The organism is Acinetobacter sp. CWB-G5 (assembly GCF_019209785.1).
GTDB classification, from domain to species: Bacteria; Pseudomonadota; Gammaproteobacteria; order Pseudomonadales; family Moraxellaceae; genus Acinetobacter; species Acinetobacter johnsonii.
The window spans coordinates 173015-288357 of sequence record NZ_JAHUTF010000002.1; the positions used below are offsets into that span (position 1 = coordinate 173015).

Genomic DNA, 115343 nt, shown 5'->3' on the forward strand with positions numbered 1-115343 from the left:
AGACCTGCAAAAACCGTAGTAACACCACGACGGGTTGGGGTAAGTTCATTAATTTTATTCGGAATAAACGCTTTCAACTCAGTGCGATAAACATCGATTGGGTGGCCGGTTAAATACAAACCTAGGGTGTCTTTCTCACCTTTGAGACGGACTTCATCTGACCAAGGTTTAACGGGTTTAGAGGGTTTACGTTGTACTTCTTCAACCTCACCAAACAAGTCCATGATGCCTGTTTCACGGTTTGAGCGAGCTTGTTCAGCCGCTTGTACTGCTTCAGGTAATTGCGCCATTAGACTTGAGCGTTCAATGCCGAGACAGTCTAAAGCACCTGATCGAATCAACGCTTCTAAAGTCCGCTTATTAATTTTTTTCAGATCAATACGATGGCAGAAATCAAATAAGTCACGATACGGCCCATCTTGAATACGCGAGTCAATAACCGACTGCATCGCCGCTTCACCGACGCCTTTAATCGCACCGAGCCCATAGACGATTGTTTTATCGTCCGAAGCATGGAATTGATAGATAGACATATTGACCGAAGGCGGCAATACCTCTATATCGTTGTGTCGACAGTCATCAATCAAGAACACCACGTTATCGGTGTTTTGCATTTCCGATGACATCACCGCTGCTAAGAATTCAGCTGGATAATGCGCTTTGAGCCATGCAGTTTGATAAGCTACAAGGGCATAGGCTGCGGCATGTGATTTGTTAAAACCATAACCTGCGAACTTTTCCATATAGTCAAAGATATGGTTGGCAGTGGCTTCATCAATGTCTTTTTTCGCTGCTCCTTCCGTGAAAATTTGGCGCTGTTTGACCATTTCTTCGGGCTTTTTCTTACCCATCGCACGACGAAGTAAGTCCGCGCCACCCAAGCTATAGCCCGCACAATACTGTGCTGCCTGCATGACCTGTTCTTGGTAAACCATAATGCCGTAAGTCGGCTCAAGTACACCTTCAAGTAGGGGGTGAAGATACTCAAACTCGCCACCATGCATACGGTGGATAAAGTCTGGAATCAGGTCCATCGGACCCGGACGGTAAAGGGATACGAAGGCGATAATTTCTTCAAATTTGCTTGGACGTGCTTCTTTGAGCATTTTTTTCATGCCCACGGATTCAAACTGGAAGACCGCTGTGGTGTTGGCATTGGCAAAGATAAGGTATGCATCTTTGTCATCAAGCGGAATGAACGCAATGTCTAAAGGCACATCTAGCTGAATGCGCTTATTGATATTCTTAACAGCATCTTCAATGACCGTTAAGTTACGTAGACCCAAGAAGTCGAACTTCACTAGACCTGCCGATTCAACATCGTCTTTATCGTACTGCGCAACACGGCCTGTACCATCGGCATCACACAAAACAGCAGAAAAGTCGGTAATCTTGGTCGGGGAAATGACCACGCCACCTGCGTGTTTACCTGTGTTACGGGTAATGCCTTCGAGTTTTAATGCCATTTCCCAAATTTCAGCAGCATCGTCATTGTCTGGGTTGGATGGGTTAGTGACAATGTCTTTAAGTTGTGGCTCTGCTTCAATGGATTCTTCGAGGCTTAAACCTAAAGGTTTGGTCGGAATCATTTTTGAGATTCGGTCTGCCAAACCATAAGATTTACCCAAGACACGTGCCACATCACGAATCGCACCTTTGGCTGCCATGGTGCCGAAAGTGGCAATTTGTGATACTGCATCGCGTCCGTATGTACGCGCCACATAGTCAATCACGCGGTCACGACCAGCAATACAGAAATCGACGTCGAAATCGGGCATTGAAACACGTTCTGGGTTTAAGAAGCGTTCGAACAGCAGCCCATATGGGAGAGGATCGAGATCCGTAATTTTTAAGCTGTAGGCAACAAGTGAACCTGCACCTGAACCACGGCCTGGACCAACGGGAACGCCATTACCTTTGGACCATTGGATGAAGTCCATGACAATCAAGAAGTAGCCCGGGAAACCCATTTTAAGAATGGTCCCGATTTCATACTCTAAACGGTCATCATATTCTTTACGTTTTTGAGGCCAGTATTCATCACGCGTTTCTGGTGGATATAAAAAGTCTAAACGTTCTTCTAAACCTACTTTAGATAAATGTGCAAAGTAGGTATCGATGGTATGGCCTTCAGGAATAGGGTAGTCAGGCAGGAAGTATTTACCTAATTGCAGCGTGACGTTACAACGTTTGGCAATTTGATAAGTATTTTCAATTGCAGAGGGAATGTCTGCAAATAATTCCGCCATTTGTTGGCCAGATTTAAAATATTGCTCTGGAGAGTAATTTTTTGGTCGGCGGTTATCCCCTAATACATAACCATCGGCAATACAGACTCGGGCTTCGTGTGCTTCAAAGTCGATTTCTTTCATGAAGTGCACATCGTTGTGCGCAACTACACCAATATTGTACTTTTTAGCCAGTTTTAAGGCTTCATAGTTGAAGTCATCTTCACCTGAGCGTTCTGTTCGACATAGAGCCAAATAAACCCGATTGCCAAATTTTGCAATCCATTCTTCGAGTAAAGGTTCGGCTTTTTGCGGATTCGATGTACAGAGCATTTTGCCGACATCAGATCGCATGCCAAGTAGCGCAATCAGGTCATGGTTTTGTTCTAAAATCCAGTCTTTTGCAACGCAAGGAATATCAAGCTGTTGACCGCGGATAAAACCTTCTGAAACCAGTTCGGTTAGATTACGCCAGCCAACATTGCTCATCGCCAATAATGTCACGCGATGTTCAGCATCGTTCAAGCGAACTTCTGAACCCATAATCGGTTTGATGCCATTATCTAAGCATTTACCATAAAATTTTACAGCAGCGTGTAAGTTAGATAAGTCAGTAATGGCAAGGGCTGGCATACCTTCTGCCTTAGCAGCTTTGACTAAATCAGGTATACGTACAATTGATTCTGTGATTGAAAATTCTGTATGAATACCAAGATGTACAAAGTGCATAAGTGAGTCCCTGCAAAAACCGCTGAATAGTTTAACATGGGAATTTAGATTTCAGTTTGAAAAAGCAGGGAAATGCTTAAGTTTTGATGACTCATCTCATAAATATGCTTTGAGATGAGTTGTGCATATAGCTAGACGACATGCTAAAGCGATTATTGATATCGCCATCATTATAGTGTTGATAAGTTTGGATCTAAGATGCCTTTATTTTATCGAGTTTATTGTTCATCAGTTGAACGAGATATACTGATTCTTCAGCACGAATGAAATTGCCAAGGTCAATCACCTTTGTTCCACGATGAAGTAGAATTTTACCCGGTTGTTGTTTGTTTGGATTGCTATTGACACTCACTTGTGTGATTTCTGAGATAGGGATGATTTTAGATATGCTGATCCCTAGAATAGAGTTTTTCATTTTTAAATGTTGATTTGTGATCTCAATAATTTCTTTTCCAAAGAGCAACCAAAGCCATATTCTGATGAAATTGACAATGATAAATACAAGACCGAGAGCAATGATGATTTGGAAATAGTCACTATAATCTATGGTTGAAAAGTAGTTTTTTGCATCCTCATATAAGCCAATATAGAGTATGAACGAGAGTATTAGGGTGCTAAGGATTAAAACCAGCTTAGGTATAGAAGTTGGAATTGTGATAGACAGACCATTGAAGTCTTGAATTACTGTTGTCTTGCTATTGTTATGATTCATATTATTTTGATTTAAATGGAAATTTAATTAAATTATAAAAGTTTTTGGTAAAAAAACACCCTGAATTCAGAGTGTTTTTTTATACGATGAGATTAACGAATTCTCGATAACCAATCCCCGACAGACTGTACAATTTGCACCATGATCAACAGCACAATTACTGTGAGTATCACGACACTGGTGTCAAAACGTTGATAACCATAAGAAATAGCAAGGTCGCCAATACCGCCTGCACCCACTGCACCGGCCATCGCGGTTGCACCAATTAAGCTGATGGTGGCTGTGGTTAAGTTTAAAATCAGTGAACTGCGTGCTTCAGGTAAAATAAACTTAAAGATGATTTGTAGCGGAGTTGCACCCATGGCTTGTGCAGATTCGATAATGCCTTCATTCACTTCCAGCAATGAAGTTTCCACCAAACGACCAATGTATGGTCCGACATAGATGGTGAGCGGAACAATTGCAGCCCACGTGCCAATCGATGTTCCGACGATGAGTTTGGTTAAAGGTAAAACCGCAATCAGCAAAATAATAAAGGGTAGAGAGCGCAGAGCATTCACAATCGGGTTCAGGCTGTGATAAATCGCTTTGTTTGGCAAAATACCATCAGGACGTGTGACCAATAAAATGATGGCCTGAATAAAGCCCCAAATACAGCCAAATAGCATTGCAAAAAACACCATATGAAATGTTTCTTGCAAAGCAGTAATAAACTGATCAATTGATAAAGAGCTTTTCCAAAAAGGTGCTGTGATTTGAGTTAACCACTGGACAATTAAATCTCTCATGCCAGCTCTCCTGATTGTTCAACAGCCACACCATGTTGTTTTAAAAACTCAACCGCTTCAGCGATCAGGCTTTCATCGCCCAAGAGCTGAACAAACATTTGCCCAATCACATTGCCATCAATTTCAATCATATTGGCAAACAGGATATTGAGACTAATATCAAACTGTTTAATTAAGTTTTGAATTACGGTTTCGTGTGCAGAGTTACCAAGAAATTGTAAGCGGTAAATACTATGATGATGCTTATGTTCGAGGTTATTCAGAAGTTTAATTGGTAGCTGTTGATGCAAAATTGTTTGAATAAAATTCTGTGTCGTTGCATGTTGTGGGCGACTAAATAAGTCCACCGTTTTCCCCGTTTCAACTACTTTGCCGAGTTCCATCACGGCCACATGTGAGCAGATGCTTTGAATCACATCCATTTCATGTGTCACCATGACGATGGTAATACCTTGCTCTTGATTGATTTTTTTGAGCAAGTCCAAGACCGACTTGGTGGTTTGTGGGTCTAGTGCAGAAGTCGCTTCGTCACAAAGTAATATTTTAGGATGGTTGGCAAGTGCACGTGCAATGCCGACACGTTGTTTTTGACCACCCGAGAGCTCGTCTGGATAAGCTTCTTTTTTGTGTTTGAGATCAATAAACTCAAGTAGCTCATTCAAACGTTTTTCACGTTCAGCTTTGCTATAACCTAAAAGTTTCATGGGCATTTCAATATTGGCTGCAACGGTTTTGGTTTGCAGTAAATTAAAATGCTGGAAAATCATGCCAATATTTGCACGTTCTTGACGTAATGCTTTTGCATTTAATGCAGTAAAGTCTTTTTGATTGATAATCACTTGGCCTTGAGTTGGGCGTTCAAGTAAATTGATCAAACGAATGAGGGTACTTTTACCTGCACCACTATAGCCAATAACGCCAAAAATACTGCCTTCTGGAATGTCCAAATTGATTTGGTCCAGTGCAGGAATGGTTTGGCCCTTCAACTGATAGTGCTTTGAAATGTTTTTAAATTGAATCATATCGTCAAAAACTACACAAAAATGAAAAAACAGGCAAAGAGACTTTGCCTGTTTCGTTGATTTGATTATATTACTATTTAGCTTGAGTAAGGTAGCTTACTGGCTTGTTCACATCAATTTTTGTGCCGCCAAAATGTTCTTGAACATATTTGCCTACTGCAGCGACATGGTAAAGCTCACCGACTTTTTTCAGTACAGGGTCATTTTGACGCGCTTCAGCCACCGCAAGAACGTTCACATTCATTTTTGTGGTTTGATCGATTGGCTCATAGTAAATCGCATCTTTCAATACGTTTAGACCGCCTTCCATTGCAAGGGTATTACCCAAAACAATTGCATCAACTTCGTCTTTCACACGTACAGCTGTTGCCATTTGAATAGGCTTGATGATGAGAGCTTTGTTGTTTTCAACGATGTCTTTTGAAGTGCCTTTCACGAAGTCAAAGTCATTTTTTAACTTCACTAGACCCGCAGATTGTAATAATAACAATGCACGTGATTCGTTCGCACCATCATTTGGAATCGCAATCGTTGCACCATTTTTAAATTCAGCCAATGTTTTGACTTTGCTTGAATAGATGCCCATTGGCTCTAGGTAGGTCGTTGAAAGTGGAGCAATCTTCGCCGTGTTCGCTTCGTTATATGCCACAAGATAAGCATAAGATTGGAATGCGTTTACATCGACTTCATTGTTTGCAACAGCGGTGTTCATTGCAACATAGTCAGTGAAGTTCTTAATGTCTAACTTTAAGCCAGCTGCTTTAGTTTCTGGCAAAGTTGCAATGTGGCGCCAAATATCAGCATCAGAGCCAGTCGATGCGATGGTTACTGTTTGCTCAGCTGCTGCAGTATCCGTTTTAGCCGCATCTGTTGCAGGTGCTTCAGGTTTGCTACAACCCGTTAAAACAACAGATAAACCCAGCGCAATTCCTAGAATTTTTTTCATTTTTTCTTCCCGAGTAAGCATCTAAATGAGGCTTAACTTAGCTGAACAATAGAGAGATCAATTGATTTTAAATCAGGCATTCCTGATTTGATGCATATGACTGTAATGTGAGTTTTGCAAGTGTGCAATTCGATAGTCAGTCGAATATGTGCTTTCACTTTGGAAAAGATTAACTTTTTCAACTCACTAGAAACATCTCTGCTCAATCGTTAAATTTTGCACATCATACCAACAAACTAATATTCGATATAGAGCATAAAAGTTCAATACTTATCTTATTTAAAGATTAGGAGTCTGTAAGTTATGTGTAATTTTATAATGAAAACAATATATTATTTTTAATGAATTTGTTTAAAAATAATATATTGCATAAATTTTATGCTTTATAAGATTTTATCCAAACTAAATACAAAAAATAGATAAAAGGAGTAAATGGCAATATGCTTGTTTTGTTTTATAGTTCTTATCTGAATTAGGTATTATGCCATTATGCATTAAGAAATTTGTTTGACTATTCTTCGCAGCATTTTAACTTGAAAATAAGATACACACTCGATCCGAATGAAGACATTAGATTGAGTGTGTATCGTACCAATTTAACTCAGCTAATGAATTAATTATGATTTTAGAAAATCTTCAGATGCATAAGTCGGGTTTGGATAGCTGTAGAAGCCCTTACCAGCAAACATACCTAAATGGCCTGGTTTAATAAACTCAGCATCTAATTTCTCCATAAGTGGAGTCATATTTGGGTTGGTTTCTGCATTTAATTTTGCGACGTTGTAAACTGTGTTAATACCAATGATGTCTAAGATCGCGAATGGGCCCAACGGTGAGCCAAAAGATTTCATCCAAGCGCGATCAATCATTTCATGATCTGAAACTTCTTTCACCCAAAGCTCGGTTGCTGAAATTAAAAATGGAACCAACATAGAGTTCAGAAGGTGACCTGGTTGTTCTTTGTAAATTGGTAAAGCCATCATGCCAATTGCTTTAGCAAACTCAACTACATCATCGAATACTTTTTTGTCAGTTCCAGCATGGCCCATAATTTCTGCCATGTTAAAAGTCCAGATTTTATTAGAAAAATGAAGTGCTAAAAATTTTTCTGGACGACCAGTAAGATCCTTGAAATGGCTTGGTAGCATTGTAGATGTATTGGTTGCAAATACGGTTTTTTCAGGAGCTACTAGGCTGAGTTGTTTATAAAACTCAGTTTTAATATTCGCATCTTCAGGCACGGCTTCAACTAATAAATCCGCATCTTTTACTGCTTCTGCAAGGTTAGAATGATAGCTCAAATTATTGAAAGTATTGTCTAGTTGTTCTTGAGTCGCATTAAGGTCTTGTTTATAGCATTCGCATAATTCATAAAATTTAGCTTTGGCTTTAGCAAGTACTTCATCATTGATGTCATAAACTGATACTTTGAAGCCATGAAATGCTGTTTGAAAAGCAATTTGATAGCCTAATACGCCACTACCTGCAACTGTTACATTCTTGAAATTCATTCGATTTTCCTTGTTTTATCCTTGGTGAAAAATGCAGTTTTCATATCCATGTGCTACATTTAGTCGCATCATCGTGTTGTGTGTTTGATGTGCAAAATTTATGAACAAATAAATTGCTCATGGGGCTATTCTGCCGTGGCTTTTTTATGCTAACTTGACGGAATGAGTCAATTTTTTGACGGATTGAGACAAGGATTGTTGGAATGAATCAGGATGATTCAAGCGAAGTTGAATACCCGAAAAATATCCATGATGATATGGTGCATAGTTCAGGGCTACGTGGTTATTTAGAAGTAATGCAACAACTAGGCGTTGACCCAATGCCGTTGCTGATCAAGCATGGGATTCAACTTGCGCAATTACAAGATGACAATGCATGGATTTCACATACCGCACTGATCCAACTTCTTGAAGAAAGTGCGCAACACGCCAAGTCTGCGGATTTCGGTTTGCGTATTTCCCAGTATCAGGACATTGGTATTTTAGGTGTACTGGGGCTGATCTTACAAAGTGCATCGACACTTCATGAGGTGATTAAATACAGTTCAGATTTGCTATTTTTGCATGGCTCTGCTTTACGCTTATATATCAATGACCGTGCTCGTACAGATATTTTTGAGCCCAACTCGAATATTGTTGAACTTATTTTTGATATTCAGCTACATGACGCTACACGTATTTTGAGTAAACGACAAACCATGGATATGGGGCTCGCTGTGTGCCATCGGGTTCTTCGTTATTTAAGTGGCGAACGTTATCAGCCACTGAGAGTTGCACTGCCACATAGTCCAGTTGCTCCCTTAAATGTGTATAAACGATTTTTTCATGCGGAAGTCATGATCGATCAACAACATGCAGCTTTGTATTTCCATAAAGATATGTTGAATATTACTTTAGACAGCATTGATCATGGCTTACGGGAAATTGTAGACAGTTATCTGGAGCGGAGTTTTCGCAGTCATCAAGGTTCATTTAGCGATCGTGTTCGACATGCGATTCGTATTCATTTATCGGGCCCAAAAGCAAATAAAACTGATATTGCAAATATGCTTGCGATGCATCCTCGAAGCTTACAACGTAAATTGGATGAAGAGGGAACTAGCTTTGAGCAGATTCGAGATAAACTCAGACAACAGCTGTTATTGCAATATTTAGCAGACTCAAAAGCGTCGATGAGTCAAATCGCTTCTATATTGGGTTTTTCCGAACAGTCGGTATTAAGTCGTGCCTGCAAAAATTGGTTTGGTGTAACGCCGCGGCAATTAAAAAAGATTCGCAGTGGGAGGCAATAAAAAAACCCGCTTTTAGCGGGTTTTTACAGTATGAATGTTTTTAAGCATTTTCACGCGCAATAGCACGATAACCAATATCTGCACGATATTGCATACCTGTAAATGTGACTTGACCACAAACTTCTAAAGCATTAACTTGCGCTTCAAGTACGGTATCGCCAAGAGCTGTGACACATAAAACACGACCACCCGCAGTCAAGATGTGACCGTCGGCACTCATTGTAGTGCCTGCATGGAAGATTTTTGTATTTTCCGGAGATTGACCAAGACCAGAGATTACGTCACCTTGACGAACAGTTTCTGGGTAGCCTTCTGCTGCAAGAACAATACCAATTGATTTGCGTTCATCCCATTCAGCTTCTGCTGGAAGATTACCTGCAATACCAGCTTCAACCAGATCGACCAATGATGATTTTAAACGCATCATAATCGGTTGTGTTTCAGGGTCACCAAAACGACAGTTAAATTCGATTACACGAGGTTGACCTTGTTCATCAATCATGAGGCCTGCATATAAGAAGCCTGTGTAAACATGACCATCTTTTTTCATGCCTTCCACAGTTGGACGCATAATTTCAGACATTGTACGATCAAATACTTCAGCTGTAACCACTGGAGCAGGAGAGTAAGCACCCATACCGCCCGTGTTTGGACCTTGGTCGCCTTCAAAAATACGCTTATGGTCTTGAGATGTTGCCATTGGTAAGATGTTGTCGCCATCAATCATACAAATGAAAGACGCTTCTTCACCCGCAAGAAACTGTTCAATCACAACACGTGAACCAGCATCACCAAATTTGTTGCCCGCCAACATGTCATCAATCGCATCAAAAGCTTCTTGGTTGGTCATGGCTACAATCACGCCTTTACCCGCAGCAAGACCATCGGCCTTGATCACGATTGGCGCGCCATTTTTTTCAACGAATGCTTTTGCTGCATCGACTTCAGTAAATACATCGTAGAACGCAGTAGGAATATTGTGGCGTTTTAAGAAGTGCTTAGCAAATGCTTTTGAGCCTTCTAGCTGGGCAGCAAATTGAGTTGGGCCCCAAATTTGAAGCTCTGCCGCGCGGCAAGCATCAACTACACCATTTACAAGCGGTGCTTCTGGACCCACAATAATCAAATCTACTGCATTGTTTTTTGCAAAGTCGATAATTGCAGCATTGTCTAAAATGTTGAGTGCAACATTTTCACATTTGTTTTCTGTTGCAGTTCCTGCATTACCTGGTGCAACAAAAACTTTTGCAACTTTTTCATCTTGCGCGATTTTCCATGCCAACGCATGTTCACGACCGCCATTACCCAAAACTAAAATGTTCATCGGTTCATACTCCATGAATCGAAATGACATAAAGTCCTCAGCCTAAGAAGGAGAGGACTTTATGTAAGATTTAGAAATCTGTTTTAAACCACATGTATGACTTTGTCATTACGGTCTGCATCTATTACTTAGTGACGGAAGTGACGCATGCCCGTGAAGACCATCGCAATACCTGCTTCATCTGCAGCAGCAATGGTTTCTTCATCACGCATTGAACCACCCGGTTGGATAATACATTTAATGCCTGCTTTCGCTGCATTATCAATACCATCGCGGAATGGGAAGAATGCATCAGATGCCATTACAGCACCTTCAACTACTAAGCCTGCATGCTCCGCTTTAATCGCAGCAATACGCGCTGAGTTAACACGGCTCATTTGACCTGCACCTACACCAATGGTTTGACGACCTTTAGCATAAACAATGGCATTTGATTTCACGTATTTCGCAACTTTCCATGCAAAAATTAAGTCATCAATTTCAGCATCCGTTGGTGCGCGTTTCGTCACGACTTTTAAATCATCTTTGGTGATCATGCTTAAGTCTTGGTCTTGAACCAATAAACCGCCATTTACGCGTTTATAGTCCAATTGTGGCGCACGTTCATTAAGTGCCGGTAATTCACCACAAACCAGAACACGAACATTTTTCTTCGCGCCAGTGACTTCAAGTACGCCTTCAGCAATGCTTGGTGCAATGATCACTTCCACAAACTGGCGGTCAACAATCGCTTGTGCAGTTGCAACATCTAATTCACGGTTGAATGCAATGATACCGCCAAAAGCTGATTCAGGATCTGTCGCATAAGCCAAGTCATATGCCGCTTGAATACCATCTAAAGACACTGCAACGCCACATGGGTTTGCGTGTTTAACGATGACACAAGCCGGTTTGGCAAATGATTTCACACATTCAAGTGCGGCATCTGTGTCTGCAATGTTGTTATAAGAAAGTTCTTTACCTTGAAGTTGTTTCGCTGTTGAAACAGAGGCTTCAGTTGCTGTGCTTTCGACATAGAATGCTGCTGACTGATGCGGGTTTTCACCATAACGCAAGTCTTGAGCTTTATTTAACTGTGTATTGAACGTACGAGCAAACTTGTCTGCTTGACCTTCTTCTTTGCCTACGCGAGCGCCTAGGTAAGAAGCAATCATGCCATCATACTGTGCTGTATGTTCAAATGCTTTAACGGCTAAGTCAAAACGAGTTTCGTAAGACAAAGCACCATTTGCTTTTAGCTCAGCAACAACAGTGTCGTAGTCTGTAGCATTGACCACAATACCGACAGAAGCATGGTTTTTCGCAGCAGCACGCACCATGGTTGGGCCGCCGATGTCGATATTTTCAATCGCATCTGCAAGTGAGCAGTTCGGTTTAGCGACAGTTGCAGCAAATGGATAAAGATTCACAACCACAAGATCGATCGCATCAATATTGTGTTCAGCCATCACAGCTTCGTCTAGACCGCGACGAGCTAAGATACCACCATGAATTTTCGGGTGTAGCGTTTTTACACGACCATCCATCATTTCTGGGAAACCAGTATGCTCTGAAACTTCAACTACAGCGATATTGTTGTCTTTTAACAACTTATATGTACCGCCAGTAGATAAAATTTCTACCCCTAGAGCAACAAGGTTTTGAGCGAACTCAACAATGCCAGTTTTATCGGAAACAGAGATTAAAGCGCGTTTAATGGTCATGATCTTCGTCACAGTTATCAAGAATTAAAACAAAAAGCCAAAAATAGCAGGTAAAAAAAATGCCCGCGGAAGCCGCAAGCATTTTATCATTTATTCACTCATTAAACCGTGAGCTTTCAACTTTTTACGTAAAGTTCCACGGTTAAGTCCTAGAATCTCCGCAGCACGTGTTTGGTTACCGCGGGTATATTCTAAAACTACAGATAGAAGAGGTTTCTCCATTTCTGCCAGCACCATGTCGTAGACCTGAGATGGTTGCTCGCCTTGCAGTTGTGCAAAATAGTGGCGAACTGCGCGATCTACGTGAATACGAAGAGCGACATCAGACTGTGCAGTAAAAATAGGAGATTTGCTATTCATGCGAAGTAATCCGAAAAATCTAAATATCACTTGGGTAAAGTGACATATATAAAGTGGTCTAAAATTAAAATGAACTTCGTTTTAGATCCTAAAACGAGTAGTTCTAAAACTGTACATTTAGCATGCCACAATATCGCTAAGTTGGTCGAAATATAAGCGTAACAATAGTTAAATATTTGTTACCGACCTTTTTTAAACAAAAAAATCTGCTCAATACGCGATATTGGGATAACGCGTATTTTTGCTGAAGTTCTATTTGTATTAAAAGACTGAGGAGATTGCAGCACTAAGCTTTCGTGGCGCGTATCATACCATTGTCTAAGAAAAAGTGAGCAAGAAAACTGCATTTTTTTTCACTTTTTTTACATTTTTTTTAAATTTTAGGGCTGGACTATTTCTAAACTGTAATGATTGAAGCTTTTACGGCTGACTGGCAGGCTAAATTTGAATTTGAACGGACTATTTTTAGGAATTCGTTTAATTCCAACCAGACTATCAATCAAATATTCATTTGCATGTAGTTGATAGGTTGAATCGACTTCACCATCCACTTTTAAAATGACCTTAAGATCTGGTAGCGGAAGACTGGTATCATGATAGTTGATCAGTTCACCTGAAAATTGAGTTTTCTGTGCCTCTATACGTTTTACTTTTAATTTATTAATGCTGATTAGGCTGTAGCGTTCTTGTAGGCTGCTACAGTTCAGTACGAGACAAATTTTATTATAGGTTGCACCTAATGCGGGGCTATTATTGAGGATATGTGGATTAAACCATAAGTATTGGAAACACAATAAAGCCAATAAGCTGAAGTTAATCACACCCCAAAGCATATAGTACATCGGGCTTTTTTGTGGTTTCGCTGGATTGTTGTCTGCCAAATTCATGGCAGGATAGTTACCAATCGGGTCGGTACTAAAATAGTTTAAATTGTTTAAATAGGTTTTGAGGTCAATGTTGGAGTGCTCAACTTTCAGGTTGAAAATATCAAGCAAATTTGATGTCGACATTGAAAGCGCAGCAGATTGTGATAAATCAAAATGAATGCTGTCTACACGAGGAGAGGATAATGCTGAATTTGAAGACAGGCTCATGTCATTCTGATTCGACGATCTTTCCTCACCTGTGTCAAAAGTATGACCCGTGGTTAAATGCGAGAGCGCATTAAAGGTCATCGAACACTTTGGGCAACAAACCATACCTTGCGCAACAGTGAGTTGTGCAACACTTACTTTGTAGATGGTTAGGCATTTAGGGCAAGAGGTTTGTTTGTCGCTCATAGTGTATTAAGAGTTCATTTAAAGGGTGTGGCGTTTACCCGAGATTCGGCACCAGTTTTCATCACGTTTCTCGACCTCTAATATATCAAAAAACTCAGAATAAACACTAGAAACATCAGAAACTTGCTCTTCAATTACACCTGCAAGTGCGAACTCTCCCTCAGATTTGACCAAAGTTGCGAATTCCGGCGCTAACATCATAAGCGGTCCTGCCAAAATATTTGCAACAAAGACATCTGCTTTTTGGTCAGCCAGCTCTAAATTGAACTCGTCTGGTAAGCCGACATAAAGGTTCTCAGCCACGCCATTGAGCGCCGCATTTTGTTCAGTGGCTAAAATTGCTTGTGGATCAATATCTGTGGCATAGACTTTTTTTGCACCAAGGAGTAGAGCAGCAACACCTAAAATACCTGAACCGCAACCATAGTCGATCACGATTTTATCTTTAACATCAGTTTTACCTAACCACTGCAGGCAAAGAAAAGTAGATGCATGGTTCCCTGTACCAAACGCTAAGCCTGGATCAAGTTTAATGTTGACTGCATCTGGTTCTGGTGCTTCCATCCATTCAGGAACGATCCAGTATTTGTCAGCAATTTGAATCGGTTCGTAGGCATCCATCCATGTGCGTTCCCATTCTTGGTCTTCAAGAAATTCGCTACGCATCGGTGCATCAGGCATTTGAGTGCGAATAAACGTTTCTAATGCATTGACATCAATTTCTTCGTCGTCTTCTTGCGCATAGATACCTGTCACAATGACTTTATTCCAAAGTGGCGTTTCACCTGGAAGTGGTTCAAGTAAGTCTTGGTTTTCTGCATCATCTAATGTGACACTGACTGCACCCAAAGATTCTAAAAGGGTTTCAGTAAAATCGACTTGCGCTTGATCAACCGTAATATGAATTTGTAACCACTTCACAGGAATAACCTAATATTTATGTATAAATAAATATTGTAGCGGAACAGGGGGCAGTTCGACAGCATTCCTCAAAATAAAAAAGGATGCCGAAGCATCCTTAGATCTACACCTGTTCTAGGCTTGTTCTGTACTGGTTTGAACCGATGGGGCAAAACGGTTGAGTAATGTCCCAAAGATGGCAGCAAAGATATACATAAAAATAGAATAGACCGCTGCAGGCATGGCAATGGTGGTACTGGCCATCACGGTGAGTGCAATGGTCATGGCAAGGGTGCTGTTATGAATGCCAATTTCAAAGGCACAAGCCCGTGCTTGAGCACTGTTGATCCCCAGTAGTCTCGGTACAAAATAACCAATCATTAAACTACAAATACAGAAAATGACGGTGGCTAAACCGACCTGAGTCAGATACTCCAGAATATGTGCGCGTTCTTTGGCTATTGCTCCAACAATGATTAAGACCAAAAATACAACAGAAAAAATACGCAATGGCTTATTCAGCTTCTTGGTAAAAGAAGGTGCATACTGGCGAATCAACATACCAATACAGACGGGGATAAGAATAATCGAGAATACCTGCAAGATTTTACTAAACTGCATACTGACGTGTTGTCCATCCTGCATAAAGTACTGAATGGCAAAGTTGACAATTAGCGGCAAGGTAAACGCTGCAATAACGGAGTTAATGGCTGTTAAGGTAATATTGAGCGCAATATCACCTTTAAACAAATAGCTAAATAAGTTTGCAGTACTACCACCTGGAGACGCTGCTAAGAGCATTAAGCCGACGGCAAGCAGTGGCGGTAAGTTGAGTACTTTGCAAATTACAAAGGCAATCCCAACAAGAAGTACCAACTGACAAAATAAAGCAACCAATACTGCTTTGGGATGTTTGCTGACGCGTGCAAAATCCTTCGGGGTTAACTCTAAGCCCAAACCAATCATGATGATGGCAAGAGCTAGGGGTAACATAATCGTTATAATTCCTGAATCCATAGGTACATATTCTCCTTAAAATTATATAAATCATGACCGTGAAATTATTCAGCTGCGGTCTCTTTCTTCAAAAATAAACTGTCATTTCTTCGCGAGATTAATAGGCCCAATAACGCAGCAAATACAAACATGAAAATAGAATAAATACCGGCAGGAATGGCCATGGCAGTGTTGCCTAAGACTGACAGGGCAACTGTAATGGCAAGTGCGGTGTTGTGAATGGTAATCTCAAAGGAGCAAGTTAAGGCTTGTTTTTCTGGAATATTGGCCAGATGTGGCACAAAAAAACCAATAAACATGCTACAGAAGCAGAATAAGGCTACGGCAGGCCCAATCTCAAACACATATTCAACAAAATTATGTCGCTCTAAGTACAGTGCGAGAAAAAAGATAAAAAGAAGACAGCTTGCAGACAAAATACGCATTGGGCGGTTTAATTTGTCGGCAAGTTTTGGAAAGTAATAACGTAAAAACATGCCCATGCTGACTGGAAGTAGAGTGATGAAAAAAACTTTCATCATTTTCATGGCGGGCATGTCAACGGGTTGTGATGTTTGTAGAAAGTACATCAGTGAAAAATTAATAATAAAAGGGAGAGTTAGTGTTGAAATGATGGAGTTCGTGGTTGTAAGAGTAATGTTGAGCGCAACATCACCTTTAAATAAATAGGTCAATAGGTTTGACGTTGGTCCACCTGGTGAAGCTGCAACGAGCATCAAACCAATCGCGAAAATAGGCGCTAAATTTAAAAACTGGCAAATGAGGAATGCAATGCCCACCAGTAGAACTAACTGTGAAAATAGCGCGATGAAAATGACTTTGGGGTGCAGGGTGAGGCGATAAAAATCAGCTGGGCGTAGGTGTAAACCAAGACCCATCATCATCAAGGCCAAAGTCAAAGGCAAAAAAACTGTAAACAATTCCGAATCCATGGAATACCTTTTTTATTCGTTTTTATCTTTTGTGTTTTTGAGTGTATACAGAATTCAATAATTTACAAGGTAGAAAAAAGGGTAAAAAATGGACTATTTTTCACCCTTAATACAGCATGAGCTTTAAGTTGTTTTGATTACATTCTTGGTTTAGGTGCTACAAAACCAAGGGCACATTTGCCTTTGATTTCTTTACCTTCGATATTGATTGATGTCGTTTTTGAGTCGCCTTGGCAAATGCTGGCTAACTCAGCTTCATCACCATGAATATTGGCATTTTTTGAGCTTGGGAAAAATTGAGGTTCACAGGTACCATTCCAAATAATACCTCGATAGGCAAAACTAACCGCTGTTCCTTGTGACTTGCCTTTACAGACTTGTTGATAACGTTGACTATCATAGACCTTTTCAACTTTGTCGTTGGCTGATACAAAAGGCGAAAAAAATAAACCGCAGAGAATGGATGAAAAAAGAATCTTCTTATTCATAATGCTTACCTTTGGTTGTTGTATGATCAACTTATAGGATAAAAAATGATCAAATTAATACAAGGCTTTTCAGGTAACAAAACGCATCCTTTGTTGAGTTTTTGCTACTGCTCTGCAAGTAAAATTACATAAACCTAGCGCTGGCGCAGTAAGCACAGCACCGCATATACAATAAATTCCACGGAATCTGTGAACTTACAATCGAAAATTTGCTATAATCTTTCGTTATCATTTTTTAATCTCCTTTACCACTATGCATTATCCTAAAGTTTACGATGTCATTGTTATCGGCGGCGGTCACGCAGGTACAGAAGCAGCATTGGCTGCGGCACGTATGGGGCGACAGACTTTACTCTTAACTCATAATATTGAGACTTTAGGGCAGATGAGCTGTAATCCAGCAATTGGTGGTATTGGTAAATCGCATTTGGTGCGTGAAATTGATGCCTTGGGCGGTGCAATGGCATTGGCTGCCGATAAAGGTGGTATTCAGTTCCGTATCCTAAACTCACGTAAAGGTGCAGCCGTTCGTGCAACACGTGCTCAGGCAGACCGTATTCGCTATAAAGCCGCGATTCGTGACACTTTAGAAAACCAAGCAAATCTCGATATTTTCCAACAAGCCGCAGACGACCTGATTGTTGAGGGTGATACTGTAAAGGGTGTTGTAACTCAAACGGGTATTCTCTTTGATGCGAAAACAGTTGTACTCACTGCAGGGACGTTCTTGGGTGGTGTAATCCACGTTGGTCTTGAAAAATCAAGTGGCGGCCGTGCAGGTGATCCACCTTCAATTTCACTGGCACACCGTTTACGTGAATTGAATTTGCCAGTGGGTCGTTTAAAGACAGGTACGCCACCACGTATTGATGCGCGTTCGGTTGATTTTTCTGTGATGATTCCACAGCCGGGTGACTTCCCATCACCGACTATGTCATTCATGGGTGATGCGTCTATGCACCCTGAACAAGTGAATTGTTATATCACACACACCAATGAAAAAACCCATGACATCATTCGCGATGGTTTAGATCGTTCACCGATGTACACAGGTGTGATTGAAGGCGTGGGCCCACGTTACTGCCCATCCATTGAAGACAAAATTCACCGCTTTGCCGATAAAGACTCACACCAAGTATTCTTAGAGCCTGAAGGTCTAGATACACATGAGCTTTATCCAAATGGTATTTCAACTTCACTTCCGTTTGATGTGCAGTTTGAATTGGTTCGTTCAATTCGCGGAATGGAAAATGCGCACATTTTACGTCCGGGTTATGCCATCGAGTACGATTACTTCAACCCGCAAGCGTTGAAGTTTACTTTAGAAACCAAAGCCATTAATAACTTGTACTTTGCCGGTCAAATCAATGGTACGACAGGTTATGAAGAAGCAGGCGCACAAGGTTTGTTGGCAGGTTTGAACGCTGCACGTCGTGCGTGGGATCAAGAGCAATGGACACCAAAACGTGATGAAGCCTATATGGGCGTATTGGTGGATGACTTGATTACGCTCGGTACGAAAGAACCGTACCGTATGTTTACTTCACGAGCCGAATATCGTTTGATGTTGCGTGAAGACAATGCGGATCAACGTTTAACGCCAGTGGGTCGTGAAATGGGCTTGGTGGATGATGAGCGTTGGGCAGCTTACTGTGAAAAAATGGAAGCGGTTGAACTGGAAACAGGTCGCTTACAACACCTTTGGGCGGCACCAAACAACCCAATGGGCAAAAAATTTGTTGAAATGACGGGTGCAGATTTATCGAAAGAATGCTCTGCGATTGATTTGTTAAAACGTCCGAATATTTCATTTGCTCAAATTGCTGAGCTCACAGGTTCTGAAGTCTCTGCACAAGTGGGCGATCAAATTGAAATCGCGGTGAAATATGCAGGTTATATTAACCGTCAGCATGAAGACGTCGCGCAAATGAAGCGTTTGGAAGAAACTAAAATTCCTGCTGATTTTAATTATGATGTGGTTTCAGGCTTATCTCGTGAAATTACTTTAAAATTGAAAGATGTACGTCCTGAGACATTGGCTCAAGCAAATCGTATTCCGGGGGTAACACCTGCAGCAGTGCAATTAATCATGATTACGATCCGTAAAAATGCACAAGCGAAAAAATCTGCTTAATTTCAATATTCATTGAAGTGATAAAAAACCCGCTTAGGCGGGTTTTTATTTATGATGCTTTTTGGGTTATTTCTTCTTTTTCTTTTAAGCGTCCGAGAAGGTCTTTAAACCATTGTTCGTTACGAATATTGTCTAAATCGCTATCACTTGATAAGTGCGAAATTGAAGGAATAGTGTTGTGCTTCTCTGCGATTAATAATTTTTCTTTAGTAAATTCGTTCTGGTTTTTAATTGAAAAATAACAAGCAAAATTATAGGTTTCATAGGGATTAATTTCTAAAGATTTTTCATATTGCTCAAATGCTTTGTTGAATAATTTCTCGTCATTTTTCAATTTTGCTAAAGATGTAAGAGCAGCTCCATAATAATTTAGAACATCAGCATCATCAGGTTGAATATTTAAAGCTTTTTGATATTCGATAATGGCTTTATTAAATAGAGCTTCGTCTTGTTGAATTCTTGCTAAAGTTGAAAGTGCTATCGCATAATTCCTTAGAAAATTTAAGCTGTCTGGCTGAATGCTTAAAGATATTTCGAATTTTTCAAATGCTGTTTTAAAAAGGTTTTCATCCTTTTTTATGGATGCTAATCTTAAAATAGAAAGACCAAAGTTTCCTATATTATCGGCATTAAATGGTTGAAGCTTATAAGCTTTTTCATGTAATTCAAAAATCCTATTAAAGAGATTTTTATCATTCTTTGTATTTGCATAGTCTGAGAGACTTAATGCGTAATTATGAAGGCATCCGTAATGGCGAGTTGATATTGCTAAAGCTTGATCATAAATTCTATGGCTTTCTTCAAATTTCTCTTGATTTCTTAAGTAGCGTGCTTGTTGGTCGTATGCCCACATAATGTCATTAATAGCTTTTTCAGTAAGTCCTTTAGTTGTTTCTTTATTTGGATATTTGTGTATGACTGCAGTATATAAGCTTTTATTTAAAGGCTTTTCAGCTTGCTCTTTTAGATAGCCAGTTAGATTTTCAAGGATATCTAATCCATCACCCAATGGGTAGGGTTGTATATTTTCAAGTTGTTGGTCTAAGAACTTATAAGGATTTGAAAAAAGTTCTGGAGGAAAACATTCAAGTTCTTTTGCTAGTTGAATCAAAAAGTCATCAGCATCAATGCCACCAATATAATGTGTTAAATTATTATTCTTGTTTAAAAAAACTTTAACAGGCTCTACTTCAATTAAATCAAGATTTTCTTTTCGCCCTGTCCAAATTAAACGATGTTGTTCTGAATATTTTTTCTCAAGTAGGGGGAAAAATTCGTCAGCGTTACCACTATAACCAATAAATAAACTTGGATTGGAATTTAATGTTGAAGCAATAAAATCACCTAATTGTTCGGTATGCTTTAGTGTTTCTTCTTGAGTATTCAATTGAACAAATCCTGTGCCTTGCCCATGTAAGTGAACAATAGACGGATCGTTAATCAAATGATAAAGATGTGGGTTAGCAGTTGCAAAATCATAAATAGAAGGGTGTAAATCTAGAAGATTACAAGCACGTGACAGTATGCTATCAAAATTAAAGGTTAAAACACGTTGGATATATCCGCTTTGCATAAGACAAGCGAGCGCAATATGCGCCCAATTGATTTTTTTATTGTCGATAATATGTGGTTTAAGTAATTCCCTACGCTCAGATTTATCTAAAGCAGACATATACTTGCCGTAATTGAATTTGTCTTTTTTAGGGTCAATATTTTTGACTTGGATTGGGAATTTCTTACAAATCTCTTGAATAAGTTCTGTTGCAGTTGGAACGTCTGCTCTAACGGAGCAACCAGCACCCGTAAAGAATACATACGGTTTTTCATTTTCTTTGGCTTGCTTTAAAAGCTGTGCGACTTCTTTTACGTTAAAGCTCATGTTATTTAAGTTATTAAAATTGATGATTAATTTAATTATACGATAAATTTAAAACAGTTGAGATATTTGATTCAAGTTATCGGATTGGAGTCTTATTTAAGAGGTCTGCTTTTTGTTTTGGCAGATAAACAAAGCAAAATAGTTGTTTAAGATAAAAACAGATAAAAATAGCCAATCATGTTATTTCACAAAAGTATCGCCATCTTTTAAATTGATTTTACGTTCTTAACATGAGGTCAACACCATGACGATGAAATCGATCCGTTTTAACAGTGGAGAACTTGCATGCCAATGCTAGTTTGTATCAATCACCAAAAACAGCGCACTTATCTTGGTTTAGGGGAGGCATTAAACCAAGATGAGCAATGAAAACGACAAACCCAAGCAATTCAAATATCTAATACCAAAAAGACTGTAAAGCCCCTAATACTTGGGGCTTTTTTTATTTTAGTCGGTGATGGTCTGATTAACTGCATCACGAACTTCTTTGGGTTCAATGTGACTAATTTTATGCCCAAAACTACGTAACCACCACACCAGTTGATTGGTAAAAGGGACAGTAGCATGAACCAAGATTTGCCCATTTCCAAGCGGTTCTAAAACCTGATTGGTACTGAGTTTGGTTTCTTCCAAATACAGCGCATCTATTTCATTCATGGTCAGGGTAAGTGCAACGGTTTCTGTAGGTTTTGAAAAATCTACACGGAAACCTAATGCACCTGATTCGATGTATTCATCGATATCAAAATTGACTGGGTGTAAGGCACGAGTGTTTAAAACCGTCGCTGATTTGAAACGGTGCAGTGCAAAGGTTTGAATATCAGTTTTGTCGTGGCGGGTACAAATCAAATAAATAATTGCACCTTTTTGAACCAGTGCCAGCGGATTGAGCGTATAGGTTTTTGCTTCAGCCGCTTGGTTTAAGCCTTGATAAACGCATTCCAGCTGTTTGTCTTGGAGTAGTCCTTCATAGATGGCTTGTTGTGCTGTTTTCTCCACAATCGGGGGAATCAGTGGTTGTGTCGCAGGGACAATGCGTACGCGGTTAATCCATTGACGTACATTGTTTTGGGTAGAGAGGCTACGACGTGCTAAGTCAAACCATGGATTCATTTCTTCAATTAAGCTGGGAGGAAGAAGATGTTTAAGGTGTTCTTCAACCATCATAAACGTCACCGCCTGAGAGCTGGTCATGTGCGGTAAGCTTTGAATCGGAGCATCAGAACGCCAACGCCAGCCTTGAGGCACAGCCCCATTGTTTTCAATCGGGAAGCGTTGAGAGATTTGGTTTAAATCACGTTGAATGGTTCGCAAAGTAATATCGATGCCTTCACGTTGTAAAATCTCTTGCAGCTCTCGAGTGCCCATCCATTTTCCAGTGGAAAGGCGAGACAAAATTTGCCATTGGCGATAGAGACTATTGGACGTTTCTTTTTCTTGTATAGACATAGTTTAATAAAATTTAGGAGTCGAAATTACTTACTTGAATGTGAACACAATAAGAAAACTCATTCGTTTAAGCAAGCTTTGCTTGAAATTTTTCAGTTATATTTTTTGACACAACTTAATGCGAAATAGAATTGAAGCAATGCGTTTTTTATCGATTAATAAACAAAGCATCTTTAGAAATCCATGGCATAGATATTGCTACGTATGGGTTACATATCGATAACAATTGAGAGGTTTGTATGTTTAAAGAAGATAAAGATACAAATGTAAATACGATGTTGGACGGATATAAGCTTAACTCTCCTGTATTAAATCCGATTCACTCTCATGATCGTCTATCGAGCCAGTCTGTTGGATTGTTTCATCAAATGACCTCGAATTTCTTTAATGAAATGACAGATGACCAAGCGATGTCTGGTGAGGCTTGTGCGCGTATTGAGCACTGGTTGTCACAGCATAGTGTAGAAGAACTCGAAGAACTGAACCAAATTGCCAAACAGCATTTTTTATATGAAGGTATTACGTTTACTGTATATGGTGAATCTGAGGGCATTGAGCGCACCATCCCTTATGATTTAATTCCACGTGTGATCGCTAAACAACAATGGAATAAAATTTCCCTCGGTTCTGCACAACGTGTGCGAGCTTTAAATCTATTTTTACATGATATTTATCATCAACAAGACATTCTCAAAGCGAAAATTATTCCAGAGCTGCAAGTGTTGACGCATGAAGCTTATCAACCGCATATGTATGAACACCGTTTAAAAGGTCAGATTTATAGCCAAATTAGTGGAATTGATATTATCCGTGATGGGCAGGGTGAGTTTTATGTGCTCGAAGATAATTTAAGAACGCCATCGGGCGTATCTTATATGCTTGAAAGTCGTAAGATTAGTGAAAAACTCATGCCTGATTTGATGCAGAAGAACCATATTTTAGGCATAGAACAATATCCACAATTACTAAAAGAAATCTTGGCTGAAAATGCTTATGTCGATCAGCCTTTCATCGTGGTGTTGACACCGGGACGTTTTAATAGTGCCTATTATGAACATGCTTTTTTAGCCCGTGAAATGGATGTGCCTTTGGTGACATCGCGTGATTTGTTTGTAGAGCATGATAAAGTCTATGTCAAAACCATTCGTGGCCGTCAACGAGTAGATGTGATTTACCGCCGTTTGGATGATGCTTATCTTGATCCGCTGTGCTTTATGCCGAATAGCACTTTAGGTGTTGCAGGGCTGATGTCCGCTTATCTGAGTCATAACGTGGTTATTGCGAATGCACCAGGCACAGGGGTTGCGGATGATAAATCGATTTATCCTTATGTCGATGAAATGATTCAGTTTTATTTAGGTGAACAACCTATCTTAAAAAATGTTCCGACATATCAATGCCGTGACAAGCAAGATTTGGCTTATGTACTGGAGAACCTTGAGCAGTTAGTGGTCAAAGAGGCGCAAGGTTCGGGTGGGTATGGTATGCTGATTGGACCGCAAGCCTGTAAAAGTCAAATTGAGCAATTTAGAGATAAGCTCATGGCGACGCCGCATTTATATATTGCCCAGCCCACTTTAGAGCTTTCAGTTAGTCCAACCATGACTGAATCGGGTGTGTCCGAGCGTCATATTGACCTTAGACCGTTTGTGCTCAGTTCACCGTATCGTACCGAAATTGTCCCTGGCGGTTTAACACGTGTTGCGATGAAAGAAGGTTCGTTGGTGGTCAACTCATCCCAAGGAGGAGGAATTAAAGACACTTGGGTCGTGGAAAACTTACATTCATAAAATAAACAAATATGAGGGTAGAACTATGATTTTATTAAGCACCAATGCTGAAAATATTTTTTGGTTAGGGCGTTATTTAACACGTACTCAATATTTGTGTGCTCAGTTTCCTTTTACCCAAGACCAGCCTGCAATGGATTATGCGCATGCATTTTGTTTGCCTGCTTTTGATGCGTGCTCACTGAATGAGCTGATTTTAAACCCAAACAATCCTGCTTCATTTAACCAGCAATTTCAAAGTGCTAAGAGTAATGTACAAGACTTGCGCGGGATTTTATCTGCAAAGGCCTACGCGGAACTGAATCAATTTATCAAAAATGCCACTGAAAATACCGCCTACATTTGTGATGTGGTTGGAGAGTGTCAGGATGTACTTGAGTCTGAAGCCAGTGATGTCTTTTTATTCTTTAGTTTGGGGCAAATGATTGAGCAGCTTGACCGTCAAATTCGCCTAAAACAAGATGCACAAAATACTTTAGTTGAAATAGAAAACATCGTCATGTTGTTAAAAGAAATGGGCTGGCTAAATTTGGCACAGGCTTGGCTAGAGCTCAAATCGCAACCTGATGCGATGAATTTTTATCATTTTAGTGATTATATTCAACAATTGTTTGAGGTTGATGTATGAAACTTATGATCAATCATCAAACGCATTATCAATATAGTGAATTGGCGCTGAATAGCATTCAATATATCAAAATGACACCCACGAATAATTCACACCAAAAGGTATGTCATTGGCATGTGAGTGTGCCAGGAGAGCGTGAAGAAAAACGGGATGCCTTCCAAAATATTTGGATTACCAGTTCGCAACGTGAAGCCTATCAACAGCTGACCATAATGGCGCAGGGCATTGTTGAAATTAATAGCTTGGCAGAACATGGCATCCAAGATCGACTGAATCCCAATTTATTTTTACAGCCGACGCTCAATACCCAGTGCAATGCTGAAATGAAGGCATTTGCACATCAGTATGTGCCTGAGTTGAATCGGGAAAATTTGATGAAACTGTCAGAAGCAGTTTTAGTGCATATTCCTTATGTACCTGCCGAAACTTCGGTGTTAACTTCGGCAATTGATGCATTCAATGGGCAACAAGGTGTATGTCAGGACCATAGTCATGTTTTTATTGCTATGTGCAAGCATCTGGGCTTACCGGTACGTTATGTATCGGGGTATTTGCATGTGCCTGAAACTTCACACCTCGCCAGTCACGCGTGGGCCGAGGTATATATTGATGATGCATGGTATTGTTTTGATACCAGTAATCAATTGTTCAAACCACAGTCACATATCTATGTGGCCATTGGGCGCGATTATTGGGATGTGGCTCCCGTTCGTGGCGTACGTGAAAAAGGTGGGGTGGAATCGATGCATTCCATGGTACAAGTTTTAAGTTGTTAAGGTTTAGCTGAAAAAGGATGTTCTATGACCTATTGTTGTGCACTTCGTCTGCAAGATGGTTTGGTTTTTATAAGTGATACACGTACGAACGCAGGTGTAGACCATATATCCGTGTTTAGGAAACTGTATACCTTCGGTGTGGAGGGTGAACGCTTTATTGCGATTCAAACCTCAGGAAATTTAGCAACGACCCAAGCGGTGATTGGACATTTAAAAAATCATCTGGAGTTAAGCCAAGAACCGAATTTATATAGTGTCAATACCATGTTCGAAGCGGCTGAGTTGGTTGGACATACTTTGAAAAAAGTCTTGGCGGATATGGCGCCGGACACGCAGGAACAGAGTAATTACTACTGTAGCTTATTGGTCGGTGGACAAATTAAAGGGGCAGAAATGCAACTTTATAATATTTATCCGCAGGGGAATTTTATTTGTGCGACCAAAGATACGCCGTATTTTCAAATTGGTGAAAGTAAATATGGCAAGCCGATTCTAGATCGTGCATTACGGTATGACATGCCCTTAGACGAAGCGGTGAAGTGTAGTTTGATTTCTTTTGACTCAACTTTACGTTCCAATGTTTCTGTAGGTTTGCCTTTAGATGCTTTGGTGTATACAAGAGATAGTTTACATATTCCAGTGGGTAAGCGGATTGATGAAGAAGATCCGTATTTTTCAAGCATCAGTAAGCAATGGTCGGATACCTTAAGAAAAGGATTGCAAGAATTGGCAAAGCCGACGGATGACTATTTAGTATAAACGTGCTAAATGCTAAAAATAATGAAATCAATAAATTGGGGAAGTCTATGCAGCAAATTTGCTATGCAAGCACTTCAACTTCGGATCATGTACAGCTTCTTCAAGATGTTCGAGACATTTTAAGCGAAGCACGTGATTTTAATGCATTGCATAATATTTCAGGTGTTCTTTATTATGCAGATCAGCATTATTTCCAGTGTTTAGAAGGGGATGAAGCAGCTTTAGAATTATTAATGTCGAAATTATTGAAAGACCCTAGACATAAAGATATTAAAGTCTTTGAGGCGAAAACCATTCACGCGGCACATTTTAGAGCTTGGGGCATGAAGTATGTGCAACGTATGAGTAGCGTACATACCAAAATGCGTGAGATGGGTTTTGCAACATTTGAACCGCAGAGTATGAGTCAGCAACAAATTGATCAGCTGTTGCAAGACCTTTATGATGCCCAGTCTGATGAGAGTCTAGGTTGAAAAAAGCCCAAGTATAACTTGGGCTTTTTTGTTTAAATTTGCTTACGTGTAGGGCGATTGCTTAACCGACAAAGTAGCTCATAACCAATAGTTCCATTGGCTTCCGCAACATCGTCAACTAAGCGGTTTTTACCCCAGAGTTCAACCTTTGTACCGAGTTTGGCGTTTAAACCCGTCACATCGATCGCAATCATGTCCATTGCTACTCGGCCCACAACAGCTGCAGCCTGACCATTTATAGCAACATGGTTTTGTTTTGGAAATGCACGTGGGTAGCCATCTCCATAACCAATCGAAACAATCGCCAATTCAGTTTCTTGGTTCGCGACAAAATGCGAACCATAACCCACACCTTCACCTGCTTGAATGGTATTTAATGCAATAATTTCCGCCGTGAAGGTCATAACGGGCTTTAAGTCTAAGTCGTGTGCATTTTTATCGGCAAAAGGTGATGCACCGTAAAGCATGATGCCAGGGCGAACAAAATCAAAATTAAGTTCAGGCCATTTAAAAATAGCAGCTGAGTTACAACATGAGGCTAGAATTGGTGAGCACGCTTCTTTGATGTGTAGGAATTGCACACGTTGCTGCTCATTGAGTGGGTGATCCGCATCGGCATTGGCAAAGTGCATTGCTAGGACACATGTAAAGCCTTCTGCTTTCAATGTGTTGATGACAGCAATGATTTCAGCAATTTTAAAGCCTAAACGGTTCATACCGCTATTGAGTTTGACCCATACTTTAAGCTTTTGTGCGATATACGTGGTTTTATGTGCGATCAGCCAATCGACTTGTTGTTGCTGATGAACCACACACTCGATATTTTGCTCAATGACGGTTGGCATTTCATCTGCTGAGAAAACACCTTCAATCAGGGTAATCGGCTGTTTAAAGCCGAGTTCACGAATCTCTAGTGCTTCTTGTAAACAGGCGACACCAAAGGCATCGGTTTCACTTAAGGCTGCTAAACAGTCTTTGACTCCGTGTCCATAAGCATTGGCTTTGACCATGCTGACGATTTTCGCGTTTGGGGCAAGTTGTTTGACACGGTTTAAATTATATTGCAGCGCTTGGCTATCAATATAAACTGTTGCTTGACGCACCCTAATTACTCCTACAGGGTCATGGAAGGGCGACGATGAGGCTTTAATTATTCCTCATCATCGTACTGAGCATAAAACTCAGGGGATAAGTTACTAAAGCGGGTATATTGGCCTTCAAAAGCAAGTCGAACGGTACCAATAGGGCCGTTACGCTGCTTACCAATAATAATTTCGGCAGTGCCTGCTTCTTTGGATTCTTTGTTATAGACTTCATCACGGTAAATAAACATGATCAAGTCGGCGTCCTGCTCGATTGCACCAGATTCACGTAAGTCTGACATCACGGGACGCTTGTTGGGACGGTTCTCGAGGGAACGGTTAAGCTGCGATAGTGCAATCACAGGACACATCATTTCTTTGGCAAGAGCTTTTAAGCTTCGTGAAATTTCCGAAATCTCACCGACACGGTTATCACCCATGCCTGGTACTTTCATTAGCTGTAAGTAATCGACCATGATGCAGCCGAGTTTACCATCGTGCTGTTTGGCAATACGACGTGCACGTGCTCGAACTTCTGTAGGTGGAAGAGCAGAAGAGTCATCGATATAGAGCTTTTTCTCTTGCAGTTGCAAAATGGTGCCGGTCACTTTTGACCATTCATCACCATCGAGTTTACCTGAACGTAAATGTCCCTGATGGACTTTCCCGTAAGATGAAATTAAACGCATGGCGATGGAGTCGGCTGGCATTTCCATGGAGTAAACCAAGGCAGGTAAGTCATTATTAAACAGCACGCTTTCCACTAAATTCATGGCAAAAGTGGTTTTACCCATCGATGGACGCGCTGCAACAATAATCAAATCACCTGCTTGCATACCCGAAGTTTTATTGTCGAGTTCAAGAAAGCCTGTGGTTAAGCCTGTAATGCTGCCTTCCATTTGCGACAGCTCATTTAGCTTATCAAAGACATCGGCCACAACTGTATTAATGGCTTTAGGCCCTTGAGCTTTGGCGTTGTTATTGTGTTGTTCTGCCAAAGAGAAAATATTGGTTTCGGCTAAATCTAAAATTTCACTGACGTTACGACCTTTGGTGTCATAGGCATTTTGTAAAATTTCAGAGCTAACCTTAATCATGCTACGCAAAGTTGAAAATTCTTTGATCTTGGTGGCATAAGTTTCCATGTTATAGAAACTAGACGGGGAGTCTGCCATCAATTGCATCAGGTACTCTTCACCACCAACTGCATCGAGTAGGTTTTGTGTGGTGAGCCAGTCATGCACTAAAACCGCATCATAAGGTGAGCTGTCTTTGGAGAGTTGCGCAATCGCACGAAAAATATATTTATGGCGCGTCGCATAAAAGTCATTTTCAGTCAGTACATCGCCAACTTGTTCAAAGGATTCAGCAACCGTCATTAAAGCGGCAAGTACGGCTTGTTCCAATGCTAAGTTATGCGGAGGTGTACGGAATTCTTTCAGTTGCCCTGACTCATTCGGTTTATTGTCTTGTTTCGATGAGCTCTTTTGAGCAGTGGCATTCGCCTGTGACATATAACGCCCTGATTTTTAATACAGTAAGAGGGATAACTTAAGATAAATTTCACTGTAAATTTGGAAAAAATTACAGCCATTTAACTCTATGCACTTTATCAAAAAATGCAGCTGCTGTGTGCTGAATTCAAGGCTTATGGATAAAACCCATAATATTCAAATTTGGCATTTTGCGGGGCAGGCTGATGAAGTTTTAAGCTGAGCGAAGAAACTACTTTTTCATAGAGATAAAAAAAAGAGCATGCAAAAGCATGCTCTTTTTTTTGCAAGAAATTACTCAGATACGATAGTAACGAGAACTTCAGCAACAACATCATGGTGCAATTGGATTGCGATGTTGAATTCGCCAGTGTGACGAAGTGCACCGTTCGGTAAACGAACTTCTGCACGGTCAACTTCAAGACCAGCATTTGTTAACGCGTCAGCGATATCACGAGTACCGATAGAACCGAATAGTTTACCTTCGTCACCAGCTTTCGCAGTGATTACGATGTTAACTTCGTCTAATTGGCTAGCACGTGCTTGAGCAGCAGCTAAAACATCAGCTTCAGCTTTCTCAAGTTCAGCGCGACGAGCTTCAAAAGCAGCAGTGTTAGCTTCAGTAGCAGCTACTGCTTGACCTTGAGGGATAAGGTAGTTGCGGCCGTAACCAGCTTTAACTGAAACTTTATCGCCTAATTTACCAAGGTTTTTAATGCGTTGTAATAAGATAATATCCACAGCTCAACCTCACTTATGATTGTCAGTGTAAGGGATCAAAGACAAGTAGCGAGCTTGTTTAATAGCAAGCGCTAATTGACGTTGGTAACGAGCTTTAGTACCTGTAATACGGCTAGGAACAATCTTGCCGTTTTCAGTGATGTACTGTTTTAAAGTGTCGATATCTTTGTAGTCGATGTACGTAACGTTCTCAGCTGTAAAGCGGCAGAACTTGCGACGACGGTAAAAACGTGCCATTGATGTTCTCCTTATGCTTCAGCAGAGTCTTGAGCTTGTTGTGCTTCTTCACGTTGAGCTTTACGCGCACGTTTTTCTTCAGCACTCTTAGCCAATAGTGACTCTTCAGTGATAGCGTTCTCACGACGGATGATAAGGCTACGAATAATTGCATCGTTGTAACGGAACAATTCTTCTAACTCATCAAGAGTAGTTTGACCACACTCAACATTCATAAGAATGTAGTGAGCTTTGTGGATCTTGTTGATTGGATAAGCCAATTGACGACGGCCCCAATCTTCAAGACGGTGAATTTGACCTTCAGCTTCTTTGATGTGAGTTAGGTAGCGTTCTACCATACCAACGACTTGATCGCTTTGATCAGGGTGTACTAAAAGTACGATTTCGTAATGACGCATTGTCAGCTCCTTACGGTTTAAACAGCCCCTAACAAAAAAGTTGTTAGAAGCAAGGAGTCACAACCTAGGTTGTGTCGCATTAGATGCGAAGGGGGAATTTTAGAGACTTTGCTCGCCAAATTCAAGAACTTCTCTTAAAAAGCCCTAATTATTTTGAGGTTTTGAGCGCAAAAGGAATACGACATAGCCTTTAAAGTTTGTATCATTTTCAAGCTTTGATGGTCTATTCCACTGACCATGTTGAACAATGCCAATTTTGTAAGGCAGTTTCAGTGCTGAAACTTTTTTTAAATAAGCTGCATAATTGGGTAGGGTAGTTGAGCCTTGATAGGTTTGAATGACCAACTCATCGATGGTGTTATTCAGGAGGTTTAAAGTCTCTTGGTTTGTGACATTGGTCCAGTCCATTAAACCCGTGATACTGAGTTGATAGTGCTGCGGTAATTGTTTTCTTAATTGACTCAAGAATAGGGCATATTGGTGAATATGTCTGGTTTTGGCATCGAAATCAATTTGTATGCCTTGAATATGATTCCCTGCATTTTCCCATTGCTGAACGCGTTTTAGAATGTGTGTAAGCTCTTGGCCATTCCAGTTTAAATGATAATTACGAAAAACCAGCCACACCTTTTGCTGAGGAATCGTTAAAACGCTTACACCTTGCGGTATGAGCTTAGAGTGATGTGTTTGGGAATCTAAACGGATCTCACCTTGTAAAACATAAATTTCTTTAGCCGCATTTAGGTAAGGGGCAGATGAAATATTGCCCCAAATCCAAAATGCATCATAGTCTTCGGCATTTACCCGACTAGATGTTGAAGCTGACTGACTCGGCTGACAAGATATGATGCTCAGCATACAGATCAATGTCATAACAACTGAAAAAATCTGCTTCAACATATACGTCTTACCAGTAATACTTTAAAGATTGTGCCCAAGAGGTACTTGGATAGTCGCGTTTAATGTGGTCGAACCATTGTTTACGGGTGGATTTTTCAACTTCTGCATCCTGACAGTCATTCATCCCGCTTGGTGAATAACACATGATTGAGCGATAAAGCGCATAAGCTTTTAAATCGGGTACAGAACTGGATTTGATGATGTCTTTATACACTTGACCACGGGCAAAAATTGCACCTTGGAAGCTAGCAGTTTCTTTTTCTAAAGCGGTGACATAGCTTATGTTGTAGCCTTGGGTCGAGCGTGCATATTCGCCCAAACAAAGTCGGAGCTTTAAATCTTGAGGTGAATTTTCAAGTTTTTGAGTCAGACTGAATAAATCAGGGCATTGAATCTGTGGCGTGATTTTTGTTCCCGCCCAAATGAAATCACTAAGGGGCGGTTGGTTTTTATAATTTTTATATGTTTCTGAGTCATATTTATACTTCGCGGCATCTTGTGGTAGCAGTACAAAGGCTTGATTAAACAGTTTAAAGTTCTGATGTACCAATGACTTTTGCAAAGTTTTATATAAAGCTAAATTTTTTTGATCTGTATTTGATGCTTTGCTCTGTACAATTTGCATTAAGCTTTTTTCATTGGCTTCATTTTCAATAAAGCTTTTTTGCAATGAAGCTTGTTTGATTTTAGCATTTGAACCGATAAAGGAGCTGGCATTTTGCTGTTGGGTATAATGTGGATATAACATCAGCTCAAATAAGCCACGTTGTTCAACTCCTTTTGATTGACTAAGTAAACCTTCCCAATACTGCTGTGCATTTTGAGTTTGTCCGAGTTTCTCTAGAATACGACCTTTTAACAAGATTTGACTGAGTTGAAGGTAGCTATCAATTGAATTAGAGGAATGTTCTGGCAAATATTTTAAAGCTTCGGCTGGTTTGTTTTGCACAAAGAATAAGTGATTGGCTTGTAGGTATTGGAACAGTTCTGGCTGACTCTTAAATAGTGTTTTTTGGTTGTTGAGTTCAGACCAGCTTAAGACTTTATCTTCTGCCGATGTTGCCTGACGCATTTGCATTAAGTCTGAAATAGCCAGAAAGAACGGATCTTTTAGATTTTTTGGATTGAATGAGCGGCTTTGAAAAACATGGCGATCCATTTCGAAGGCTAGATTATCGAGCTCTAAATTATAGTATTTGGAATCAGGATGATTGATTTGCCATGCGAGTTCGTTGGTGAGGAGTTCGGTATTTCCACTCAGCCAATAACAACGACGTAGTAAACCCCGTGCACTTGCAGCATATTTTCCCTCAGGAAAGCGTTTGAAGTAGGTAGTGATATGCTCATAGGTGTTTTTGAGTAAAGTCTGATCTACTTTATCGGTTGTTAAGTCGCCATATTTACCGACACCCGACTGATAGCTTTCATTGAGGCTGCTACGAATCAGCATATATTGCGATGTTTCTTTGATCCAAGGCTGATCAACCGTAGTTAATACTGAGTAAATTTTAGTAGCTATGGAAAAGTTACTATTATAAAAGGCAATGGTTGCATTTAAATAAGACGCATACTGACGTGCTTGTATAGACCAGTTCGGATTGACTTGGATGAGGGCAAGATCACGGTCGCAGGCCGAGATATTTTGTCTTTCTTGAATTAGTAAATCTTTTTCCGCTTTGCTGAGATTTTTGTCGGCTTTCACCTGCTGGGTAAATTGATCCGCACCATTGTCTAGGCTACTACAATGTTCTTGGTAAGGCGTCTTTTCATTGTTTGGTTTTAATCGGGCATTCGGTCGTTTATTGGTTACGCCTTCAAACAATGTTTTAGCCGCAAATGGTACGTTGCTATATTCAGTTTCCCAAAGCGGATTATCTGGCTGATTAAAATTCAATTTGGCCAAACCCATGTCGCTCAGAAGTAAGAGCATATTGGTTTGATTGTCATTGGCGGGCGTGAGCGCAGGCAAATTGTCACAGGCTTTATAGGCATTGGTTTGAATGTTGGTCGATGGGTAGCAATAAACATCGAAACCAGAAAAACTGTGCGTGCTATAAGCAAGAGTGATAGGGAATAGACTAATAAAAATAGATTTTTTAAAAAATTGTGATGGCATTTTCATTGCAGAGCATAAGTTATTGTTGTGTCTGCTATGGTAACAATTTAAAGACTAGACTTAAATATTGAATAAGTTGAAATAAAAAAGATAGAGAGAACTCTATCTTTTTTAAAACAGCGGCAAATGTGGAGCAGGTGAGACATAGCTAAAACTAAAACTAAAACTTAATGCAGTAATTAAAATCACTGAATATAAGAAATAGCGTTTTGCCCAAACCTGATCATTTTCAGCTTTAAAACCAATGATTGATAAATATACCCAATAAGCACAGAGTGCGTTAAAGGTGATAAGAAAAAACATATTGGTATAGCCAAAACAATACAAACCATTTAACACCGCAGCAAACAGCAAGACATAAATCAAGCTTTCAACTTTCGTGCGGAAAATTGAACGTGCTACAGGTAAAATTGGAATGCCTGCACTTTTATAGTCGTCAAAGCGGTATACCGCAATTCCCCATGAATGAGGCATTTGCCAAAGTGCATATGCTAAGAAAAGCAACAATGCGGCAACATCAAATTCATTGGTCACAGCTGTATAGCCGATCACTGGTGGACTAGCACCAGAAATACTTCCAATCACGGTTTGGTGAATGGATGTGCGTTTGCTCCATAGACTATAAAAAATCACATAAACCACAAAACCAAGTACAGCAAAGCCAAAGGCGTAGGCATTAACAAAGAACCAGAGTAGGGCGAAACCTAATATTCCAAGCGCAGCAGAAAATGCCAAAGCTACGGAAGGACTGATGGTTTTTTTTACTAATGCGCGGTTCATCGTCCGTTCCATCTTTTGATCAATATCTTGATCAATGACGTTATTGACGACACAGCCAGAAGCAACAACCAGTGTTGTACCGAGTAGGGTGATGAGAAGGAGGAGGAAATCTACAGACCCCTGAGCGGCTAAAAAGAAGCCGCCCAGAGTGGTAACGAAGTTACCAAAGAGAATTCCTGGTTTAGTCAGGAATAAATACTTTTTCAACATGACGATCAGTTTAGATCATCATGTTGTAGTGTAAGTAGTTCATAATCCATACAGAGCCGACTAGAAGTACAGCAATACAAAGTACTGTATAGATAAATGCAATCACGTTCCAACGTTGCTCTGAAGATGAGTTCATGTGCAAGAAGTAAACTAATTGAACTAGAACCTGAGCAACCGCTGTAATTGCGATAACGGCCATAACAATACCGCGGCCAAAACCACCAGCCATTACCATACCGAATGGAATTACGGTCAGGATAACTGAAAGGATAAAGCCGATCGTGTATTGCTTGGTGTTACCGTGTGAAGCACCAGCTGAGTTATGATCGTGACTCATTATAGAACTCCCATCAAGTAAACTACGCTGAATACACAGATCCAAACGATGTCAAGGAAGTGCCAGAACAAGCTTAGGCAAGCAAGACGACGAGTGTTTGGAAGAGTCAAACCATTTTTCTTGATCTGAATCATCAAAATGATCATCCATACCAAACCTGAAGTTACGTGAATACCGTGCGTACCTACTAAAGTAAAGAACGACGATAAAAACGCACTTACGCTTGGACCGTGGCCAGCATGAACTAAGTGATTAAACTCATATAGTTCCATGCCGATGAATGAAGCACCGAATAACCAAGTGATCGCTAACCAAGTTAAAACTTGGTTGACGTTCTTTTTGTATGCAGCAAGAACCGCAAAACCAAAAGTTACAGAAGAGATCAAGAGAGCGAAAGTTTCAGTTAAAACGAAACCTAAAGACTCACCGAATAATTCTTTTGCACTTGGTGTACCCATAGGCACATGGCTACTTAAAACAGCGAATGCAATGAAGAGTGTACCGAATAGAATCAAGTCACTCATCAAATAAGTCCAAAAACCAAAGACGGTGATGTCAGTATCATCGTGTCCGTGGTTTTCGTGATGAAGTACGTCAGCCATTGTCTTAGTCCTTCTTCAAATGTTTTTCAAGAATCGCATAACGTTCATTTTCAATACGCTCAACTTCAGCAGCAGGAACATAGTAGTCCACTTTCTTCGTAAACGAAGACGCGATGAAGCTGATAATAGCAGCGATGAACATCACAACAACTAACCACCAGATATGCCAGATTAAACCAAAGCCCATAACAGTAATGAACATGGCAATCACAATACCAGCAGCACGATTCGTTGGCATATGAATGTCTTCGTATGAAGTAGGTTTCGCATATGCTACGCCATTCTCTTTGTCATTCCAGAACGTATCAATACCATTGATTGTTGGAAGGTGAGCAAAGTTGTAGAACGGAGCAGGAGACGAAGTCGCCCATTCAAGTGTACGACCATCCCATGGATCGCCTGTAAGGTCGAGGTTGTCGTTGCGTTGTAAGTAACCAACAACAATCTGCATAACGAAACATGCAATACCAATCGCGACTAACACAGAACCGAAGAATGCAATAGCAATGTACGGATCCCATTCAGGGTTGTCATATGTATTCAAACGACGAGTCATACCCATGAAACCAAGGATATAAAGTGGCATGAATGCAAAGTAGAAACCGAAGAACCAGAACCAGAACGCAGCTTTACCCCATGCTTCATTGAGCTTCCAACCAAACATTTTCGGCCAGTAGAAAATGATGCCGGCAAACATACCAAACACCACACCACCGATAATTACGTTATGGAAGTGAGCAATCAAGAACAATGAGTTGTGTACAAGGAAGTCCGCAGGTGGGACCGCCATTAATACACCAGTTAAACCGCCAATACCGAATGTTACAAGGAAGCCAAGCGTCCATAACATAGGAGTAGTGAAGGTGATACGACCCTTATACATTGTGAATAACCAAGAGAAGATTTTCACACCTGTAGGAATCGCAATAACCATGGTCATGATACCGAAGAACGCATTCACGTTCGCACCAGCACCCATGGTGAAGAAGTGGTGAAGCCATACTACGAACGCAAGTACTGTGATCGCAATTGTTGCATACACCATTGATTTGTAACCGAACAACGTTTTACGAGAGAACGTTGAAACAACTTCAGAGTAAATACCAAATGCTGGTAATACTAAGATGTAAACTTCTGGGTGACCCCATGTCCAAATCAAGTTTACATACAACATTGGGCTACCACCCATGTCATTTGTAAAGAAGTGGAAACCGAAGTAACGGTCAAGCGTTAACATCGCAATTGTTGCTGTTAACACTGGGAATGACGCAATGATCAATACCGCAGTACACAAAGATGTCCAAGTAAAGATCGGCATGTCCATAAGTGACATACCAGGCGCGCGCATTTTAATGATGGTAACGAAGAAGTTAACACCCGTTAATAGCGTACCTAAACCTGAAATCTGAAGTGCCCAGATATAGTAGTCCACACCCACGCCTGGAGAGTATTCGATACCTGAAAGAGGAGGATAAGCCATCCAACCTGTTGCAGCGAATTCACCAATTGCAAGAGATGCCATCATTAAGCCTGCAGCACCAGCAAATAACCAGAAGCTTAGAGAGTTTAATAATGGGAAGGCAACGTCACGTGCACCAATTTGAAGTGGTACAGAGATGTTCATTAAGCCAACAACTAGACCCATTGCTACGAAGAAGATCATGATTACACCGTGCGCGGTGAAGATCTGATCGTAGTGTTCTGGGTGTAAATAACCTTCACCGCCACCTTTTGCAAGGAACAGTTGAAGACGCATCATAATCGCATCAGCGAAACCACGCAAAAGCATGATGATCGATACGAAAAGATACATGATACCAATTTTTTTATGGTCCACTGATGTGAACCATTCGTTCCACAAGTAGCCCCATTTTTTAAAGTAGGTAATACCAGCAACAACTGCGATACCACCTAAGATCATCATTGCAACTGTGACCAGTACAATTGGATCGTGCGGAATAACGTCCGGACCTAACTTACCTAAGAAGCTCATGTCTTATTCCCCTACAACTGATGAAGCAGGTTCAACAGCGGCATGTGCTTCAGATGAAGCAGCCCCGTGAGCACCCGCAGTCGCTGAGTGATCAGCACCGTGATAGTTGCTCATATATTTGCTGATGACTGACTTAAACAAGCCTTCCTCTACAGAAGAGTAGTAAGTCACAGGGTGTGGCTTAGTTGGATAAGGCTTCATTGCCTCAGCAGCAGCCTTCTCTTCAGGAGTTTTTGCTTTTGAAATCAAAACTTCAATTTGGTGTTTACCACGGTTACCGTCACGTAAAGACTCAAATTCAGCTTGATCTAAAATTGTTTTTTGTACAGCTTTAGGATTAATGCTTGTACCGTTACCTGCTTTAACTGCAGCAACCCATTCAGCGAATTGAGCGTCAGTTACAGAGTGAGCACGGAAGCGCATTTGCGAGAAGCCGTAGCCTGAATAGTTCGAAGAGAAACCGCGGTAGCCTTCAGCTGGGCTAGTTCCATCTGCTAACAAATTCAAGTGCGTTTGCATGCCTGCCATTGCATAAATTTGACCACCTAACGCAGGGATGAAGAAAGAGTTCATCGTGAAGTTAGAGGTAATTTTAAGTGCAACTGGAGTTTTTTCAGGGAAACGAATTTCGTTAACCGTCGCAATGTTAAGATCAGGGTAAATGAAGATCCATTTAAACTGTTCTGCAATGACTTGAATATTTACAGGTGCTTTATCAGATTCGAGTGGGCGGTAAGGGTCATACTTGTGTGAACCCCACCAAGTTAACCAAGCCAGAATACCAATAATAATGACAGGAATACCCCAAACTACAATTTCAATTGCAGTAGAGTGTGCCCATGTAGGTTTATAGTCTGCATCTTTATTCGACGCGCGATATTTCCAACCAAACCATAATGCCATTACGACTGATGGAATAACCACCAATAGCATTAAATAGATCGCAGTCATCATTAAGTCAGATTGACCTTGTGCAACTGGACCTTTTGAGTTTAGAAGTACCATATCACCACCACACCCAGTTAAGAGCGCGGCGATCGCAGATAAAGACAATACAGCTAAAATCGTTTGTCTCATTTTACAACCTCGGTGAAGAGTCCCATTCCCTAATAAAATTGGGATAGCGATTAAAGTGTCGCATGATTGAAAAGTTTCTTTTTAAGTCTAAAAACACTTCTCAATCATAAGACACCGCTACGTTGTAGGGCATTATGCCTCATATCGACAAACTAAGCTATACGTAAAGATGCTTTAAATGACTGTTATAAAAACCGATTTTTTCACTCGGAATTTTATAATTTATTTAGGGATTTATTTTGAATATCAATAAACTGCGGAAAACTGAGGTGAGCCAAACCTCAGCTTAAATATGGTCAAATTACTGCTTAATGACCTTAGTTTTCGCCAGCTTATCGTGCAAAGTTTGACGCTTTGAAGTTAAACCAAAGACGTGATCGATGATGGTAATAAACGGCATGAACAGCATATTGAGTACAATAAAGACAACACTGCGTAATGTGAATACACGTAAAAGGCTGACTTTTTCGTTGGTTTCAACGTCTACAATTTTAATTTTAGTGATTTTTTTGCCAATACTTTGACCATTTTTTGCTAATAAAAAGGCCTGAATACCGAGCATAATCAGCAGGTAAATGCCCATGGTGGTCCATGCTTCAGTTGGAATCAAACTGAACAGTTGTGCTTGCAGCTCACTGGCCTGAGTTGCTGTGGTGGCCGCTTGCATTTTTTGCTGAATTTCAGTCAGTTCACCAAATTTATCTGCTTGTAAAAAGAACGAGGGGATAGCAGCGGCAGGGAGCCAAAGAAGTAAATCAATGACTTTGGCTAAGACACGTGTGCCTATTGATGCCAGTTCCGGTTGAGCAACTTTCGCCGCTGTACGGTTTGGTTGTGAAAATTGATTTGGCGTATGCATTGGCTCAGGAATAGGGGGCTGAGGTTGATAACCTACAGGTTCATACGCCAGTTTTCCTTGGGTGAGTTCACCTAAAGCTTTCCATTCAGGCATACCCTGATGCCAAACTAAATCCGTCAATAAAACTTGTTGGCTTGCGAGCATCTGATTCAACTGCTCTAAGGTATATGGACCGGCTTGTTGATTATTTCGTGCCAAGTAAATCTGCATATAAACTTAATCTCAAAATATAAATTGGGATATTCAAATAATAAATGTATTTGTTTCAGATGAAAAACAAATAAAAAATCTATGATAAAACATGCGGATAGTCTAGAGAATTTCAAGCTGAAATTAACCAAAACTACACAAAATGCAGGACAGTGTAGCAAGGATTATGCTGCTTCTTCTAGCTTTATCGTAATGCGATCTCTTCTCAATCAAGATGTTGCTGCATGAGTATCAAACTTAGTCTAAATTTTTGCATCAATATGCTTGTTTTAATGCGGATACGTTAAAAAAGTGGATATAAAAAAGACCCACAAAAGGGTCTTTTTTATCAGATCAAAAAGTTAAGCTTTTTGAACTTTTTCTTCTGCAAGGAAGAACCAAGTGTCTAATACTGAGTCAGGGTTAAGTGATACAGATTCGATACCTTGTTCCATAAGCCACTGCGCAAGATCTGGGTGATCTGATGGGCCTTGACCACAGATACCGACGTATTTGCCTGCTTTACGGCATGCATGAATTGCCATAGAAAGAAGTGCTTTTACGGCTGGATCACGTTCATCAAATAAGTGAGAAACAATACCAGAGTCGCGGTCTAGACCAAGCGTTAACTGGGTTAAGTCGTTTGAACCGATAGAGAAGCCATCGAAGTGTTCAAGGAACTGTTCAGCTAATAATGCGTTTGTTGGTAACTCACACATCATGATCACTTTCAGACCATTTTCACCACGTTTCAAACCGTTTAACGCCAATAATTCAATTACACGTTTTGCTTCATGTACAGTACGTACGAAAGGAATCATGATTTGAATATTGGTTAAGCCCATTTCGTCACGTGCTTTTTTCAACGCGCGGCATTCTAATTCGAAGCAGTCACGGAAGTTGTCAGACACATAACGGCTTGCACCACGGAAGCCCAACATTGGGTTTTCTTCTTCAGGTTCGTATAACTTACCACCGATTAAGTTTGCATATTCATTTGACTTAAAGTCAGACATACGAACGATCACAGGTTTGTCTGCAAATGCTGCAGCAAGGGTAGAAATACCTTCAACCAGTTTTTCAACATAGAATTCGATTGGAGATGCATAACCCGCAGTACGTGCCATTACCGCAGCACGTGTTTCACGTGGCAAGCTGTCAATGTTCAACAATGCTTTAGGGTGGACACCGATCATACGGTTAATGATGAACTCAAGACGTGCAAGGCCAATCCCTTCATTTGGAATTTGTGCAAAGTCAAATGCGCGGTCAGGGTTACCGACATTCATCATTACTTTGAACGGAAGCTCTGGCATAGATTCGATTGAATTGGTTTGAATCTCGAAATCTAAAGAACCTTCGTAGATGAAACCTGTATCACCTTCTGCACATGAAACAGTTACTTCTTGGCCGTCTACTAGAACTTCAGTTGCATTACCACAACCGACAATTGCTGGAACACCCAGTTCACGTGCAATAATCGCTGCGTGACAAGTACGACCACCACGGTTAGTGACAATTGCAGCGGCACGTTTCATCACTGGTTCCCAGTCTGGGTCAGTCATGTCAGAAACCAGTACGTCACCGTCTTGTACTTTGTCCATTTCTTTAATAGACGTAACAATGCGTACTTTACCAGAACCGATACGTTGACCGATTGAACGGCCTTCACAAATCACTGTGCCTTTTTGCTTCAAAAGGTAGCGTTCCATGGTACCGACGTTTTCACGGCTCTTCACTGTTTCAGGGCGCGCTTGAACGATATAAATTTGACCGTCATCGCCATCTTTTGCCCACTCGATGTCCATTGGAGAACCATAATGGTTTTCAATGATCAGCGCTTGTTTTGCAAGTTCTTGTAGTTCGTGGTCGTTTAATGCGAATTGTTGACGCTCTTGTTTTTCAACATCAACCACAACAACTGATTTACCTGCAGAGGCTTCTTCGCCGTAAATCATTTTTTGGTGTTTAGAACCTAGATTACGACGGAGGACAGCGTGCTTGCCTGCATTTAAAAGTGGTTTAGATAGGTAGAATTCGTCAGGGTTTACTGCACCCTGAACGACCATTTCACCCAAACCATAAGATGCAGTGATGAAGACTACGTCACGGAAACCTGATTCAGTGTCGAGTGTAAACATTACACCCGCTGCACCAGTTTCAGAGCGAACCATACGCTGAATACCAGCAGATAAAGCCACAACATCATGCGCAAAGTTTTGGTGTACGCGGTAAGAAATTGCACGGTCGTTATACAGTGATGCAAATACTTCTTTGATCGCGATCAATACGTTGTCGATACCACGAATGTTTAAGAAGGTTTCTTGTTGGCCTGCAAAAGAAGCATCTGGTAAATCTTCTGCTGTCGCAGAAGAACGAACGGCAACCGCGATGTCTGGGTTGCCGTTTGAAAGCTCTGCAAATGCTTTACGAACTTCTTGTTCGAGTTCTGCCGTAAGTGGAGTATCTACAATCCATTGGCGAATTTTCGCGCCTGTTTCAGCAAGAGCATTTACATCATCAACATTGAGGACTTTTAACTCTGCATTGATTTTAGCGTTTAGGCCACTTTGCTCGAGAAATTCACGATATGCTTGAGCTGTAGTAGCAAAGCCACCTGGTACAGATACACCTGCATTTGATAGGTGGCTGATCATTTCACCTAAAGATGAGTTTTTCCCACCTACAAGTTCAACGTCGTGTTTCCCTAATTTTTCTAGACCAATTACGCGCGCTTCCAAAGTTGTTACTCCACTTTTGCAGTATTTAATCACTATCTTGGCATCAGATTATAACAAATCTACTTAGCTTTTTGATTTTACTAAGCGACAGTCATGTAAGATCGGTTTACTATAAAGATTATATAGCACTAAGACAAATTTTTGAGGAGAATTTTAATGTCGGGAAGTAAACAATTTAAGCGGAGTGTTTTTTTTGTATCTGATGGTACTGCGATTACCGCTGAAACCCTTGGGCACTCGCTATTGGCGCAGTTTCCAAATGTTGACTTTGACATTCATATTATTCCTTATATTAGCTCTGAAGAAGCTGCTACAAATGTCGTTGCTGAGATCAATTTAAGGGCACAACAAGACGGACAAAAGCCACTGGTTTTTGACACTTTAGTCGACCCGTACGTGCGTGACATTATTAATACTGCAAATGCTATAAATCTTGATGTATTTGAAGGGCTTATTAGTAAATTGTCTGAAGAGTTGGGAACACCGCCTACAACTTTAGTCGGACAGACCCATGCGGTGACCGATTCGGAGTCTTATAAAGCACGTATTGATGCAGTGCATTTTGCTTTGGATAACGATGATGGTGCACGTACACGCCACTATGACAAGGCTGACCTGATTCTGATTGGGGTATCACGTTCGGGTAAAACACCGACTTCAATTTATTTGTCATTACAGTTTGGGATTCGTGTAGCAAACTATCCATTGACCGAAGAAGACTTGGATGACAACCGTTTACCTGCGGTACTTCGCGCACATAAGCAGAAGCTTTTTGGTTTGATGATTGATGCTGAACGCCTTGTCGCTATTCGCTCTGAACGTAAAGCCAATAGCCGTTATGCAAGCTTCAGCCAGTGCCAAATGGAGCTTCGCGCAATTGAAGGGATTTATATCTCTGAAGGGATTAAATACTTAAATGTCTCGGAAATGTCGATTGAAGAAATTTCAACTCGTGTACTGCAAATGACAGGTTTAAAACGTCGCATTGGTTGATATTGTCATTACATTATAAAGCGTCATATTGATGATGCTTTATAATGTCGATCAATATAAAAATATAGATTATATCAAATGAAAATAATATCAAAATGCCTATTAGGTGTATTTTGTTTTGCTCATTTTAATATGGCTTTATATGCGCAAAATATATCAATTCAACAGGCTGAGCAGGCCATTGATCAAAAATATGCAGCGCTAGATTTTTATGCAGTGAATCAACAGATCGAAAATGATGTGGTTGATTTAATCCGTGGAAATGCAGAAAGTTATGCTTATTCTTTCCCCAAATTGACTGAAAATCTTAGACTAAAGATTAATACCTCACCGGACCAACTGCTTAAATTCTATACCTTTGATGTAGGTGGTGGCGGTACCATGGGTGAATTTTCATCCTATGTGCAGATGAAATCGAGCAAGTCCACTAAACTTCAGCCTTTAGAAACAGGCTATATTTTAAAGATTGATCAAGTGAAATGGGGTGCACAGCCGATTTATCTGATTCAAAGTTATTACAAAGGCGATAGTTGTCACGGTCTCTATCAAATTCAAGCCTATAAAATGCATGCCCAAGCTTTGACAGCAACACCAGTTTTTCAGACCAAGAACAAGCAACTAAGTTCGATTGAAGTAGATTATGACTGTCATTATGACGAAGAGCAGCGCGGTTCATATATTCGTGTTTCAAAAGGCTTAAACAAGATTGATATCACTTTATTAGATCAAAACAGCCGCCCGACTGGAAAATACTTACGTTATCAGCGCTCAAATACAGGCTATCAATATACAGGTGTGACGAAATAAACAACGGGTAAGTGGATAGAACTTACCCTACAGGGTTAATGGCTATAGGTGGTAATGATCACATCGACTGGATATTCAGCACCATCTAAACTTTGAATATCATGTTCTCGAATTTTGACTATTGGCCAAGTGATTAGCTTACAGTTGTCGCGCTGTAGGGCATGATAATAATGATCGGACTTAAAAAATTTAAGTTTATCGGCAGCGGAATTAGGTTTAAGTTGGTGTCTAAGCCATGGGTCTTGAACTTGGGTTTCTAAAAAGCGTAAAGCCAGTAGGCATTTGATGCGTGTATTAAATAGACGTCGGTTCTTAATAACCAGTGGATGTTGGATTAAGCGTTGAATTCCGCGTTCCGTTTTCGGCAAGATGAATTGAGGTGCATTTTGAAAAACATAGACTGATTGAGCGACCTGACAAATCGACTCGAGGGCTGTTACTGTATGTTGGTTAGTGCCAATAATTGCGACACGTTGCTCAGCAAAAGTATGTTGTTTAATTTCTGAAGCAGCAATCAGTTGCCCTTTAAAATGCTGAAAATACTCGGGATGGTTTTGAAATAAACCAGATCCATTGTCTGTTGAATGCAAATTGACCATGCTCGATCCTTAATTGTTTTTTATCGTCTTTCCTTAATTTATTGTTTTTAGTGCTTTTGCTCTAAAAAGGCAAAGTGATAAATTGTCTGAGCAGTCACGCTAACTTTAGTCTAGACATAGCAGCAGTTTTTGCAGGGTTTTAAGGATTTTTTAGATATCGGCTGAGATTTTAGTTATTCATTTATGCTCCTCGCCTTATGGGTATGCATTAATACGCATAAGGCGATTCACTTCATTTGTACTTAGCTATTTTTGATCTGCATGAGACGTTCAAAGTTTTCTAAACGTTTGTCCGTGTCATAGATGTCACAGGTGAAAATGAACTCATCGACATCATATTCTAAAAGAAGCTGTTTCAAGCCTTCTTTCACCGTGCCATTGGAACCGATTTGCGCCATGGAATAAAAACTGTCTACTGACATTTTTTCCGCAGGTGACCATAGACCATTCATGCTGGCAATCGGCGCTTTTAACTTTAAACTTTGACCGCGCATGAGACCTAAAACTCGTTGGTAGGCACTGGTCGCTAGATACTCAGCTTCAGCATCGGTTTCAGCAACGACCGTCGGGACACCCATAGATACATAAGGTTTGGGTAAGTATTCAGAGGGTTCAAAGTTTTCACGATAGAGCTGAATCGCTTGTTTCAGCATACGCGGTGCAAAGTGTGATGCAAAAGAGTAGGGAAGTCCGAGTTTTGCAGCCAGTTGTGCACTAAATAAACTTGAACCGAGTAGCCATACAGGCACATGTGTCCCTTGCCCTGGAGTTGCAATGATGCGCTGATTCGGCTCAGCGTCTTTAAAGTAATGCAAAATTTCTAAGACATCTTGTGGGAACTGATCTTCAGTTTCTTGACGGCCACGGCGAAGTGCGCGCATGGTCACTTGGTCTGTACCCGGTGCTCGACCTAAACCTAATTCAATCCGGTTTGGATAGAGTGTTGCAAGTGTACCGAATTGCTCCGCTACGATCAGTGGGGCATGGTTTGGGAGCATGATACCGCCAGAACCCACTTTTAAGGTTGAGGTATTTGCGAGTAAATAGCCGAGTAGCACCGCAGTTGCAGAGCTGGCAATACCATCCATATTATGATGTTCTGCAAGCCAAAGTCGGCTATAGCCTAAACGCTCAGCTTGTTGGGCCAATTTTAAGCTATGCTGTAGAGTGAGTTGTACAGTTTGATCTTCGCGGACAGGAGCTAATTCTAGAATAGAAAATTGAGTCTCGGACAACGTGCGCATTCTACTTCTCAGTTTTGTTTTATATATCGAAATAATACGATATAACTGTTATTTTGTATATCGATTTTATTCGATATTATGATTGTTTTGTATAAGGTGCTGATTTAAAAATGAAACTAAATATCTATTCAACATCGTTGAACAGCACCAGCCACACATGCGTTTAAAACCAAAGTGGTAAGCTGTTGCATTCAGTAGAAACGATGCAGTGTCTTTTTTGAGTGTCGGCTGTGAGATAAATAAAAAGCACCCGAAGGTGCTTTTTATTTGAAAATATTTTATAGGTGCTTAACGTTTCCCGTTTTTGTACCAGCCCAAGTGACGGCCATTGTCACCACGATAGTCGCGACCATTATATTTATAATTGCTGTTACGGTAGCCGCGGCTGTCATAACGACGATCATAACGGTCATCGTAACGGCGGTCATATTCATCATCATAACGACGGTCTTCAGAGACTTTTTTACCTAGAACTGCACCACCCGCTGAACCTAGACCTGCGCCAATATATCCACCATTGGTACCGCCCATGTTTTTACCTACGGTATAACCACCTGCACCACCGAGTGCTCCACCAATGATTGCACCATTACGGTCACGTTTGTTGGCTGAAGCGGCTGCACCTGCACCACCACCAATGGCAGAACCAATCATCGCGCCTGTTTGCCCACCCATTTGATTACCAATCGCAGCACCGACAACACCACCTAATGCAGACGTTAGTGCAGTATTGGTTGTATTACCTGCATATGTTGTGGTCATCGTTAATGCTGAAGCTGCAATTACGGTACTCATTAAAATTGATTTAATTTTCATTTTTAAACTCCTAAGAGCATGTCTATTTTGTCTTGATTTCACTTTAGCGAAACAAGTTGGAAGAATAATGAAGAGAAACTTTATCGAAACCGTTGCTTTGGTAAGTGCTGTGTAACGACTCTTCGTATTTTCTACCAGTTTGGCTGATGTGTTGTTGGGTCTAAATCTGTGCCATAAAAAAGCACCCGAAGGTGCTTTCAATGACATCTTTACGATGCAGCTAATTAATGGTGTTTATGTTTTTTCTTCCATTTTTTACCATGGTAAGAATCATATTGTTTGTCTTTTGAGATCTTGTTTCCGAGTGCTGCACCGCCCGCTGCACCTAATGCAGAACCAACGTAGCCACCATTGGTGCCACCCATGCTTTTACCTACGGTATAGCCCGCACCACCACCGATCGCACCGCCAATAGCAGATTCAGTACGATGACGTTTGTCACTTGCAACTGCTGCACCACCTGCACCACCGAGTGCTGCACCGATGGTTGCACCAGTTGTGCCGCCCATGTTTTTACCAATTGCTGTCCCTGCAACACTACCTAAAGCACTGGCTGCTGCAACGCGAGTTGTGCTGTCTGCATACGCAGTTGCAGTAAACATAGATGCCGTTGCTAATGTTGCTGACATTAAGAGTGTATTAAGTTTCATGTGTTTCTCCATGTCCAACATTGGTTGAACTGTCTTACTTTTTTCGATGTGGCTAATGTAACAAAAAGATTCCAGTTAATTGTGGAGAGTTAAAACTAAATTGAAACCCGTTGGTTTCTTGTTTGTATCAGTTTTATTACAAATGTGAATAAGCAGAATGAAATTTATCCAAAATCATGCAAATGTGGATAAACCTAGGAGTGATGCAGTTCACACTCTGAATTTTGAGCTGAAATGGCCTATTAAAAAGGTGTATATGAAATAAGCTGTTTTGCATTTTTTAAGCGTTAGTAAGGTCATAAACATGCTTTAAAAGTGTATCAATCTACTGAGGCGTATAAAGTAAACGTCGCTCAGGATTGAATAAAGATGTTCTTTGCGTGATAGAGCCGTTAAACTAAGCGCAAATTTTTTGGTGCTGTGAAACTGTATTGCAGCCTTTATATTGAGATATTTTCCTAATGAAAGAATCGTTACGTTTACGATTAGATCAACTTTCTGACCGTCACGAAGAATTAACAGCATTACTTGCAGATGTAGAAGTCATTTCGGATAACAAACGCTTTCGTCAGTTGTCACGTGAACATAGTGATTTAAGCGAAATCACAGAAGTTTGGACCAAGTACAAACAGGCTGAAGCTGATATTGAAACGGCTGAAGCGATGCTGTCAGATCCTGATTTTAAGGAAATGGCTGTTGAAGAAATTAAAGAAAATAAAGCTATTATTGCGTCTTTAGAAGCTGATTTAAATATCTTAATGATTCCGAAAGATCCAAATGATGCGAACTCTGCATATTTGGAAATTCGAGCGGGAACAGGCGGTGATGAAGCTGCTATTTTCTCGGGTGACTTATACCGTATGTACACCAAGTACGCTGAATCACAAGGCTGGCGTATTGAAGTGCTGTCTGAAAATGAAGGTGAACACGGTGGTTATAAAGAAATTATTTGTTTGGTGAATGGTGAAGGCGTTTACGGTCGTTTGAAGTTTGAAAGTGGCGCGCACCGTGTACAACGTGTACCTGCAACAGAGTCTCAAGGTCGTGTGCATACTTCGGCGTGTACCGTTGCGATTTTGCCTGAAATTGATGTCGATACAACGGTCGAGATTAATGCATCAGACTTACGTATTGATACCTACCGTGCCTCAGGTGCGGGTGGTCAGCACATCAACAAAACCGATTCAGCTGTGCGTATTACTCATATTCCAACAGGAACTGTAGTGGAATGTCAGGAAGAACGTTCACAACATAAGAACAAAGCCAAAGCGATGGCTTTACTTGCTTCACGCTTGGAAAATGCAAAACGTGCAGCAGCTGATGCAGCAACTTCTGAAATGCGCCGTGACTTGGTTGGCTCGGGCGATCGTTCAGAACGTATCCGTACCTATAACTACCCGCAAGGTCGTATGACCGATCACCGTATTAACTTAACTTTATACAAGTTAGACGCGGTTATGGAAGGTGATTTAACTGAACTATTAGATAGCTTACATCGTGAATATCAAGCAGATCAGCTTGCGATGCTTGCACAGCAGAATGGTGGATAATGAATATTGCCCAAGCTTTGGCTTTACGTGGTGAAGCCGAGAGTTACGAACGTCAAGAGAACGCATGGTTGTTGGAACACATTACCAAAATTGATTCTTTTGATTTGGTTATGAAAAAAGATCAAGTGCTGACCGATGAGCAAGAGCAAGCCTATGTTGCTGCCTTGGCGCGAATTGAAGCAGGTGAACCTTTGGCCTATGTGACAGGTTCACAGCCGTTTTGGACATTGGATCTGATTGTCACTCCTGACACCTTAGTGCCACGTCCAGATACCGAGGTACTGGTAGAAACTGTATTACGTTTAGACTTGCCTGAAGATGCCCGCATTGTCGATTTAGGCACGGGGACGGGTGCTGTTGCGCTTTCATTGGCCAGTGAACGGGACACATGGGACATCACGGCTACCGATATTTATGAGCCAACTTTAGCAGTTGCACAGCAAAATGCAGAAAAGCATGACTTAAATGATGTGACTTTTGTGTGTGGCAGTTGGTTTGCACCGCTAAATCGAAAGTTTTTTGATGTGATTGTCTCGAACCCACCGTACATCGATGCAGATGATATTCACATGCAAGACTTAGCAACTGAGCCTGAACGTGCTCTAGTTGCTGCGGATCATGGTTTGGCTGATTTAAAAGTCATTATCCAGCAAGGCAAAAAGCATTTAACCCTCGATGGTTGGGTGGTGCTGGAGCATGGTTATGATCAAGGTGACGCTGTACAGAAAATCTTTAAAGAAGCGGGCTATAAACAAGTCCGTACGGTGAAAGATTATGGTGGGAATGACCGCGTCACTTTAGGGCAGTGGACACAATAATTTCATTGTACCCTCCAAAATAAAAGCGCATTCGATGCGCTTTTATTTTTTCTACCTTATGTTCCAAATACGTCACGCCAACGCAGTAGCCAAGTCTCGATGGCCTTCATGATGCTATCACTGAATTTTCCAAGCACGGCTAAAAGAATAATGGCTAAGATCACAATATCGGGACGTGAAGTTTCTCGTCCATCACTCAGTAAGTAGCCTATGCCTTGTGTCGCTGCAATGAGTTCTGCGGCAATCATAAACATCCATGCCAAGCTTAAACTGTTGCGCAGTCCCGTTAAGATCCCCGGAGATGCTGCAGGCAAAATAATCTGTTGCACTTGCTGCCAGTATTTCAGTCGATAGACTTGTGCGACTTCGATGAGCTTGCGATCAACCCCTTTAATGGCTGCGACAGTGTTGGTATAGGTCGGAAAAAATGCGCCAATCGCAATCAAGGTAATCTTCGATGCTTCATCAATTCCCAGCCACAGTAAAAGTAGAGGAATCCAAGCTAAACTCGGGATGGATTTAATCGCTGAAAAACTGGGTTCTAAAAACGCTTCAACCTGTTTATTGAGTCCCACCAAAATCGCAAATATTAAAGCCAGGGCACTCCCAATAAAAAAGCCTAAAAACACTCTCCATGTACTGGTCCAGACATGCATCCATAAATCTGCCTGCCATAAATTTAGAAAGGTTTGCCATAGACTACTGGGGGCAGGCAATAAATAAGGTTCAATAAAACCTGCACGGACCAGATATTCACAAGCAATCAGTAAGAGCACTGGAAGGGTGATCGCTTTGAGAACACTCTTCAATTTCAACTGAAATGAAGAACTCTTTTTCACTTCAATGTGGCTAAAAGAACTCGCGACTGACTTAGTCATTATTTGCTTACAACCTTTTGTGCATATTGTGGCTTAAACAACTGAGTCACGACTTGATTAACATTGGTGCCTTTACGGACTAAGTCTTCTTCATTCAAAATTCCGCCAGACTTTTGTAATGCAGCAATCTGTTTGGCTGACGGAATGTTTTGATCAAAGTTGGTACGGCTTAATTGTAATTTTGCGACATTCAACGGAAGTTTGGACTCGCGTGCCAGTAACTCCGCCAATTTCTCTGGATTAGCTTTGGCCCATTTACGTGCTTGCTCATAAGCTTTAATCACTGCTTCAATGGCTTCGGGACTTTGCTGAGTAAAAGACTCTTTGACACTGAGTACGCTATAGCTGTTAAACCCAATATTTCGATACAACAGTTTTGCGCCAGATTGCACTTGTGCCGATGCCATCAATGGATCTAAGCCTGCCCAAGCATCGACTTGACCACGTTCTAAAGCTGTTTTTCCATCTGGATGTTGTAAATGAACCAGTTGAACATCACGTTTATTTAGACCCACTGTATCCAGCGCTTGTAAGGTAAATAGAAATGGATCTGTGCCTTTGGTTGCGGCAATTTTTTTTCCTTTTAAGTCTTTTAGGCTTTTAATTTGGGAGTTTTTAGCAACCACCAAAGCAGTCCATTCAGGTTGGCTTTGGATATAAACGGTCTTGATTGGACTGCCGTTGGCACGACTGAGTACGGCTGCAAGTCCAGCGGTTGAAGCAAAATCGACACTGCCGCTATTTAAATATTCCAGCGAGCGGTTACTGCCTTGGCTAAACACCCATTTAATTTCAGTTTTAGGTAAGGCTTTTTCTAACAGTTTTTGTTCTTTCACCACAAGGCTGGTTGGTGCGTAGTAGGCATAATCGAGTTTGAGCGTGTTTGGAACAGCGGCATGGGTATAAGTGCCGATCAAACCTAAAATCAGTGAAGTGCTCAGTAGTTTAAAGTTTTTCATGTTGCATCATTTAAATAAGTTCATTTGTGAGTTCTTTTAACCTGATGTATGCGAAAAATAAAAAAAGAAAAATGGATAATAAAATACTAAATTGAAATAAGTAGATAATCTTGATTTAAATATCTGAATTTTAATAAGTATGTTGAGCTTTGTGTAGTTTTTGGAGTATAGAATAACTTTAAAAAAGCATAGAATAATTTCTTCTTATATGAAGATTGCATAACTAAATCATTCATTTTGAATGTAAAAAAGCGACTGTAATAGTCGCTTTTTTAAGGGCTTGCAAGTTTACATAGGATAGTCTTGTAAGCTGTCAAACACTTCAACTTGCTCTAAAGCATCTGTTTCAAGTGCAAGACAAAGTGTCACAATTTTCTTTAGATCAGCTAAATATTGTTCATCTTTAAACGATGCACCTAACTGCAGGGCTTGAATACGGTCAGCGCTAATATCCAACGCTTGAGCAGCTTCAATCGCATTAACTTCATTAAAAAATGCAGTAACAGCATGATTTAATTCAAGGTCTGATGCATTGAGAATACCTTGATCCAGTTGCTCTTCAAATTGTGGGGTAGGAGACTGCAAAGCTTGAGTAAAGTTTTGCACCAGACGTTGATCGAGAACATCAATCATTTTAAGCATGTCATAACCTTTAAAAGAAATAAGGTGATTAAACAGGGGGAGTACAGCCGGAAAATAAGCATTAAAGAATGCTTTAAAATTGGTTGAAAAATAATCCATTTTGGAACTTTTTGCAAATAGATTCCGATAAATGAAAGATGGATTTGTTAAGTAAATGAAAAGATTAAATTTATTAAATTGAGAGCATGTTTACATTTTACACTACTGTTGCAATGGGCTCGGATCGATCAAAAGAAGTATTCAATGCGGACTATCGAGGGACTTCAATTGAAAAGTTATTAGAATTATTTTTAAAGTATTGAAAAGTAATAACTTATTAATATCTTTGTTGCAATGGTCTTTATTTTACGCATCACTGATGCGAACTCAAAACATTGTGGAATTGCAATTTATAAGGACATGCTAAAGCAACATGAGGTATATCACCTTGCTTTAGCTGTCTTTGTTTGATGTGGAGAATGATGAACATTTAAGCCACTAGTTAAAGTGCTTTTGCCTCAGTTGTTCTAGACGGAGTTGATATTGCTGCTGCCATGCACTTTCAACTAAGTTTTGTTTTTGCTGGTTCATTTCTTGGTTGAGAGCAGCAAGTTCAGATTGATAACTGGTGATCTGTTGTTGCTGACGAGCAACTTGTTGTTCGCGTTCAGCCAACTGCGCCGCTTCTTTGCCTGAAAAGTAACTGTTACGAATTTGTTGGGTAATTTCTTGTTGCTGTATTGGGTCGGTGACGCCAATTAAAGCCAATTTAAGGGCTTTATCATAACTACCACTTTGACCATCAATATTTTTGCTCGGATTTTTATATTGTTGCTGTAGTTGTGAAAGTTCACTCAGTCGTTGTTGTAAGGTCATGTTCGGTGCGCGGCTCAAGAGCTCACCATAAGCAAACTGATAGCTGGCAAACTCTTTTTCTTCAGCAAAGCCGAGTTGTGTTTCTTGCTTACCTAAAGTCTGTTCGCGTAAGTTCCAAATCTCCTGATAACGCTGTTGCGGTGTCATTTGTGTGGACATGGTTTTAGCTTGCATTTCTTTTTCGTACAGTGGTAGGCGTTCTATCAATTGTTTTAAAGTCTGGGCAAACTGTTGATCTGGATATTCGGCCAATACCTGTTTTAATAATGCCTGACAGTTGGTATCAGGGCAGTTTTGCTGTAACTGGTTTAATAATTGTGTGATATTGCCCGGATTTTTTTGAAAGAGTTGAATGATTTTTTGGATGGATTCTTGTTGCTGTTGTTGCTGCATTTTTGACTCGTCATTGTTTGCAGCAGCAAGCTTCTCTTGCAAATTGCTGGGTTGAGCAGTCTCTGTAAGGGATGGTGAGGATGCCTGAGTTTGACCCGATGTGGCATATGATGAGCCAAGGCCCAACCATATCACCACACCGATCACCAATACGCTCAGCACCAAAGCGATAAGCCCAAAGCGCTTCATTGTTCTTCCTTATGGGTTATATTGGAATTGACCCATTACTGGGAAGTGGTCAGATAAGTCCCAAGTCATAAATAAGGGGTCGGCAGCCGAGCGAAGAATGCGGACATCATTACGTGCTTGCATAGGCTGACGGTGGTTATTGGATGACACCACGTAGTCTAAATACTCCACGGTAGAGCCGCCCGTGAGTCCTGCACCCGCGAGTTTATTCACTCGTGGATCGAAGGTCGATTCGGTATATCCTGTGCTGACTGGTACTGTACCATTCAAGTTAATTTGCATTTGCGCATAATCTTGCGGCCACAGGAGTTTGTTGACATTAAAGTCACCGCCCATGAGTACCGCATCAAATGATGGAATATTTTGCTTATCGACCAAAGCGCGGATTTGCTTAAATTGTTGCTGGCGCATATCACGTGCCGCGTCGGTATCAAACGATGCGGTATGCGTGGAGGTCACATGATAGGCTTTGCCATTCTTGAGGATTTCGGCATAAATCACGCCTTTATCGGCAAAACAGTCAATCCCTGTACAGCTCGGATAAATAAAATGATCCGTTTTTACAATTGGATGGCGACTGGCAACCAATATGCCGCTGTCATAGATATTGAAACCTGAACCGATTGGAATATAAGTTTGGTACGGATATTCCTGCGCTAATTTGGCCAACATGGCGGTACGACCAGAAGCAAAGGTTTCTTGGAATAAGATCGCGTCGTAGCCTTTTAGGTTTTGCGGCAGTTGCTCTAAACGCGAATCAATTTTACTTGCCACCAAAGGAAGAGCATAAATATTGTAGGTTAAAACTTTAAACTCATCAGCACTGCTGACAACGGGTTCTGGCACGGTATTTTGATGGATAGTATAGTGGAAGTCGTCATAACCACCAGTGTATTCAGCTTTAAAAGCAGTCTGCGCCGCTTTTCCTGCATAATTGGTGTTGAAACGCTGAATGTTGCGGTCGTTGAACCATGGTGCAGAGAAATCACTGCCAGATGCAGAGTGTTTAATATCACTGCCAGACCAAGTGCCAGTCATAGATTGTTTCAGGGTGACGCTTGACCCCCCGCCTGTAATGACTGTATCAAAATTATAAGTTTGACCTGACTTTACCCCAGTATAACGGTTAAAACGCAGTACACGTTTGGTTTCATAAGGTGCAATTTGGGTGGCTTCTTGAGCCCATTGACTCCCCTGAGTTAAGGTGCGTGTACCATGATGATTAATATTGACGGATACCGTTTCAGGGGTGGTATTGGTCACATAAATGTATGAGTCTGCTATCGCTTGCTGACTGCACAGCAATAATGATAACCATCCGATATTTTTCATTAAGTTTTTATTTAATTGGGTGCTCATGTGTTCCCTCCATGATGTTTTTATTCAATATTGTGTAAAACAATATGACGAGATCACTATGGCAGGTAATTTTTTTAAGTCAGTGACAAAGTGCGACAGCACCCTGATTTTCCGATGAATGAGCATCAAAAATTCAATTTAATTTATAAGCCCTGTTGACATTTCCTTTGGCCAATCAAAACCAAACCCAGAACAATAGAATGTTGAGGTTTCCTTTAACGAGAAAATTTTATGGGTTGGTTATTTGTTATGTGGAAAGAGCAAGGGCGTCGCATAGTTGCTTATACCAATCGACTGAAGTTAAGCGTCCTTATTTTGACGATAAGCGCCAGGGCTGACCCCAGTCCACTTTTTAAAAGCACGATGGAAAGCACTCGGATCATGAAAATTGAGTTCAGTGCTAATGTCTTGTAATGATACTTGGTTGTTACTGAGCAGCTCAATGGCCATATCACGGCGTATATCATTTTTGAGCTGTTGATAACTGAAACCTTCACTTTTCAGTCGACGCTGAATTGTTGCCTCAGACATATTGAAATGATGGGCAATTTCAGACAGTTCAAGCCACTGTATCGGGGGGTCTTGCATTAAATAGCGACGAATTTGGGCACTGGTTGAATGTGGGTTTTTATAACGGGTCAGTAAAATATGTGGGGTTTGTTGAATAAATTGATACCACGATTTACTGTCCTGTTTTATGGGCATTTTTAAATAATTGGCATCGAACTGAATATAATTTTCAGCCATTTGATACTGGATATTTTCACAAAAACGAACTTTGTAGTCGATGTCATCTGTAGGTGCATCACATTTGAGTTGAATTTGATTCAAAATCACCCGTTGCCCAATCAGCCAACACATTAGAGCATGAATCAACATGATGTAAGTTGCGTAACTAAACATACGCTTGGGCTGTTGTCGTTCATAAATCACGATATAGGCATAATGTTCTTGCACCATGAGGTGACTGCTAAAGTCGTCTAGTACCAAATTCATAAACTGCAAAATATGCTGAATGGCTTGGTCCAGCTGGGTGGTGTGTAACAGTGATTTAGATAAAAACTGAAAACTGCCACGGCGCATAGCATGACGATCCATCCCAAAAAACTCATCATTCATGACATTGGCCAGTTCAGTCCAGAGCTGTGCATATTGATTGACTGAGACCCGTGCTTTTGTCGCACTTAACAATTCGCTATTGATGCCTGCATTTTTCAAAATATCTGCAACTGCGTATCCCTGCTTTTCAGCTTCAAACAATGCTTCGTGTACCAAAGCAATTGAAATGGAATCTTTCTGGGCATTTGCATGTTCCGATGCAGTCATAGTGGCTTCCATATTTTTATTGTGCATTTTGAGCATTGTCCAAAACCATCATGGAAGATGCAATATTTGGAAATTGTACTCAAGTGCTTCTGTGTTTACATTTCTTCTTAAGTCGTAGCATTCAATCATACAAGGAAAAATAAATGAAGATTCAAGGGAAGGTTTTTGTCGTCACGGGTGGAGCATCGGGTTTAGGCGCAGCAACAGTACGTCATTTGATTGAACAAGGTGCGAAAGTTATTTTGGTGGATATGAACCAAGCTTTAGGTGAAGAGCTACAGCATGAGTTGGGTGAAAATGCTCAGTTTAAAAGCCTTGATGTTACTGATGAGCACGCCGTGCAAGGTTTCTTCCAAGAAATCGAGGCGGAATATGCACAGTTGAATGGATTGGTGAACTGTGCGGGTGTAGCGCCTTCAGCCAAAGTGTTGGGTCGTGACAGTATTCATGAGCTGGCGTTATTCCAAAAAGTATTAAACATCAATGTCTCAGGTACTTTTAATATGCTGCGTTTTGCTGCGCAGTTAATCGCGAAATATGAACCTCAAGCCGGTGAAGAAGAACGTGGTGTGATTGTGAATACAGCTTCGGTTGCAGCCTATGACGGGCAAATTGGCCAAACTGCTTATGCAGCCTCTAAGGGCGCTGTGGTTTCAATGACTTTACCGCTGGCACGTGAACTAGCACGTGAGAAAATTCGAGTGATGACCATTGCTCCAGGCATAATGGAAACGCCAATGTTGAAGGCGATGCCGCAAAATGTACAAGATGCGTTGGGTGAAATGGTGCCATTTCCGAAGCGTTTGGCAAAGCCTCAAGAGTTCGCTCAGCTTGTGGGGCACATTCTTGAAAATAGTTATTTGAATGGTGAAGTGATTCGTTTAGATGGTGCGATTCGTATGCAGCCTAAATAATCTATTTTGATTTGTGATCTTTGAGTTTATGACGGAGTCTTTAGGTCGATAAGTAAGGGCATCTTATAACCTTCGGTTCGACCTACTTTTCTTTCGGGAAAAGTAGGCAAAACCATCTCCATTCGCAAAACCTGTTTTTTTGAATTTACAGACTATTTTCTCGCAAAAACATTATCTTTTGAAAGGCTTTCAGGTTGCGAATGGGTCGCCGTGTATCAAATATTTATTAAATTTAATAACCTGAACAGAGAAGGGATACTCCATGATTTTAAATGAAGAACAAAAAATGGTTCAGGATATGCTGCGTAGTTATTCGCAGGAAAAACTGAAGCCAACTGCAGCTGAACGTGACAAAACCGCACAGTTTCCTGCGCAAGAGCTTAAAGAGCTAGGTGAGTTAGGTGCTTTGGGTATGACTGTTTCACCTGAGTGGGGTGGTGCGGGTTTAGATTATATTTCACTGGTGGTGGCACTTGAGGAGATTGCAGCAGGTGACGGTGCTATTTCGACCATTGTCAGTGTGCAAAACTCACTGCCGTGTGGCATTACCCAGTGTTATGGAACTGATGCGCAAAAGCAGCAATATTTAAGCAAGCTTGCCACAGGTGAGTGGTTGGGTTGTTTTTGTCTCACTGAACCACAAGCAGGCTCAGATGCAGGAGCGTTGGAGTGTAAAGCTGTTCGTGAGGGCGATGAATGGGTGCTGAATGGAACCAAGCAATTCATCACCACAGGAAAGCATGCGCAAGTCGCTTTGGTTTTTGCAGTCACAGACAAAGCTGCGGGTAAGAAAGGTATTTCTTGCTTTTTAGTCCCAACCGATATCGACGGCTATATTGTCTCTCGTACAGAGGAAAAGATGGGGCAGCACTGTTCAGATACGGCAACCATCGTTTTGGAGAACTGCCGCATTCCAGCAGATCATTTGCTAGGCGCAGAAGGTGAGGGCTATAAAATTGCCCTCTCAAATTTGGAGTCGGGACGTATTGGTATTGCAGCGCAATCAGTGGGTATGGCTCGTGCCGCTTTAGATGCTGCGGTTGAATATGCTAATGAACGAAAAGCCTTCGGTGTTGAAATTGTGCAACATCAGGCAGTTGCTTTTCGTTTAGCCGATATGGCGACGCAAATTGAAGCTGCACGTCAGTTAATTTTCCATGCAGCCACTTTGAAGGATGCAGGATTGCCGTGTTTAAAAGAAGCCTCTATGGCCAAACTGTTTGCCTCAACCATGGCGGAGCGTGTTTGTTCTGATGCGATTCAAATTCATGGTGGCTATGGCTATGTTTCAGATTTTCCTGTTGAACGAATTTATCGGGACGTCCGTGTGAGCCAGATTTATGAAGGAGCGTCTGATATCCAGCGTCTTGTCATTGCACGTGAAGTCACCAAGGTTTAAGTCGACTTAGTTTTAGACCTTGGTCGATGTTCAAAGCCTGCATTTTCATTGAGGGATTTGGAAATTGTAGGCGCATTTAAAACATGGTTATCTAGGTACAGCGGTTAAGTACAGTCATTAAATAGAGCAACTGAACCGCTCTAAGTTTTCAAATAATATAGGACTGACAATGAGGTCAGTTCAACGCTTAAAACGATAAAGAATATGGACGGCCAAAGTGGATTTGGCCTTAAAAAATGGATAATACGAGGTTGTCGTGATGAAGACATTAGAACAAGCCCATCAAGAATTTAACTATGAACAACTGATTCAGGAACAATTGGTAGGCCAACCCAATGCAATCAATGCCTATATTGAGTGCTGTCAGCGCTATGTAGGGCAGAAAAAAACAGCACTCATCTGGGAAGGAAAAAATGGCGAGTCTGAGCAATGGAGTTTTGAACAGCTCGATGTTGCCTCAGCTCAGTTGGCAAATTATTTTAAAAGTATTGGGATTCAAGTAGGTGACTGTATCGCAGGGCTGTTACCGCGTACGCGTGAACTGTTGATTACAATTTTAGCAACATGGCGGATCGGCGCGATTTATCAGCCTTTGTTTACTGCTTTTGAGTCGAAGGCGATTGAACATCGAGTTTTAACTGCGAATACTAAATTGATTGTGACCAATGCAGAGCAACGTCCAAAGCTAAATCACGTTGAAGTCAAACATATCCTGACTGTGAATGCAGGAACAAACTTAACCAGCAATGAAACTGATTTTTGGCAGGAAGCAAAACAACAGTCCAATCAATGTGAAGCTGTTTTGCGTAGCTTTGATGATGATTTCCTCATGATGTTTACCTCAGGCACCACAGGTTTAGCCAAATCAGTGCCTGTCCCTTTAAAAGCAGTTTTGGCTTTTAAGGGTTATATGCAACATGCGGTTGATTTAAGAGAAGACGATTCATTTTGGAATTTAGCCGATCCGGGCTGGGCTTATGGGTTGTACTACGGAATCACAGGGCCGCTCAGCTTGGGGCACAGCATTATTATGGATGAGCGTGCATTTAGCGTCGATCATGCGCTTGAAGTCATTAAAAAGTATCGCGTCAGTAACTTAACGGGTTCGCCTACAGCTTTTCGGATGTTCTTTGGTTTTAAAGAAAAGTTTGATCCTTCCATTAAAACTCACCTACGTGCTGTCAGTAGTGCGGGTGAGCCTTTGACCCCAGAAGTGATTCATTGGTTCAATAATGATCTGAACGTCAATATTTATGACCAGTATGGACAAACTGAGTTGGGCATGGTGATCGCCAACCATCATGCATTGGAGCATGAGAAAAAGGTTGGTTCGGCAGGCTTTGCCAATCCTGGACACCGCTTTGCTGTACTTGATGTCAACCACCAAGAAGTCAAGTGCGGTGAAATAGGAACGTTGGCGATAGACTTTAGCCAGTCACCACTGACATGGTTTAAAGGCTATGGTGGCAATAATCGTAAAGCCTTTGTGGGACAGTATTATTTAACAGGTGATACGGTCAAGCTGAATGAAATTGGTGGTATCGACTTTGTTGGGCGTGCTGACGATGTAATTACAACGTCAGGCTATCGAGTCGGACCTTTTGATGTCGAAAGTACCTTACTTGAGTGTGCGGAAGTACTCGAGTCAGCTGTGATTGGTAAGCCTGATCCAGAGCGTACGGAAGTGGTGAAAGCTTTTGTGGTGCTGAAACCACAGTACCAAGCATCTAAGGAATTGGATAGCAAACTTCAAGCCTATGTGCGCTCACGTTTATCTAAACATGCGTATCCGAAAGAAATAGAGTTTGTTGAAAGTTTGCCGAAAACGTCGAGTGGCAAAATTCAACGTAATTTGCTGAAACAGCAAGAAGTGGCAAAGATGCAAACCCTATAAGCTGCCATTTAATTTAAAAATAAAAGGGTCTTAAAGCTAAAGCCAGTCAGTTCTAATAGGCTGGCTTTTTCTTTTAAACATTTATAGTAGCATGTGACTTGTGGAACACCGCTCGAAATATAAATAGCCTAAGTAAATTTGACTAGGTAACTAGTATGATTCAATCTCCGTAACTTAAAAGTCAAAAAGTTGGGCTATGTAAAGCACATAGCATTTATTGAATTTGTGCATGGCTAACCTTGGTTTCATGGGTATAATTCGCCATCAACATTTTCTTTAGCGAAAGGCTGAATCATGGACGAGTTAGATGAAAGTCTAGAACTCAGTAATGCTGAAATGCATCTCTATAGTCGTCAAATTTTATTGGACGGATGGGATATAGAGGCACAAGAAAAACTCAAGTTGGCCAATGTACTCATTGTTGGCTGTGGAGGTGTTGGTTGTTTGACTGCTGAGTTATTGGCACGTGCTGGTGTAGGGCAAATCACTCTGATTGATGCTGATACGATCGAAGTGAGCAATCTCCAAAGACAGATTGCCTATGTAGAAAATAATGTCGGTTTTTATAAAGCAGAGGTTTTGGCCCAGCGTTTAAAGCAGATCAATCCCTACATCAAAGTCCATGCGTATACTGTAAAACTTGATACAGCCAATGCAGCTAATTTAATTGCAGGTCAAGACTTAGTCCTTGATGGTTGTGATAATTTTACGACACGGTATTTGGTCAATCAGCAGTGTAAAGCGGCCAATGTTCCACTCATCAGTGCATCGGCCATTGGTTTTCAAGGGCAACTGTTTATGGTGGAAGGTGAGTCCGCTTGTTATGAATGTCTGTTCCCGAAAGAAGAACATGCGAATGAAAGCCTGCGCTGTGCAGATTCAGGTGTTTTGGCCACCACGCCGAACGTGATGGCCAGTCTTCAAGCGCATCATGCACTTTTATATTTGGGTTTAAATGTGACTGCACTCAAACAACGCTTGTTACTTTGGGATGGCTTAAGTATGAAACAACGTTTGCTTGCTTTCGAAAAAGATACAGATTGTCCAGTTTGTCAGGCAAGATAAGCCTACAATTTTTTCATTCTTTGATACACTCAATACAATTTATTTTTGACCGATATTATGAAAAACAATATCTTTTTAGATGGACTGCGTTCTGTTGCCCGTGTTGGGGAAACAGCAGTCATTGCAGCACGTGCGGGTATTAAGTACGCCACTGAAAAACCAAGTAATGCCAAATTGATGCGTGAAACCTTTGAGTCTCTGGGCTCAACCTATATCAAGTTGGGTCAGTTTATTGCGAGTACACCTTCACTTTTTCCACGTGAATATGTTGAAGAGTTTCAAGGCTGTTTAGACCAAACTCCATCTTTACCGTTTAGTTATGTACAGGGAGTTCTGGCGTCTGAGTTTGAAGGTCGAAATCTGTCGGAGATTTTTGCATCGATTGATGAAACGCCATTAGCTTCAGCGTCTATTGCCCAAGTTCATGCTGCAAAGCTGGTAACAGGTGAAGATGTGGTGATTAAAGTGCAAAAGCCGGGTGTAGAAACGATTCTGTATACCGACTTAAATGTTCTGCACTGGGCAACCAAGGTTTTAGAAAAAGCGGTGCCTAAAGTCAAATTTGCATCTCTTGCAGACATTGTGGAAGAAATCAAAACCCGCATGGTTCGTGAAGTCGATTTTATTGAAGAAGCCAGTAATCTGGATGACTTTGTGAATTATCTCAATATCACGCAAAACCATAAGGCGATGGCACCTAAGGTCTATCACCAATATTCAACGCGCCGTGTACTCACCATGCAGCGTCTTTACGGCGTACCACTGACTGATTTTGAAGTGGTTAAAAAGCGCTGTAAAGATCCTTCACAAGTCCTGATTACTGCCATGAACACATGGTTTGGTAGCCTGATGATGTGTAATAGCTTCCATGCTGACTTACATGCTGGAAACCTGATGCTGCTTGATGATGGTCGTGTGGGTTTTATTGATTTCGGCATTGTGGGACAGTTGAAACCTGAAGTATGGACAGCTTGTATCGCCTTTATGGATGCCTTACAAAAAACGGATTATCCACTCATGGCGGAAAACATGCTGAAAATGGGCATGACCGCAGTGAAGATTGATACGCAAGTGTTGGCTGCAGATCTTGAGCGTTTATTTAGTGGTGTGTTGTTGGCAGATCCGCAAGAATTGCTGAGTTCAAACCCAGCAGATTTAAATGACATCATGATGGATATGGTTGCAGTAGGCGAGCGTCACGGTATTCGCTTCCCGCGTGATTTTGCCTTGTTATTTAAACAGATGCTGTATTTCGATCGTTTCATGCGCATCCTTGCACCGTATACCGACATCTATGCTGACCAGCGTTTGCAAATGGTGCAAACTATGGATCCAAATGTGTTGTTAAAAAACTAAGTTCTTTTGAAGCACATTCACCAAAAGAACCTTTCAGTCCTTCTTTTGAAAGGAGGGACTGAAAAACGCTTTCCTGTTTAAGCGGTGAGAAACATGGTTTCGCAAGGCAGGGATTAAAAGTCAAAATCTGTTAAAGGTAATAATGTGGACGCAATTATCATTGAAGGCTTAAAAGTTGAAACAGTGGTTGGCTGTTTTAACTGGGAACGTCAGATTATTCAGCCTTTAATGTTGGATATGATTATTCAAACGGATTTGGAGCAAGCATCAAACTCAGATGACTTAGACCATACCTTAAATTATGCTGAAATTTGTGAAATTGCAGCAAAGGTCATTCAAGATGCCAAGCCTGAACTGATTGAACATGCGGCAAAATTGGTCATCAATGCACTTTTTTCTACCTTTCATGCGATTGAATCGATTAATATTACCATCCGTAAGCCTGCCATTATCGCGCAAGCAAATTCTGTAGGAATTCGTCTTGAACGCCACCGAAACGATTTTCGCCCTAGCTCTGGCGAGTAATAATAATCCAAAGCAACATTTTTTATATGCCTCTGAGCAACTTGCTAAAATTGGGCAACTGCAATTTTCGAATATTTATTTAATTCCATGCCGTGATGGGGTTGGGGCAGATTATTGGAATGCAGCCTGTTTGTTGAAATCGTCTTTGTCTGTTACCGAGATTTCAGTATTGCTGAAAAATATGGAAGCCACATCTGGGCGTGTCCGTCCATCACATCAGATTTCACTGGATGTCGATTTGATTGCATGGGGTGAAAACTTAGAACATATGCAGTTCAATCCCAAAAAATTGCCTTTGGCTTTAGATGTTAAAATTCCAATGTTCGATGTGTGGAAGGATAATGCATTTCAACATCAAACGCATACATTTCCAACGGTAAGCTGCTTGGAAACCAAATAACATATCGAAGTGTGATTGGCAGTTGAACTGGCTTAACATGCTCATAAAACACAATTCACAGCGAGCTATTTTCATGAAAATACAAATTTTGAGTGCTCTTTCTTTAGCAGTGTTTCTAGCGGGCTGTCATTCAACTCCGTCCAAAATGACAGCGACAACTGCTATGGATAAAACGAGTGTATCTCAAACGACTGAAAAACAAGGGTTAAAACTAGCTGTTCAGACCTATACCCAAGATCAATCGGATTATCAAACTAGCCTATATGATTTAAACCAAGACGGAATCGATGACGCCGTGGTGCTATTAAGTGGGATGGAGTGGTGTGGTTCTGGTGGCTGTACATTGCTGGTCTTTCAAGGTCTTGCAAATGGAAGCTTTCAACCGCATAGCAAAATGACCGTGTCATCTACACCGATTTATGCCTTAAGTACCCAAACCCAAGGTTGGCATGATTTGTCGGTTTATACCCGTGGTTTAGGACAGGTCATACTGAAGTACAATGGGAAAAGCTATCCATCCAATCCATCACTAGCGTCAAAATATACGGCGAATTTAAAGCAAGTAGGTAATACTTTATTACTGCCGATATCAGCGGAATAAGCAAATTAGAGTCAATAAAAAAGCAGTGGCATAACCACTGCTTTTTTATAAAAGTAAGGCATATTTGCTTAAATAAAATAACTGGTCTTGGTCATGAGTTTTGAAATAGCCGTCATGGTGATTTTGACAGGAATTGGCAAATCGACACCGCCAGCATTCAGTGCTGTATCACGGTGATGTAATTCATCTTCATTCATTTGCACAAGGATATTACGTGAACGGTCATCTTGAGCAGGGAGTTGGCTGATGTGATGTTGTAAATGTAGACTGACTTGACGTTCAGTTTCTGCAACAAAACCTAAGCTATATTTATCACCTGCAATGCCTGCGATTGCGCCCATACCAAAGGATAAGCCGTACCAAATTGGATTAAGCAGACTGGTATGGCTGTCTAGCTCTTTTAAGCGATCTTCACACCATGCAAGATGGTCTTGTTCTTCAATCGCGGCTTGTTCCATTTCGCGGCGTACATTTGGCAATTTTGCGGTTAATGCTTGCCCATGATAAAGCGCTTGCGCACAGACTTCACCACTATGGTTGACCCGCATTAAACCTGCAACATGACGCGCTTCACTCACTGCGAGTTGAGTTTCTACCGCCTTGCCTGGGTTTTCACGTTGAGCAGACGTTGTGCCCGGAACTAAGCTACGCAGGGCTTGATCAAAAGAATTGATAAATTTATCGATGCCAGTGTAATGACGCATAACTTTAGTCCTCTAACTCAGGTTGTACAGTTTTTAGCATGGGTTTGAGTCGATATAACAACCACAGCGTAAAGCCCGCACTCAATACAGCAGTAATGCTGAAAAGTATTTTAATATCAATCTTCAAAACACTTAAAATGATAATCGAAAATATAGCAGAAGACACCATAAACACCGCATTTAATATGTTGTTTGCGGCAACAACACGTGCACGATGTGAACGCGGTGAATAGGCTTGCATCATGGCGTATAGCGGCACAATATAAAAACCGCCACTGATGCCGAGTAAGGTCACCGCAAGCATGACATGGTAGTAAATTGCACCGTGGTTAAACATGTCCGCGACATTCATCATTGCCCCTGTACGCTCTGGGACATAAGCCAGACTCAAAGCCAAGTAAAAGGCAAATAGGGTGAGTCCAATCGCACCGATAGGCACCATTTTAATATTCACTTCAGAGCCGCCAATTCTACGACACAGCAGGGAGCCAACTCCAATCCCGACAGAAAAGAACGTGAGTAAAAGACTGACGACATTTTCTGATGCATGTAGGTTTTGTTGAGTCAACTGTGGAATTTGGGTGAGATAGGTCGCGCCGTAAAACCAATACCACGAATTTCCCAGTAAAATCATAAAGATGAGGGGGAGGCTTTTGGCATATTTGAGTGTTTGAAAACTGGTTCTAAAGAAATTCCAGTCAATTTTTAAGTCGGGTGAGCTGACTTGCTGTTTTAAAATAAATCGGCTGGAGAGATAACCCAAAACGGCAATGATGACGACAGTCAGACTGATCCAAATAAGATTGCCTTGAGAAACCGAAATGACTGCGCCACCCAAAATCATTCCGATTAAAATAGCAATGGAGGTACCCGACTGAAATAGCGCATTGCCTGACATGAGTTCATTCGGTTTTAGAATCTCAGGTAAAATGGCGTATTTAATGGGGCCAAAGAAGGTGGAGTGCGTGCCCATCATAAATAGAGCCAAGAGCAGTAGCCATAAATTGCCCAACAAGAAACCCGCGGAACCGATGAGCATAATCACAATTTCTAGAACTTTGATGCCACGAATGAGTTGTGAGCGCTCAAACTTATCGGCAATTTGTCCTGCGGTTGCAGAAAAAATGAAGTAAGGCAAAATAAATAACAGTGCAGCTAAATTATTTAAGGTGCTGACATCCGCGGTTTGTTGATTAATCCATCCATAAGTAATGACTAAAAGCAAAGCTTGTTTATAGACATTGTCGTTTAAAGCACCAAAAAATTGGGTAATAAACATGGGAAGAAAACGACGGGTACTTAATAGATGTTCATTGTTTTTCATGCTTTTTGCACTGCATTAAGTTTTATTAAGAAATGTGACTAATTGCTCAAAGGTTCAATAAAATCATGTAAGATATTTAAAACCTGAAATTGGGTAAAATAATCAATAGATTTCAGTTCTTTTGTGACAATTCATTAGAGCAAATCCATAACGATTAAATAAATTTAGAGTTTTCTATGCTTGCCAAAACACAATTTAAAAAGTCGACTCTTTCATTGAGTATGAATTCTTTCATACCGTGGCATCATAACAATAAATATTTGTGTCTGAGTATCTTTTTAACGCTTTTGTCACAAGCTGCTTTGGCTGAAACACCCGTTGCGATTGAACCAAGTAATGCACAAGTTGAGCCACAAACGTCTACACAATTCACTGAAGACATTAAAAAAGAGGCGATTCGCCAAGGCATGGGTAGCGCGGACGAATTAAAAAAAGTTGAAAATTCTGTGGTTCAGTCTAGCGTTCCAGACAGTATGCAAATGTTGCAACAGCAACAGACGGCTTTAAAAAATTTACCTGAATTTGCACCGATTGAGTTTGATGATCTTGAAGATTTGCCAACTGTGCAAGTTGATCAAGGCATGGCCAATGATATTTATCAGGTGGCTGAGCAAGCGAAAGCAGAAGCTCAAGCTTACCGAAGTGGTCAAACGACCGAGTTGGTGGTGAGTGATGCCACTCAGCAGGAAATGGCGGAAATTAATCAAGCTCCGGTCAATGTCGATCAACTGATGCAAAGTATTCAAGCAGACAGTAAAATTTCAGTAGAAGCCAACACGGAAGGCAATACTTTAGACTTTGGCATGAGTACTGAAGAGCAAATTGCCAAAGAACCTAATTTCTTTAAGCGCATGCTTTATAAAATTCGACCACCAAGAGAACTGGATACTGCAAAAGTGCCGCGAATCAATGCAGATGTTGAAATCATCAATGCGAAATATGAAGGCGAGATATCCAATAAAGCGTATCAGGCTGCTTTGGTCAATTTAAAAGAAAATATTGAAGGCAAGGTTTCGAGCTTTACTGAAGAATCTTTTGAAGACTTTCCTTCAGCACTGCCACAGTTGCGGACACTTTCCAACCAAGCTGCTCAAGCCGTCGGGTTTTATAATGCTGAGTTTAAGTTTGAAAAAACCAGCAGTAATCGTGTGCGCATTCAGGTGGTACCGAATAACCCTGTGCGGATTGAAGAACAAAACATCGAGTTCAGTGGTGCAGGTCAGTACTTACCGCAGTTCCAAGTGATTAAAGTCTTACCAGAGCAAGATGTCGGCGATGTATTACACCATGGCTTATATGAGTCGACGAAAGCACGAATTAATGAAGCGGCTAGTAATAACGGTTTCTTTGATAGTTACTGGCGTTTACACGATGTGAAAGTTGAACAGCCACAAAATACGGCAGACATTAACTTACGTTATGAAACAGGTGAACGTTATAAACTCGGCGGTGTTGAGTTTGTGATGAGCGACTCAAGCAAACCACTCCCTATTGATTTAGATGTTTTACAAAGTTTAGTGACTTGGGAGTCTGGGGCAGATTATACTTTTTGGCGTGTTAATAGTTTGGCCAATAATTTGACCAACTCACGTTACTTTAACTACAGCTTGGTAGATGCAGTTCGTCCTGATCCGGTTGAAAGAATCCGTGAGTTACCGCCTGATTTACAGCAGTTGGTCGATGAACAACAACTTTCTCGTCAGGATGTTTTGGTTCAAGAGAAAAAGGAGGTTGCTTCGAATCGTGAAGTGACACAGTCTGTGGTCAGTGAAGCACAGTTTGCCGGTGTCAATGATGCCGAGCAAAATCAAGCACAATTAGAGCTTCGCAGCGCACAAGAAACCAAACAAAGTGAAGAAGAACGTTTAAAACTTGAAGCTCGAGAAACAAAAGTGATCCCTGTCAAAGTCACTTTAAACGCGGACCAGTTAAATAGTGTCGAGGTTGGTGCGGGTTATGGTAGTGATTCTGGGGCGCGTTTGCGTACACAATATCGCCGTGCGATTGTAAACCAACGTGGCCACTCATTTGATGCCAACTTAGAGCTTTCAGAAATCCGACAGGCTATTGATGGTCGCTATAATATTCCCTATAAACATCCACTAAATGATTATATCAGTCTCGTGGGCGGCTATGAGCGTGAAGAACGTGATGATGTCGGACAAGGTGTAAACTTACTCACCGAGTCTGCTGTTGCAGGGGCAGACCGTGTTATTAAAAACCCAATGGGCAATTGGCAACATACCTATGGTGTACGTTACCGTTTAGACCGATTGACGCAAAAGGGTTCAGCGAATGTAGATGATTTGCCGGATGCATTTATTGCAAATAATGATCCTGAGCAAGAGTCGCTTTTATTGGGCTATGAAATTTCTAGAATTGACAGCGATAAACGTGTAAACCCAAGTAAAGGTATTAAACAAACTTATAAAATTGAATTGGGTAGTGAAAGCCTACTTTCAGATGCCGATATGGCTATCGTAAATGCGGGTTGGCGCTTTATCTATTCATTGGGTGAAAATGACAACCATCAGTTTGTTGGGCGTGGCGATCTCGGTTATATCTTCACTGAAGACTTTAATAAAGTCCCTTATAACTTACGTTATTTCACAGGTGGGGACCAAGGTATTCGCGGTTTTGACTATAAGAGTCTGTCTCCAGTGGTTGATGGCTTTAAAGTGGGCGGTCAGGCCTTAGCTGTTGGCTCGATGGAGTACAATTACCAGTTTAAAGAAGGCTGGCGTGCAGCAGTATTCAGCGATTTTGGTAATGCTTATGATACAGATTTTAGCAATGACACCGAATATAGTGTCGGTCTTGGCGTACGCTGGGCCTCACCAATTGGCTCTATTCGTATAGATGTAGCTTCAGGAATTTCTGATGATAGTCATCCGATACGTGTGCATTTCTTTATTGGCTCATTATTATAAAATTTAAGACTTTTTTGGGAAGACTATGGCTGAAGTAGAACAGCAGCAAGAACCAACGCCACCTGCGCCGCACATCAAACAGCGACGGATTTTTAGAAGTGTCATTTTGACGCTGTTGTTGACGCTCATTTTGTTGGTGATATCGCTTGCGGTCATGTTTTCTACTGATAAAGGCAGTAAGTTTCTACTCGACCAAGTTTTACAACGTCAGCAGATTATCCAATATGAATATGAAGGTGGTAATCTGTGGAAAGGCATTATCCTTAAAAATGTGGTGGTCACCTTAAAACCTGTTGATGTCAAAATTGACCGTGCCGATGTGGTTTTAGGCTGGCGTGCCATTTTGAATAAAGAGATTCATCTACGTGAAGCCGATGTGCGCAATTTGCGCATCATTACCAAAGGTGAGCCGAGTGATGAACCCTTTAAGTTCAGCGAAATTAAATTACCCTTTGTTTTACGTTTAGATACAGCAGATGTTGATCATTTAAATATCCGTACCGCATCCGATGCCCAAGTAGATTTTTATGATGTGCATTTAAATAATGCCCTCTGGTCGGGGACGGAACTTGAGTTTGAAGACTCTCGTATGGACATGGGCTATTTAGCAGTTCGTAAAGCAACTGGGAAAATGAAGTTCTCAGGGAAATATCCACTTGAAGCGACCGCCATTGCCAACTTACCGGCACTGCGTGATAGTTTAAATGTGCATGATATTGCTGTACATGCAACAGGAACACTGGACACCATCCAAGCGGGTTTTGCAACGCGGACGCCTGACCTGTTGACAGGTTGGGCCATTTTGCACCCTGTACGTAAGCATGTACCGATGCAAGGTCAGCTTAAATTTAATCATTACAACTTACCACTCCTGACCGATTACAAACTCTATGCTGAAAAAGGCGTTGCTAAATTTTCAGGTGATATCGAACGTTTAAATATTGACTTAAATACAGATTTAAGTGGTAAAGATATTCCAAAAGGTCAATATACTGCTTTGATGCATACCGATTTGGTTCATCAACTTGATATTGATAACCTAAATGCTCAGTTGATGAAAGGTTCGGTCAATCTGGGTGGTGTGGTGAGTTGGAAAGATCATGTCACTTGGGACGTACAAGGTCGTTTAGATAAAATCAATCCTAAAGACGATGTACTGCCACAAGTGGTTTCTGACTTTCTACCGCCAAGTTTGGATGCAAAAATTGCATCACAAGGTACGCTTGAAAAGGGTTTACACTTAACCGCAGATCTAGACTTTGATCGTTATGAAGCATGGCATCTCGCACTAGACCAAAACCCAGAGAAAAATAATAAAGTCCAGCCAATGTTGATGGATGTCTCTTGGAAAAATATTGATCGTGCCGTGCCTTATATCGGCTGGTTAAGTAGTGCTTCAGGGGATGTAAAACTGGCGTTGGTTGAAGGTCAGCAAGATATTCATGTTGCTACTGTTGTGAGTCAACACGAAAAAGCGACGTTACCTGCGGGTAATTACCTCGCGCAGTTAAATTTTAAAAATAATAATTTAAATGTGCCGAGTTTTAGTTATGTAGCAGGTAAGGGAAGCTTAAGTGGTAATGCGGTGGTAGAGCTGCCAGATGAGAAACGTCAACTGAAGTGGAAAGCTGCTTTAAACGCGAAAGATTTTAACCCGCAAATGGTAGCAGAAGCTTCACCTGTTAATCTATTGAATGGAAATCTCCAAGCAAGTGGCTATGCCAAACCGAATCAGCAAATCATTCAGCTACAGGGCATTGATCTGACTGGAAAACTGGTGGGCAATAATGAAACGGTTCACTTAACTGGTCAGTCAACCGCGGCACTCCTGTTTAATGATGAAAAAGCTGGTGGTGCTTTCAAAGGCTATGCAGTGAACTACGATGGCGCTTTAAAAGCCAGCCAGTTTGAAGCCAGCCAGGGTGCGTTAAACCTAAAACTTTCAGGAACGCCCGAATTTATTAAAGTGACTGAGCTGAAACACAATGGTGTGGCGGGTCAAATTAATGCCAGTGGTTTGGTGCATTTTATTCACGGTATCACTTGGGATGTGAATGCAGCATTCATTCGTTTTAAACCACAATATTTTGCATCTAGTGTTAAAGGCGAATTGTCTGGTGTAGTGAAAACCAAAGGCACATGGTCAGATGCTTTAAAACGCGTTAACATTGAGAGCTTAAACCTCGCAGGTACACTGAACAATAAGCCAGTGCGTGGCACAGGTAATTTAGCTTTGGTGCTCAACTCCAGCGAAAAGGGCTTTTTACCGCAACAGTTTGAAGCGAATAACCTACTGTTGGCTTATGCCAAAAACCAAGTGCAAGCAACGGGTAATGCACAAAACCTAAGACTGAATATTAATGCGCCTGCACTGTATGAAATTTATGCGGGCTTACGTGGCCGTGCTTACGGCTATTTAAATATCCAATCTCAACCGCGTTTAAGGGCTACCGCAAACTTAGCAGTGGATAATTTTGGCTTTAAAGATCTGATTGATATGCGTAAATTACGCATTGTCGGGCAATTGCCGACATCGGAAACAACGCCGTCATTATTGACTGCAAAAATGGAAAGCTTAAGAAGTGGTAATCGTGAAATTCAACAAGGTGAAATTTCACTGGCAGGTATTCGTAAAGCCCATTTATTAAAAGTTTCTGCACAAAACGAAAAGTCGAAATTTTATGTGCAATTGGCAGGTGGTTTTAATGCGCAAAATGATTGGTTAGGCCAGATCCAAAAAGGTGATTTTGACTCTTTGCGTGCACGGTTGGTACAGCGCCAAAGTGCAGCCGTGGTCTATAACAGTGCCAAAGCAGATTTGTTGATTGGTGCGCATTGTTGGATGAGTCAACAAAGTCAGTTGTGTTTTGACCAGCCGATTCGTATCAGTAAAACACGTGGCAATATTTCATTCTTGACTCAAAACCTCGACCTAAACGACTTTGCTGCCTTTATGCCTGAAGGGTTAGCAATTACAGGTAAGTTAAATGGTCATGCTAAAGCGGTTTGGGCACAAGGGTCTAAACCAAAAATTGATGCGCGCTTAGTCACCCGTAATGGTGTGATTGGCTTGGCGGCGGATGATCCACAAGATATGGGCTCAACCTTAAAATATGAACAAGTGGCTTTGGTTGCCAAAAGCATCGCAGAAGGATTACAAATCCGTTTGGATGTCAAAACACCTGAAATTGGTGTGGGCTATGCCAATGTGGTTATTGATCCATATCGGGACAATTTGCCTATGCGTGGTGAAATTGCATTTGATCAGGTGCAACTCAAAGTCTTTAAACCTTTCATTGCTGATGTACGTTCGATGGGCGGAACACTTTCGTATGCAGGTAAGATTAATGGAACGCTAAAAGCACCACTACTTACAGGCGATGTCCGTCTGAAAGACGGTTCAATTAGTATGATCTCACTGCCAGTCAATTTGACCAATATTCAGTTGTATTCCGCTATACGCCAAGACCAAGCCACCATTAATGGTGCTTTTAACAGTGGTCGTGGTGTAGGCACACTTACAGGGGTAGTAGATTGGAAAAATGATCCACGCATTCAGCTTCAGTTGAATGGAGAAAATTTACTGATTCGCCAAGCACCATTAATTACCGCGCTAGTGACACCAAAAATCACACTGGATGTTTTACCATTGAGTAAGAAGTTGACCTTAAACGGTGAAATTCAAGTTCCTCGTGCGTTGATTTCGATGCCTGAAGCATCTGTACCTGTGGTGAATGTATCATCTGATGTACGCGTGGTCAGAGAAGGTCAAAACCAATTAGCGATTTTAAATAGCGCAAAACCTTGGGATATTCGTGCCGATGTGATGGTCGGATTAGGTAATCAAGTTTTCTTCCAAGGGTTTAATAGCCGTATTCCATTGTTAGGGCGTTTATATCTATCGCAGCGTGGTGCTGAAACCGCAATGCGTGCCAATGGTGCAATTGGGGTAAGTCAGAAAGTTAAAATTGAAGCTTATGGACAGAGTTTGGATTTAAACCGTGCCATTGCACGTTTTAACGGTGTGTTGAGCAACCCAACACTGGATGTTGATGCAAATAAAAATGTACAAGGTAGTACGGTGGGTTTCCGTGTAACGGGTACAGCAACATCACCCAATATTCAAGTCTATAACGATGCAGGGCTTTCTGAGCAAGAGGCTTTGAATGCATTAATTACAGGTCGTATTAACGAAGGTACAACTGGTTTAAGTCAAACGGAAGGCTTTAAGTCAGATGTCAACAACACCATTGCTGCCGCAGGGATCAGTTTAGGTTTAGGCGGTACACGCGCTTTTACGAACCAAATTGGACGTACTTTTGGCTTAAGTGGTTTGGCGTTGGATGCGCAAGGTACAGGGGATGACACACAAGTCAGTCTGACGGGGTATATTACACCTGACTTATATATTCGTTATGGTGTGGGTGTCTTTACACCAGTCAATAAACTGACTCTGCGTTATCAAATGAACAAACGTATGTACTTAGAAGCGAGTCAGTCATTAGAGCGAGCCATCGACGTCTTCTATAACTGGAAGTTCTAAAGCACTCTTCTGCTAAATAAAGCCTACATGATGTAGGCTTTATTTTTAGGGGTTAAAAAAAGCTTAATCTGCCATTTGATAAAACTCTTTATTTGATAGATGAAGAAAACCTATGAACAACAGACACTAGATACTTAAAATCAATTAAACCATAATGAAAGTAGGTGTATAGTAAATGGACTTGCTAAATTTAGAGTGATGATCCCTATGCCGATCAATTTTGTAATACGTTTTGCAGCGATTTTATTTTTAGTTTTAATTTTAGTGGCGCTTGCTATTCAGTTTTTCTTTGATCCGCACTATACCGTGGTCTTTTGGATTTTTGCCATGCCGTTCATTTTAGGTACTCCAATTCTAGCATCTGTAGTTTTAGCGAAAAACGAAGAGCTTGATATTCACTCAGTCAATTAAAAATGACCTGAAAATATAGCCTTTCAGTATACAAAAGTCCGTCAAGTGATGGGCTTTTTTATGCAATCTTAAATTTTGCAAAACTCGCACAGTTTTTTAAAAATATATTTGCTATGTTGATCTTTTATTTAAAGAAATATTTTTTATGAAAAAAATCTTAATGCTTGGATTAATTGTTGCTGCTATTTCGGGTTGTAGTACTGCGCAAAAGAATGAAACTGAAAAGCCAACTTTAGGTATGGCTAATCCTGCCAGTACATACTGTGTTGAACAGGGTGGTAAATTAGAGATTCGAAAAGAGGCCAATGGTGAAGTAGGCTATTGCCATTTGCCGAATGGTCAAGTCATTGAAGAATGGGCGCTTTTCCGTTCTAGTCAAAGCAAATGTGTTGCTGAGCAAGCGACAGCTTTGATTGGTCAGTCAAATTTAACTGAAGCACAGATTAAGCAAAAAACCAGTGCGAAGATGGTACGCTTAGTACAACCAGGGCAGCCTGTGACTATGGATTATCGCGAAGACCGTGTGACAGTAACAGTCGATCCGAAAACCAATAAAGTAGTTCAAGCAAGCTGCGGTTAATTGTTCTAAGAATAAAAGCCCGAATTTGGGCTTTTATTTTATTTTAAAGTGGGTAATGGTTCTTCATTTGAAAAAGTTTGATTATGATAGGGCGAATAGGAGAGTTGTAATGAAAAAGTTATTCGCTTTGGCTGCTGTGATTGCGCTGGTGGGTTGTGCTGAAAAAAAACCGTTAACACCAGAAGAGCAATGGCATGGCTATTGTAAAAGTATTGGTAATGCAGCACGTTCAATTATGTTAGACCGCCAAAATGCCATTGAAAAAGAGAAAGCGATTGAGCATGCCAATAAAGTTGAAGACGAAATGACCAAAGCATTTGCGTTAGAAATTATTGAAGATGTTTATGCTTTACCTGAGGCTGAAATTAAATCCGATATTGAAGGTGCGCGTGAAAAAGTTCGTGTGAAATATACTGAAAAATGTATTGCAACACCGCATACTGAAATGCCAGATTACAAACCGTTCTAAGGAACGGTTTTTTATTTTTTGGATGGAACTTTTTGTGACAAAACTCTAAATCATATATATAGCAAAGCATATAAAAATAAAGAATAATGAACCTAGAATAAAAAAACGAGAGGAGCAGAAAATGGAAGTTGTTGGCTATTTAAATCACGCTGATTTACTCTTGGAAGATGAAAATGGTGTGGCCGTAATTGGCGGTGGTCATTATGTTCTCAGTTTGGGTGACCATGTATATTTCAAACACGCACTTGACCACGAACCTACACGTATTTCAGTACAAATTTCTTTTGCAAGCTCTGCACATCAAAATTTGCATGATGATGAAATTCAGATGAAATTTGAAGGCTGTCGTGAAAGTTTCAAACAATATATTCAAGCCACAACAGTACACTAAGGTTGAATATTTATATTGCGTAAAAAGAGGCAACATAGGTTGCCTTTTTTGTTTTTAAATGGCAGTTCAAAGTTAATGTGAAAAAAGTCTAAACGATCTGACTATATTGTCGTTTTTATGTGCAATCGATATGAACATCATTTAGTTAGAAAATAATGGGCATCACGAAGAAACACTTGTAGCGCATTAACTTTTAACTGGAATTTTAGTAAAATTAAGCAGTCCATATTATTTACGTAGCTTTATTTAAAGCAGGAATACGTAAATAATTTTTTAAAAAAGAGGAATAACACCGTGCTAGAAGCTTACCGCCAACACGTTGAAGAACGTGCCGCACTCGGAGTCCCACCGAAGCCACTTGACGATGCTCAAACAGCTGCATTAGTTGAATTATTAAAAAACCCACCAGCTGGCGAAGAAGCATTTTTAGTTGATTTACTAGAAAACCGTGTTCCAGCGGGTGTTGACCAAGCTGCATATGTTAAAGCTGCATTCTTAGCTGCTTTGGCTAAAGGCGAGGCGACTTCACCATTAGTTTCTAAAGAACGTGCGGTTTACTTACTAGGCACTATGCTTGGTGGTTATAACGTTGCTCCTTTAGTTGCTCTTCTTGACGATGCTGCACTTGCTGAATTAGCTGCTGAAGCGCTTAAGAAAACTCTTCTTGTATTTGATGCCTTCCATGACGTTGCAGACAAAGCAAAAGCGGGTAACGCGAATGCACAAGCAGTTATGCAGTCTTGGGCTGATGCTGAATGGTTCACGACTCGTAAAGACGTTCCGACTGAAATCAAACTGACTGTTTTCAAAGTAACTGGCGAAACTAACACTGACGACTTGTCACCTGCACAAGACGCATGGAGCCGCCCAGACATTCCATTGCACGCAAATGCAATGTTGAAAAACGTACGTGACGGTATCAACCCAGAAGTTCCTGGTGAAGTTGGTCCACTCAACCAAATCAAAGACTTGATCGCGAAAGGCAACCAAGTTGCTTACGTAGGTGACGTTGTTGGTACTGGTTCAAGCCGTAAATCAGCAACTAACTCTGTACTTTGGTTCTTCGGTGACGAAATTGCTCACATCCCAAACAAAAAAGACGGTGGTTACTGCTTAGGTTCTAAAATCGCTCCGATTTTCTTCAACACAATGGAAGATGCTGGCGCATTGCCAATCGAGATTGATGTTGCAAACATGAACATGGGCGACGAAATCGTTCTTAACATTGATCATGCTGCTGCAAAAGTTACTGCAACTAAAGACGGCGCAGTAATTGCTGAAGCTGAACTTAAAACTCCAGTGCTTCTAGACGAAGTACGTGCGGGTGGTCGTATCAACTTAATCGTTGGTCGTGGTTTAACAACTAAAGCGCGTGAAGCTTTAGGTCTTGCTCCATCGACTTTATTCCGTACTCCAGTTCAACCTGCTGCTACTGGCAAAGGTTTCACTCAAGCACAGAAAATGGTTGGTCGCGCATGTGGTCTTCCTGAAGGTCAAGGTGTACTTCCAGGTACTTACTGTGAACCTAAGATGACGACTGTTGGTTCGCAAGATACCACTGGTCCAATGACTCGTGACGAATTGAAAGACTTGGCTTGCCTAGGTTTCTCTGCTGACCTTGTTATGCAATCTTTCTGTCACACAGCTGCGTATCCAAAACCAGTTGACGTTCAAATGCAACACTCGCTTCCTGATTTCATCATGAACCGTGGCGGTGTGTCTTTACGTCCAGGTGACGGTATTATTCACTCTTGGTTAAACCGTATGCTTCTTCCAGATACAGTTGGTACTGGTGGTGACTCGCATACGCGTTTCCCAATTGGTATTTCTTTCCCTGCGGGTTCTGGTCTTGTAGCATTCGCTGCTGCGACTGGTGTTATGCCACTGGACATGCCTGAATCTGTACTTGTTAAGTTCAAAGGTAAAATGCAACCTGGTATCACACTACGTGACCTTGTACATGCCATTCCTTACGTTGCGATTCAGCAAGGTGACTTAACTGTAGAGAAGAAAGGTAAGAAAAACATCTTCTCTGGTCGTATCTTAGAAATCGACTTAACAGAAATGGAAACTGACCTTACTGTTGAGCAAGCATTCGAACTTTCTGATGCATCTGCTGAACGTTCTGCTGCTGGTTGTTCTATCACACTTTCTGAAGAGAAAGTTGCTGAATACCTGAAATCAAACATCACAATGTTGAAGTGGATGATTTCTGAAGGTTATGGCGATGCGCGTACTATGGCTCGTCGTGTTGAGAACATGGAAAAATGGTTAGCGAACCCATCACTTCTTAAAGCTGATGCTGACGCTGAATACACGAAAGTGTATGAAATTGACCTTGCGACAATTACTGAACCAGTTCTTTGCTGCCCGAATGACCCAGATGATGCAAAATTGCTTTCTGACGTTCAAGGCGTGAAAATTGACGAAGTATTCGTTGGTTCATGTATGACAAACATCGGTCACTTCCGCGCAACTGGTAAGTTGTTAGAAAAAGTTCCTGGTGGCGTACTTTCAACTCGTTTGTGGATTGCTCCGCCTACGCGTATGGACGAACGTCAATTGATGGAAGAAGGTTTCTATAATACTTATGGTAAAGCTGGCGCACGTACTGAAATGCCAGGTTGTTCATTATGTATGGGTAACCAAGCACGTGTAGCGCCGAACACAACTTGTGTATCGACTTCTACGCGTAACTTCCCGAACCGTTTAGGTCAAGGTGCGAACGTTTACTTAGCGTCTGCTGAACTTGCATCTGTTGCTGCTGTACTTGGTAAATTACCAACTCCAGAAGAATACCAACAGTATGCAGCTCAAATTGATAGCATGTCTGCTGACATCTACCAATACTTAAGCTTCGACAAAATGGGCGACTATACTGACGCTGCTGCGAATGTTGATACCAAGAAAATTGCTGCTGCTCAGTTGACTTAATTGTTCATTAAAAAGTAGTTTAGAATAAGGGCTGATTTATCAGTCCTTATTTTTTGGAAAATTATAAATGTCGTTAGGTATATGGGAAAATATTGATCATTTTAATTTCAATGAGTTTGCATGTGTAAAAAAAGGTTTTTTGAGGTATGAGAAGGGGGAAATGTCTATTTCTCGTGATAAAGAATCTCAGTTGTTGTTAAAAGTAATTGGTGATGCAACAGTATCGGATTTTAATTTTAAGGATAAAGAGGGTGATATTCCTTACGAAGATTTTCATGTGGAATTTAAGCATAATCATCTTGATCAAAAAATAAAAATGCTCGCTGTACCAATAAATAGAAAAATAACACAAAACAATGGAGAACATATTTATATCGATATTTTTTTAGTAGAAGAGTTTGAATTTTCTGATGATCATAGTTTGATTGGAGCAGAATATTTAATAGAGTTTGTTGATAATTTAAAAATTAATCATTTGTTTCCAAATTCTATGCAAATTAAGGAAAATCATGAAAAGATATATGATTTGAAGGATTCAAATTTTGAGTTAATGCAAAAAATAATTAATCATAATCACTGGTCTAGAAATAATATTAGGTTTGAGCTTGAAGATAGTGAGATATTTATAATTAAATTAGGTAATGGAGATAAAGGTATAATTTTATATAATATGGAACTAGGTCTAGTTAAAAGAGAAAAAATTAGAAACACTATTTCCTATATTTTAGGAAGCCCATTGGTATTTTATGGGTATTCATTTGTTAATAAATATATGGCACCAACTTTTAGTTATTTGCGAAATATTAATAGTAATGAGCTGGGGCGATTAAGTATTGATTTTCAACTACCAGCACCACTTAGTTTAAAAGCTTTCAATATTATAGAGTTAGATTTTTTTCAAAAATTGGTGCAGGAGTTCTATATAAAGTATGATGAGTACGATCTTAATAATATATTTTTTACTTATTGGATAGCAGTGAATTCAAATTCAATTACAGCAGCTGTGCATTATGGCGCTTTAATTGAAAAGTTACAGGCTAACTATATGAAAATTAATAATGTTAGCTATAGTAAAATTTTAGATAAATCAACTTTTAAGAAGTTAAGCGAGCAATTGAAAGTACAGCTTGATAGTTTTGAATTAAGTGATGCTCATAAAGAAATATTTATAAATAAAATAGGAAATATGAATACATATTCACAGAAGGATATGATGAATTTTTTCTGTAAAGATATTTCATTAGAATTGTCGGAGATTGAAAAAAAAGCATGGCAACAGAGAAATGATGCAGCACATGGGAATGATGTAAGTGATGTTAATAAGGCTTGGCGAAATACATTAATATTAAGAGAGTTGGTAAATAAATTTTTATTAAAGTTGTTAACATCTTCTAAACACTATTTTTCCTATGTTGAAGGGAATACTGAAACTAAGAGATTGTAAAGGAATAATCAAATGGCTAAACAATCCCGCTTCCTCTGTATCGGTGGCTTCCTAAACGGAACCCAAGTCAAAGACCAAGGCGAAAGCTTTATCTGTGTGGAAAATAGCAAACAGGTGACCTATCGAAAAATGGAAATTTTCCATCAAGACTCGTGGGATCAAGACTATTATGTGTGTGAAACGACAACAGACCAACAAGCCAAAAACTGGGTCTATGACATCGAGTAAGTCATCGACAAGACCATGTGTTAAAAATAGACCAAAATACACTTGGTCTATTTTTTTTGTTGTCATATTTATAATTATAAAAAAATAGAGCATTATAAATATCTATTGTATGTTTTTCACTCAGTTTTTCTGTGAAAAGGAACGTATATCTACAATACAAATATCTTAAATCTAAATTAAAGATGTATTTGCTAATGATAATTAGTATCACTTGCGTTATTTTTTGTTTATAATTTTTCGAAATGGATTGATATGTAATGACTCAAACCACTGAGATGTTCGAAAAGGATTTTACGAATCTTAGTACTTGTGATGCTACAAAGGTGCTTGTTTTACTTAAGCATAGTAGGCACGTCCGCATTTTAAAATTATCAATTCATTGTCTTATTTTTTTCTCATTAGCTGTGAATGTCCTGATATGTTTAAACGTCCTCTGTCTACGCAAAAGCCACTCTATTTGGCGATGCAAGTTATTTTCCTGTCTTCAACTGCCATGCTGTCTATGACACACGCAAACACCGTGGAAGAGGAGGAGTCTAATACAACGTCTCAGCCAAATGCACAGTTGGCGACCATTACCCTTACAGCTCAAGATAAAACAGCAGTTACCGAAAATACAGGTAGCTATACGACGAGTAGCACAAATACCGCAACCAAGTTAAATTTATCCCTACGTGAAACCCCGCAAACAGTCAAAGTCTATACCCGTGAATATTTGGATGACCGAAATATTGAGTCCTTCCAAGATTTGATGAGTAATATTACAGGTGTATCTACTCCGCGTACGGACGAACGTCAACGCCCTTATGCACGCGGTTTTGATGTAGATTATTTCCTTATCGATGGCAAGCCAACAACTGCAAACTTAGTGGCAGCTGACCTAGATTTAAGTATTTATGATCGTGTTGAAGTCGTAAAAGGTGCTAATGGTTTAATGACTGGAGCGGGAAGCCCAGCAATGGGTATTAATTTAATCCGTAAGCATGCAAATTCAAGGGAATTTGCTGGATCAGTAAGCGCATCGGCAGGTTCATGGAATAGTTATTCAAGTTCGGCAGATCTATCTGCACCTTTAAATAGTGATGGCTCACTTCGTGGGCGCGTTTTTGTAAAACATTCTGATGAAGATTCATTTATGGATTTTTATGAGAAAGAGCGAAATATTGTTTATGGTGCAATTGATTATGATATTAGCGATAAAACATTATTATCTTTCGCTGCATCTTATCAAGAGTTGAATCGCGATGGTGTGCGTTGGGGAGGCTTACCCGCATTTTATACCGATGGTACCAGAACCAATTTTGATCGATCACTAACAGTTAGTTCTGACTGGACGTATTGGGACGCAAAAACGACTATGCTTTTTGCTGACTTAAAGCATACTTTGTTTAATGATGTAAGCTTAAACGTTTCATATTTATACAGACAAGAAGATTCATCTTCAAACTTGTTGTACACAACAGGGCAAGTGAATAAAGACACAAATAAACTTCCTGTCTATAATGAGACTACCAAAAAGTATAATGTTTCTGTTTATGCAGATGATCAACGTACCGATGAAAATAATGTCGATGTTTATATCGCAGCACCTTTCACCCTTGCTGGCCGTGAGCAAGAGATTGTTATTGGAGGGGCATGGAATAAATCTGAACTAAAGAAAAATAATTTTGGTGGTTCTTATTATACGGGGGGGAATGTATTAAATGTAGATGCATTAAACTTTAACGATATGAATACCCAAATTGTTGTACCTATAGAAAAAAATCAAAAAGGTGTACTCAATAACACGGTTCAAACAGCAGGTTACATTTCAGGTAAATTCCATATTTTAGATCCATTAAAAGCAGTTGCAGGTGTTCGTGTTTCAAATTGGGAATACGAAGCAGCAGATGGTAAAGGGAATAGAGAGTTTAAAAATGAGATTACACCTTACTTTGGCCTTATTTATGACGTTGCGCGGGATTATTCAGCGTACGTGAGCTATACCAGTATTTTTAAACCACAAAACAGAAAAGATGTAAGTGGTAATTACCTTGATCCTATTGATGGTAAAAGCTATGAAATGGGTTTAAAAGGTGAATATTTGGATGGAAAGCTAAATGCCGCCTTATCTATCTTCCGAATTGAGCAAGATAATGTTGCAGAGCAATTATATGATTCAAATGGAAAAGAAGTAAAAGTTAAAGATAACAACGGGGCTGATACACCCGAAAATGCTTATTTTGCGGTTGAAGGTGTAACAAGTAAAGGTGTTGAACTCAACATTGATGGTGAGCTTAATGAGAATTGGGGGCTTAGCTTTGGTGTTGCTAATTTTGATGCTAAGGATGCTAAAGGTGTTGATTATAACTCTACCAGTTCTCGGACTACGGCAGACTTATTTGTTAAATATAAAAATGAAGCATGGTATGCCGGTGCTGGCCTAAATTATTTTAGTAAAATTTATAAAGGCACAGGTGCGACGCGTGTGGACAGAGGTGATCTGTATCTTGCAAATGCAATGCTGGGTTATAAGTTTGATCCAAATTTTAGTACACAACTCAATGTAAATAATTTATTTGATAAAAAATATTATGATGGAATAGGCTCAGATTCAATGATTTGGGGCGAACCAAGAAATGCAACATTAAGCTTTCATTATAAATTTTAATTTTAAAGTTATGTTGCTATAAAAATAAAAAGACCCAATTGGGTCTTTTTATTTTTACGATGATTAATTCTTAAAATACTGAGCTCAGTTATAAAACATCATGTAATCTAAAGCATAGAAATTGTACATTGAGAAACTTTAGCCTGTTCATCACTGACTTATCTGTTTTAGAATTAATGCAATAAGCATCATTGGATACCTCATGAACTATCAATTCGATGCATTTATGACCATTGTTGCAGCAGTTGCTGTGCTATTGGTCGGTTATGTATGTGTGAATAAAGTCAGTATTTTAAAAAAATATAACATTCCCGAACCTGTTGCAGGTGGGTTGGTTGCAGCTGTTATTACTTATATTTTGTTTAAAAGTTCAAACATAACCGTCAACTTTGATACCAATATTCAGCAAATTTTTATGCTGATGTTCTTTACCTCTGTGGGTTTAAGTGCAAGCTTTGTTAAGCTCAAAGAAGGTGGGAAGTCGCTGCTTGTTTTTTTGGTTTGCGTCATTGTATTTGTCCTGCTGCAAAATGTGGTTGGTATTAGCCTTGCCACAGTTTTAGGTCTAGACCCGCTGATTGGTTTAATTACTGGTTCAGTCACACTCACAGGTGGTCATGGGACAGCAGGAGCGTGGGGCACGATATTTGAAAATGAACACGGTGTGCAGGGTGCGATTGTACTGGGCATGGCAAGTGCAACATTTGGTTTGATCATTGGCGGGGTAATAGGTGGACCTATCGCTAAATTTCTGATACGTCGCTACCAGCTGGCTGAAGAAATTCCAGCAGCAACAGGGCGTAATGAAGCGCCACCCTCAGCACAAACGGCGCCATTTGAATTTCCTGAAAAAACGCGTCTGATTACGGCAGATGATGCGGTCAAAACCATGGGGATGTTTGCAATTTGCATCAGCTTTGCATACTTCATGACAGCGGTGGCTAAAGGGCAGTGGTTTGAGCTACCAAGTTTTGTTTGGGCGCTAATGTGTGGTGTGGTTTTACGTAATATTTTAGAGCATGGGTTGAGAGTTCAGGTTTTTGACCGCTGCATCGATGTATTTGGCAATGCTTCACTGGCACTGTTTTTAGCCATGGCGTTAATGTCCTTACAGCTTTGGTTGTTGGCAGATTTGGCTGGTCCACTGGTGATTATCCTGATTGTACAAACACTGTTCTTAGCACTTTATTTGTACTTTGTGACCTTCCGTGTGATGGGTAAGAACTATGATGCTGCGGTACTTTGTGCAGGCCAATGTGGTGTCAACTTAGGTGCGACACCGACAGCAATTGCCAATATTCAAGCGGTAACCAATACCTATGGACCATCCCATAAAGCCTTTTTGATCATTCCGCTGACGGGTGCATTCTTTGTTGATATTGTGAATGCTTTTGTGATTCAGCTCTCAATTGGTATTTTGGGTTAATATTTTTAGAGATGATACACTTAATAAAAAAGCACCTTGGGGTGCTTTTTTATTGGCTACCATTTTGTATTTGAATGATTTTCACTATCTAAAGTATCAGTATTTTAAAACTTATAGACATTAAAAAGCCCCATGGTTAGGGGCTAGTCGTATGCACATCTAAGGCACATACTGTAAGAGGCTCATCTCATACTGCGTGTATTAAACCACATTTACACAATATTTGCAGCAATCACTCAATCATAATGAGGTCAGATTTATTTTCGAGTTTCAAAGGACGTAAGGCAAAAATTGAGCGTGTATGACGTACACCTTTCATTGAGTATAAGTTTTTACGCAAAAAGCGTTCATAGTGTTCTGCATTTTTCACTGCAACTTTGAGTAAGTAGTCGTAATCGCCAGTCACTAAATGTGCTTCAACGACTTCAGGCATGTAAGCCAGTGCTTCACTAAATTGCTCTAAGATTTCATCATCATGGCGTTCAAGCGTAATTTCAATAAAAAACAGCTCATTAATCCCAATGGCTTTTGAATTAATCTTTGCTGTATAGCCTTCAATGATGTTGAGATTTTCTAGGCGTTTTACACGTGTCCAGCAAGGAGAAGAGGACAGCCCAACTTTCTCAGCCAACTGGGTAACGGTCAAACGGCCGTCTTGGCGAAGTTCAGACAAAATACGACGGTCAATTTTATCTAAAACGTAGTGAGCGTCATTCATAACGTATTCCTGCGTATAATTTTCTTTATAAACTATTTTATATGAAAATATTTCTCAATAAATACTCAAAATAAGCAAATAAAAGAGAAACACTCTGCATCGGTCATGACTACAATAAAGTGATTCAATCAAAGTCATTTGGGAAATTGGCTTTGATTTGCAAACAGCGCCCTTAAAGGGAAGGGTGCCTTTTAACGGCGCTGTTTGCTGACTTATTTATTGTACTTTTTGTGTTTTTGATCTTTGTTTAAACCAGTAAGTTAGAGTTAGGCAGCCAATCCAAAGTGGAATCAGCATCACTGCAATTCGCATATCAGGTGTGAGCCACATCACCACTAAAATACCAAGCATAAATACAATACAGATATAGTTGCTGATGGGGTAAATCAAAGTTGGAAACAAGGTTGATTTTTTCAATGCCAGCATACGTTGCTTGAATTTTAAGTGGGTCAATGCCAACATCATCCAGTTAATTACAATGGCTGAAACCACAAGACTCATCAGTAGTTTAAAGGCTTTTTCTGGAAAGATATAATTCAAGACGACACACAGTAGGGTCACCAATGCAGAGCATAAAATGGCTGCATAAGGAATGCCACGCTGGTTAATTTTCTTTAAAAATTGTGGGGCATTGCCTTGTTCTGCCAGACCTAGCAGCATACGACTCGTACCATAGCTGGTTCCGTTATACACCGATATAGCTGCGGTTAAGACCACAAAATTCAGTACAGTTGCGACGCCCTGACTGCCTAAGGAGTCAAAAATCAAGACAAAAGGGCTACCGCCTTCTGCGATTTGATTCCATGGAAACAACGAGAGTAGAACGATGATCGTAAGCACATAAAACAGCAACACACGATAGACAATCTGATTGACCGCTTTAGGAATAGTTGTGGTCGGGTTTTTGGTTTCCGCAGCAGCAATACCAACGAGTTCAATCCCGCCAAAGGAAAACATAATGATGGCCATCGCCATGATTAGGCCAGAAATCCCATTGGGAAAGAAACCGCCTAGAGCCCATAGGTTAGAAATAGAGGCATGTGCGCCACCGTGACCACTTGCCAGTAACCAAGCACCATATCCAATCATGCCAATGATTGCGAGAATTTTAATCATGGAGAATAAAAATTCTGTTTCACCAAAGACTTTGACATGCAGCAGGTTGATGGCATTGATCAGTACAAAGAAACCAAGCGCTGAAATCCATGTGGGAATTTCAGGCCACCAATACTGGACATAGAGCCCGATGGCACTGAGTTCCGCCATGCAGACCAAGACATTGAGCACCCAATAGTTCCAGCCCGACATAAAGCCGGCAAAAGGGCTCCAAAATTTATAGGCAAAATAACTAAAAGAGCCACTCACGGGTTCTTCAACCACCATTTCACCCAACTGGCGCATCATGAAAAATGCAATTAAGCCCGCCAGTGCGTAGCCTAAAATAACGGAAGGGCCAGCCAGTTTAATGGTTTGAGAAATGCCTAAAAATAGGCCTGTACCAATAGAGCCGCCTAAAGCAATCAGCTGAATATGACGGTTGCTCAGCCCATGCTTAAGCTGGGGTTGCTGTTGTGCAGACATGATTCATCCATCTCTAGCACATGCGATAGACATCACATGAACTATGACTTAATAAAAATTCGTGGTGGAAATATAATATTTATTTATTGATTAATGAAATTAAATTTATCAATAGCGTTGGTTTTTATCTGAAAGCTGCAATTTTGCGGTGAAAATAAAGCCAGTCAAGTAAGTGCTGCTTGAACTGGCGATAGGCTTGGCTTGATATGTGCCGCCTTAAGATGAAAGCTGTGCTGCAATTTCAGGCCATAAGTTTTGATGGGAACGCTTAAACATTGCCATATGACCAATGGCTTTGTGGCCATATGCCTGTGGTTTGAGTTCAATTTGATCTGTTTGTGCATTTGGGTAAAGGCTGAGTAGGCCTTTAACATTCACTTGCGTGGCAATTTCATCATCCGAGGCCCAAATGGCTGTGATTGGACAGCGAATATCACGGTGGAAGTCATCTTGTACTGTTATGCCTAAGGCATTAATTACATAACCCGGTTTGCTGCAAAACTGTGCCCAATCACGCGCCACATCTTTGGGTAGGTTTTCGCCCATGCCAATGGCATTGGTCGGTCCATAGCCTAAGGTATAACGTGCAATAGGGAAGATTAGTTTAAACATCACAGGAGCCAGGAGTTTAGTACGACCTTTCAAATCTTTTACGTGTCCGGTTGAGCCTGCAACGGCAACGACTTTTGCTACTTTTTCATAGTTTGGGTTAATACCTAAAAGTTGCCCACCTGCACTATGACCGAGCAAGATCACTTGTGTCGCTTGGGTTTTATTCAATAACACCTCCATCGCTGCTGGGATGTCTAATTGCCCCCATTGCACGATACTGGCTTTCGACTTTTTCAGTGGTTCATGCAGAGACTCACCAATACCGCGAAAGTCAAAAACCAAAACGGCATAGCCTTGTTCTGCAAGCCATGATGCAAAATGGTGGTAAAACTGCTGGGTAATACCTGTGGCAGGGCAGATTAAAACAGGTAGGGCTTGTTGTGTACCTTGGGCTGCATAAAAGCGCCCACTGAGTGAATAATGGTCAGAGCAGGTAATAGCTAAAGTTTCGTAATTTTGCATAATCGGTTAAGCATTGAATTTTTTTCTACTCTACCTAAGTTCCAAAAAGAAACTTGTCTAATCTATGACTTTGAAGTCAAGTAGATCTGTATAGAATAGGGTGAAAATAAAAAAGGAAAACACATGCAGTTTGTTGAATTAGATATGTCGGTAAAATTTGCACTTTTATTTAGTGGGATTTTTCTATTTGTTGGGATGCTGACAGGGGTATGGAAATATGCACAAATACGCCATTCACCGCAGTTTCGCGCGCACTATTATGTTGATATCGCCCACCGCAGCAGTTTGTTATATGCACCTGCAAGTTTAATTATTGCGGTAATGGCCGCAATTTCAGTCTGGCCTGAACCTGTGAACATGCTGTTTGTGGGAATTAATTTATTCTTTTTTAGCTTTTCGATACTGAGCTATATTGTGCATGGGCTATTGCAAGACACCAATAACCAGTTCCGTAGTCCGCATGTTTTAGGCAAATGGACTTTACCCAAATCAATCATGCTGATGGCAATGATGGCATTGGTTGTGGGGGAAATTGTGGCGACGTTGGGCTTGTTGTGGGGAATGTTTTTCGGTTTATTTTAAGTTGTTCTTATATTTTTTAAAATTTTTATACTTTTACAAAGGTGGATGACTAATCATCCACCTGTTTGCTAGTCAATTGACTGTGTGGCCTTTCGGAATTTTTGATCGACGACTGCCCATAAATAAAAGGCAAATGATACGACGATAGCGTAAGCAAAATATTCAGCTTTAAGGTTACCTTGAATTAAGCCATGCATGATCATAATGACCATCAGGGCAATGGTGGTACTTAAATACGTCACCATATTCTTGTTTGCCTTCAGAGCGTTAATGAAGACTTGCTTGTTGAAATGTAATGATAACATCTCCATCCCTCCTTGAGTTTTTGACTAAAAACCAATGTGTTTAGTCGGATTAGTTCTTAATGTTGTACTGCTAAAACTTGCGTTGATCAAGAGCAAAAACAACTATTTTTCAGAGAAATTATGCTATACCAATCAGAAAATATGTGTGTAGCATTTTTTTAGTGAATAAATAGTATTTCGTTACCGTATAAGGTGACAAATAAATGATGCATGTAAGCTTATACATAGATTGTATAAAGCAATATTGATGCCATGAATGGCTTGCTAGGACAGGCTTTAAAGAATTTTTTATTTTCTAATATTAAATTTATAAGAGATATGAAGGTGTTGATATACGACTTTAGCGGTGTATATAAAATGTGTCAGTATGTACAAAAACTGATGTAGAAAGAAATGAAACAATATGTGTCCATTTGGATAAAATGTGACAAATATTGATCATGCTTAAAATCAGGCTTGGGTAAAACCAGACTTTAACAACATCAGTTTTTGCTTACTTTTTCACTTTGTCGATTACAATGGCAATTACAAAAACCACCAATGATGGGATAAGCCATGCAAGGTTTTGTTCTGCAAGAGGTAAGTGAGTCAGCGCATAAGGCAGTTCAAAGTTTGCAACTTTTAAACCGTCTAGAATACCAAACACCAAAGACACTGCTGTAACAGGTGCAATCACTCGGCGAGGATGATTAAAGAATTTCCAGCCAAAGCTCAGCATAATCACCACAATTGCAGGTGGATAAATTGCACTTAAAACAGGCACAGAAAAGGCAATGAGTTTGGTTAAACCTAAGTTTGAAATAATGAAAGAGAAACCAATCAGAATGAAGACCCAAACTTTATAGCCAATTTTAGTGATTGAACTGAAATATTCAGCACATGCACAGGTCAGGCCAATCGCAGTGACCATACACGCAATAAAAATCATGGCAGAAAGGAAGATAGAACCTAAGTCACCAAATGCATGTTGAACATATGCATGCAGGATCACTGCACCATTGCTCGCATTTGCTGCGACTTCATGGCTTCCAAGGCCAAGTTTAAATAAGCTGAGATAAACTACAGTTAAACCAATACCAGAAATGATACTCGCAATAACCGCATAACGTGTAATCAGTTTAGGGTTGCTGACACCACGTGAACGAATCGCTTGAATAATCACAATACCAAAAACCAAAGCACCTAAAGTGTCCATGGTTAAATAACCATTTACAAAACCTTCAGAAACAGGGCTGTCGACATAATTATTAATGGCTGGCGGAACGAAACCCGTTGGAATCATCATCGCCGCAATGCCAAGGATGGCCAAAGATAAAATCTTCAGTGGCGAGAGTACATAACCAACCGTGTCTAAAATCTTGTTTGGATACAGTGAAATGAGGGTGACTACACTAAAGTAGATTGCACTGTAGATCAGCAAGCTGCTGCTTGATGTTCCAAGATAAGATGAAAAACCAATTTCATAAGAAACGGTTGCAGTACGTGGTGTCGCAAAGAGTGGCCCGACAGTTAAGTAACACGTAATGGTTAAAATGAGGCTGGCTATTTTACCCAAAGGTGAACTTAAAATTTGAATCGAACCTTCGACACGTGACAGCGCAATAATGGTGATTACAGGTAAGCCGACAGCAGTGATTAAGAAACCAAAAGCTGCTAACCATACATGCTCACCCGCTTGTTGAGCCACAATCGGTGGAAAGATAATGTTGCCCGCACCAATGAAGAGTGCGAAAGTCATAAAACCCAAAGCAACAATATCCCGAGTACGCAGACTTGTCATAAAAGGGAGATCGAGTTGAACAAAGGGGACGATTTTAGTGCATATGTGTTTTTTTGGCTAATTTATTTCATGGGTAGTATTAAATTTTTTTATAAGATGAAAAGTGAATATATCAACTTGTAAAAAATAGGTTGATATATGTGATTGATTATCCATTTTAAAATAGAAAAATTATAAATATGAAAAGCTTGAGGCACTGTTTTTCCTAAATTAAAAGTTGTAGTGCAAATGCTTTAAAATTACACAAATTATTTAGAGGTCAGTTGTTGAAGGCTAGCCTAAGATTTAAGTTTGAACAAAAATATTGAGAAAAGGTCTATACTTGCGACTTCATAATTGAGGATATTTCAATGCGTGGCTTAAATGTGAGCATAAAAACTGAACAAGATGTAGAAAAACTTCGTATATCTGGTCGTTTGGCTGCCGAAGTTTTAGCGATGATTGGTGAGCATGTAAAGCCGGGTGTCACGACTGAATATCTGGATGATATTTGTCATGACTTCATTGTAAATACCTTAAAAGTGACGCCTGCCAATATTGGTTATCATGGCTATACCAAAACCACCTGTATTTCTCCAAATGAAGTGGTCTGTCACGGTATTCCATCGCCGAATGTTGTACTCAAAGATGGCGATATTATTAATATTGATGTGGCGATTATTAAAGATGGCTACTTTGGTGATACCAGTCGTATGTACTATGTGGGTACAGTGAAACCGGAAGCCAAAAAGCTAGTCGATACGACTTATGAGGCAATGGTTGCAGGTATTCATGCTGTGAAGCAAGGTGCAACTTTGGGCGATATTGGTTATGCCATCCAGACAGTTGCACACCGTGAAGGGTATAGTGTGGTACGCGAGTATTGTGGTCATGGTATCGGCAAGGTTTATCACGAACAGCCAAGCGTATTGCACTACGGTCAACCAGGTAAGGGGATGCAGCTTAAAGCGGGCATGGTGTTCACGATTGAACCGATGATTAATATGGGCAAAGCGCATGTCAAAGAACTTAAGGATGGTTGGACAGTCGTGACTGCAGATAAGTCTTTAACTGCGCAATGGGAGCATATGGTACTCGTGACTGAAACAGGTTTTGAGTTACTATCACCTTGGCCTGAAGGTACGGGCACTTATCCAGAAATTTAAGTTGATGTTTTGTAGGTGATTAAATTTTAGACTTTGGTCTAGCTTTGTAGCCTAAAAGCTAAATTAAGTCTTAGAAGCAATAAGTGATATTTCTGAAACCCTTTATTTGTCGTGTTTTTGATATTATATGATTAAAACTTATACATGTAAGCTATTGGCCTAGACTTTATTTTGTCACTAAAATTGTTTCCAAGATACTCGCTGTAGTTTCTTATTTTGAAAGTTTATGAGCTTATCCACCTCGGTTAAGCTCTTTTTTTTTGCCTCATGGATTGGCTCAATGACATTGAGCATGAGTAGGGTTTAAAGTGATTTATTTGAGCTAAGGTGTTCAATTAAATAGTCAATAAACACACGGACAGCAGGCAGTAAACCACGACGTGAAGGATACACAGCATGAAAAATACCGTGTGGTGCTTTCCAGTCGGGTAGGACACGAACCAGCTCACCACTTTTCACCATATCTTGTACGATGCTGTCTGGAAGTAAGGCAATGCCGCAGTTTTTACGGACCAGTTGAGCCAACATGCTCAAATCAGAGCCCATCACTACAGGATTGACGCGTATTTTCTTTTGTTGCTGTGCATCATTATGCACGATGATATGTTGATCTAAATGCTCATCAACCATACTCAGTATATGATGTTGGCTTAAATCTTCAGGTTGTTTCAGTTCGCCAAATTCATTTAAGTAGGCTTGGCTGGCAAATAAATGCTGCTCGATATTTTCAAATTTACGAATTACCAAACTTGGATCATCGTCTAGATTGGAGCGAACCCGCAGCGCGATATCAAAACCTTCGTTAATAATATCCACACGGCGATTTGTTACCATCATTTGCACTTTAATTTCGGGATAGGTTTTTAAGAAGTTCGGTAAAATACGTGCAATTTCATTTTGTGCAATCGATACAGGCAAACTGAGTTTAATGACCCCACGCGGTTGTAAACTGAGATGATCGACCAAATCGTGTGCGGCTTGTGCTGCATTCATCATCACTTGCGCATGACGGTAAATATTCATACCAATATCGGTCACTGCGAAATGTCGAGAGCTGCGTTGAATTAGGCGGACACCCAATCGTTCTTCGAGGTTATACACGCGTCGACTGAGCTTGGATTTGGGAATATCTGTTGCGCGTTCGGCTGCGCTAAAACCACCATGTTCAACCACTTGAGCAAAACAATAAAAATCATCTAAATCGCTTAACATTCACGATGTCCATTTGTGCAACGATAGGCTTAATTAAAAAGTGATCGTTGCAGTTTGTCAATTTTGAAATTGTAGAGATTTAATTGAAAATACTCAGTTATTTTAAGGGTTTCACTGAGTTTTCGCTTGTTTGAGTATTTCAAGCACCTCTTTATATTCTTCAAGTCGTGCAAAGTCGCGTGCTGTTGGGTTGTTTATGCGCGAAAGGTTCATATTATCGAGTACATCGACATATTTTACTTGGGTTGCAAGAGGGTTTAATGTAGTACGCTTAGCCGCTTCCAAACGTGATTCACCTGTTTGTTTGGTCAGTGCTTGTATGGATTTAATGATCTCGGCACTAAAGCCAAGCGCTTCTAAGTCTTCAGCAGTCGTTGCGGTGTCTTCCAAAATGTCATGCAACACCGCAATGATTTGTAGGGTAGGATTGGAAAATTGCAACATGAGGCGTAATGGATGCAAGATGTAAGGTTGTCCGCCCTTATCGAGCTGCCCTGCATGTTGGGTTGCAGCCAGTGCAATGGCTTTTTCTAAAGTCGACATGATTATTCTAGGTACTTTATCCTATGCTAAACTTCGCACCATCTTTGTTTAAAAACTAAATTATGACTTATCAATTGATCCCACTAGACTGTGAAGCGACAGATCCCGTAGAGTGTCCACACTGCCAACAACAGGTAATTGATTGGTCTCAGGAACAATACGTTCAGCCTTGTGAACATACCTTATTTATTGCGATGGACATTGGTTTCGAATATATCACAGATGAATTTGAAGCGACCATGCAGCGCAGTGTTGATGATCTCCATGCACATGATGATCAAGTCATTATGTTTGAAGAGTTAACTCAAGCCAGTTACCCAAATTTTATCATGTTAAAAGCACCACTTGGTGTTGAAGGCTATTCACGCTATTTAGGTTTTACGGCTTAATAAATAAAAGCGCCATTGCGGCGCTTTTAATTTGAGTTGGCTATTACGTAGAATCTGCTTTAATTTTCTAAAACTTCTTCTTCACTTTCATCATCTGCGGTATCCATACCTAGCTCTTTAAGTTTACGCGTAAGGGTGTTACGCCCCCAACCGAGTAACTCAGCCGCATGCCGTTTACGGCCACGGGTTTGTTGCAGCGCAGCAATGATCAATGTGCGTTCGAACATTGGGGTGGCGATATCGAGAATTTTCATCTCGCCGTTTTTCAGCTTTTGCACAGCCCATTGACCCAGTAACTCATCCCAATGGTGCACTGCAATGCGATCAAGGTTATGCGCGGCTTGTGCATCTTCACCTGAGCGGGTAATTGGAATTTGCTTCAGCTCTGACGGTAGGTCTTCAGGATAAACTTCACGCCCTGTAATCATGACCGTTAACCAGCGGCAAGTGTTCTCGAGTTGACGTACGTTTCCTTGCCAAGGCAGCTGTTGCATATATTCTTGCGTTTCAGGGCGAAGAATTTTAGGGCTGACGCCTAATTCTTTGCCTGCGCGCGCCAAGAAGTGCTGCGCCAACATCGGGATGTCTTCGCTACGATGCGCCAGTTTTGGAATGTGAATGCGAATCACGTTCAGACGGTGATATAAGTCTTCACGGAAGCGACCATCATGTACCAATTTTTCTAAGTCTTGGTGCGTTGCCGCGACAATACGTACATCCACTTTTACTGGGATATGCCCACCGACACGGTAAAACTCGCCATCAGCTAGAACACGCAGTAAACGTGTTTGCGTTTCGAAAGGCATATCGCCAATTTCATCTAAAAACAGTGTTCCGCCATTGGCTTGTTCGAAGCGACCTTGGCGTTGTGTATTTGCCCCTGTAAAAGCACCTTTCTCATGACCAAAAAGCTCTGTTTCAATTAGGTCTTTTGGAATTGCAGCCATGTTGAGTGCAATAAAAGGTTTACTGCTACGTGGTGAGTGGCGGTGTAAAGCATGTGCAACCAACTCTTTACCTGTACCTGATTCACCATTAATTAACACTGTAATGTGTGATTGAGACAAACGACCAATCGCACGGAAAACTTCCTGCATAGCAGGAGACTCGCCAATGATTTCGGTCGATTGAATCGGTTGTACAGTTTTTGCCGATTCTTGCTGCTGCATTTTGGTGATGTGCAAAATCGCACGATTCACCAAGGCTAATGCTTCATCAATGTCAAAAGGCTTGGGTAAATACTCAAATGCACCCGTTTGATAACTTGAAACAGCAGACTCTAGGTCAGAGTGAGCCGTCATAATAATGACAGGTAGATCAGGATAGTTGGCTTTAACTTTCGCTAAAAAAGTTAAGCCATCGATGCCGGGCATGCGAATATCGGTCAAGATCACATCAGGTGCATCTAAACTGAGCTGGTCTAAAGCGGATTGAGCTTCTTCAAAACTTGTGACGTCGAAACCTTCTTCTTTGAATGTTTTTTCCAGCACCCAGCGCATGGCGCGATCGTCATCAATTACCCATATTTTATTTCGCGACATGGTTTAACTCCCAAGGTATATATAAGCTAAAAGTTGTTTTTCTGGGAACAGATTGACATTCAATCATTCCGTTATGTTGATGCATAATATTTTGCGCAATACTTAAACCTAGTCCTGTGCCTTTAGCACGACCCGTGACCAGCGGGTAAAACACAGATTCTAAAATTTCTTCTGGAACGCCTGGACCATTGTCTTCGATATCAATCCGCACTACGGAGCGTTGCAGTACACCATTAATGGTCACTAAACGTTGAATACGGGTACGTAACATCAGCTCAGGTTGGTGGTCGACAAAGAACTCTTTATTTTCAGTCATGGCTTGCACTGCATTAACGCTAATGTTCAGCATGACTTGTATTAGTTGATCACGATCGGCCATCACTTCTGGTAATGACAAATCATAATCACGGGTGATCTTAATTTTCTTTTTGGTTTGATTGGTAATGAGTGAGCGGACACGCTCTAAAGGTTCATGTACATTGACCAACTCATAACTTGGGAGCTGACGAGAACCAAGCATGGTGTCTGCTAAATTACGTAAGCGATCGACTTCACTGATAATAATGTCGGTGAACTCGCTATATTGCGGATCATTGAGGCTACGCGCTAACAGTTGTGTAGCGCCGCGAATTCCGCCCAACGGATTTTTAATTTCATGTGCAACACCACGAATGAGTTGGCGTGCGACCTGATGTTGTTGTAAGAAGTTTTCTTCCTTGGAAATTTTGAGCATCCGATCAATCGGGTTGATCTCAATTAAAAGCAAAGGATGATAGGGCTTATTTGAATTCAACTGTGACACGGTATAGTCAACATGAATATCTTTAAAGTTGACCTTAATGATGGCTTCACGGCGGGTGTAGTGTTGTCCCGAGTTTAAAGTATTGAGAAGAGCTTCTTCTGTATTGAACTCATCATTGGGTGCATGGAGTAAATTAAGCGCAGGTTGACCAGAGGCACGTAAAAGACTGATATCAAATAATGCTTCGCAAGAGGAATTTAAGTAAAAAATATTTAATTTACTGTCGACCAATAAAATCGCAGTGGTCAAATTGTCCACTAAAAGGCGATAGTCGATAGAAATAGGGTGATCCATTAGCGAATGTATCCTGTATTAAAATAGCGCAATGGCATCTTGATAAAGCATTAACCGTTCCAAATAGCGGACTGAATTGATGCAAATAAAGCAAAATGCACGCCAACTTTGATTTTGTATAGTGAAATGAGCACACTTTTTTTGCGGAATGCGCTGTAAATGAACGATTAGCTAAAGATATAGCGGATTCTAAAAATCAAGTAAACCGAAAGTGACTTAAAATGGTGCGTTATGTTAATTCTACTACAGTGTTGGTTTTATTTTGGTGCATTAAACAAAGAGTGTGGAATCGATCTGTTTTTATAAACAGAAAAGACATACAATACGCGCATTCTAGTGGAGCGCAGATTCATGAAATCCCCCAAAGTCGGTTTTGTTTCTTTAGGTTGTCCTAAGGCATTGGTTGATTCCGAACGAATTTTAACTCAGTTGAAGACTGAAGGTTATGATGTAGCATCAGATTATGACGGTGCGGATTTAGTTGTTGTAAATACCTGTGGTTTTATTGAATCTGCAGTGCAAGAGTCTTTAGATGCCATTGGCGAAGCCATGAGTGCGAACGGTCGTGTAATCGTTACGGGCTGCCTAGGTAAAGACGAAGACAAAATTCGCCAAATGCACCCAAATGTCTTAAAAGTGACAGGGGCGGCTGCATATCAAGAAGTGATGGAAGCTGTGCACCAATACGTGCCTGAGCCACCAAAACACAACCCATTTATTGACCTTGTTCCAGAACAAGGGATTCGTTTAACGCCGAAGCATTATGCGTACTTAAAAATCTCAGAAGGATGCAACCATCGTTGTACCTTCTGCATTATTCCAAGTATGCGTGGTGACTTAGTGTCTCGCCCAGTCGGTTCTGTTTTAGAAGAAGCGGCTGCGCTTAAACGTGCCGGTGTAAAAGAAGTACTCGTTATCTCCCAAGATACTTCTGCTTACGGCCTCGATACCAAATACAAATTAGACTTTTGGAATGGTCAACCTGTTAAGACGAAGTTCTATGACATGTGTGAGGCCTTAGGTCAACTCGGTATTTGGGTGCGTTTGCACTATGTATATCCATATCCACATGTGGATGCAGTGATTGACTTGATGGCACAAGGCAAAATTTTGCCTTATTTGGATATTCCATTCCAACATGCCAGCCCAAAAGTTCTAAAACTGATGAAACGACCTGCGCATAGTGAAAATACACTTGAGCGTTTAAAACTGTGGCGTGAAAAATGTCCTGACTTGGTGATTCGTTCAACCTTCGTTGTGGGTTTTCCTGGTGAAACTGAAGAAGATTTTGAAATCTTGCTTGAGTGGCTAAAAGAAGCACAACTTGATCGCGTAGGCTGCTTTACCTATTCACCTGTTGAAGGTGCGACAGCAAACGACTTACCAGATCACGTGCCAGAAGAGATTAAGCAACAGCGTTATGAGCGCTTTATGGAAGTGCAACAGGCGATTTCTGCTGCAAAACTTCAAAAGCGTGTTGGTCAGAAAATGACGGTGCTGGTCGATGAGCTTGATGAAGAATTCCCAGTTGCGATTGCACGTTCATACGCAGATGCTCCTGAAATTGATGGCAATGTCTTTGTGGAAGATATTGATAAAAGCCAGATTAAATCAGGCGATTTGTTAGAAGTCGAAATTACCGATGCAGATGAATATGATCTGTATGCACAATTGATTTCGATTAAATCGAATTAAGACACAAATAAAATTTTAAAATTTAGATATTGGAGTTATTGCGATGTTGGATTCTAAAAAACCACGTTTTGAACGCATCTTACTGAAACTTTCTGGCGAAGCATTGGCTGGAAATAAAGATATGGGTATTGATGCTCAAGTCCTTGATCAAATGTCTTTGGCAATTGCGCACTTAGTGGGTTTGGGTGTGCAAGTCGGGATTGTTGTGGGTGGTGGTAACTTATATCGCGGTAGTCAATTACAAAAAGATGGTTTGGTTGGTCGTGTAACCGGTGACCAAATGGGTATGCTTGCAACCGTGATGAATGGTTTGGCATTACGTGATGCTTTGGTACGCCGTAATATCAAAACTCGTTTGATGTCAGCATTGCCAATTGGTGCTGTAGTTGAATCATACTCAAGCCGTGATGCCATTCGTCATCTAACACAAGGTGAAGTTTGTGTGTTTGTCGCAGGTACAGGTAATCCGTTCTTTACCACAGATACAGCAGCATGCTTACGTGGTATCGAGATTGAAGCCAACCTGATCCTAAAAGCAACGAAAGTTGATGGTGTCTACAACAAAGACCCAAGCAAATACGATGATGCCGTTAAATATGACACATTAACTTTTGACCAAGTGTTAGATGAGAAATTGGGTGTGATGGATTTAACAGCGATTTGCTTGTGTCGTGACCACAATGTGCCGCTTCAAGTCTTTGACATGAATAAAGCAGGTTCATTGCTTTCAGTGGTTATGGGTGAAAAAGAGGGTACTCACGTAACGAACTAATGTACGTGACCTCGAAAGCTCTTTATACTACACGCTATTTTAGAATTTATATCTTTTCGAATTAAGTAAGGAAGATCACATGATTAACGATCTTAAAAAAGACGCAGAAGACCGTATGAACAAGTCACTTGACTCGTTAGAACATGGTTTTGCCAAGGTTCGTACTGGACGTGCGCATCCATCTATCTTAAACGGGGTAATGGTTCCTTACTATGGCTCAGATGTGCCATTAAACCAAGTGGCAAACGTGGGTGTTGAAGACTCGCGTACATTGTTGGTTCAGCCATTTGAGCGTACGATGGTTGCGGCAATTGATAAAGCGATTCGTGAATCAGATTTGGGCTTAAACCCAATTACGGCTGATGCGATTCGAGTTCCAATGGCTGCATTGACGGAAGAAACACGTCGTGACATGCAAAAAGTTGCGCGTAACGAAGCTGAAAATGCAAAAGTTGCAGTACGTAATATTCGCCGTGATGTACTGGGCGACATCAAAGCATTGTTGAAAGAAAAAGAAATTTCTGAAGATGATGAACGTCGTGCATCTGATGATATTCAAAAAATCACAGATAAGTTTGTTGCTGAAATCGACAAACGTCTTGCGAATAAAGAAGCTGAGTTGTTGAAGGTCTAACTTGTATAATGACCGATTCAGAAGATAAGCTTACTCTTCCAAAACATGTTGCCATCATCATGGATGGCAACAATCGTTTTGCCAAAAAAAATGCAATGCAAAAGGGCGATGGTCACCGTGAAGGAAAAAATGTCCTTGACCCAATTGTAGAGCATTGTCGAAAAAGAAATATTCAAGCATTAACCGTTTTTGCTTTTTCGAGTGAAAATTGGAAGCGCCCTCAAGCTGAAGTTGATTTGCTCATGAAACTGTTGGAAGACACGATTCATGAACAGTTGCCTCGTATGCATCAATATCAAATGTCCTTACGTTTTATTGGTGATCGTTCTAAATTATCTCCGCAATTGCGTGACTTAATGTTGCATGCCGAACAAGACACTGCTAATTTCGACAAGATGACTTTGACCATCGCAATTAGTTACGGTGGGATGTGGGATATGGCGCATGCGGCTAAGCAGATTGCACTTGCTGTTCAATCTCTCTCGTTAGATCCTGAGCAAATTGATGAACATGTTTTTGGCCAATACGTAAGTTTGAGTGATTTACCCGCTGTAGATCTATTGATTCGTACAGGTGGGGATTTTCGTTTATCGAACTTTATGTTGTGGCAAGCAGCTTATGCAGAGCTTTACTTCACTCCGACTCTTTGGCCAGAGTTTAGTGTAGAAGAGTTTGATGACGCCTTGGCTGTATTTGGTGGGCGTGAACGTCGTTTCGGAAAAACGACGGAACAAATTCTACAAGATAAAATTGAGAACTAATAAATGTTAGAGCGGATTATAACCGCATTGGTTTTGGTGGCCGTTGTACTGAGTTGTATGTTTGCAACCCAGTCACACTATCCAATGTTTGTGCTGATGATTATTGCGGCAGGGGTTGCAGGCTATGAGTGGTTTAAACTCATGCCCCGTACAACAAAAAATGTTAATAAACCTCTAGCATGGGGTTTTGGTTTACTAAGTGCTGGCCTTGCTACACTTGCCTTATACTTTAATGATATTGCACTTCTACTTTGGGCTGCCTCTATTCTATGCTGGTTGCTCAGTCTGTATTGGGTTAAATCCTATCCAAATTATGATGCTTGGTATAATTCAACCCTTAAAGTGGTTGGGATTGTTCTGATATCTTCGGCTGTGACTGCTATTTTTGCACTCTGGAAGATGTCTCCATGGTGGCTGATGTACCTGTTTTTATTGGTATGGGGTGCTGACAGCGGGGCATACTTTGTTGGGCGTAAACTGGGTAAGCGTAAACTTGCACCTGAAGTGAGTCCAAATAAATCGTTGGAAGGTCTCTATGGTGGTGTGATTACGGCCATGATCATTGTGGTCGCTGTTGAAATCCTCTATTTAGACCTAACGTACGCACAGCATTTATTATTTCTTATTTTATCTGTAGTGACTGTATTTAGCTCGGTGCTCGGTGATTTGTTTGAGTCTATGATTAAACGTCGTGCTGGAATTAAAGACTCAGGTCGTATTTTGCCAGGGCATGGTGGGGTATTGGATCGTATTGACTCGCTACTGGCTGCGGCACCTATCTTTGCTGCGGGTGTATATGTGTTAAAACTTATTGGCGTAGATTTGTAAATGTCTCAATCTGTTTGTATTTTGGGTGTTACCGGTTCGATTGGGCAGAGCACCTTAAAAATATTGCAACAACATGCTGAACACTACACTGTGTTTGCTGTTACGGCACATAGTCGGATGCAAGAACTTGTCGATATTTGTCAGCAGTTTCAACCTGAAATTGCAGTTGTACCTCAAGCCAAAGTAGATGAACTGCGCCAGCTTCTAGTCGCAGCCAATTTACAAAACATTGAAATTTTGGCGGATGAGGCAGGCCTCATCGCAGTTGCTGAACATCCAGAAGTGGATGTGGTAATGGCGGCGATTGTTGGTGCGGCAGGTTTAATGCCGACGCTAGCAGCGGTAAAAGCAGGAAAGCGTGTCCTTTTGGCAAATAAAGAAGCGCTGGTGATGTCGGGTGACATCATGATGCAAGCTGCTCATGACCATCAGGCTCTTTTACTTCCTGTAGATTCTGAACATAATGCAATCTTTCAATGCTTGCCCCAGACCTATTTACAAGCTGAGCGTCACGGAAAGCCGAAACTTGGAGTGTCTGGTATCCTTCTGACTGCATCCGGCGGGCCATTTCTAAAACATAGTTTAGATGAATTACACAATGTAACGCCTGCACAGGCGTGCAAACACCCGAATTGGTCCATGGGGCAGAAAATTTCGGTTGATTCGGCGACCCTCATGAACAAAGGGTTAGAGCTAATTGAAGCTTGTCATCTTTTTTCAATCGAAGAACATTTTGTTACAGTAGTTGTGCATCCGCAGAGTATTATTCATTCCATGGTGCAATATGTGGATGGTTCAACATTGGCGCAAATGGGAAATCCTGATATGTGTACGCCGATTGCACATGCGTTGGCATGGCCTGAGCGTATTCAAACCCATGTTCCAGCTTTAGATTTATTTAAAAATCATCAGTTGGATTTTCAAGCGCCAGATACGCATCGATTCCCTGCATTAAGCTTGGCACGTCAAGCGATGAAAACTGGGGGCACAGCCCCAGCGATTTTAAATGCAGCCAATGAAATTGCGGTTGCTGCATTTTTAAATCAACAGGTGGGGTTTATGGGTATTCCTGCTATTGTTGAACACACTTTGAATACCATCCCACATCAAGCAGCAACACAACTTGATGTTATTTTAGAAGCCGATCAAAACGCACGTCATGTTGCTCAGCAATATGTGGTGAATATAGGAATTTAAGCATGAGCGCCTTGTTTATGATTGTTGCGGCAATTTTGCTTTTAGGCCCACTTATTGCAATACATGAGTTTGGGCACTATTTTGTTGCGCGTAAATTGGGCGTAAAAGTTTTAGTTTATTCCATTGGTTTTGGGCCAACGGTTTTAAAGTGGACTTCTAAAAAGTCAGGTATTCAATATCAGCTTTCGGCATTGCCCTTGGGTGGTTATGTCAAAATGCTGGATGAGCGTGAAGGTGATGTTGCTGAAGAGGATGCGCCCAAAGCATTTAATCGTCAGTCACCTTGGAAGCGTATCGCAATTGTTGCAGCTGGCCCATTGATTAACTTGGTATTTGCAATCTTTCTGTTTTGGATTTTGTTTTTGCCTGCACAAGAGCAGTTGAATACACGTGTGGGTACAGTGCTACCTAATACACCTGCAGCACAAGTTCAAATGCAAGTGGGCGATAAAATTACCGCTGTTGATGGCTTAACGACACCCACTTGGGAAAAGTTGAATTTTGCCTTGGTTGATCGTGTAGGTGAAACGGGATCAATCCAAATTCAGGCCGAACGTGCGGGACAAGTTAAGACATTTAGTTTGCCTATTCAAAACTTCTTGAAAGATCAAACACAGTCTCCGCTTGATGTTCTGGGTTTTACGCCTTATCGACCTAAAATTCCTGCGGTCGTGACTAAGTTGAGCGAAGATGGTGCAGCCATTCGTCAGGGTATGCAACAAGGTGACAAAATTGTCGCGATTGATGGCATTAAGATGAATGATTGGTTTGATGTGGTTCAAGTGGTTCAAGCTTCACCTGAGAAATTGTTAAAAATTGATGTGCTTCGCCAAAATCAATTGGTACAACTTGAAGTGATGCCACAAGGTAAACGCGACAATATGGGCAAGGTTTCTGGTGTCTTAGGTGTACAAAGTGACCCTGGGAAAATCAGTATTCCTACAGAATATAAACAAACGATACAATATAATCCTGCCGAAGCCTTCATGATGGCGGTAGATAAAATCGGTCAACTGTCGAGTATGATTTTGAACTCGATTGTAAAAATGGTGCGCGGTTTGATTGGTCTAGACAACCTATCAGGACCGATTACGATTGCCAAAGTCGCAGGACAAAGTGCGGAAATGGGTTGGCAAACTTTTATCTCATTTATGGCATTGATGAGTGTAAGTTTAGGGATATTAAATTTATTGCCTATTCCTATGCTTGATGGTGGACATTTGGTCTATTATTTTATAGAACTAATACGTGGTAAACCTGTTTCTGAACAAATACAATTGGTTGGTTTAAAAATTGGTATGGTATTGCTCGGAAGTATGATGCTTTTGGCACTATTCAATGATTTTATGCGTTTGTAAAAAAGCGTAGATACGGAATTAAATTTTACATCGGAAAAAACTGGCATGCAGCACACACATTTATTTATGCCTTTGGCGCTCATCAGTGCTATGGCAACAGTACAACAAGTATATGCAGCAGAAGATTATATAGTACGTGATATTAAGGTTGATGGACTTGTTCGTTTAACGCCAGCAAATGTCTATGGAATGATTCCGTTGAATAGTGGGGATCGTGTGAGCGATGCAGCACTTGCCAATGCCATTCGTAGTTTATATGCAACAGGTTTGTTTGATGACATTAAAACAGAAAAGCAGGGTGATACGCTGGTTTTCAAAGTTGTCGAACGTCCACTAATTTCTAAAGTTGAATTTAAAGGTAATAAACTCATTCCTAAAGAGGCCTTGGAAGAAGGCTTGAAGAAGATGGGGATTACCGAAGGTGAAGTGCTGAAAAAATCAGCGCTACAGACGGTTGAGTCTGAGCTTGAACAACAGTACATGCAGCAAGGTCGTTATGATGCTGATGTAAAAGTTGTGACAACAGCGAAGCCGAACAACCGTGTAGATCTTACTATTGAGTTTGTTGAAGGTAAGGCTGCAAAAGTTGTAGATATCAATATTATTGGTAATACCGTATTTAAAGAAAGCGAAATTGAACAAGCGTTTGCGGTAAAAGAAAGTGGTTGGACGTCCATTATTTCACGTAATGACCGTTATGCACGTGAAAAGATGGCTGCAAGCTTAGAGTCTTTACGTGCACTTTATTTAAACAAAGGCTATATCAACTTTAATATCAATCACTCAAGCTTAAATTTAAGTGAAGATAAAAAGAATATTTTTGTTGAAGTTTCAGTGGATGAAGGCGAACAGTTTAAATTTGGCGAAACCAAATTTTTGGGCGATGCTTTATACACCCCAGCAGAACTGAAAGCTTTGCAAATTTATAAAGATGGCGATATCTATTCACAAGAAAAAGTGAATGCTGTTAAACAGTTGCTTCTACGTAAATATGGTAATGCAGGTTATTACTATGCAGAAGTGAACGTCGTGCCTCAGATCGATAAAGAAACTCATCTGGTGGATTTAAATTATTATGTGAATCCAGGTCAGCAAGTGACTGTGCGTCGTATTAACTTTACTGGCAACACGAAAACTGCGGATGAAGTATTACGTCGTGAAATGCGCCAAATGGAAGGTGCACTCGCAAGTAATGAGAAAATTGATTTATCTAAAGTTCGTTTAGAGCGCACAGGTTTCTTTAAGACTGTAGATATCAAACCTGCACGTGTTCCGAACACAGCCGACCAAGTTGATCTAAATATTAATGTAGAAGAGCAACACTCAGGTACCAGTACTTTAGCAGTTGGTTTCTCACAAAGTGGTGGTGTAACCTTCCAAGCGGGTCTAAGTCAAACCAATTTCATGGGTACAGGTAACTCTGTTGCTATTGATTTATCACGCTCAGAAACACAAGATTACTACAACCTAAGTGTGACTGATCCGTACTTTACAATTGATGGTGTACGTCGTGGTTATAACATGTACTACCGTAAAACCAAGTTGGATGAAGACTATAACGTCAACAACTATGTGACGGATAGTTTTGGTGGTGGTATCAATTTCGGTTATCCAATTGATGAAAACCAAAGCATTAGTGCAGGTTTAAACATCGACCAAACTGAAGTCACCACAGGTCCGTATGTATCGACCTATGTACGTGATTACTTGCTAGCACATGGTGGTAAGACAAAAAGTACATCGACTTATTGTATGGTTGACTTAGTTTTAGATCCTACAACAGGTGGTTATGTTTGCCCAGATGGTCAGACATCTGCTCCTTATGGTTCTGAGTTTACCGGTGACTTCTTAACGTATAACTTAAACTTAGGTTGGTCATATAACACCTTAAACCGTCCGGTGTTCCCGACATCTGGTATGTCGCATCGTATTAATGGTGAAATTGCATTACCTGGTAGTGATGTTGAATATCAAAAGCTGACATATGATGCTCAGGCGTACTTCCCATTAGGCAAAGACTTCGTACTTCGTGGCTATGGTAAGTTGGGTTATGGTAATGACTTACCATTCTATAAAAACTTCTATGCTGGTGGTTTTGGTTCGGTACGTGGTTATGATAACAGTACCTTAGGTCCGAAATATCCAGGTGTGACTTATAGCGAATCAAGATCTAAAGATAATGACTATGAGGAAGTGGGTGGTAATGCACTGATCCAATTTGGTACAGAGTTGGCTTTGCCTTTGCCATTTAAAGGGGATTGGACTCGTCAAGTTCGTCCAGTACTGTTTGCTGAAGGTGCGCAAGTGTTTGATACACAGTGTGATGTACCATCTGGTCAGTTATATATGACTGGAAGTAAAACTGATGCTGGCGTGGATGCAAAGCAATACTGTAAAGACAACTTCGGTTTTGAGCTTGATAACATGCGTTATAGCGTGGGCGTTGGCTTTACTTGGATTACCATGATTGGTCCATTGTCTCTCAGCTATGCGTATCCATTGAATGATAAAGATGGCGATGAAACAAAGAACATTCAATTTGAAATCGGTCGTACCTTCTAAGGTCGACCTTTTCTCTACATGAAAGATATAAATATGAAAAAACTTCTTACAGCTTTAACACTTACAGCATTAACTTCTACAGTGGCGAATGCTGCTGGCTATGGTGTTGTGGATCTTGAGCGTGTTGTTGAAAATAGTACCTATTTAAAACAGCAAAATTCGAGTTTTCAACAGAAAATTCAACCTCAAAGTACGAAGCTTGATCAACTGAGTAAAGAGCTTCAAGACTTACAACAGCGTTTACAAACAGGTGATAAGCTAAGCGCTGCGGATAAGCAAAAAATGGTGACTCAGTATCAAACCAAAATGAACGAGTTCAATACTTTGCAGCAAACCATGCAAAGCAGTGTGCAAAGCTCTATTCAGCAAGTACGTACTGTATTTGATGGTCGAGTGAAGCAAGTTGCTGAACAATTGCGTAAAGAAAATCAATTAGATGTTGTTTTGAATAAAAACTCAGCACTTGCCTATGACGCTAAGTATGATTTAACTGATAAAATGATTCAAAAGGTTAACGCAATTAAGTAATCAATGAATCCTCAACAGTATCGCTTAGAAGATCTTGCTCGTTTAGTCCAAGGTGAGTGTGTAGGTCAAGCTGATTTAATCCTTAAGGGATTAGCAAGTCTAGATTCGGCAGAATCTAGACATCTTGCATTTGTAAATGGTGAAAAGTACTTAGAACAAGCGCAGCAGTCTAAAGCTGGAGCATTCATTGTTACAGCTGATCTGAAAGATCACTTGGTAGAACATCAAAACTTTATTGTTGTTACCAATCCTTATTTAGCCTTTGCCATTTTAACCCATGCTTTTGAGGTTAAGCACACTGAACAGGGCATCGAAAGCACTGCGCAGATACATCCTTCTGCAATCATCTCAGATACTGCTTATATTGGACATTATGTGGTCATTGGAGCAAATTGCGTTGTTGGCGATGACACGATTATCCATTCACATGTCAGCATACATGATGGGGTTGAAATTGGCCGCAGCGGTTTAATTGAATCGCATGTAAATCTGATGTCATGCAAAATTGGTGATCGTGTCCGTATTCATGCCAATACTGTGATTGGTAGTGAAGGTTTTGGTTTTGCCCCTTATCAAGGGAAATGGCATCGAATTGCTCAATTGGGTTCGGTCATCATCGGTAATGATGTACGGATTGGTTCAAATTGTAGTATTGATCGCGGTGCATTGGATGACACAATTTTGGAAGATGGTGTCATTATTGATAACCTTGTGCAAATCGCCCATAACGCTAAAATTGGTGCCAATTCTGCTTTTGCTGCCAATACCGCAATTGCGGGTAGTACAACCATTGGCAAAAATTGCATCGTAGGTGGTGGGTCTGCAATTGCAGGGCACTTAAATATTGTTGATAATGTTACGTTAACTGGAATGTCAATGGTCACAAATAATATTTCTGTGGCTGGAACGTATTCTTCAGGAATTGGGCTGTTTGAAAATCAAAAGTGGAAACGCACCGTTGTTCGTTTAAGACAATTAGCAGATGTGCCATTGACCCAATTGGTAAAAAAACTTGATCATATGCAGGCTCAAATTGAGTCCCTTGAATCAACAATTAAATTGCGTAAATAGAAATATGATGACTGAGTCGAATTCTACTAGTTTCACGAAACCTGAATTGCCAATGACGATTCAAACTATTCGTGAGTACTTACCACACCGCTATCCTTTTTTATTGGTCGATCGTGTTGTTGATGTGACTGAAAATGGAATTGTGGCGTATAAAAATGTGTCTATTAATGAAGAATTTCTTCAAGGCCATTTCCCTAATTATCCAATTATGCCTGGTGTTTTGATTGTCGAAGCATTAGCGCAAGTTTCAGGTATTCTTGGTTTCATCATGAACAATGAGAAACCAAGTGAAGGTTCTTTGTTCTTGTTCGCAGGGGCAGAGAAAGTTCGCTTTAAAAAGCAAGTCGTTGCAGGTGACCAATTGGTGTTAAAATCAGAATTGGTTATGCAGAAACGTGGTATTTACAAATATAATTGTATTGCCACCGTTGACGGTGTAGTAGCAGCATCTGCGGAAATTATGGTTTCGCATCAGAAAATAGAGCAATCATGAGCAATAACGAATTTATTCACCCAACAGCAATCATCGATGCATCTGCCGTGATTGCAGCAGATGCAAAGATTGGACCGTATTGTATTATTGGTCCAAATGTCACTATTGGTGCAGGTACGCAGTTACATTCGCACGTAGTGGTCGGTGGTTATACACGTATTGGAGAACACAATGAAATTTTCCAATTCGCAAGCGTGGGTGAGGTCTGCCAAGATCTAAAATATGCAGGTGAAGAAACCTGGTTAGAAATTGGTGACCATAATAAAATTCGTGAACATTGTAGTTTACACCGTGGCACGGTTCAGGATCACGGTATAACCAAGATTGGTAGCCATAATTTATTGATGGTAAATACGCATATTGCGCACGACTGTGTGGTCGGTGATCATAATATTTTTGCAAACAACGTCGGCGTGGCTGGCCATGTTCACGTAGGTGACTATGTGATTGTCGGCGGTAACTCGGGTATACACCAATTCTGTAAGATTGATTCTTATAGCATGATTGGTGGTGCATCATTGATTGTGAAAGATGTACCTGCTTATGTGATGGTTTCTGGTAATCCTGCACATGCTTTTGCGATGAATGTTGAAGGTATGCGTCGTAAAGGTTGGTCTAAAAATGTGATTCAAGGTTTACGTACAGCATTTAAACTGATCTATAAAGAAGGTTTGACGACAGAGCAGGCTTTAGAACGTATCCGTGCAGAAATTTTGCCTGAAGTCGCTGAGGTACAATTGCTCATTGACTCCTTAGAACAGTCAGAGCGTGGCATTGTGCGTTAAGTTTAATCCAAAGATAAAAAAAGACACTTCGCGTGTCTTTTTTTATATCTGTAGGAAAATTATTTTTTAAAGAAAGAGGCTTCTTCAGACTTGGGATATTGCTTAAGAAGTTTGGCTTTGTATTGGTTGGCCTGAGTCGAGTTTTTATCCACTTCTTTGGCAATATTATAGAGTTGATAGACGGCTCGAGGTGCGCGCGAAGAGTTTGGGTATTGGTTTGCCACAATCCCGTAGTTCTTTTTCGCTTCTGCATAGTTGGTAGGTTCAATCGCTAAATTAAATTCCGCTAACCAGAAATATGCATTGCTGATGTAAACACTGTTGGGATTGTTTTTAATAAAATTTTGCATGGGTGCAATCGCTTTCTTCGCACCACCTTGCTTATAGGCATCCAATGCGACAGTATACGCGGCTTTTTCTAGCTCAGATGGCTCTGATGTGTTTTGCGTACTGACTACTACAGGTGCTTTGTTTACTGTGGCTGCGGTTGTGTTACTGCTGGGGTTGGTGATTGTGGTGTTACTGGGAGGAGTATCCTGTTGGTTATCCTCCGTTGTGGTACTCGCTTCAGGGTCTACTTTTTGCTGAAGTAACTCTAAGCGTTGATCTAGGTCAGCGTAACGATTTTCCAACTCATGTTTGAGTTGAGCGATCTCGTTGTCTTGTTCTTCAAGTTTACCGCGTAAGCTACGCAAATCACTTTCTAATTGTTGGTTCTTTTGCATGATTTGCCAATTAATATTGGTTGCTGTTGCACTCGCACCTGTGTCTACTGCGACGCTGGTTGGATTGACACTATTGTTCGTTGCTTGGCTTAAGCCGCGAGATTCAATTGGAATATTGGCGAAAACAGGCGTTGTGCAAAGTAGGGTGAGGGCACATAGGCTATGCTTCTTTAGCATCATAAAATATCCGTGTTATAAGGCTTTGATGGGGGACACATCAAACAAAATTCATTTCCCTCATTAAAAACGGCAACGTTATGAATTGCAATAACCTTTTACATTGTTGTCGTATATTTAGGTAAATGAATGTAGCCTAGTCGTTACCAAAAATTGAGCGATTTTTCTTGATTTTGTTTTATAAATAGTCAATTGAATGAAATACTTATTGAAAAGTCGTTTATAGGCTTGCAACTTAGGGAAAAATCTCTATACTCTGTTCTTGCAATGGTAGCCCTGCCGGTTACTTCGCAATTGTACTCTACAAACCCCGCCAGGACCGGAAGGTAGCAACGGTAGTAGAAATATGATGTGCCGAAGGCTTGCTGGTAGGGTTGCCACCATATTCATTTATTAAAAATATAATAATCAATACACAAATACATTGTATGTAGACCAAATTTAAAAATATCTTGTCCATTGACTGTTATTACATTTGTAATATTTCCTATTATCTTTACCCTTAACTTTTATTTTAAAATTCATTTACTCTATTCCTCACCTCTTTTTGCTCTCTACCATGTGTATTTTTTCTTTTGGGCGTGATGTATTTTAATATCACGTTAAATACAGATCATTTAATTTATCGAAAATTATTTCAAGCATTAGAAATCATTGCATTATTTTTTATCTTACACGTCTTGTATATATTTAAGCTTTTCTGAGTTTGGTTTGATTTATACTTATTTAAGAGTGCTATAATTTTATAATTCATTAACGATTACATGTAGTTAATGTTGGGTGTGAATATAAGATCAATATTTATAAAGGTGATTTGGGTATAGCTTGGTCAAGAGCGAATGGTGATTAGTCATCAACCCTGCGATTAATCGCTTTCATAATCGCGTCCATTTCAAAGCCACGATACATTAAAAAACGGATTTGCTTGGCTTTTAGTTTTGGATCTGTTGCGACCTCAATTCCATACTTTCTAACTTTGAGTTGATAGGCTTGTTCGACCCAATCTGTTTCTTTTAGTTCTTCTAAAATTAAACCAGTGTCAATCTTTTTAGTTTTAAGCGCCAGTTTAATGCGATTAGGGCCTTTGCCTTTACGCTTTTGGCTCGATAAAGTGATCTCAGCCACACGTTGATCACTCTGATAGTTTTGTGCTGAAAGCTCTTCAACCAGTTTAATCACTTCTTCGCGGTGCATTGCCCATGTGGCCAATTTTTCAATCAATTCTGCTTTTGAATATTCCTTACGTGTTAATACAGCAAAGGCATAAGAGCGTAGACGGGAACCTGTTAAACCTGTGGGTTTGGGTTGATTCTCTTCATCAAAATCTAAAGCAGCAGCAGTTTCTTGTGTTACCAGCGTGTGACCGTATTGAGTAGCAGGGGGATCTTCCTCGCCAAATTGTTGTTTGAGAGCATCATAGTCAAGGAGTTTAGGGAATTTTGAGTTAGGCATAATCGGCTATGAAATAGATCTGAATAAACAAAACGCCCTGTAGGGCGTTTCTTAGTGTAAGCCTAAATGTCGTGTAATAACATTTAATCTTTTTAGATACCTTTAATTAAGCATCTAAAAAGTCTGGCTCTTCTTCATTCTCTTCTACAGGCGCAGCATTTGCAGTCGTCAATAGTTTTTCTCGAATGATTTTCTCAATGGTTTCAGCCAACTGAGGGTTTTCTTCAAGGTGACGGATCACATTGTTTTTACCTTGACCAATTTTATCACCTTGGTATGAATACCAAGCACCTGCTTTTTGTACGATTTCTTGTTGAACAGCTAAGTCTACAAGTTCGCCCAAATGGTTGACGCCTTTACCATATAGGATTTGGAAGAGCGCTTCGCGGAATGGAGGTGCCATTTTGTTTTTGACAACTTTCACTTTGGTTTCAGAACCAACGATTTCATCGCCTTCTTTGACCTGACCTACGCGACGAATGTCTAAACGCACAGACGCATAGAATTTCAATGCATTACCACCAGTCGTGGTTTCAGGGCTACCAAACATTACACCAATTTTCATACGAATTTGGTTAATGAAAATTACCATACAGTTTGAACGTTTTGCATTACCTGTAATTTTACGTAATGCTTGGCTCATTAAACGCGCTTGAAGCCCCATGTGTGAGTCGCCCATTTCACCTTCAATTTCTGCACGTGGTGTCAATGCTGCAACAGAGTCGACAACGATGAGGTCAATGGCACCAGAGCGAACCAGCATGTCTGCAATTTCAAGTGCTTGCTCACCATGGTCAGGCTGAGAAACCAGTAGATTGTCAATATCTACGCCAAGTTTACGCGCATACTGTGGGTCTAAAGCGTGTTCTGCATCGATAAATGCACATGTACCACCTGCTTTTTGACATTCGGCAATCGCTTGTAAAGTCATGGTTGTTTTACCTGAAGATTCAGGACCATAAATCTCAACGATACGACCTTTCGGTAAGCCGCCAATGCCTAGAGCAATATCAAGTGTCAAAGAACCCGTTGATACCGCTTCAACAGCTTGTACGGTGTTATCGCCAAGACGCATTACTGTGTTTTTACCAAACTGCTTTTCAATTTGGCTTAGCGCAGCATTGAGCGCCTTGCTTTTATTATCATCCATCTTACAACCTCAAAACGATGTCACGGATATTTACTGAATATGCTCAGTATAGTGACAGATTTAGTCTGTATCTTCTATAAAAGTCAGATCGTGTGCGACACAATATGACGCATGTCATTCATCATCATTATAAGACCAATATTGGTCAAATTGTTGATCATTTTCTTGTCTAAACTTACTGATATCGCGTCGGTCTTTTTTACTTGGACGATGATCAGGTCGAGCTAGATTATGCAACTTTCTTTGGCTTGCAATCAATTCCCGTCGTGTAATACTGACTTCAGTTTCTTCATATAATTTTTGTGCAACAGGAGCGGGGCCACGCACGTCAGAGAGTTCTTTGATCACTACGGTTTTCTTGTCAATACCTTGTTGTATGGTGAGTTCCATTCCAACCCGAACTTCTCTTGACACTTTGACACGTTCGCCATTGTGGTGAACTTTGCCCCCCTCAATTGCATTTTTGGCAATGGAGCGCGTTTTAAAAAAGCGTGCTGCCCATAACCATTTGTCAATGCGCATGCCTACAGCATCTTCCGCTAAAGTGGATTTACGCATATTTGGCCGTGACCTCAGCTTGCTCTAAATAAGGAATTAAATCGGTGAGCTGATTTAAGATCGGATAAGGGCTGGATGTCTTGCTTTGACCTAGTGATGAGGGTTGAGCAATGGTAAATAGGTTTTGAATACCATAACTTTCAGCACCTTTTAATACTTTTTCAGTGTCATCGATAAAGTAACACTGTGTGGCTGCAAAAGGATGGCGTTCATGGAGATGTTGCCAAAACTCAGTAAACTCTTTGGCATGACCGAGGGTTTCGCTGCTAATAATGACATCGAAATATGAGGCTAGTTTTGTGTGTTCGAGCTTGAACTTGAGTCCCTCACAGTCCGCATTGGTGGCAAGCCAGCAAGGGTAGCCGTTACTTTTTAAATAGTCGAGAAGTTCAAGACAGCCTTCACGCAGGCCAACTTTGTGCTTAAATTCCTGCTGCAAAGCGAGCGTATCTACGCCAACTTTAGCTGTCCAAAAGCGCGTAGAATACCAATTGAGTGTGTGATTATGAGTTTTATAAAACTGAAACAGCGCTTGAGTACTTTGTTCTAAAGAGCACTGGTGTTGTTCAGCATAACGGATAGGAAGCTGATGATTCCAAATAAAATCATCATAGGCAAGATCCAGTAATGTACCGTCCATATCAAAAATGATAATTGGCTTTTCCACTCAAAAAATCTCCAATATTTCAAAGTTCAGCAATGGCTATAGAAAACAGTTAGCAACCGATCTAGCCGTTTTGCTTTATGCAAATATGACGTAATTATAGCGTATAGCTGCATAAGATGACGGATTTGCATAGCCCATTGTCAAAAATTGAAGAATACGTGATCTCAATTTTTTAAGTAAGAGCATATAAGATGCATTGATCTACAACAATATTGAAATTTCAGCATAATGAATGATTCACCTTATGGGGAAGGAAGAGCTTTTATAAACTTTCGATGAGAGCGCTTAGCGCTGTCATTATTATGGAAAATCTCTACTGTTGCTGCTGACCTAAATCAGCCATGGATTACAATGGACAGCATCATTAGTTTTGGTCAGCTTTTCAGCTCTCATGTCTATTTAATCTATTTCATCAAATGTTCATTTTACATCGATACCATTAACACCACCTGAGGGTAGTTTTTATGTTTGAAGCTAAATTTAAACCACTTCAGCTGGTGGAGAAAGGTTGGCTGTATTTAGCGGATTAATGCGATAAACGTAAGTTTTCTGACAAAAATGAAAATAAAAAAAAGTGGTTTTGCTGGTTATTTACACAAGAATCGGTTAAAAAAGATGTGGCGAATGAGAATAAAATAGAGAGGAATGGATGAGTGAATTAAATTTAGATTTTTTAGATGAAACCTTAGATAAATATGAAGCAAAAGGTAAGAAAAAGGCCATTAAAAAAATCCGTATTGGTTATATGCTCTATGCAAAGTTTATGTCGAATAAAAAATTTGCAGAAAATGTAATGAGTTCATCTTTAGATCCAAATAAGCGG

General features: G+C 40.6%; 102 protein-coding genes and 1 other RNA gene (2 of these 103 running past the window's edge). 47 read left to right on the forward strand and 56 right to left on the reverse strand.

From position 1 onward, the window contains the following. The 6 genes from dnaE to KVY11_RS04950 form a co-directional block, all read right to left on the reverse strand. Positions 1-2957: the 5' portion of a DNA polymerase III subunit alpha gene (dnaE, locus tag KVY11_RS04925; RefSeq protein ID WP_218288304.1), read on the reverse strand. It extends 613 nt beyond the left edge of the window; only the first 2957 of its 3570 coding nucleotides appear in the window; it begins with the start codon at positions 2955-2957; its stop codon lies beyond the left edge, outside the window. 193 nt (positions 2958-3150) lie between these two features. After that, on the reverse strand, positions 3151-3669 hold the full coding sequence (locus KVY11_RS04930; protein WP_004982095.1) for a hypothetical protein: 519 nt from the start codon (positions 3667-3669) through the stop codon (positions 3151-3153). Positions 3670-3761: 92 nt separating this feature from the next. Beyond that, positions 3762-4457, reverse strand: coding sequence for a methionine ABC transporter permease (locus tag KVY11_RS04935; protein ID WP_004982094.1), 696 nt, complete (start codon positions 4455-4457; stop codon positions 3762-3764). Beyond that, the gene (locus KVY11_RS04940; protein ID WP_218288305.1) at positions 4454-5479 is read right to left on the reverse strand and encodes a methionine ABC transporter ATP-binding protein; all 1026 of its coding nucleotides are present in this window, start codon (positions 5477-5479) and stop codon (positions 4454-4456) included. The genes KVY11_RS04935 and KVY11_RS04940 overlap by 4 nt, the downstream gene beginning before the upstream one ends. Positions 5480-5552: 73 nt before the next feature. Then, the gene (locus KVY11_RS04945; RefSeq protein ID WP_218288306.1) at positions 5553-6425 is read right to left on the reverse strand and encodes a MetQ/NlpA family ABC transporter substrate-binding protein; all 873 of its coding nucleotides are present in this window, start codon (positions 6423-6425) and stop codon (positions 5553-5555) included. Between the two features lie 617 nt (positions 6426-7042). Then, complete coding sequence (locus KVY11_RS04950; protein ID WP_168158877.1) at positions 7043-7936, reverse strand: 3-hydroxyacyl-CoA dehydrogenase; 894 nt, start codon at positions 7934-7936, stop codon at positions 7043-7045. 203 nt (positions 7937-8139) lie between these two features. On the opposite strand from KVY11_RS04950, the gene KVY11_RS04955 reads away from it, so the two are divergent. Beyond that, a complete protein-coding gene (locus KVY11_RS04955) occupies positions 8140-9228 on the forward strand; it encodes an AraC family transcriptional regulator (RefSeq protein WP_218288307.1) in 1089 nt (362 codons plus the stop codon). A 40-nt stretch (positions 9229-9268) separates the two neighbouring features. Here KVY11_RS04955 and purD read toward each other — a convergent pair whose 3' ends face one another. From purD to KVY11_RS04995, 8 genes are all read right to left on the reverse strand, one after another. Further along, entirely contained in the window at positions 9269-10552 is a 1284-nt protein-coding gene (gene purD / locus KVY11_RS04960; RefSeq protein ID WP_218288308.1) for a phosphoribosylamine--glycine ligase, read from the reverse strand. Positions 10553-10680: 128 nt separating this feature from the next. Further along, positions 10681-12255 (reverse strand): bifunctional phosphoribosylaminoimidazolecarboxamide formyltransferase/IMP cyclohydrolase, encoded by a 1575-nt coding sequence (gene purH, locus KVY11_RS04965; protein ID WP_218288309.1) that lies wholly within the window; start codon positions 12253-12255, stop codon positions 10681-10683. A 90-nt stretch (positions 12256-12345) separates the two neighbouring features. Further along, complete coding sequence (fis, locus tag KVY11_RS04970; RefSeq protein ID WP_001086304.1) at positions 12346-12615, reverse strand: DNA-binding transcriptional regulator Fis; 270 nt, start codon at positions 12613-12615, stop codon at positions 12346-12348. A 380-nt stretch (positions 12616-12995) separates the two neighbouring features. Then, on the reverse strand, positions 12996-13895 hold the full coding sequence (locus tag KVY11_RS04975) for a DUF3426 domain-containing protein (RefSeq protein ID WP_218288310.1): 900 nt from the start codon (positions 13893-13895) through the stop codon (positions 12996-12998). A gap of 18 nt (positions 13896-13913) precedes the next feature. Continuing rightward, entirely contained in the window at positions 13914-14816 is a 903-nt protein-coding gene (gene prmA / locus KVY11_RS04980; RefSeq protein WP_004696394.1) for a 50S ribosomal protein L11 methyltransferase, read from the reverse strand. Between the two features lie 114 nt (positions 14817-14930). Then, positions 14931-15812, reverse strand: coding sequence for a bile acid:sodium symporter family protein (locus tag KVY11_RS04985; RefSeq protein ID WP_218288311.1), 882 nt, complete (start codon positions 15810-15812; stop codon positions 14931-14933). Between the two features lie 44 nt (positions 15813-15856). After that, on the reverse strand, positions 15857-16744 hold the full coding sequence (locus tag KVY11_RS04990; RefSeq protein ID WP_218288312.1) for a bile acid:sodium symporter family protein: 888 nt from the start codon (positions 16742-16744) through the stop codon (positions 15857-15859). Positions 16745-16881: 137 nt separating this feature from the next. Next, positions 16882-17232 (reverse strand): hypothetical protein, encoded by a 351-nt coding sequence (locus KVY11_RS04995; protein ID WP_058869877.1) that lies wholly within the window; start codon positions 17230-17232, stop codon positions 16882-16884. A gap of 253 nt (positions 17233-17485) precedes the next feature. On the opposite strand from KVY11_RS04995, the gene mnmG reads away from it, so the two are divergent. Beyond that, positions 17486-19366 (forward strand): tRNA uridine-5-carboxymethylaminomethyl(34) synthesis enzyme MnmG, encoded by a 1881-nt coding sequence (gene mnmG / locus KVY11_RS05000; RefSeq protein ID WP_218288313.1) that lies wholly within the window; start codon positions 17486-17488, stop codon positions 19364-19366. Positions 19367-19415: 49 nt separating this feature from the next. Here mnmG and KVY11_RS05005 read toward each other — a convergent pair whose 3' ends face one another. Together KVY11_RS05005 and KVY11_RS05010 are read right to left on the reverse strand one after the other, a co-directional pair. Next, positions 19416-21245 (reverse strand): SIR2 family protein, encoded by a 1830-nt coding sequence (locus tag KVY11_RS05005; RefSeq protein ID WP_218288314.1) that lies wholly within the window; start codon positions 21243-21245, stop codon positions 19416-19418. A 447-nt stretch (positions 21246-21692) separates the two neighbouring features. After that, positions 21693-22694 (reverse strand): YafY family protein, encoded by a 1002-nt coding sequence (locus KVY11_RS05010; protein ID WP_029575055.1) that lies wholly within the window; start codon positions 22692-22694, stop codon positions 21693-21695. A 239-nt stretch (positions 22695-22933) separates the two neighbouring features. Here KVY11_RS05010 and KVY11_RS05015 point away from each other — a divergent pair, with 239 nt between their 5' ends. The 5 genes from KVY11_RS05015 to KVY11_RS05035 are packed head-to-tail and all read left to right on the forward strand — an operon-like array spanning position 22934 to position 27120. Continuing rightward, on the forward strand, positions 22934-24484 hold the full coding sequence (locus KVY11_RS05015; protein ID WP_218288315.1) for a circularly permuted type 2 ATP-grasp protein: 1551 nt from the start codon (positions 22934-22936) through the stop codon (positions 24482-24484). Positions 24485-24509: 25 nt separating this feature from the next. After that, positions 24510-25112 (forward strand): alpha-E domain-containing protein, encoded by a 603-nt coding sequence (locus KVY11_RS05020; protein ID WP_004982053.1) that lies wholly within the window; start codon positions 24510-24512, stop codon positions 25110-25112. After that, on the forward strand, positions 25109-25888 hold the full coding sequence (locus KVY11_RS05025; RefSeq protein WP_010327041.1) for a transglutaminase family protein: 780 nt from the start codon (positions 25109-25111) through the stop codon (positions 25886-25888). Before KVY11_RS05020 ends, KVY11_RS05025 begins: the two co-directional genes overlap by 4 nt. A gap of 24 nt (positions 25889-25912) precedes the next feature. After that, positions 25913-26647: a proteasome-type protease gene (locus tag KVY11_RS05030; protein WP_004696423.1), complete on the forward strand. Its 735-nt coding sequence runs from the start codon at positions 25913-25915 to the stop codon at positions 26645-26647. Positions 26648-26694: 47 nt separating this feature from the next. Then, positions 26695-27120 (forward strand): BLUF domain-containing protein, encoded by a 426-nt coding sequence (locus tag KVY11_RS05035; protein ID WP_218288316.1) that lies wholly within the window; start codon positions 26695-26697, stop codon positions 27118-27120. Positions 27121-27152: 32 nt separating this feature from the next. Here the strand turns inward: KVY11_RS05035 and alr are convergent, their stop codons facing one another. The 14 genes from alr to ppsA form a co-directional block, all read right to left on the reverse strand. Continuing rightward, positions 27153-28223 (reverse strand): alanine racemase, encoded by a 1071-nt coding sequence (alr, locus tag KVY11_RS05040; protein ID WP_218288317.1) that lies wholly within the window; start codon positions 28221-28223, stop codon positions 27153-27155. A 47-nt stretch (positions 28224-28270) separates the two neighbouring features. Further along, the gene (dnaB, locus tag KVY11_RS05045) at positions 28271-29716 is read right to left on the reverse strand and encodes a replicative DNA helicase (protein ID WP_004696432.1); all 1446 of its coding nucleotides are present in this window, start codon (positions 29714-29716) and stop codon (positions 28271-28273) included. 273 nt (positions 29717-29989) lie between these two features. Then, on the reverse strand, positions 29990-30436 hold the full coding sequence (gene rplI / locus KVY11_RS05050) for a 50S ribosomal protein L9 (protein WP_004696433.1): 447 nt from the start codon (positions 30434-30436) through the stop codon (positions 29990-29992). 9 nt (positions 30437-30445) lie between these two features. Then, positions 30446-30673 (reverse strand): 30S ribosomal protein S18, encoded by a 228-nt coding sequence (gene rpsR / locus KVY11_RS05055; protein ID WP_004278792.1) that lies wholly within the window; start codon positions 30671-30673, stop codon positions 30446-30448. An 11-nt stretch (positions 30674-30684) separates the two neighbouring features. Next, positions 30685-31071 carry a 30S ribosomal protein S6 gene (gene rpsF / locus KVY11_RS05060; RefSeq protein WP_004696436.1) on the reverse strand — a complete coding sequence of 129 codons (387 nt, stop codon included), beginning with the start codon at positions 31069-31071 and terminating at the stop codon, positions 30685-30687. 144 nt (positions 31072-31215) lie between these two features. Further along, complete coding sequence (locus tag KVY11_RS05065) at positions 31216-31971, reverse strand: DUF3142 domain-containing protein (protein WP_218288318.1); 756 nt, start codon at positions 31969-31971, stop codon at positions 31216-31218. Positions 31972-31978: 7 nt separating this feature from the next. Continuing rightward, positions 31979-34093 carry a hypothetical protein gene (locus KVY11_RS05070; RefSeq protein ID WP_218288319.1) on the reverse strand — a complete coding sequence of 705 codons (2115 nt, stop codon included), beginning with the start codon at positions 34091-34093 and terminating at the stop codon, positions 31979-31981. Positions 34094-34198: 105 nt separating this feature from the next. Continuing rightward, a complete protein-coding gene (gene cyoE / locus KVY11_RS05075; RefSeq protein ID WP_218288320.1) occupies positions 34199-35077 on the reverse strand; it encodes a heme o synthase in 879 nt (292 codons plus the stop codon). 10 nt (positions 35078-35087) lie between these two features. Further along, complete coding sequence (locus tag KVY11_RS05080; RefSeq protein ID WP_026056475.1) at positions 35088-35417, reverse strand: cytochrome o ubiquinol oxidase subunit IV; 330 nt, start codon at positions 35415-35417, stop codon at positions 35088-35090. After that, complete coding sequence (cyoC, locus tag KVY11_RS05085) at positions 35414-36016, reverse strand: cytochrome o ubiquinol oxidase subunit III (RefSeq protein ID WP_218288321.1); 603 nt, start codon at positions 36014-36016, stop codon at positions 35414-35416. Before cyoC ends, KVY11_RS05080 begins: the two co-directional genes overlap by 4 nt. A gap of 4 nt (positions 36017-36020) precedes the next feature. Continuing rightward, positions 36021-38009 (reverse strand): cytochrome o ubiquinol oxidase subunit I, encoded by a 1989-nt coding sequence (gene cyoB, locus KVY11_RS05090; protein WP_218288322.1) that lies wholly within the window; start codon positions 38007-38009, stop codon positions 36021-36023. 3 nt (positions 38010-38012) lie between these two features. Further along, positions 38013-39086 (reverse strand): ubiquinol oxidase subunit II, encoded by a 1074-nt coding sequence (cyoA, locus tag KVY11_RS05095; protein WP_004696450.1) that lies wholly within the window; start codon positions 39084-39086, stop codon positions 38013-38015. 301 nt (positions 39087-39387) lie between these two features. Beyond that, complete coding sequence (locus tag KVY11_RS05100; protein ID WP_218288323.1) at positions 39388-40155, reverse strand: RDD family protein; 768 nt, start codon at positions 40153-40155, stop codon at positions 39388-39390. 341 nt (positions 40156-40496) lie between these two features. Beyond that, on the reverse strand, positions 40497-42875 hold the full coding sequence (gene ppsA / locus KVY11_RS05105) for a phosphoenolpyruvate synthase (protein ID WP_004982030.1): 2379 nt from the start codon (positions 42873-42875) through the stop codon (positions 40497-40499). A 156-nt stretch (positions 42876-43031) separates the two neighbouring features. On the opposite strand from ppsA, the gene KVY11_RS05110 reads away from it, so the two are divergent. Both KVY11_RS05110 and KVY11_RS05115 read left to right on the forward strand, forming a co-directional pair. Next, on the forward strand, positions 43032-43868 hold the full coding sequence (locus KVY11_RS05110) for a pyruvate, water dikinase regulatory protein (RefSeq protein ID WP_005400687.1): 837 nt from the start codon (positions 43032-43034) through the stop codon (positions 43866-43868). Between the two features lie 132 nt (positions 43869-44000). Continuing rightward, a complete protein-coding gene (locus KVY11_RS05115; protein ID WP_218288324.1) occupies positions 44001-44675 on the forward strand; it encodes a hypothetical protein in 675 nt (224 codons plus the stop codon). Positions 44676-44710: 35 nt separating this feature from the next. On the opposite strand, the gene KVY11_RS05120 is transcribed toward KVY11_RS05115, so the two are convergent. The 4 genes from KVY11_RS05120 to KVY11_RS05135 form a co-directional block, all read right to left on the reverse strand. Then, entirely contained in the window at positions 44711-45274 is a 564-nt protein-coding gene (locus KVY11_RS05120) for a flavoprotein (RefSeq protein ID WP_168158862.1), read from the reverse strand. 242 nt (positions 45275-45516) lie between these two features. Then, entirely contained in the window at positions 45517-46518 is a 1002-nt protein-coding gene (locus tag KVY11_RS05125; protein ID WP_218288325.1) for an LLM class flavin-dependent oxidoreductase, read from the reverse strand. A 288-nt stretch (positions 46519-46806) separates the two neighbouring features. After that, positions 46807-47334, reverse strand: coding sequence for a hypothetical protein (locus KVY11_RS05130; protein ID WP_004982017.1), 528 nt, complete (start codon positions 47332-47334; stop codon positions 46807-46809). Positions 47335-47558: 224 nt separating this feature from the next. After that, positions 47559-47984 (reverse strand): glycine zipper domain-containing protein, encoded by a 426-nt coding sequence (locus tag KVY11_RS05135; protein ID WP_004696467.1) that lies wholly within the window; start codon positions 47982-47984, stop codon positions 47559-47561. A gap of 461 nt (positions 47985-48445) precedes the next feature. Between KVY11_RS05135 and prfA the strand changes: the two genes are divergently transcribed. Further along, complete coding sequence (gene prfA / locus KVY11_RS05140) at positions 48446-49534, forward strand: peptide chain release factor 1 (RefSeq protein WP_004982013.1); 1089 nt, start codon at positions 48446-48448, stop codon at positions 49532-49534. Further along, a complete protein-coding gene (gene prmC / locus KVY11_RS05145) occupies positions 49534-50352 on the forward strand; it encodes a peptide chain release factor N(5)-glutamine methyltransferase (protein ID WP_218288326.1) in 819 nt (272 codons plus the stop codon). The genes prfA and prmC overlap by 1 nt, the downstream gene beginning before the upstream one ends. Before the next feature lie 56 nt (positions 50353-50408). On the opposite strand, the gene KVY11_RS05150 is transcribed toward prmC, so the two are convergent. From KVY11_RS05150 to KVY11_RS05175, 6 genes are all read right to left on the reverse strand, one after another. Next, positions 50409-51230, reverse strand: coding sequence for an ABC transporter permease (locus tag KVY11_RS05150; RefSeq protein WP_218288327.1), 822 nt, complete (start codon positions 51228-51230; stop codon positions 50409-50411). Beyond that, entirely contained in the window at positions 51230-52189 is a 960-nt protein-coding gene (locus tag KVY11_RS05155; protein WP_218288328.1) for an aliphatic sulfonate ABC transporter substrate-binding protein, read from the reverse strand. The genes KVY11_RS05150 and KVY11_RS05155 overlap by 1 nt, the downstream gene beginning before the upstream one ends. A 288-nt stretch (positions 52190-52477) precedes the next feature. Next, the gene (locus KVY11_RS05160; RefSeq protein WP_029575052.1) at positions 52478-52831 is read right to left on the reverse strand and encodes a hypothetical protein; all 354 of its coding nucleotides are present in this window, start codon (positions 52829-52831) and stop codon (positions 52478-52480) included. Between the two features lie 477 nt (positions 52832-53308). After that, positions 53309-54268 carry a hypothetical protein gene (locus KVY11_RS05165; RefSeq protein ID WP_218288329.1) on the reverse strand — a complete coding sequence of 320 codons (960 nt, stop codon included), beginning with the start codon at positions 54266-54268 and terminating at the stop codon, positions 53309-53311. Positions 54269-54277: 9 nt separating this feature from the next. After that, entirely contained in the window at positions 54278-55600 is a 1323-nt protein-coding gene (locus KVY11_RS05170) for a sphingomyelin phosphodiesterase (RefSeq protein ID WP_256350701.1), read from the reverse strand. Positions 55601-55927: 327 nt separating this feature from the next. Beyond that, entirely contained in the window at positions 55928-56953 is a 1026-nt protein-coding gene (locus KVY11_RS05175) for an AraC family transcriptional regulator (RefSeq protein WP_218288331.1), read from the reverse strand. A 143-nt stretch (positions 56954-57096) separates the two neighbouring features. Here KVY11_RS05175 and KVY11_RS05180 point away from each other — a divergent pair, with 143 nt between their 5' ends. The 8 genes from KVY11_RS05180 to KVY11_RS05215 all read left to right on the forward strand — a co-directional run bounded on the left by KVY11_RS05180 (position 57097) and on the right by KVY11_RS05215 (position 65107). Continuing rightward, on the forward strand, positions 57097-57867 hold the full coding sequence (locus tag KVY11_RS05180) for a 3-hydroxyacyl-CoA dehydrogenase (protein WP_218288332.1): 771 nt from the start codon (positions 57097-57099) through the stop codon (positions 57865-57867). 262 nt (positions 57868-58129) lie between these two features. Then, positions 58130-59266, forward strand: a complete 1137-nt coding sequence (locus KVY11_RS05185; protein WP_218288333.1) for an acyl-CoA dehydrogenase family protein — start codon at positions 58130-58132, stop codon at positions 59264-59266. 259 nt (positions 59267-59525) lie between these two features. After that, positions 59526-61160, forward strand: coding sequence for an AMP-binding protein (locus KVY11_RS05190; protein WP_218288334.1), 1635 nt, complete (start codon positions 59526-59528; stop codon positions 61158-61160). Positions 61161-61454: 294 nt separating this feature from the next. Beyond that, entirely contained in the window at positions 61455-62225 is a 771-nt protein-coding gene (locus tag KVY11_RS05195; RefSeq protein WP_218288335.1) for a HesA/MoeB/ThiF family protein, read from the forward strand. Between the two features lie 57 nt (positions 62226-62282). Beyond that, entirely contained in the window at positions 62283-63581 is a 1299-nt protein-coding gene (locus KVY11_RS05200; protein ID WP_218288336.1) for an AarF/ABC1/UbiB kinase family protein, read from the forward strand. A gap of 144 nt (positions 63582-63725) precedes the next feature. Further along, positions 63726-64106, forward strand: a complete 381-nt coding sequence (gene folB, locus KVY11_RS05205) for a dihydroneopterin aldolase (protein WP_010327015.1) — start codon at positions 63726-63728, stop codon at positions 64104-64106. Continuing rightward, complete coding sequence (locus KVY11_RS05210) at positions 64063-64506, forward strand: 2-amino-4-hydroxy-6-hydroxymethyldihydropteridine diphosphokinase (protein WP_218288337.1); 444 nt, start codon at positions 64063-64065, stop codon at positions 64504-64506. Before folB ends, KVY11_RS05210 begins: the two co-directional genes overlap by 44 nt. A gap of 163 nt (positions 64507-64669) precedes the next feature. After that, positions 64670-65107 (forward strand): hypothetical protein, encoded by a 438-nt coding sequence (locus tag KVY11_RS05215; RefSeq protein WP_218288503.1) that lies wholly within the window; start codon positions 64670-64672, stop codon positions 65105-65107. A gap of 68 nt (positions 65108-65175) precedes the next feature. On the opposite strand, the gene coq7 is transcribed toward KVY11_RS05215, so the two are convergent. Continuing rightward, complete coding sequence (gene coq7 / locus KVY11_RS05220; protein ID WP_004696505.1) at positions 65176-65811, reverse strand: 2-polyprenyl-3-methyl-6-methoxy-1,4-benzoquinone monooxygenase; 636 nt, start codon at positions 65809-65811, stop codon at positions 65176-65178. Positions 65812-65815: 4 nt separating this feature from the next. Further along, on the reverse strand, positions 65816-67135 hold the full coding sequence (locus KVY11_RS05225) for an MFS transporter (RefSeq protein ID WP_218288338.1): 1320 nt from the start codon (positions 67133-67135) through the stop codon (positions 65816-65818). Between the two features lie 176 nt (positions 67136-67311). Here KVY11_RS05225 and KVY11_RS05230 point away from each other — a divergent pair, with 176 nt between their 5' ends. The 11 genes from KVY11_RS05230 to gltS all read left to right on the forward strand — a co-directional run bounded on the left by KVY11_RS05230 (position 67312) and on the right by gltS (position 85141). Further along, positions 67312-70065, forward strand: a complete 2754-nt coding sequence (locus KVY11_RS05230; protein WP_218288339.1) for an autotransporter assembly complex family protein — start codon at positions 67312-67314, stop codon at positions 70063-70065. A 25-nt stretch (positions 70066-70090) separates the two neighbouring features. Then, entirely contained in the window at positions 70091-74608 is a 4518-nt protein-coding gene (locus KVY11_RS05235) for a translocation/assembly module TamB domain-containing protein (protein ID WP_218288340.1), read from the forward strand. A gap of 207 nt (positions 74609-74815) precedes the next feature. Beyond that, positions 74816-75019, forward strand: a complete 204-nt coding sequence (locus tag KVY11_RS05240; protein ID WP_168158845.1) for a hypothetical protein — start codon at positions 74816-74818, stop codon at positions 75017-75019. A gap of 145 nt (positions 75020-75164) precedes the next feature. Then, entirely contained in the window at positions 75165-75599 is a 435-nt protein-coding gene (locus tag KVY11_RS05245; RefSeq protein WP_218288341.1) for an I78 family peptidase inhibitor, read from the forward strand. Between the two features lie 109 nt (positions 75600-75708). Next, positions 75709-76068 (forward strand): hypothetical protein, encoded by a 360-nt coding sequence (locus KVY11_RS05250; RefSeq protein WP_218288342.1) that lies wholly within the window; start codon positions 75709-75711, stop codon positions 76066-76068. 121 nt (positions 76069-76189) lie between these two features. Next, complete coding sequence (locus KVY11_RS05255) at positions 76190-76459, forward strand: hypothetical protein (protein ID WP_010327006.1); 270 nt, start codon at positions 76190-76192, stop codon at positions 76457-76459. A 294-nt stretch (positions 76460-76753) separates the two neighbouring features. Next, positions 76754-79393 carry a bifunctional aconitate hydratase 2/2-methylisocitrate dehydratase gene (locus KVY11_RS05260; RefSeq protein WP_218288343.1) on the forward strand — a complete coding sequence of 880 codons (2640 nt, stop codon included), beginning with the start codon at positions 76754-76756 and terminating at the stop codon, positions 79391-79393. A 67-nt stretch (positions 79394-79460) separates the two neighbouring features. Beyond that, positions 79461-80837 carry a hypothetical protein gene (locus KVY11_RS05265; RefSeq protein ID WP_218288344.1) on the forward strand — a complete coding sequence of 459 codons (1377 nt, stop codon included), beginning with the start codon at positions 79461-79463 and terminating at the stop codon, positions 80835-80837. 12 nt (positions 80838-80849) lie between these two features. Next, complete coding sequence (locus KVY11_RS05270; RefSeq protein ID WP_218288345.1) at positions 80850-81065, forward strand: hypothetical protein; 216 nt, start codon at positions 80850-80852, stop codon at positions 81063-81065. Between the two features lie 418 nt (positions 81066-81483). Continuing rightward, a complete protein-coding gene (locus KVY11_RS05275) occupies positions 81484-83715 on the forward strand; it encodes a TonB-dependent siderophore receptor (RefSeq protein WP_218288346.1) in 2232 nt (743 codons plus the stop codon). Between the two features lie 202 nt (positions 83716-83917). Next, entirely contained in the window at positions 83918-85141 is a 1224-nt protein-coding gene (gltS, locus tag KVY11_RS05280) for a sodium/glutamate symporter (protein ID WP_218288347.1), read from the forward strand. A 232-nt stretch (positions 85142-85373) separates the two neighbouring features. On the opposite strand, the gene KVY11_RS05285 is transcribed toward gltS, so the two are convergent. The 3 genes from KVY11_RS05285 to KVY11_RS05295 form a co-directional block, all read right to left on the reverse strand. Then, on the reverse strand, positions 85374-85859 hold the full coding sequence (locus KVY11_RS05285; RefSeq protein WP_004696532.1) for an Lrp/AsnC family transcriptional regulator: 486 nt from the start codon (positions 85857-85859) through the stop codon (positions 85374-85376). Positions 85860-86075: 216 nt separating this feature from the next. Beyond that, positions 86076-87440, reverse strand: coding sequence for an amino acid permease (locus tag KVY11_RS05290; protein ID WP_010327000.1), 1365 nt, complete (start codon positions 87438-87440; stop codon positions 86076-86078). Positions 87441-87656: 216 nt separating this feature from the next. Continuing rightward, positions 87657-88514 (reverse strand): alpha/beta fold hydrolase, encoded by an 858-nt coding sequence (locus tag KVY11_RS05295; protein WP_218288348.1) that lies wholly within the window; start codon positions 88512-88514, stop codon positions 87657-87659. 123 nt (positions 88515-88637) lie between these two features. On the opposite strand from KVY11_RS05295, the gene KVY11_RS05300 reads away from it, so the two are divergent. Then, a complete protein-coding gene (locus KVY11_RS05300; protein WP_218288349.1) occupies positions 88638-89096 on the forward strand; it encodes a hypothetical protein in 459 nt (152 codons plus the stop codon). A gap of 68 nt (positions 89097-89164) precedes the next feature. Here the strand turns inward: KVY11_RS05300 and KVY11_RS05305 are convergent, their stop codons facing one another. Both KVY11_RS05305 and brnQ read right to left on the reverse strand, forming a co-directional pair. Beyond that, positions 89165-89401, reverse strand: coding sequence for a hypothetical protein (locus KVY11_RS05305; protein WP_004696541.1), 237 nt, complete (start codon positions 89399-89401; stop codon positions 89165-89167). 493 nt (positions 89402-89894) lie between these two features. Beyond that, entirely contained in the window at positions 89895-91181 is a 1287-nt protein-coding gene (brnQ, locus tag KVY11_RS05310; protein WP_218288350.1) for a branched-chain amino acid transport system II carrier protein, read from the reverse strand. A 350-nt stretch (positions 91182-91531) separates the two neighbouring features. Between brnQ and map the strand changes: the two genes are divergently transcribed. Next, positions 91532-92326 carry a type I methionyl aminopeptidase gene (map, locus tag KVY11_RS05315; protein WP_114837234.1) on the forward strand — a complete coding sequence of 265 codons (795 nt, stop codon included), beginning with the start codon at positions 91532-91534 and terminating at the stop codon, positions 92324-92326. Between the two features lie 303 nt (positions 92327-92629). On the opposite strand, the gene KVY11_RS05320 is transcribed toward map, so the two are convergent. Both KVY11_RS05320 and KVY11_RS05325 read right to left on the reverse strand, forming a co-directional pair. Continuing rightward, the gene (locus KVY11_RS05320; RefSeq protein ID WP_094148172.1) at positions 92630-93538 is read right to left on the reverse strand and encodes a LysR family transcriptional regulator; all 909 of its coding nucleotides are present in this window, start codon (positions 93536-93538) and stop codon (positions 92630-92632) included. A gap of 111 nt (positions 93539-93649) precedes the next feature. Next, positions 93650-94081, reverse strand: a complete 432-nt coding sequence (locus tag KVY11_RS05325) for an HD domain-containing protein (RefSeq protein ID WP_094148173.1) — start codon at positions 94079-94081, stop codon at positions 93650-93652. A 62-nt stretch (positions 94082-94143) separates the two neighbouring features. Here KVY11_RS05325 and KVY11_RS05330 point away from each other — a divergent pair, with 62 nt between their 5' ends. Then, positions 94144-94470 (forward strand): hypothetical protein, encoded by a 327-nt coding sequence (locus KVY11_RS05330; RefSeq protein ID WP_218288351.1) that lies wholly within the window; start codon positions 94144-94146, stop codon positions 94468-94470. 59 nt (positions 94471-94529) lie between these two features. Here KVY11_RS05330 and glnG read toward each other — a convergent pair whose 3' ends face one another. Together glnG and glnL are read right to left on the reverse strand one after the other, a co-directional pair. Next, positions 94530-96011, reverse strand: a complete 1482-nt coding sequence (glnG, locus tag KVY11_RS05335; RefSeq protein WP_125280528.1) for a nitrogen regulation protein NR(I) — start codon at positions 96009-96011, stop codon at positions 94530-94532. Then, on the reverse strand, positions 95998-97107 hold the full coding sequence (glnL, locus tag KVY11_RS05340; protein ID WP_218288352.1) for a nitrogen regulation protein NR(II): 1110 nt from the start codon (positions 97105-97107) through the stop codon (positions 95998-96000). The genes glnG and glnL overlap by 14 nt, the downstream gene beginning before the upstream one ends. 351 nt (positions 97108-97458) lie before the next feature. Here glnL and rimO point away from each other — a divergent pair, with 351 nt between their 5' ends. The 12 genes from rimO (at position 97459) to lpxA (ending at position 109791) form a co-directional block, all read left to right on the forward strand. Then, entirely contained in the window at positions 97459-98802 is a 1344-nt protein-coding gene (rimO, locus tag KVY11_RS05345) for a 30S ribosomal protein S12 methylthiotransferase RimO (RefSeq protein WP_004696556.1), read from the forward strand. A 43-nt stretch (positions 98803-98845) separates the two neighbouring features. Further along, positions 98846-99574, forward strand: a complete 729-nt coding sequence (pyrH, locus tag KVY11_RS05350) for a UMP kinase (RefSeq protein WP_004696558.1) — start codon at positions 98846-98848, stop codon at positions 99572-99574. A gap of 79 nt (positions 99575-99653) precedes the next feature. Then, positions 99654-100208, forward strand: a complete 555-nt coding sequence (gene frr / locus KVY11_RS05355) for a ribosome recycling factor (RefSeq protein WP_010326990.1) — start codon at positions 99654-99656, stop codon at positions 100206-100208. A gap of 8 nt (positions 100209-100216) precedes the next feature. Beyond that, entirely contained in the window at positions 100217-100969 is a 753-nt protein-coding gene (gene uppS / locus KVY11_RS05360) for a polyprenyl diphosphate synthase (protein ID WP_218288353.1), read from the forward strand. A gap of 3 nt (positions 100970-100972) precedes the next feature. Beyond that, positions 100973-101797, forward strand: coding sequence for a CDP-archaeol synthase (locus KVY11_RS05365; RefSeq protein WP_004981939.1), 825 nt, complete (start codon positions 100973-100975; stop codon positions 101795-101797). After that, positions 101798-102994: a 1-deoxy-D-xylulose-5-phosphate reductoisomerase gene (gene ispC, locus KVY11_RS05370; protein WP_094148175.1), complete on the forward strand. Its 1197-nt coding sequence runs from the start codon at positions 101798-101800 to the stop codon at positions 102992-102994. 2 nt (positions 102995-102996) lie between these two features. Continuing rightward, complete coding sequence (gene rseP / locus KVY11_RS05375; RefSeq protein ID WP_218288354.1) at positions 102997-104352, forward strand: RIP metalloprotease RseP; 1356 nt, start codon at positions 102997-102999, stop codon at positions 104350-104352. 45 nt (positions 104353-104397) lie between these two features. Beyond that, entirely contained in the window at positions 104398-106914 is a 2517-nt protein-coding gene (gene bamA / locus KVY11_RS05380) for an outer membrane protein assembly factor BamA (protein WP_218288355.1), read from the forward strand. A 33-nt stretch (positions 106915-106947) separates the two neighbouring features. After that, the gene (locus tag KVY11_RS05385) at positions 106948-107442 is read left to right on the forward strand and encodes an OmpH family outer membrane protein (RefSeq protein WP_218288356.1); all 495 of its coding nucleotides are present in this window, start codon (positions 106948-106950) and stop codon (positions 107440-107442) included. A gap of 3 nt (positions 107443-107445) precedes the next feature. Further along, positions 107446-108513, forward strand: coding sequence for a UDP-3-O-(3-hydroxymyristoyl)glucosamine N-acyltransferase (lpxD, locus tag KVY11_RS05390; protein WP_218288357.1), 1068 nt, complete (start codon positions 107446-107448; stop codon positions 108511-108513). Between the two features lie 7 nt (positions 108514-108520). Further along, complete coding sequence (gene fabZ, locus KVY11_RS05395; protein ID WP_010326983.1) at positions 108521-109006, forward strand: 3-hydroxyacyl-ACP dehydratase FabZ; 486 nt, start codon at positions 108521-108523, stop codon at positions 109004-109006. After that, the gene (lpxA, locus tag KVY11_RS05400) at positions 109003-109791 is read left to right on the forward strand and encodes an acyl-ACP--UDP-N-acetylglucosamine O-acyltransferase (RefSeq protein WP_010326982.1); all 789 of its coding nucleotides are present in this window, start codon (positions 109003-109005) and stop codon (positions 109789-109791) included. The genes fabZ and lpxA overlap by 4 nt, the downstream gene beginning before the upstream one ends. A gap of 59 nt (positions 109792-109850) precedes the next feature. On the opposite strand, the gene KVY11_RS05405 is transcribed toward lpxA, so the two are convergent. After that, positions 109851-110696: a YbgF trimerization domain-containing protein gene (locus KVY11_RS05405; RefSeq protein WP_218288358.1), complete on the reverse strand. Its 846-nt coding sequence runs from the start codon at positions 110694-110696 to the stop codon at positions 109851-109853. A gap of 274 nt (positions 110697-110970) precedes the next feature. On the opposite strand from KVY11_RS05405, the gene ffs reads away from it, so the two are divergent. Then, positions 110971-111067: signal recognition particle sRNA small type (gene ffs, locus KVY11_RS05410), an RNA gene on the forward strand. A gap of 472 nt (positions 111068-111539) precedes the next feature. On the opposite strand, the gene KVY11_RS05415 is transcribed toward ffs, so the two are convergent. The 4 genes from KVY11_RS05415 to KVY11_RS05430 form a co-directional block, all read right to left on the reverse strand. Beyond that, entirely contained in the window at positions 111540-112145 is a 606-nt protein-coding gene (locus KVY11_RS05415; RefSeq protein ID WP_218288359.1) for a regulatory protein RecX, read from the reverse strand. Positions 112146-112251: 106 nt separating this feature from the next. Further along, entirely contained in the window at positions 112252-113295 is a 1044-nt protein-coding gene (gene recA / locus KVY11_RS05420) for a recombinase RecA (protein ID WP_005401034.1), read from the reverse strand. A 114-nt stretch (positions 113296-113409) separates the two neighbouring features. Further along, on the reverse strand, positions 113410-113853 hold the full coding sequence (locus KVY11_RS05425) for an RNA-binding S4 domain-containing protein (RefSeq protein WP_004696588.1): 444 nt from the start codon (positions 113851-113853) through the stop codon (positions 113410-113412). Further along, positions 113846-114520: an HAD-IA family hydrolase gene (locus tag KVY11_RS05430; protein WP_218288360.1), complete on the reverse strand. Its 675-nt coding sequence runs from the start codon at positions 114518-114520 to the stop codon at positions 113846-113848. The genes KVY11_RS05425 and KVY11_RS05430 overlap by 8 nt, the downstream gene beginning before the upstream one ends. Before the next feature lie 649 nt (positions 114521-115169). On the opposite strand from KVY11_RS05430, the gene KVY11_RS05435 reads away from it, so the two are divergent. Next, positions 115170-115343 carry the 5' portion of a hypothetical protein gene (locus tag KVY11_RS05435; protein ID WP_004696593.1) on the forward strand. It continues 72 nt past the right edge of the window, so only the first 174 of its 246 coding nucleotides appear in the window; it begins with the start codon at positions 115170-115172; its stop codon lies beyond the right edge, outside the window.

Coding starts and splice junctions, on each gene's coding strand:
- KVY11_RS04995 (WP_058869877.1), bottom strand. CDS start 17,232: ATGAATAAGAAGATTCTTTTTTCATCCATTCTCTGCGGTTTATTTTTT.
- KVY11_RS05215 (WP_218288503.1), top strand. CDS start 64,670: ATGGATAAAACGAGTGTATCTCAAACGACTGAAAAACAAGGGTTAAAA.
- cyoA (WP_004696450.1), bottom strand. CDS start 39,086: ATGAGACAAACGATTTTAGCTGTATTGTCTTTATCTGCGATCGCCGCG.
- mnmG (WP_218288313.1), top strand. CDS start 17,486: ATGCATTATCCTAAAGTTTACGATGTCATTGTTATCGGCGGCGGTCAC.
- KVY11_RS05150 (WP_218288327.1), bottom strand. CDS start 51,230: ATGACTAAGTCAGTCGCGAGTTCTTTTAGCCACATTGAAGTGAAAAAG.
- KVY11_RS05235 (WP_218288340.1), top strand. CDS start 70,091: ATGGCTGAAGTAGAACAGCAGCAAGAACCAACGCCACCTGCGCCGCAC.
- rimO (WP_004696556.1), top strand. CDS start 97,459: ATGAAATCCCCCAAAGTCGGTTTTGTTTCTTTAGGTTGTCCTAAGGCA.
- pyrH (WP_004696558.1), top strand. CDS start 98,846: ATGTTGGATTCTAAAAAACCACGTTTTGAACGCATCTTACTGAAACTT.
- prmC (WP_218288326.1), top strand. CDS start 49,534: ATGAATATTGCCCAAGCTTTGGCTTTACGTGGTGAAGCCGAGAGTTAC.
- KVY11_RS05270 (WP_218288345.1), top strand. CDS start 80,850: ATGGCTAAACAATCCCGCTTCCTCTGTATCGGTGGCTTCCTAAACGGA.
- KVY11_RS05165 (WP_218288329.1), bottom strand. CDS start 54,268: ATGAAGCGCTTTGGGCTTATCGCTTTGGTGCTGAGCGTATTGGTGATC.
- KVY11_RS05255 (WP_010327006.1), top strand. CDS start 76,190: ATGGAAGTTGTTGGCTATTTAAATCACGCTGATTTACTCTTGGAAGAT.
- glnL (WP_218288352.1), bottom strand. CDS start 97,107: ATGGATCACCCTATTTCTATCGACTATCGCCTTTTAGTGGACAATTTG.
- KVY11_RS05160 (WP_029575052.1), bottom strand. CDS start 52,831: ATGCTTAAAATGATTGATGTTCTCGATCAACGTCTGGTGCAAAACTTT.
- KVY11_RS05125 (WP_218288325.1), bottom strand. CDS start 46,518: ATGCGCACGTTGTCCGAGACTCAATTTTCTATTCTAGAATTAGCTCCT.
- KVY11_RS05245 (WP_218288341.1), top strand. CDS start 75,165: ATGAAAAAAATCTTAATGCTTGGATTAATTGTTGCTGCTATTTCGGGT.
- KVY11_RS05180 (WP_218288332.1), top strand. CDS start 57,097: ATGAAGATTCAAGGGAAGGTTTTTGTCGTCACGGGTGGAGCATCGGGT.
- KVY11_RS05230 (WP_218288339.1), top strand. CDS start 67,312: ATGCTTGCCAAAACACAATTTAAAAAGTCGACTCTTTCATTGAGTATG.
- KVY11_RS05175 (WP_218288331.1), bottom strand. CDS start 56,953: ATGACTGCATCGGAACATGCAAATGCCCAGAAAGATTCCATTTCAATT.
- KVY11_RS05195 (WP_218288335.1), top strand. CDS start 61,455: ATGGACGAGTTAGATGAAAGTCTAGAACTCAGTAATGCTGAAATGCAT.
- KVY11_RS05265 (WP_218288344.1), top strand. CDS start 79,461: ATGTCGTTAGGTATATGGGAAAATATTGATCATTTTAATTTCAATGAG.
- KVY11_RS05300 (WP_218288349.1), top strand. CDS start 88,638: ATGCAGTTTGTTGAATTAGATATGTCGGTAAAATTTGCACTTTTATTT.
- brnQ (WP_218288350.1), bottom strand. CDS start 91,181: ATGACAAGTCTGCGTACTCGGGATATTGTTGCTTTGGGTTTTATGACT.
- KVY11_RS04930 (WP_004982095.1), bottom strand. CDS start 3,669: ATGAATCATAACAATAGCAAGACAACAGTAATTCAAGACTTCAATGGT.
- KVY11_RS05295 (WP_218288348.1), bottom strand. CDS start 88,514: ATGCAAAATTACGAAACTTTAGCTATTACCTGCTCTGACCATTATTCA.
- KVY11_RS04985 (WP_218288311.1), bottom strand. CDS start 15,812: ATGGATTCAGGAATTATAACGATTATGTTACCCCTAGCTCTTGCCATC.
- glnG (WP_125280528.1), bottom strand. CDS start 96,011: ATGTCGCGAAATAAAATATGGGTAATTGATGACGATCGCGCCATGCGC.
- KVY11_RS05135 (WP_004696467.1), bottom strand. CDS start 47,984: ATGAAACTTAATACACTCTTAATGTCAGCAACATTAGCAACGGCATCT.
- purH (WP_218288309.1), bottom strand. CDS start 12,255: ATGACCATTAAACGCGCTTTAATCTCTGTTTCCGATAAAACTGGCATT.
- KVY11_RS05070 (WP_218288319.1), bottom strand. CDS start 34,093: ATGAAAATGCCATCACAATTTTTTAAAAAATCTATTTTTATTAGTCTA.
- KVY11_RS05035 (WP_218288316.1), top strand. CDS start 26,695: ATGCAGCAAATTTGCTATGCAAGCACTTCAACTTCGGATCATGTACAG.
- bamA (WP_218288355.1), top strand. CDS start 104,398: ATGCAGCACACACATTTATTTATGCCTTTGGCGCTCATCAGTGCTATG.
- KVY11_RS05030 (WP_004696423.1), top strand. CDS start 25,913: ATGACCTATTGTTGTGCACTTCGTCTGCAAGATGGTTTGGTTTTTATA.
- KVY11_RS05010 (WP_029575055.1), bottom strand. CDS start 22,694: ATGTCTATACAAGAAAAAGAAACGTCCAATAGTCTCTATCGCCAATGG.
- KVY11_RS05305 (WP_004696541.1), bottom strand. CDS start 89,401: ATGTTATCATTACATTTCAACAAGCAAGTCTTCATTAACGCTCTGAAG.
- KVY11_RS05155 (WP_218288328.1), bottom strand. CDS start 52,189: ATGAAAAACTTTAAACTACTGAGCACTTCACTGATTTTAGGTTTGATC.
- KVY11_RS05020 (WP_004982053.1), top strand. CDS start 24,510: ATGATTTTATTAAGCACCAATGCTGAAAATATTTTTTGGTTAGGGCGT.
- uppS (WP_218288353.1), top strand. CDS start 100,217: ATGACCGATTCAGAAGATAAGCTTACTCTTCCAAAACATGTTGCCATC.
- ispC (WP_094148175.1), top strand. CDS start 101,798: ATGTCTCAATCTGTTTGTATTTTGGGTGTTACCGGTTCGATTGGGCAG.
- KVY11_RS05200 (WP_218288336.1), top strand. CDS start 62,283: ATGAAAAACAATATCTTTTTAGATGGACTGCGTTCTGTTGCCCGTGTT.
- cyoE (WP_218288320.1), bottom strand. CDS start 35,077: ATGTTGAAAAAGTATTTATTCCTGACTAAACCAGGAATTCTCTTTGGT.
- KVY11_RS05190 (WP_218288334.1), top strand. CDS start 59,526: ATGAAGACATTAGAACAAGCCCATCAAGAATTTAACTATGAACAACTG.
- dnaB (WP_004696432.1), bottom strand. CDS start 29,716: ATGTCACAGGCGAATGCCACTGCTCAAAAGAGCTCATCGAAACAAGAC.
- KVY11_RS05120 (WP_168158862.1), bottom strand. CDS start 45,274: ATGGTCAATTTGCATTCAACAGACAATGGATCTGGTTTATTTCAAAAC.
- KVY11_RS04950 (WP_168158877.1), bottom strand. CDS start 7,936: ATGAATTTCAAGAATGTAACAGTTGCAGGTAGTGGCGTATTAGGCTAT.
- KVY11_RS05100 (WP_218288323.1), bottom strand. CDS start 40,155: ATGCAGATTTACTTGGCACGAAATAATCAACAAGCCGGTCCATATACC.
- KVY11_RS05240 (WP_168158845.1), top strand. CDS start 74,816: ATGCCGATCAATTTTGTAATACGTTTTGCAGCGATTTTATTTTTAGTT.
- coq7 (WP_004696505.1), bottom strand. CDS start 65,811: ATGCGTCATTACACTGGCATCGATAAATTTATCAATTCTTTTGATCAA.
- rpsF (WP_004696436.1), bottom strand. CDS start 31,071: ATGCGTCATTACGAAATCGTACTTTTAGTACACCCTGATCAAAGCGAT.
- KVY11_RS05110 (WP_005400687.1), top strand. CDS start 43,032: ATGTCGGGAAGTAAACAATTTAAGCGGAGTGTTTTTTTTGTATCTGAT.
- KVY11_RS05115 (WP_218288324.1), top strand. CDS start 44,001: ATGGCTTTATATGCGCAAAATATATCAATTCAACAGGCTGAGCAGGCC.
- KVY11_RS05365 (WP_004981939.1), top strand. CDS start 100,973: ATGTTAGAGCGGATTATAACCGCATTGGTTTTGGTGGCCGTTGTACTG.
- KVY11_RS05005 (WP_218288314.1), bottom strand. CDS start 21,245: ATGAGCTTTAACGTAAAAGAAGTCGCACAGCTTTTAAAGCAAGCCAAA.
- KVY11_RS05025 (WP_010327041.1), top strand. CDS start 25,109: ATGAAACTTATGATCAATCATCAAACGCATTATCAATATAGTGAATTG.
- KVY11_RS04945 (WP_218288306.1), bottom strand. CDS start 6,425: ATGAAAAAAATTCTAGGAATTGCGCTGGGTTTATCTGTTGTTTTAACG.
- KVY11_RS05185 (WP_218288333.1), top strand. CDS start 58,130: ATGATTTTAAATGAAGAACAAAAAATGGTTCAGGATATGCTGCGTAGT.
- KVY11_RS04940 (WP_218288305.1), bottom strand. CDS start 5,479: ATGATTCAATTTAAAAACATTTCAAAGCACTATCAGTTGAAGGGCCAA.
- KVY11_RS05285 (WP_004696532.1), bottom strand. CDS start 85,859: ATGAATGACGCTCACTACGTTTTAGATAAAATTGACCGTCGTATTTTG.
- fabZ (WP_010326983.1), top strand. CDS start 108,521: ATGACTGAGTCGAATTCTACTAGTTTCACGAAACCTGAATTGCCAATG.
- KVY11_RS04975 (WP_218288310.1), bottom strand. CDS start 13,895: ATGAGCGACAAACAAACCTCTTGCCCTAAATGCCTAACCATCTACAAA.
- KVY11_RS05130 (WP_004982017.1), bottom strand. CDS start 47,334: ATGAAAATTAAATCAATTTTAATGAGTACCGTAATTGCAGCTTCAGCA.
- KVY11_RS05250 (WP_218288342.1), top strand. CDS start 75,709: ATGAAAAAGTTATTCGCTTTGGCTGCTGTGATTGCGCTGGTGGGTTGT.
- KVY11_RS05405 (WP_218288358.1), bottom strand. CDS start 110,696: ATGATGCTAAAGAAGCATAGCCTATGTGCCCTCACCCTACTTTGCACA.
- KVY11_RS04935 (WP_004982094.1), bottom strand. CDS start 4,457: ATGAGAGATTTAATTGTCCAGTGGTTAACTCAAATCACAGCACCTTTT.
- cyoB (WP_218288322.1), bottom strand. CDS start 38,009: ATGAGCTTCTTAGGTAAGTTAGGTCCGGACGTTATTCCGCACGATCCA.
- KVY11_RS05290 (WP_010327000.1), bottom strand. CDS start 87,440: ATGTCTGCACAACAGCAACCCCAGCTTAAGCATGGGCTGAGCAACCGT.
- rseP (WP_218288354.1), top strand. CDS start 102,997: ATGAGCGCCTTGTTTATGATTGTTGCGGCAATTTTGCTTTTAGGCCCA.
- prfA (WP_004982013.1), top strand. CDS start 48,446: ATGAAAGAATCGTTACGTTTACGATTAGATCAACTTTCTGACCGTCAC.
- KVY11_RS04955 (WP_218288307.1), top strand. CDS start 8,140: ATGAATCAGGATGATTCAAGCGAAGTTGAATACCCGAAAAATATCCAT.
- KVY11_RS05065 (WP_218288318.1), bottom strand. CDS start 31,971: ATGTTGAAGCAGATTTTTTCAGTTGTTATGACATTGATCTGTATGCTG.
- KVY11_RS05015 (WP_218288315.1), top strand. CDS start 22,934: ATGTTTAAAGAAGATAAAGATACAAATGTAAATACGATGTTGGACGGA.
- KVY11_RS05320 (WP_094148172.1), bottom strand. CDS start 93,538: ATGTTAAGCGATTTAGATGATTTTTATTGTTTTGCTCAAGTGGTTGAA.
- KVY11_RS05330 (WP_218288351.1), top strand. CDS start 94,144: ATGACTTATCAATTGATCCCACTAGACTGTGAAGCGACAGATCCCGTA.
- gltS (WP_218288347.1), top strand. CDS start 83,918: ATGAACTATCAATTCGATGCATTTATGACCATTGTTGCAGCAGTTGCT.
- recA (WP_005401034.1), bottom strand. CDS start 113,295: ATGGATGATAATAAAAGCAAGGCGCTCAATGCTGCGCTAAGCCAAATT.
- purD (WP_218288308.1), bottom strand. CDS start 10,552: ATGAACATTTTAGTTTTGGGTAATGGCGGTCGTGAACATGCGTTGGCA.
- KVY11_RS04990 (WP_218288312.1), bottom strand. CDS start 16,744: ATGGATTCGGAATTGTTTACAGTTTTTTTGCCTTTGACTTTGGCCTTG.
- lpxA (WP_010326982.1), top strand. CDS start 109,003: ATGAGCAATAACGAATTTATTCACCCAACAGCAATCATCGATGCATCT.
- KVY11_RS05425 (WP_004696588.1), bottom strand. CDS start 113,853: ATGCGTAAATCCACTTTAGCGGAAGATGCTGTAGGCATGCGCATTGAC.
- KVY11_RS05325 (WP_094148173.1), bottom strand. CDS start 94,081: ATGTCGACTTTAGAAAAAGCCATTGCACTGGCTGCAACCCAACATGCA.
- fis (WP_001086304.1), bottom strand. CDS start 12,615: ATGAATAGCAAATCTCCTATTTTTACTGCACAGTCTGATGTCGCTCTT.
- lpxD (WP_218288357.1), top strand. CDS start 107,446: ATGAATCCTCAACAGTATCGCTTAGAAGATCTTGCTCGTTTAGTCCAA.
- KVY11_RS05170 (WP_256350701.1), bottom strand. CDS start 55,600: ATGAAAAATATCGGATGGTTATCATTATTGCTGTGCAGTCAGCAAGCG.
- KVY11_RS05275 (WP_218288346.1), top strand. CDS start 81,484: ATGTTTAAACGTCCTCTGTCTACGCAAAAGCCACTCTATTTGGCGATG.
- KVY11_RS05415 (WP_218288359.1), bottom strand. CDS start 112,145: ATGCCTAACTCAAAATTCCCTAAACTCCTTGACTATGATGCTCTCAAA.
- rpsR (WP_004278792.1), bottom strand. CDS start 30,673: ATGGCACGTTTTTACCGTCGTCGCAAGTTCTGCCGCTTTACAGCTGAG.
- cyoC (WP_218288321.1), bottom strand. CDS start 36,016: ATGGCTGACGTACTTCATCACGAAAACCACGGACACGATGATACTGAC.
- KVY11_RS05385 (WP_218288356.1), top strand. CDS start 106,948: ATGAAAAAACTTCTTACAGCTTTAACACTTACAGCATTAACTTCTACA.
- KVY11_RS05225 (WP_218288338.1), bottom strand. CDS start 67,135: ATGAAAAACAATGAACATCTATTAAGTACCCGTCGTTTTCTTCCCATG.
- map (WP_114837234.1), top strand. CDS start 91,532: ATGCGTGGCTTAAATGTGAGCATAAAAACTGAACAAGATGTAGAAAAA.
- frr (WP_010326990.1), top strand. CDS start 99,654: ATGATTAACGATCTTAAAAAAGACGCAGAAGACCGTATGAACAAGTCA.